We start from the raw sequence: 115,343 nt of genomic DNA, 5'->3' as shown, positions 1-115,343 counted from the left end.
CATCGCTCGGATCGGCACCGCACTCGGCATCACCATTGATGTCCGGGATTTCTTCGACCGCCCGACGGTAGCGGCGTTGGCGGGGCTGTCGCGCGTCGGAATCGCGCAGCCCGCCCTCACGGCGGTTATACGGCCGCGACACATTCCGCTGTCCCCGGCACAGCGGCGCATGTGGTTTCTCAACCGGCTCGGCACGCACATCGAATCGGCCTACGTCTTCGATACCGCCGCGGTGGACAACATCCCGGTCGCGCTGCGCCTGCGCGGCGCACTCGAGGTCACCGCGCTATCCGCGGCGATCACCGATCTCGTTGCCAGACACGAGATCCTGCGCACCGTCTACCCGCAGACCGAAGACGGTCCGGTCCAGGTGGTGCGCTCGGTGCACGCCGTCTTCGACCTGTCGCCGGCCGATGTTCCCGAAGCCGAGCTGTCGGGGGCCGTATTGGCCACCGCGGTACAGGGATTCGATATCGCGGAGGAGATCCCGGTCCGGGTTCGACTGCTGCGCAGCGGACCCGAGGACCACACGCTGGTGCTCGTGGTGCATCACATTGCCGCGGACGGTGTCTCGATGGGTCCGCTGATGCGCGATCTCGTCACCGCCTATGCGGCCCGGCGAGCTGGCCGCAAGCCTGGGTGGGCCGCATTGGCGGTGCAGTACGCCGACTACGCGCTGTGGCAGCAGCGGGTGCTCGGCGACGAGGCCGATCCGGAATCGACGGCGGCGCGCCAGCTCGGGTTCTGGGCCACCGAATTGGCCGAGCTGCCCGCACAGCTGGATCTGCCCGCCGATCGACCGCGCCCCGCGGTCGCGTCCTATCGCGGGGCCACCCACGAGTTCGCCATCGATGCGGAGCTACGTCGGGCGATCGACCGGATCGCCGCCCGCAGCCGAGCGACGCCGTTCATGGTCGTGCACGCCGCGCTCGCCGTCCTGTTGGCGCGGTTGTCCGGCACATCCGATATCGCCATCGGCACGCCGGTCGCGGGGCGCGGCGACCGCGCCTTGGACGATCTGGTCGGCATGTTCGTCAATACCCTCGTTTTGCGTACCGAGGTGCGGGGCGAGAGGAGTTTCGCGGATCTCGTCGCCCAGGCGCGCGAGCGCGATCTGAATGCCTTCGCGCACAGCGATATTCCTTTCGAGCGCCTGGTCGAGGTGGTCAACCCGGCCCGCTCCCAGGGACGGCATCCGCTGTTCCAGGTCGCGCTGTTCATGCAGAACATCGGGCCGATCGCGCTGACAATGCCCGGTCTGGACGCGGAGCTGGTCGATTTCGATCCCGGCTTCGCGAAATTCGATCTCCAGCTGACGCTCTCGGATGGCGGCGCGGACGAATCCGGATACCGTGCCGAATTCACCTATGCCACCGATCTGTTCGATGCCGCGACCGTGCGCGAGTTCGGTGTGAAATTTCTCCGACTGCTGCGTGCGGCCGTCGCCGATCCGGATATCGCGGTCGGCGATATCGAACTCCTCGACGCGGGCGAACTCGATTACGTCACCGCCAGCTGGAATGCCAGCGGGCACAAGGTGGCCGATCGCTTTCTGCACGAAGGCTTCGACAACCAGGTGCGCCGGACCCCGAACGCCGTGGCCCTGGTCTCGGATACGACCGAACTCACTTACACCGAGCTCTCCGAGCGCGCCAACCGGCTGGCGCGCCTGCTCATCGCCGGCGGCGTCGGCCCGGAATCACTGGTGGTGCTGGCGATGCCGCGCTCGATCGAGTTGGTCGTCGCGATGTACGCGGTGCTGCGTGCCGGTGGTGCGTACGTCCCGGTAGATCCGGACCACCCGGCCGAGCGCATCTGGCACATCCTCGACACCGCCCGGCCGCATTCCGTACTCACCACGCGGGGGACCGGTTTCACCCTGCCCGCGACCGTGCCGCCGAGCGTGCACCTGCACCACGTCGACGAGCTCGACCTGTCGGAGTACTCGGCCGCGAAGATCGGCGACGGCGAGCGCCGCGCGATCCTGCGACCCGAGCATCCCGCCTACGTGATCTTCACTTCCGGTTCGACGGGCAAACCCAAGGGCGTGTCGGTCGAGCACCGGGCCATCGCCAACCAGCTGGCCTGGATGTACGACGAATACCGGCCCCGCAGTGGCGATGTGTACCTGCAGAAGACCGCGACCACCTTCGACGTATCGCTGTGGGGCTATTTCCTGCCGCTGCGCGCGGGCGCGACCCTGCTGCTCGCCGCGCCGGACGGCCACCGCGATCCGCGCTATATCGCGGAAACCATTGCCCGCCACGGCGTCACACTGACCGACTTCGTGCCATCGATGCTCGCGGTGTTCGCGGCCCATGCCGAGGCGGGGGAACTCGATTCGCTGCGCGATGTTTTCGTCATCGGTGAGGCATTGCCGCCGGAGACCGTCGCGGCGTTCCACGCCGTGAGCGATGCCGCGTTGCACAACCTGTACGGCCCGACCGAGGCGGCGGTATCCATTACCTACCGCGAGGTCACCGCTGCCGACGAGCTGGTGCCGATCGGCGAGCCCGAGTGGAATTCCCAGGTGTATGTGCTGGATTCGCGGCTGCATCCGGTGCCGATCGGCGTACCGGGCGAACTGTATCTGGCCGGTGACCAGCTGGCCCGCGGCTATCACGGCCGGGTGGATCTGACCGCCGAGCGCTTCGTGGCCAACCCATTCGGTCGACCCGGTGCGCGGATGTACCGCACCGGGGATCTGGTGCGCTGGAGCGTCGATGGCGAACTCGGGTACCTCGGCCGGGTCGACTTCCAGGTGAAGTTCCGTGGCCAGCGCATCGAACTCGCCGAGATCGAGGCGGCATTGCTGGCCGCGGCGGAGGTGGGTCAGGCCGCGGTCCGGCTGATCACTGGGGACACCGGTGACTATCTGGCGGGCTATGTGATTCGTACGCCGGGCAGCGCATTGGACCTGGATGCGGTCAAAGTGGGTCTGGCGCGGCGTCTTCCTGGATATATGGTGCCGACCGCGCTGGTGGAGCTGTCCGAGTTCCCACTCAACACCAGCGGCAAGTTGGATCGCAGCGCGCTGCCGCTTCCGGTGTTGCAGCCCAAGAGTTTCCGAGCGCCGACCAATGCGGCGCAACGTCTGGTCGCCGCGATATTCGCCGAGGTGCTGCGCCTCGAACGGGTCGGCCTCGATGACGACTTCTTCGCACTCGGCGGCAGCTCGCTCGACGCCACCCAGGTGAGCGCGCGGGCCGGGGAGGCCATCGGTGCGCGAATCCCGGTGCGCGCCCTATTCGACGCGTCTTCGGTCGAGGGGTTCGCCGCCGCCGTCGACGAACTCAGCCGCGCCGGTGCACCCGCGCGGCCGCTGGTGCGTCAGGAGCGTCCGCAGCGCATACCGCTCTCGCCCGCCCAGCAGCGGCTGTGGTTCCTCAATCGGATCGAAACCCAGGACGGCGGCGCGAGCGTTTACAACCTCCCGGTCGTGCTCCGGCTCACCGGCCGGCTCGATGTCACCGCGCTGCAGCGCGCGGTGCTGGATGTGCTGTCCAGGCACGAATCGCTGCGCACCTGCTATCCCGACAGCGAATCCGGGCCGTATCAGTCCATCCTTGCGTCGAGCGAGATCGGGCTGACCCTCGATCCGGTTCCCGTCGAGCGTGCTGATCTGAATGCCGCGATTGCCACGATCACGAGCGCCGGATTCGATGTGACCGCCGAACTGCCCGTGCGGGTGGCACTTTTGAGCGTCGACCGCGTCGACGACCGGCGCGGGATCTCCGGTGACGAGTACGTGCTGGTCTTCGTCGTGCACCACATCGCGGCCGACGCACTGTCGATGCCGCCGCTGATCACCGATCTGGTCCGCGCCTACCTCGCCAGATTGACCAGCCGGACACCGGATTGGCAGGAACTGCCGGTGCAGTACGCCGATTACAGTCTCTGGCATCGGGCGCTGCTCGGCGCCGAGGACCGGCCCGGCGATCCGGCGCACCAGCAGCTGCGATTCTGGCGCGAAACCCTCGACGGCGTGCCAGCCCAACTCGCGCTGCCGACCGACCGGGCACGTCCCGCGCTGCCGTCGAATCGCGGCGCCGCGGTGGATTTCGAGGTGGAGCCGGAGATCGCGGCCGCCCTGCGCGCACTCGCACAGCGCAGTGGCGCGACGCTGTTCATGGTGGTGCATGCGGCCTTCGCGGCGACGCTCGCCCGCATGAGCGGTACCGACGACGTGGTGGTCGGCTCGCCCGTCGGCGGGCGCGGCGAACGTGAACTCGACGCGCTCATCGGCATGTTCGTCAACACCCTGGTACTGCGGACCAGAGTCAGCGCATCGGCGACCTTCGCCGAACTCCTCGCGGGCGTGCGGGATACCGATCTGGCGGCATTCGCCAATGCGGATCTGCCGTTCGAGCGCCTGGTCGATGCCCTGGCTGTCGACCGCAGTACCGGCGCGCATCCGCTTTTCCAGGTCATGTTCAGCTTCGGTGCACCACCGCGCGTGGTCGCGGGCAGCCGCGCACTCCAGGTGCCCTGGCTGACCGTGGAACCGGTCGAATTGCCCGATACCGGTGCGAAATTCGATCTGCACCTGGTGGTCAACGAGCGCGCCGAGGATGACGGGCTCACCAGCAGCCTGCGCTATGCCATGGACCTGTTCGATGCGTCGACCGTCGCCGCCTTCGTCACGCGCTTTCGGCGGGTGCTGGCCACCGTGGCGGGAGCGCCGCGGACCCGGATCGGCGAGATCGAGCTGCTGGATGCCGACGAGCGGTCGCTGTTCGCTCGGTGGAACGACACGACGCATGCGCTCGACGAAACCCAGACGCTCGCTTCGTTATTCGCCGCTCAGGTAGCGCGGACACCGGACGCACCCGCGCTGACCTTCGACGGCACAACTCTGGCCCAGCCGTCACCCGACCACAACCCCTCAACGAGTCGCTACGCGACGCTGGCCCACCCGTCACCCGACCACCACCCCCCAACGAGTCGCTACGCGACGCTGACTTATGGCGAATTCGCCGGACGGGTGTACCGGCTGGCGCGCTGGCTCATCGAGCAGGGCGTCGGACCGGATTCCCTGGTCGCACTGGGGATGCGCCGGTCCATCGATCTGGTCGTCGGCATGTACGCGATCACCGTGGCGGGTGGCGGGTACGTGCCGCTCGATCCGGACCATCCGGCCGAGCGCACCGGTCACATTCTCGATACCGCGAGGCCGCTCTGCGTGCTGACCTCCGGTGGCCGTCTGAATATCGCCGCCCCGCAGGTTCGCATCGATCGGCTCGACCTGTCCCGCTACTCGGCCGCCCCCATCACCGATGCCGACCGGCGTGCGCCGCTGCGGGCCGCCAATACCGCCTACGTCATCTTCACCTCCGGTTCCACCGGTCGGCCCAAGGGCGTGGCCATGAGTCACGGCGCGATCGTGAACCGGCTGCTGTGGATGCAATCGGCACATGTCGCGCTGGACGGCACCGATGCGCTGCTGCAGAAGACGCCGGTGACCTTCGATGTCTCGGTGCCGGAGTTCTTCTGGCCCTTGCAGGTCGGGGCCCGGCTGGTGCTGGCTCGCCCCGACGGTCACCACGATCCCGGGTATCTCGCTGATCTGATGCGACGCGAGTCGATTACGGTCGCGCATTTCGTACCGTCCATGCTCGCGATCTTCGTCGCGGATGAAATCGATGTGCCCGCACTGCGGCACGTGTTCTGCTCGGGTGAGGCGCTGCCCGCGGCGACCGCGCAGCGGGCACGCGCGCTGACCGGTGCGCGGGTGCACAACATGTACGGCCCCACCGAGACGGCGGTCGAGGTCAGTGCCCATGAGGTCACCGATGGCGACGGCGGCACACTGCCACTGGGCGGGCCGAACTGGAATACCCGCGCCTACGTGCTCGACGCCTCGCTGCGCCAGGTCCCGGTGGGCGTTCCCGGTGAGCTGTATCTATCCGGTGCGCAATTGGCCCGCGGCTATCTCGGCAGGGCCGATCTGACCGGTGAACGGTTCGTGGCCGATCCGTTCGGCCCGGCCGGCGCCCGCATGTACCGCAGCGGCGATCTGGTCGTCTGGCGCGAGCCGGGAGTGCTGGAGTTCGTCGGCCGCACCGACTTCCAGGTGAAGATCCGCGGCCTGCGCATCGAACTCGGTGAGATCGAATCCGCATTGCTGGCGGTTGCCGGGATCGCGCAGGCGGTCGTCCTGGTCCGCGACGATCACGGCACCGGCGATCAACTGGTCGCCTACCTGGTGACGGACGGCGAACTCGATACCGACGTCGTACGAGCCGAACTGGCGCGGCGGCTGCCCGCGTACATGGTCCCGTCGGCCTTTGTCCTGCTCGACGATTTCCCGGTCACCGTCTCCGGAAAACTGGACCGAAAGGCGCTGCCCGCACCGGCTTTCGCCGCCGCCGAATTCCGGGCGCCGAGCGGTCCCGCGCAAACGCTTGTCGCCGAGACCTTCACCGCGCTGCTCGGTGCGCGGACCGTCGGCGCGGATGACGATTTCTTCGCCCTCGGCGGCAATTCGCTGATCGCCACCCAGCTCGCCGCCCGCCTCACCAAGGCGACCGGGACGGATGTTCCGGTGCGCACCATTTTCGACGCCCCGACGGTGCGCGAGCTGGCCCGCCGGATCACCGTGGGTCCGGCCGACGTCGAAACCGCGCCACCGGCCTTGCCGCCGTTGACGGCTCAGGATCGCCACGAGCCCATTCCGCTGTCGATCGCCCAACAGCGCATGTGGTTCCTGAACCGATTCGATACGGCGAGCGGCGGATACAACATTCCGTTCGCGCTGCGCCTCACCGGCGTGCTGAATGTGCCCGCGCTGGAACGGGCCATTGCCGATGTCATCGCCAAGCACGAGACGCTGCGCACCATCTATCCCGAACACGACGGCGCCGCGACGCAGCTGGTGCTGCCCGCAGGAACCAGATTGGTCGAGCTCGTCACCCGTTCGGTGTCGGCGGCCGAACTCCCCGAACTCATCGCGTCCGCGGCCCAGACCGGATTCGATGTCACGGCCGAGGTTCCGCTGCGGGTGCGGCTGCTACGCATCGACGACGGCGAATCCGCAGCGCCGCGCGGCCGCCTGCAGGTGCACGTGCTGCTGTTCGTCGTGCACCACATCGCCGCCGACGGCTGGTCCTTCGCACCGCTGACCCGCGATCTGGCCACCGCCTACGTGGCGCGATGTGCCGATGTCGCCCCCTCCTGGGGACCGCTCGACGTGCAGTACGCGGATTTCGCGATCTGGCAACGCGACGCACTCGGCCGCGCCGACGACAAGGGGTCGCTGCTGGCCCATCAACTGAAGTACTGGACCAACCGGCTCGCGGGCGTCCCCGAGGTGCTGCCGCTGCCCGCGGACCGGGCACGGCCCGCTGTCGCCACCAACCGTGGCGGCGCTATCACCGGCCGTCTGCATCGCGACCTGCATCAGGGCATCCAGGAGTTGGCGGCCACGCATCGGGTCACCCCGTTCATGGTGCTGCACACCGCGCTCGCCGTGCTGCTGAGCCGCCTGAGCGCGAGCAATGACATCGTGGTCGGCACGCCGGTCGCCGGTCGCGGCGACGAAGCCCTGGACGACCTGGTCGGCATGTTCGTCAACACGTTGGTGCTGCGCGCCGAGGTGCGTGCCGAAGCCACACTCGGTGACCTGCTCGCGACCGTCCGCGCGGCGGATCTGGCCGCCTTCGATCACGCCGCCGTACCCTTCGAACAGCTCGTCGATGTGGTGAATCCCGTTCGCTCGCAGGCACACGCGCCGCTGTACCAGGTGGCGATGACGCTGCAGAACCAGTCGAAGCCGGACTTCCAGCTGCACCGACTGTCCATCGCCGCGCTCGATATCGGTCCCGCGCCGATCCAGCTTGACCTGGACTGGACACTGACCGACCGCTACGCCGCCGACGGGTCGGCCGACGGCATCGATGTGCATTTGCATTACGCGCTGGACCTTTTCGACGAGGACACCGTCGCCGGGTTCCTGTCGGGTTTCGAGCGAGTACTGCGCGCCATGGTCCGCGACATCGGCACACTTGTCGGCAATGTCGAGCTGCTGTCGGTGGCCGAACGCGGATTGCTGCTGTCGGATCGCAATGCCACCACCCGGCTGCTGCCCCCGGCGACTCTCGACGACCTGTTGATGGCCCGCGTGGCCGCGACCCCGGACGCGGTCGCGGTGCGTTTCGAGGACACCGCGGTTACCTATGCCGAATTCGAGACACAGGTGAATCGCGTTGCACGGTGGCTTATTTCGGCCGGTATCGGTCCGGAGACGATCGTCGGTCTCGCCGCGCTGCGGTCGATCGACATGCTCGTCGCGATGTACGCGATCGTGCGCGCTGGCGGTGCGTACCTGCCCTTGGATCCGGCCCATCCGGCCGACCGGATCGCGCAGGTGGTCGACAGTGCCGCACCGGCTCTGGTGCTGGCGGTCGGCGGTGCTGCCCTGCCCGAACTAGGTGGCGTCCGGGTGGTCGATCTCACCGACCTCGATCTCACCGGATTCGATGCCCGGACGATACCGGAGCGTCGCGCGCCACTGCGTCGGGACAATACGGCCTACGTGCTGTTCACGTCCGGTTCGACCGGCCGCCCCAAGGGCGTCGCGGTCACCCACCGCGCCATTATGAATCAGCTGCGGTGGCTCGAATTCCGCTACGGCGTCACCGCGGCCGACCGGATCCTGCAGCGTGCCCCGCTCACCTTCGACGTCTCGGTGTGGGAGTGTTTCCTGCCGATCGCGGTCGGCGCACCGCTGGTGATCGCCCGTCCGAGTGGGCATCTCGACCTGGACTACTTCGCCCGGCTGCTGCGCGAGCACGGCATCACCATCGCGGAATACGTGCCGTCGGTGCTCGCGGCGCTGATCGGTGAGGGCATGGGGGATGCGCTGCGTTCCTTCCGGCATCTGCACTGCGGCGGTGAAGCACTCACGCCGGATCTGCTCGCGGCGATCCGCGAACACGTCGGCGGCGCGGTGCATAATGCGTATGGCCCCACCGAGGCGGCGATTTCGGCGGTCTATCACGAATTCACCGCTGCCGATGCCGAATCCGGCCGTGACGTCGCCATCGGCCGTCCGTGCTGGAACACCCGCGCCTACGTGCTGGACGCGCGCCTGCGGCCGGTGCCGATCGGTGTCACGGGTGAGCTCTATCTCGCGGGCGACCAACTGGCCCGCGGCTATCACGGGCGGGCCGGGTTGACGGCCGAGCGCTTCGTGGCCGATCCGTTCGGGGTGCCCGGCCGGTTGATGTACCGCACCGGTGATCTGGTGCGCTGGAATCGCGAGGGCGACCTGGTCTACCTGGGTCGCAATGATTTCCAGGTCAAGCTGCGCGGTCAGCGCATCGAGCTCGGCGAGATCGAGTCGGCACTGGCCGCGGTGGCGGGCGTGACGAATGCCGCGGTCGTTCTGGTCCAGGACACCTCCGGCCATGACTGCCTGGTCGGCTATGTCAGTGGGGCGCAGCTGTCTTCGGATGCGGTGCTGGCCGAGGTGCGCGATCACCTGCCCGGGTATATGGTGCCCGCGCATCTGGTGGTGCTCGACGAGATGCCGCTCACCACGGTCGGCAAGCTCGATCGCGCTGCCCTTCCCGCGGTGGAAGTATCCGGTACTACCACAGAATTCCGTGCCCCCCGCGAAGGCGTCGAATCGGTCCTCGCCGCGCTGATCGCCGATCTCATCGGTGGTGGCGTACGTATCGGCGCGGACGACGATTTCTTCGCTCGTGGCGGGAATTCGCTACTGGCCATGCGTCTCGTCGCACGCGCCAACGCCGCTTTCGGGTGCGCGGTGACCGTGCGCGAGATCTTCGAGGCACCCACAGTTGCCGAACTGGCGCTGCGGGTGACCGATTCGCCCAGCGCTGCCCGGCCCGCACTCGTCGCCAAGGAGCGTCCCGCCCGTATTCCGCTGTCGCTGGCCCAGACTCGGATGTGGCTGCTGAACCGGATCGATCCCGACTCTGCGGTCTACAACATTCCGATCACCATCCGCCTGACCGGTGCATTGGATGAGCAGGCGCTGCGCAGGGCGCTGGGTGATGTCGTCGCACGGCACGAGTCGCTGCGCACCGTATTCCCCGATGACGCAGCCGGTCCCGCACAGGTGGTGCTCAGCGAGGGGATCGAACTGGCGCTACCGTGCGTCGATATCGCCGAATCCAACTTGGTCGCAGCGATTGTCGATGTCGCAGCGATCGGATTCGACCTGCGTTCGCGAATGCCCGTGCGTGCCAAGTTGTTCCGGGTGGCCGCAGACGATCATGTACTCGTCGTGGTGGTGCACCATATCGCCGCCGATGGTGTCTCAACCGCCCCGCTGGCTCGCGACCTGATGGTGGCCTACAGCGCTCGCACCGCTGGCGAAGCACCGCGCTGGCGGCCATTGCCGGTCCAATACGCGGACTTCACGCTGTGGCAGCACGACTTACTAGGTTCCGCCGCCGATCCCGAGTCCGTGCTGGCTCGCCAGATCGCGCATTGGCGCGCCGAACTCGACGGACTCGCCCCGGTACTCGAGCTGCCCGCCGACCGGCCGCGTCCCGCGGTTGCCTCCGGTCGCGGGGCGGCGGTCGAGTTCGCGATCACCGCCGAGCTCACCGCCGCTATCGCGGATCTGGCACGCAGGCACGGAGTCTCGTCGTTCATGGTCCTGCACGCCGCCTATGCGGCCCTGCTGGCTCGCTCGGCTCGCGTTGACGATGTGGCGATCGGCACTCCGGTCGCCGGTCGGGCCGAGGAGGCGCTGGACGATCTCGTCGGCATGTTCGTCAACACCCTGGTGCTGCGCACCGAGGTGGCGGCCGAGACATCCTTCGCCGAACTGCTCGGCCGGGTGCGCGCCACCGATATCCGGGCCTTCGCCCATGCGGATCTGCCATTCGAGCGGCTCGTCGACGAGTTGAATCCGGTGCGTTCGCAGTCACATTCACCGATCGTGCAGACGCTGCTGACCTACGAGCACCGCGACGATACGATGCTGCGACTACCCGGGCTGGATGTCGCCGCCTACCCGATCGATAACCAGGTCGCGCAGTTCGACCTCGCACTGGAACTCGCCGAGCACGCGGCGGGCGAGGGCACCGCGGTGCGCGCGGTCATGCGCTATGCGACGGATCTGTTCGACCGGCGGACGGTCGAATCCTTCGCCGCTCGCTTCCTGCGGGTGCTCGAGGTGGTCGTCGCCGATCCAGGTGTTCGTATCGGCGATATCGAACTGCTCGATCGTGCCGAGCGCGCGCTGGTGCTCGATCGGTGGAATGACACCTCGTTCGCGGTGGACGGCACGCAGACCCTGGTGTCGCGGTTCGAGGAACAGGTGCTGCGGACACCCGACGCGATAGCGGTGACATTCGAGGGCCACCCCTCATCGAGCCGCTACGCGACGCTGGCCCACCCGTCGCCCGACCACCACCCCTCATCGAATCGCTACGCGACGCTGACTTATCGCGAATTCGCCGATCAGGTGCACCGACTGGCACGCTGGCTCGTCGGACAGGGCGTCGGACCGGATTCGGTCGTCGCACTGGGTATGCGGCGTTCGCTCGACCTCGTGGTCGGCATGTACGCGGTCACGGTTGCCGGTGGCGCGTACCTGCCGCTGGACCCCGACCATCCGGCCGACCGGATCGAATACGTACTGGAGACGGCGCGGCCCGTATGGGTGCTCACCGCGGGCCTGGACCTGGAAGTCGGCGCGGCGCGGCAGGTCCGGATCGATCGCCTCGATCTGACCGGATACTCGCCCGCACCGCTGACCACGATGGATCGGCTCGGCGTGCTGTCGCCGGGGCATGCGGCCTATGTCATCTTCACCTCCGGTTCGACGGGACGGCCGAAGGGTGTGGCGGTATCGCATGGCGCGATCGTCAATCGGTTGGTGTGGATGCAGGCCGAGTACGGTCTGCGCGCCGACGACGCGGTATTGCAGAAGACCCCGGCGACCTTCGACGTCTCGGTCTGGGAGTTCTTCTGGCCGTTGCAGATCGGGGCACGTCTGGTTGTCGCGCGGCCCGACGGCCATCGTGATCCCGCCTATCTGGCACGGCTGATCAACGATGAGCGGGTCACCGTCGCACATTTCGTACCTTCGATGCTGGCGGTATTTCTCGCCGAACCGCGCGAATGTGGCACGCTGCGTGCGATATTCGCCTCCGGCGAGGCGCTGCCCGCAGCGACCGCACAGCGGGCTCGCGAACTGACCGGCGCTCGCGTGCACAATCTGTACGGGCCGACCGAGGCCGCGGTAGATGTCACCTTCCACGAGGTCACCGATGCCGACACGGTATCGGTGCCGATCGGCAGGCCGGTATTCAATACCCGCCTGCTGGTCCTGGATGCGCGCATGCGGCCGGTGCCGATCGGCGTACCGGGCGAGTTGTACCTGGTCGGTGCGCAGTTGGCGCTCGGCTATGTGGCCCGGCCGGAACTGACCGCCGATCGGTTCGTCGCGAATCCGCATGGTGTTGCCGGGGAGCGGATGTATCGCACCGGTGACCTTGTTCGGTGGAATGCCGACGGCGAGTTGGAGTACCTGGGCCGGACCGACTTCCAGGTGAAGTTGCGTGGGTTGCGGATCGAGCTCGGCGAGATCGAATCCGCGCTCACCGCGCTCGATGTCATCGACCAGGCTGTTGTCGTCGTGCGCACCGATGACCGGCTCGGCGATCAGCTGGTGGCGTATGTGGTTGCCGCGCAGTCTGTCGACATCGATGGTGTACGTGTGGCGCTGGAGGCTGAGCTACCCGCCTACATGGTGCCTTCCGCCTTCGTCGCGCTGGATGCCCTCCCGCTCAATGCCTCCGGCAAGCTCGACCGCACCGCATTGCCCGCACCCGTATTCGAGGCCGCCGCCTACCGCGCCCCGACGACCGAGACCGAGCAGACCGTCGCCGAGATCATGGGCGATTTGCTGGGCGTCGGGCGCATCGGCATCGACGACGACTTCTTCGCCCTCGGCGGCAATTCGCTGATAGCCACCCAGGTAGCGGCTCGGCTCGGCGCGGCGCTGGATGCCGAAGTCCCGGTGCGGATGTTGTTCGAGGCACCGACGGTCGCCGGATTGGCCGCACGCGCCGCGCGGCTCACTGGCACCAGCGCCCGCCCACAGCTGACCGCGCGACCGCGCCCCGACCTGATCCCGCTCTCACCCGCGCAACAACGGATGTGGTTTCTCAACCGCTTCGACCCGGACGAGACGGTGAACAATATCCCGGTCGCCCTCCGGCTCACCGGGCATCTCGACACCGGGGCGCTGGCCGTCGCGATCGCCGATGTGGTCGCCAGGCAGGAAACCCTGCGCACGATATACACCGACATCGAAGGCACTGGATACCAGCGGATTCTGGACCAGGTGCCCGAGATGGTCGAGCTGGATCCGTCGAATATCGCCGCCGCACTGATGGATCTGGTTGCCGCGCCTTTCGATGTGACCACCGAGGTGCCGCTACGCATCGGCCTGGCCACGCTGTCGGATCGGGAACACCTGCTCGCCCTCGTGGTGCACCACATCGCGGCGGACGGCTTTTCGATGGCGCCGCTGGCCCGCGATATCGCCACCGCATATGCCGCGCGCGCCACCGGCACCGCACCCACCTGGACCGAATTGAGCGTTCAGTACGCGGATTACGCACTCTGGCAACGGGAAGTGCTCGGCGCCGAAGACGATCCGGAATCGGTGGCCGCCCGGCAACTGCGCTACTGGAACCACGTGCTCAGCGGGCTTCCCGCACAACTGGATCTGCCCTCGGATCGGCCACGTCCAGCCGTCGCCAGCCATGCCGCCGCGAGCATCACCATCGGGCTCGATGCCGCACTTCGCGACGGAATAGCCAGCGTCGCCGCGCAGTACGACGCCAGCTCGTTCATGGTCGTGCATGCCGCGCTGGCCACATTGCTCGCGCGCCTTTCCGGCACGGCCGATATCGCCATCGGCGCGCCGATCGCGGGCCGCGGCGAGGCCGCACTCGATGATCTCGTCGGCATGTTCGTGAACACCCTGGTGCTGCGCACCGAAGTGCCCGGTTCGGACGCCTTCGCGGCGGTGCTGCGCCGCGTCCGCGATGGCGATCTCGATGCCTTCGCCAACGCCGATGTGCCGTTCGAGCGGCTGGTGGAGGTGCTGGATCCGCCGCGCTCCGAGGCGCGGCATCCGCTGTTCCAGATCGCGCTGTTCTTCCAGAATCTCGCACCGGTATCGGTGGAGCTGGCGGGCGTCACCGTCGCCGAATACGACATCGACTACCAGACAACCCGATTCGATCTCCAGCTGACCGTCACCGATGACGCGCTGCGCTTCACCTACGCCACCGACCTGTTCGACGAGGCGACCATCGCGACCTTCGGCACCCGCTTCACCCGGCTGCTGGCCGCGGTGATCGGCGATCCGGAGCAGGTGGTCGGCGATATCGATCTGTTCGAGTCCGGCGAGCTCGAGCGCGTCGTGACGGCGTGGAACGACTCCGCGCACACCGCGTTCGTCGCGGAGATGCTGCTCGACGAGTTCGAGGCGCAGGCCGCCGCGACACCCGACGATATCGCCTTGGCCTTCGCGGCCGAAGACGGAACCACCGGCCGCACCATCTCCTACGGCGAACTGGATCGCCGGACCAATCAGTTGGCCAGGCAGCTGATCTCGGCCGGGATCGGCCCGGAATCGTTGGTGGCTCTGGCGATTCGACGGTCCACCGACCTGGTGGTCGCGATGTACGCGGTGCTCAAGGCGGGCGGCGCGTACGTGCCGATCGACCCGGATCATCCGGCTCAGCGCATCGCGCACATCCTCGACATCGCAGCACCCGCCGCGCTGCTCACGACCTCGCGCGATCGAGCGGACTTCGGTTACACCGGTGCGACAGTGTGTGTCGATACCGTCGTGCTCGACGGTTACGCCGACGATCCGATCGCGGTGAACGAACGCACCGCGCCGATCCACCCGCAGAACCCGGCGTATGTCATCTTCACCTCGGGTTCCACCGGAAAACCCAAGGGCGTCAGCGTCTCCCATGCGGCGATCGTCAACCAGATGACCTGGATGCAGTCGCAGTACCAACTCACGGCCGAGGACGTGTACCTGCAGAAGACGGCGACGACCTTCGACGTCTCCCTGTGGGGGTACTTCCTGCCGCTGCGCATCGGCGCGACCCTGGTGCTGGCCACCTCGGACGGCCACCGCGATCCCGGCTACCTCGCCGCGGTGATCGACGAATACGGCGTTACCGTCACCGATTTCGTGCCGTCGATGTTGAGCGCGTTCGCCGCGCAGACATTGGATGCCGATCTCGGCACACTGCGCACGGTATTCGTCATCGGCGAGGCGCTACCCGCCGAGACCGTGCGTGCCTTCGGTGCGGTGAGCGCGGCTCGGCTGCACAACCTCTACGGTCCGACCGAGGCGGCGGTGAGCATCACCTACCGCGATGTCACCGGCGAGATCGACCGTGCCGTTATGCCGATCGGCAATCCGGAATGGAACAGCCGGGTGTACGTGCTGGATTCTCGGCTGCGGCCGACGCTGCCCGGTGTGGCGGGGGAGTTGTATCTCGCGGGGACCCAGCTCGCCCGCGGCTATCACGGCAGGCCCGATCTGACCGCGGATCGCTTCGTGGCCAATCCGTTCGGTCCGGTCGGTCAGCGCATGTATCGCACGGGTGATCTGGTCCGCTGGGACACCAGCGGTGCCAGCCCTGAACTGGTGTACCTCGGTCGTACCGACTTCCAGGTGAAGTTCCGCGGCCAGCGCATCGAACTCGGCGAGATAGCGGCGGTACTCGCCGCTGTGCCCGGTGTTTCGCAGGCCGCCGCCCGCGTTGTCGCGACGAATACCGGCGATCAGCTCGTCGGCTACGTGACCGGTACGGAAGACGGTCTCCGTCAGGCGGTGCTCGACGCCGCGGCGGATGCGTTGCCGTCATACATGATCCCCTCGGCGATCGTCGTGCTCGCTGCCTTCCCACTCAACACCTCCGGCAAACTCGACCGAAATGCCCTGCCGGAGCCCGTATTCGACCGCGTCGCCTACCGCGCACCGGTCACTCCGGCCGAACGACTGGTCGCCGAGGCCTTCGCGGCGGTACTGGTACGGACGCCGATCGGCGCCGACGACAACTTCTTCGACCTGGGCGGCAACTCGCTGATCGCCACGCGGGTGCTGGCCCGGCTGGGCGAGCGGCTCGGTCGCCGAGTGCCGGTGCGGGCGCTGTTCGAGGCGCCCACCGTGCATACGCTTGCCGCCCGTCTGGTCGCCGATGCGGACGCAAACGAGCTGGTAGTGCCGTTGATCGCGGGGCATCGCCCGGAGCTGATCCCGCTGGCTCCGGTGCAGCGCGGTATGTGGTTCCTCAATCGCCTCGACCCGGACTCGGCGGCGCACAATATCCCGGTCGCGGTGCGGATCGGCGGCGAGTTGGACGCCGCGACGCTGTGTGCCGCGTTCGCGGATGTGGTCGCCCGTCATGAGGTGCTGCGCACGGTGTATCCCGCCGATGCGGGCGGCACCGGCCACCAGGTGATCCTGTCCGCCGAATCGGCCCCGGTGCGGCTGGCGCTCGAAACCCTGAATGGTCCGGCGGACGACCGGATCGCCGAATTCCTCGGCGCGGGTTTCGATGTCACCACCGAGGTGCCGGTGCGCGCGGTGCTGCTGCGGGAACACGCGACCAGCCATGTGCTCGTCGCGGTGCTGCATCACATCGCGGCGGATGGCTACTCGATGGGACCGCTGCTGCGAGATCTATTGTCGGCCTACCTGTCCCGAGTTATCGGTGGCACTCCCGTCTGGCCGGAACTTGCCGCCCAGTATGCCGACTACGCGCTGTGGCAGACTGCCGAACTGGATTCGGTTGCGGCACAGCAGCTCACGTATTGGACCGAGGCGCTGCGCGATCTGCCGGAAGAGCTGGCGCTGCCCACCGACCGACCACGCCCCGCCATCGCGTCCAAGCGCGGCGGCAATGTCCGCGCCCGAATCGGCGGCGGTGTCGGGACCCGAGTGCACGAACTCGCCCTGCGGCATAACGCGACCCCCTTCATGGTCGTACACGCCGCGCTGGCAGTGCTGCTGGCCCGGCTCTCGGGTTCCGGCGATATCGCCATCGGCACCCCGGTAGCCGGACGCGGCGCGGCGGCGCTGGACGACCTGATCGGCATGTTCGTCAACACCCTGGTGCTGCGCACCCACCCGGATCCGGCCCGCTCGTTCGCCGATCTGCTCGCCGAGACCAGGACGGTCGATCTGGCCGCGTTCGCCCATGCCACCGTCCCCTTCGAACGCGTCGCCGACGAACTCGGCATCGAGCGCTCGCAGTCCAGGCATCCACTGTTCACCGTGGCGCTGAGCTATCTGAACGCCGGCGCGGAGGCGGTCGCGCTGCCGGGTCTGGAGCTGACGGCCGTCGAATTCGACGAGCCGGTGGCCCGATTCGATCTGCAGTTCACCGTCGCGGCCGACCTCGATGCCGACGGTCACCTAGCGGTCGAACTCAACTACGCGACCGACCTTTTCGATGACGCCACGGCCGCTGGGTTGCTGCGCCGATTCGGCCGTGTCCTCGGCGCACTCACCGCGGATCCGTCCGCGCCGGTCGGCGCGATCGACGTGCTCGCCCCCGCCGAACGCGCCGAACTGCTCGGCCGGCGGGGCGACGAACCGGTCCGGCCGCGTACCCTCGCCGAACTGATGGCCGCCGCTGTCGCGATGAATCCCGACGCAGTCGCACTGGTCTCGGAGGATCGGGAACTCACCTACCGCACCCTGGACGAGCAATCATCCCGACTGGCACGGATGCTCATCGGACACGGCATCGGCGCCGAGGATTTCGTCGCCGTGGCGATGCCGCGTTCGGTCGAATCCATGCTCGCGGTATGGGCAGTGGCAAAGACGGGGGCGGCCTTCGTGCCCGTCGATCCAACCTATCCGCCGGACCGCATCGCGCACATGTTGTCGGATTCCGGTGCCGCCATCGGCCTCACGCTCAACGCATATCGCACGGCACTGCCGGGCACCGCCGAATGGCTGGTGCTCGACGCACCCGCTACGGCGGCGCGTATGCGGCATTCGAGTGCGGCCCCGCTCGGCGTTGCGGAGCTGACGCGTCCGGTGCGGGTGGCCAATCCGGCGTGGATGATCTACACCTCGGGTTCGACCGGCATTCCGAAGGGCGTGCTCGCCACCCACGGCGGACTCGCGGGAGTGGCCCGCGCACAACGCGATCGGTACGAGGTCGCCGCGACATCGCGCGTCCTGCATGTGGCATCGCCCAGCTTCGACGCGTCCATGCTCGAGCTCTTGCTCGCACTGCCCGCGGGCGCCGCGCTGGTGATCGCGCCCGCCGGTGTCTACGGCGGCGCCGAATTGACCGCGCTGATCCGCGATCAGCGGGTAACCCACGTATTCATCACACCCGCGGTGCTGCAGACGCTGGACGCGGGCGAGCTGCCCGAACTCACGCACCTGACGGTCGGCGGCGAGTCCTACGGCCCGGATGTGGTGCAGCGCTGGGGGATCGGGCGGGCCTTCCACAACACCTACGGACCGACCGAAACCACGATCATCACAAATATCAGTGCGCCGCTGCGCCCAGGCGAGTTCGATCTCGGCACCACGATCCACGGCATGTCCGCGGTCGTGCTCGATACCCGGCTACAACCCGTCCCGGACGGTGTGACCGGTGAGCTGTATCTGCGCGGCCCCGGACTGGCTCGTGGATACCACGCGCGGCCGGGTCTTTCGGTGGATCGGTTCGTCGCCGATCCCTACGGTCCGGCAGGCGGGCGGTTGTACCGGACCGGTGACCTGGTGCGCTGGACCGCCGCCGGAGCGATCCAATACGTCGGGCGGGCCGACCATCAGGTCAAGGTGCGCGGTCTGCGCATCGAACTCGGTGAAATCGACGCGGTGCTCTCGGCCCATGACACCGTCGAATTCGCGGTGACCATCGGACATACCGACGCCGCGGGCACGGTCTCGCTGGTCGCGTATGTGGTCGCCGCGGCGGGCCGCACCATCGACACCGCCGAACTCACCGCCTTCGCCGGACGCGCACTCGCCGCCTACATGGTGCCCGCCGCCATCATGGTCCTGGATGAATTCCCGCTGACACCGGTCGGCAAGCTGGATCGAAAAGCGCTGCCGGAACCGGAGTTCCGGACCGCGGCCTTCCGCGCGCCGCAGACGACCGCGGAACGGATCGTGGCGGAGGTCTTCGCCGAACTGCTCGGGTCGCAGACGGCGGTCGGCCTCGATGACGACTTCTTCGCGATCGGCGGAAACTCCCTGACCGCAACACAATTGGCCGCACGACTCGGCGCCCGCCTCGACGTTTCGGTCGGCGTGCGGCTGGTCTTCGAGAACTCGACGGTATCGGCCCTGGCCGCCGCTCTCGACACCGCCGCCACCGATCCGACCGCGGCACGCGTACGTCCGGCACCGACCCGGCGAGCTGGATCCGATCCGGTTCCGTTGTCGCTGGCACAGCAGCGCATGTGGTTCCTCAACCGCCTCGACCGCCAGTCCACCGCTTACAACATTCCGCTCGCGGTGCGGCTCACCGGCGAACTCGATATCGCGGCGCTGAACGCGGCCATCGCCGATGTGGTGCAGCGTCACGAGGTGCTGCGCACCGTCTACCCGCAGCGCGAAAACGGTCCGGTGCAAGTGGTATTGCCCATGGCCGAGGCGGGAGTGCCAGTGCTGGCGCCGATTCCGGTGCCGGTCGACGATCTGACCTCGGCGGTCGCGGATTTCGTCGGCGGCGGATTCGATGTCACCGACGCGGTTCCGGTGCGGGCCCGACTGTTCCGCCCGGTCGAGGGACCGACCGACCTGGGTGCGCATGTGCTGGTCGTGGTCGTGCACCACATCGCTGCCGACGGTTCGTCGCTGGCCCCATTGGCCCGTGACGTGATGGTCGCCTATGCCGCACGCAAGCAGGCCGCACCGCCGGATTGGGCGCCACTGCCGGTGCAGTACGCGGATTACAGCCGGTGGCAACGGGATCTGCTCGGCAGTGAGGACGACCAGGATTCGCTGATCTCCCAGCAGCTGCGGTTCTGGACCGAAACCCTCACCGGCCTGCCCGCACAACTCACCCTGCCGACCGACCGGCCACGACCCGCCATCGTCTCCACCCGTGGCCGCCATGTCGACTTCACGATCGATGCCGAAATGCAGGCGAGTCTGGCGGAACTGGGCCGGGGCACCGGTGCGACGCTGTTCATGGTGCTGCACGCCGCATTCGCGGTACTGCTGGCCCGGCTGTCCGGATCCGCCGATATCGCCGTCGGCACCCCGGTCGCGGGCCGGGGCGCGGCCGAACTCGACGATGTCGTCGGCATGTTCGTCAACACCCTGGTGCTGCGCACTCCGGTTGATGCGACCGCCGATTTCACCGAACTGCTGGATCGGGTGCGCGCCGCCGACGTCGCCGCCTTCTCCAACGCCGACGTCCCGTTCGAGCGGCTGGTCGAGGTGCTGAACCCGGAACGCTCCACCGCGCGGCACCCGCTGTTCCAGGTCGGCTTCTCCTTCCACAACCAGGCCGCAGCGAAGTTCGCGCTGGACGGATTGACCGCCACGGCAGCGGATTTCGACTCCGAAGTATCGCAATTCGATCTGCATCTGGTCGTCACCGACCGCTACGACACGGATGGGAATCCGGCGGGGATGGCCGCATCCATCACGTATGCGACGGCACTTTTCGATGAATCAACCGTCGCGGGTTTCGCCGGTCGCCTGCAGCGCCTGCTGGCCGCGATCTGCGCCGCACCGCACGTCCCGGTGGGCGATCTCGCGCTGCTCGACCCCGCCGAACGCGAACGCATGCTGGTGACCTGGAACCGAACCGAGCGCGAGTTCAGACCGGCCACGCTCGCGGCGGCCTTCGAGGCACAAGTCGCGAAGACGCCCGATGCGGTGGCAATCGTCGACGACGCCGCGACGGTGACCTACGCCCAGTTCGCCGCTCGGGTCAATCGGCTTGCTCGCGCCCTCATCGGGCGCGGCATCGGCCCGGAATCGCTGGTGGCCATTGCCATCCCGCACAGTGTGGAACTCCTGGTCGCGATGTACGCGGTGATCGCCGCGGGCGGCGCGTATGTGCCCCTGGATCCGGCCCACCCGCTGGAGCGAACCGCGAGCGTACTCGCCGCCGCGAACCCGGCGCTGGTGCTGACCTCTGCGGAGCGCCCGATGCTGCCCGAGGCCGTGGTGGATCACGATGTGGTGCTGGATATCTCGGTCGCCGCGGGTGTCCTCGACAGCAGCCCGGTGCGTGCCGAGGAACGGGTGACGACACTGACCCCGGCCAATACGGCCTATGTCATCTTCACCTCGGGTTCGACCGGAACACCGAAGGGCGTCGCCGTCCCGCACGGTGCGGTGGCGCACCAATTGGATTGGCTGCAGTCGGAATACGCGCTCGACACCGATGACGCCACCCTGCTGATGACCTCGGCCGCGTTCGATCTGTCGGTATGGGAGTTCTGGTGGGCCTTGCGCACCGGTGCCCGCGTCGTACTGGCACCGCAGGGCGCGCAACGTGATCCGGCGGGCGTGGTGGATCTGATCCGACGCGCCTCGGTGACCACCGTGACGCTGGTGCCATCGCTGCTGGCCATGCTGGTGGAAGTCTGCGGCGACCGGCGGTTGCCGAGATCGCTGCGCCGGTTGCTGGTCATCGGTGAGGCACTGCCCGCCGCGACCGTCGACCGCGTCGCCGCGCTCACCGCCGCCCGGATCGATAATCTCTACGGCCCCACCGAGGCCGCGGTGTCGGTGACCCGATTCCGCACCGAAACCGGCATCCCTCACCCGGTGGTCCCAATCGGCACACCAGAGCCGGGGAACCAGGTCTATGTGCTCGACGACCGCATGCATCCGGTCCCGGCGGGCGTCACCGGTGAGCTGTATCTCGGCGGCGCACAGCTGGCCCGCGGCTATCACGGCAGGCCGGACCTGAGCGCGGAACGCTTCGTGGCCGATCCGTTCGGCGCACCCGGCACGCGAATCTATCGGACCGGCGATATGGTCCGCTGGGGTGCGGATGGCAATCTCGAATACGTCGAGCGCCGCGACTTCCAGGTGAAGGTGCGCGGTTATCGCATCGAACTCGCCGAGATCGAGCATGCGCTGCGTTCGCGTCCGACGGTGTCCGAGGCCATCGTCGTCGCCCATCACGGTGGCGAGAATGCCATGCTCGTAGGGTATTTCACCGCCACCGATCCGGTCGATCCGAACGCGTTGCGATCCGCGCTGACCGAGGTGCTGCCGAGCTACATGGTGCCAACGGTGCTGATGCGGTTGGAAACCCTGCCGCTCAACGCGAATGGCAAGGTCGACCGGGCCGCACTACCCAGGCCCGAGCTGGCCAGCCGGGAATTCCAGGCCCCGGAAACAGAGTTGGAGCAGCTGGTCTGCACCGTCTTCGCGGAGGCGCTGGAGGTCGAGCGAATCAGCGTGGACGACAACTTCTTCGAACGCGGCGGCAATTCGCTGCTCGCCACTCGCCTCGCGACCCAACTGAGTGCCGCTCTTGCCGAACAGATCCCGGTGGTGTGGCTGTTCGCCGCGCCGACACCGGCCGATCTGATCGCCCAACTGGAACTGCACCGCTCCGGTCGCGGCCGCGTCGATGCCCAGGCCGCCTTCGATGTCCTACTGCCATTGCGTCCCGGCGGTGCCCGCGAACCGCTGTTCTGCATTCATCCGGTCGGCGGCGTCGCCTGGTCGTTCGCCGGTCTGGCCGCACATATCGATCCGGAGCGTGGCATCTACGGCATCCAGTCGCCGGTGCTGAATTCGACAGCGGCACTGCCGGATTCGATCGAGAACTGGGCCGGCGACTATGTTCGTGCGATCCGTGCCGTGCAGCCGGAAGGCCCCTATCACCTGCTCGGCTGGTCGCTCGGCGGTGTGCTCGCGCACGCCGTGGCGAACCAACTGCAGGATCAGGGCCAGCGAGTCGCGCTGCTGGCCATGATGGACAGCTCGCTGCACATCACGGTGGACGAGACGGCGACGGTTCCGGTGGCCGATCTGCTCGGCGGGCTCCTCGGCGAACAGGCCGACGACGCCGATACCGAACTCGATCGCACCCAACTCGCCCGCCGCATCGCCGACCTCCCGGAACCGTTCGCCTCCTTCGGCCTCGACCGACTCGGCCGAGTACTCGACGCCGGCACCCACTCCCTGGAGCTCATCACGCGCTACCGTCCACGGCCCTACAAGGGCAATCTCGTCTACTTCACCGCCGCGCTCGACGACCCCACCGGGGCCAGCGGCGCGGCCAGCTGGTCCGACGCCGTCGACGGCACCGTGCACAACCACGCCGTCCAGGCCTCGCACTGGCGCATGACCTCCGAATCCGCCCTCGCCCGCATCGGCCACGTCCTGACCAACGTCTGGGCGCATGCCGAGCGGGCCTGAAACCCCACCAGGAAGGCCAATTCCGATGACCAACCCGTTCGACGACGATGACGCCCAGTTCTACGTCCTGACCAACGACGAGGGCGAGCACTCGCTGTGGCCGATCTTCGCCGCTGTTCCAGGCGGCTGGACCATCGCCTACGGCGCGGCGGCCCGCCGCTCCTGCCTCGACTATGTCGAATCCCACTGGCTGGATATGCGTCCCAATTCGCTGATCGCGGCGATGCATCCGGAAGCCAACTGAATAGGCGGGGTGCGCCGGTCCTCATATCCCCCCTGCCGGCCGGTGCGCCCCGCCCCTCAAGCCCGGGTGCGTGGGGCGTCGATGACCATCCGCGCCTGCTGTCGCCAATCGGCGACCGCACGGCCCTGGAAGGGAGCGAGCGCGGCATCGAATTGTTTGGCGCGCTTGGTGACGGTGAGGCCGACGTAGGTGTGGCCGTTGGTGATCGCGCGTGTGGCCACCGAACAGGCTTCGTCCACCTCGCCCGAGCCGAGCAGGGCGGTGGCGTGTTCGAACCGGACCAGCGCGGGTTCCATTGTCTCGCTGGGGTCATAGAGTTCGATGGCGCGCGCGGCGGCTCCGGCGGTCTCCGTCGTGCGGCCCAAGCGGGAGTAGCCGATGGCCTGATAGAAGGCCAGCTTCTCCGGGCGGAAGGAAAAGATGCCGATCGAGAGTTGTTCTGCTGGAACATTTTCCAGTGCCCGCTCCGATCTCGAGATAGCGCGGGCGAAGCCGTCGAAATTACCGAGACTGGCGTGCGCGCGGGCCGCCATTCCCCACAACCAGGCCGCCGCCGGACCATGGCCCGGATTTTGTTCGAGCCGCGGGCCGAGCAGGTTCAAAACTTCCTTCGGTTTATCGCTATAGGTCGGTAAGTATGCCAATCCCGCGAGGGCGATGTCTTCGGAATAGCGATCGCCGATGTCCTGGGCGGCATGAATTGCGGTGGTGTACCACAATCGCGCCTGACCGAAATGTCCCTCGTTGAACAGAATTTCGCCGACCACATTCGCCAGGCGGCCCGCGGTACGGACCAGTCGGATTTGATGGTGAGTGGCCTGGCGCTCCGCGAGGCAGCCGCGGACCGCCCGGAACTGGTCGAGCGTGAGGTGCAGCAACTCGTGCGGCGGCACCTGCACGACCCGGGCGCCGAGGGTCTCGGCGGATTGCTCGAACAATCCCAGCCGCCGTTCGCTCATCGACCCGGCATCCAGGGTGGCGAGCATCTTCTCCGGTTCGCTGGCGACCATATCGGCCGCCTGTCCCGCCAGGCCCGCGCCGATGCAGGCCAGCAGTAATCGCCTTCTCACGTCGTCATCCTCGACTTCCTTGTCGAGCCCGATGTCCCTACCGAGCTGTGTCCGATCGAGCGCCGCGCCCGTATCTGCGGTGTTGTGGGCCGTCGTGAGTCCGGTCGCGGGCGGCGGCTCGCAGGTCGCTCGAAACGACGCTGCGATCGCGCGCTCGAATCGCGCGATGACGACCGAATCGGCCTGCGATAGCGCTCGATCGAGCAAACGCCTGCTTGCGGCATGCATCCGGGTTGTCCGGCCGTTCTCCCACAAGATCACGGTGCGCGGGGTGACGCCCACCAAACGCGCGAACTCATAGCGACTTCGCTTCATCGCCGCGCGAAGAGCGAGTACGTCTTCGCCGGTCCAATCGACCTCAACCATAGGTCCTGCTTCCTCATACCAGGCTGATTCAATCGGAAATTACTCGCATTTATCACCTTCGGCTCTGTTATAGACCGAATCGCAACGTGCACGCTGAAGCGGTACCCGGCACCGGAATATTGTGCCCCAAACCCTTTCGGGGGCGCACGCTCTCCGGAGCCCGACGCACGGTCCCGGCGCTGCACCGATCCAACAGCGTTGATGGCGGGCTCCGGCGGGCCGCCGGTGCCGGGTGCACTTATCTGCGCGGAGGTGAACAATGGACGTTTTGCATTCGGATATCCGGGAATTGTGGCTGGTGCAGAGCCGTGATTGTGGTCAAGAACCGGTGGGGCTCAGCTATGACCGCGCCCGCTTCATCCTCTCCGTCCACGCCGGTCACGGCGCCCGCTGTCGCCAGTACCTGGCCGCCTCCGCCCACTGCTTCCGGCGCGCCGCCGAGAAGTAGTCGCCGTCCTGATGGGGGGTCTCGGTGCGGCGTTCGTTTATCGAGCGCCGCACCGGGTTCGGTCGCTCAGTTCGCGGAGCGCTCGGCGAAGACCGTGCGCGCCACGGTTATTCCGTTCAGGGCGGCCGGGAAGCCGGCGTAACTGGCCATCTGCGTGATGATTTCGACGACCTCGGTCTCGGTGCCGCCGACGTTCAGCAGGCCGTGGATGTGCACCCCGAGTTGCGGCGCGACGGTGCCGAGCGCGGTGCACATCGCGACCGTGACCATCTCGCGGGTCTTCAGGTCCAGGCCTGGCCGCGAATACACGTCGCCGAAGGTGTATTCGATGATGTAGCGGCCCAGATCCGGTGCGATATCACGCAGCCCGGCCACCACCTGCTCACCCGCATGCCCATCGATCTCCGTGAACTTCGCATTCCCCCGCTCGAACCGGTCCCCCTCCGGTGCCGGCGCGGGCTCGGCGGCGGGGAGATCTGTGCGCGCCTCGAACACCTCGCGCGCCGCACCGATCCCATTGAGCGCGGCGGGGAACCCCGCGTAAACGCTGACCTGAATCAGCGTCTCCACGATCTCCTCGCGCGTGCATCCGACATTCAGCGCACCATCGATATGAAACCGCAACTGCGGCAGCGCATTACCCAAAGCGGCCAACGCCGCAACGGTAGCGAGCTGCCGCTCCCGCAATGTCAGCCCCGGCCGCGACAAGACGTCCCCATATCCGAACTCGACGGTCAGTCGGCCGAGATCCGGCGCGATATCCGCCAGACTGTCGAGCACGGCGGGCCGCTCCTGCCCGCCGATCCGCTGCAGCAGAGCCAACCCACGCTCGAACCGATCATTGCTGGTAGAGGTCACTGTGTTCGTCATGCCCCGAACTCTAGAAGTTGGAGCACACTCCAGCGCAAGACCTGGATGGGGCGCCGCCGAAATCAGGTGAATTTCGGGGTCGGACCCTGATGTGTGGGGGCGGGGTGGGTTCTTAGCGTCGAGGGATGCGACTTGTGACGGTAGGTATCGCTGTTGGTGTGGTTGCTCTGCTCGCGGGATGTGCGATGGATTCTGAGGTATCGGACGGGGTATCGGAGAACAGGATTCGCGTTGTGCAGGGGGATATCGATCGGGCCGTGGACGGTGGTGTCACGGGGATGATCGCGACGCTCACCGAGAACGGGAAGACGGTGACGCTCACCAGCGGGGTCGCCGATATCGGTACCCGGTCGCCGATTCCGGCGCAGCCGCCGCAGCAGGTGCGGGTGGGCAGTATCAGTAAGACGTTCGTCAGTGCGGTGGTGTTGCAGTTGGTGGCGGAGGGAAAGATTCGGCTCGACGAGCCGCTGGAGACGTATCTGCCGGGGATGTTGCGGGGGGAGGGGATCGATGGGCGGGTGATCACCGTGCGGCAGATCTTGGGGCACCAGAGTGGTTTACCCGATTTCACCGATGACCCGAGTGTCGATGAGTACCGGGCGGCGCTGGAGGGGCGGATCATGACGCCCGCGGAGGAGATCGCGATCGTCCTCGGCAGGCCAGCGGATTTCGCACCCGGTGCGCGTTTCGAGTACAGCAACTCCAACTACATCGTTGCGGGTGTGCTGGTCGAACGTGTCACCGGCGCGCCCTATGCCGACGAGTTGAATCGCCGCATCCTGAAGCCGTTGGGTCTCGATGACACCTACTTGCCGGGTCCGGGTGAGCTCGATATCCGCGGCCCACATCCCAAGGGCTACGCCGATATCGACGGTGTGGTGACCGATGTATCGCGGATCGAGCCTTCGGTGCCGTGGGGTGCGGGTGCGATGGTCTCCACCGGCAACGACCTGAACCGCTTCTATCAGGCGCTGTTGGCCGGGCAGGTGGTGCCCGCGGCCGAGTTGAAGGAGATGCGGGCCGGTGTGCCGATGGGCCAGCAGGATATGGACTACGGACTCGGCATCGGCTCCACCCACTTGCCGTGCGGCGCGGAATATGTCGGCCATACCGGCGGCATCAGCGGATTCCTGACGGTGTCCGGCGCGACACCGGAGGGTCGGGCGGTGACCTACGCATTCACCAAGCCCCCGAACGCCATCCCCGATCTGACGACCATCCTGGCGCACGCCCTCTGCCCCTGAAGAGAATCCACACCAACATCGGAGCGAAGCGGACGATGCCGTGAGCGACTGGTCTTGGAATACCTAGCCACTCTTTTCCGGTCGCCCCTGCATCAGCGAAACCCCGGCTTCACCATGCCCCTCTGGGAGCCGTTCGAACTCGCAGACCGCGAAGTCCACAAAGCCGGCCAACCCAACATCTTCGCCGCCATCGACCGCCGCTACCCGATCCGCTAGCCCGCCACCACCCGTCGACGCTTCGACTACGTTCGCCGGAACGGTGTGCGCAGGTACCAGGGGATGGGGGTGCAATGCCGTGGGAGGCGCGTTGCTCGTTATTGCACTCTCCTGCCGTCAAACGGGGCTGGGCGGACCAAACCTTGCTTATGTTACTAGCGATTCTTCGATTCTGAACCGAATGTTAGCTGGCTACGCGGTGTTGTAGGCAGGTTTTCGGAGAACTAAGTGTTGCGAAGTTCTTCCCCAATCGACGGAATCATGCGTAACATACGCAGCCATACCCGGCCGATCGGAGGGCGATGGCCGGACTCGCGCCGTAGCGATACCTCGATGTGGCGAGTGTCCGGCCGTCCGTTCGGGCGGCGTTGGAAAGGACACAGGCGCATGTTGAAGAAGCTGGATCGAATATTCAGCTACGAGATGAAGGTCTCCGAGTTCCTCGGCACCATCGTCATTCTGGCCATACCGTATGGGCTGGTCGGGCTCATCTGGACGCTGACTCACACCAGTCATCTGCACCGCATGCACGGCATCGACGTGATCATCTCCTTCCTCGGCTCGGTCGTGTGCTGGCCGGTGCTCACCTTCTCGAATGTGTGCATGACCTGATGATGATCTTGGTTTGGCTCATCGACATCTTGGTGATCGGCGTCAAGATCCTCGGGGGGCGTATGAAAGTCAATCCGGTGCTGCGGCTCGGGCTCTGGCTCGCCGTGCTCAGCACAGCCGTCGCCGGCATCGCCGCGCTCGGCTACCTCCTGGTGCTGCTGCAGCATCAGCTGAGCGGTCCCGCATGAGTACCCAGGTCACCGAACGGCCCACTGAACCAACCGATCTGGAGCGTGCGGTCGAGGATCTGAAGGGGCTGTGGCGGCGCCATCCGCAGCGGTCACTGGAGACGCTGGGCCGTCAGGTCCGGCTGATGCGCGATGCGTTCATCGAGATGGTGCGCGCGATGCTGGTGCGCCGCTTCCCATTTCAGGAGTTCATCAAGCAGTGCGCCTTCATGGCGAGCGTGTCGGCCGCGCCGACCGTCTTCGTCGCGATTCCGGTCGCCGTCGTTGTCTCCATTCAGGTCGGCGCGCTGGTGAATCAGGTTGGTGCGACGACGTTTATCGGCGCGGTCAGCGGTCTGGGCATCATTCGTCAGGGCGCGCCGCTGGTCACCTCGCTGATGATCGCGGGCGCGGTCGGCTCAGCCATCTGCGCCGACCTCGGCTCCCGCACCATCCGCGAGGAGATCGACGCCATGATGGTGATGGGCGTCGATCCGGTGCGCCGGTTGGTCGCGCCGCGGCTGCTGGCCGCGATCCTGGTCAGCATCCTGCTGTGCGGGTTCGTGGTCTTCGTCGGCTTCGCCACCGGCTACATGTTCAACGTGTACGCCCAGGGCGGTACGGCGGGCTCGTTCATCAGCACCTTCGCCTCCTTCGCGGTGGCGAACGATCTGGTGGTAGCACTGCTGAAGGCGGCCATCTTCGGTGCGCTCACCGCAATTATCGCCTGCGACATCGGATTACACACCAAGGGCGGTCCGGGCGGTGTCGCGAATTCGGTGAATGCCGCGGTGGTCAATTCGGCGCTGATGCTGTTCGCCACCAACATCATCATCACCCAGATCTACAACACCCTCTTCCCGGCGAAGGTGATCTGAGATGGGCACCCGATACACCCCACCCGCGCTGAAACCGTTCCGCGCGGCAGGCGCGGTGGCTCGCATACCGATCCAGGCCAATCAGCGACTGGGCCACCAGGCCATCACGTTCTTCCAGGCCGTGGCGGCAATTCCCTTCGTGCTCAGGCACTATCGCAAGGAAGTGCTGCGGCTGACCGCCGACGTCGGCTGGGGAAATGGCTCGCTCATCGTCGGCGGCGGCACCGTCGGCGTCGTCATCATCCTGTGCGGATTCGGCGGAATCACCGTCGGCATGGAGTCCTATACCGCGCTGAACCTGCTCACCATGAACCCGCTGACCGGCGCGATCTCGGGTTTCGCGACCACAAGGGAAATCGGCCCGATTCTGGCGACGCTCGCCTTCGCCATCCAGGCCGGTTGCCGATTCACCGCGCAGCTGGGCGCCATGCGGATCTCCGAGGAGATCGACGCACTGGAATCCATTGCCATCAGGCCGCTTCCGTACCTGGTCACCACACGGATGATCGCCGCGACCCTGACGATCATCCCGCTCTACAGCGTGGGTCTCGCGGTGGCGTATCTGATGACGAAGCTGGCCGTGCTATTCCTCGGCGGCACCTCCGCCGGGACCTACGACCACTACTTCTTCCAATTCCTCAACGGCATCGATGTCTTGTTCTCGGTCATCAAAGTCGTCGTGTTCGTACTCATTTCGACCTTCATCCAGTGCTACTACGGCTTCATCGCCACCGGTGGTCCGGAAGGGGTCGGCCACGCGGCCGGGCGGGCGATCAAGATGGTGATCGTCGTCATGGTGTTCGTGAATCTGTTTCTGACCCTCGCGATCTGGGGCATCGACCCCGGCTTCCGAATCTCGGGATAGGCCGCCGATGCTGCTCGATCCAAGTGGGCGTGGACCCACCGCCCGTCAACTCACCCTCGCCGGGATCGCCATGGCCACCGCCACGGCGCTGCTGCTATATCTGCTCGGGCTGCGCTATGCCGGCTATTTCGAAGACAAGGTCTCCGTCGTCGCCGTGCTCACCAGCACCGGAGACGGGCTGCCCACCCATGCGGATGTGAAATTCCGCGGAATGGTGGTCGGTTCCGTGGCCGGTGTCGAAGTCGTTGCCAAGGGGCAGCGCCAGAATGCCGACCTGGATCTGAAACCCGCTGTGGCGGGCCTGATTCCGTCCGACGTCACGGCGCGGGTGATCCCGAACAATATCTTCGGCGTCACCGCCATCGAGTTGGTCGACAACGGGCACACCACCGATACCTTGCGCGCGGGCGCCCGAATTCCCGAGGACACCAGCACCGGCACCGTGCAATTGCAGACCACGCTCAGTGTGCTGCGCGATGTGCTCGACCATATTCAGCCGGAGAAGCTGGGCCGGGTGCTCGCCACGCTGGCCGACGCACTCGATCCCGGGGCGCGGGTACCGGGTTCCACCGTGGAACGCCTCGATACCTGGCTCACCCAGGTACACGCGATTCCCGGCATCGGCGATCTGCTCGGCAACCTGGGCCGGGCAGTGACGGCACTGAGCGTTTCCGCGCCGGAGCTGGTCGGCGTGCTGTCCGATTCGGTCACCACGGCGCGCACGCTCACCGAGCGGCGGGACAATCTCGTCGCGCTGCTGACCGATGCGAGCGGCGCGGTCGACGAGGTCAACACGCTGTTCGCGCGGAATCCGGACTCGGGCAAGGATCTGGTCGCCGGATTGGACGGCCTGTTCGGCAGTATTGCCAGGGATCCGCAGGCCATCCCGGATACTGCCGCCAATTTCAACGCCGCGCTGCAGCGGTTGCGCACGGCGTTCGGTTTCGGGCCGAGTCGGCAGATGGTGTGGAAGATGGACGTCAGCTTCACGCCGTTCCAGCAGTACACCGCCAAGGATTGCCCGCACTACGGCACCATGGCCGGTCCCCGCTGCGGCGGCAGTACGGTGCCCGATGTCGCTGCGCCACAGGAGTTTCCGGCGCAACTCATGCCCAAGCGATTGGCCACAGCGGGACCCGCCGCTCCGACGCAGGGGTTGCCCGCCATTCCCGGCCTGCCGAGTATCCCGGGCATTACGGCACCGGCGGCTGCGACGGATCGACCCGCCCAGCCGAATTCGGACGGTCTGCGCGGACTGGATGCCGCCGCGGCGATCGTCGGTGGTCGCCCGACCGCCGCGCAATACCTGCTGCTGGCTCCGGTGCTGGCCGGTGGCTCGGTGACCGTCTACGACACCGCACCGAACGAGGGGGGATGAGCGCATGAGATCAGGCAGGGCATTGGCCGGATTCAGCCTGTTCGCGGTGGTCGCGGTGCTGTTGACCTACACGATCTGGTCGACATTGCAGCGTTCGGTGACCGGCGATACCGATTCGTACTCGGCTACTTTCACCGATGTGCTCGGCCTGCGCGTCGGCGATGACATCCGGATGGCGGGTGTGCGGGTCGGGCGGGTCGACGCCATCGACTTCGACGGCGATTACCAGGCGCGCGTCGACTTTCGCATCCAGCACGATCAGCGACTGACCACGACGACGAAAGCCCTTGTGCGCTACCAGAATCTGATCGGCCAACGCTATATCGCCCTGGTGCCCGGCAAGGCGGACGGCGCGGTCATGGCGGCCGGATCGGCGATTCCCGTCGACCGCACCGAACCGTCATTCGATGTGTCGTCGCTGCTCTCGGGTTTCGAGCCATTGTTCAGCGTGCTGCAACCGGATCAGATCAATTCGCTGTCGGAAACCCTGATCCAGGCCCTACAGGGCAATAATGTGTCGCTCAGCGCGCTGATCACCCAGGCGGCCGAACTCGCGGGCACCTTCGGTCAGCGCGACAAGATCCTCGGCGATGTCATCGGCAATCTCAGCAGCGTGATCGCGGGCCTCGCCAATCGCAGTGGCGAGTTGGAAACCCTGATCACCCAGGCGCGTGCATTGGTGGAATCGCTGTACGCACAGGGGGAATCGCTGAAATCCTCGGTCGATACCGTTGCGAAATCCACCGATTCGCTGGCCGCCCTGATAGGCCAGGTGAAGCCGAATCTGGCGCGGGCACAGAACGATGCGACCAGTGGTGTCGCCCTGTTGATCCTCAATGGTGCGTCACTGGATCAGGCCGCGGTCGAACTGCCGAACATCCTCAACGGACTCGCCCGGTTCACCAGCTACGGCGCATACGCCAATGCCTATATCTGCTCGCTGGATGTGTCGCTGTGGGGTGTGCTGCTGCCGCCCGGGCTGTTCTCGCAGGTCGGCGGCAATTCTCACTCGGAGGTCTGCCGATGATCGCACTGGTCGGGCGGGTGCGTCCGGTACGCAATCGCCTGTTGTGGCTGGGTCTGCTCGCGGCGGGTTCGGTGGTCGTACTGCTCGTCGGTTCGAGTGCGCTGTCGCAGGCGCACCTGGGCGATAAGACGATTCACGCCGAATTCGCCCAGGCGGCGGGTCTGCGGTCGGGGGCGTCGGTGGATGTGTCGGGCATAGCGGTGGGCTCGGTGAGCGCGGTGCGACTCGACGGCGCGAAGGTGGTCGTGGATCTGAAGGTGCGCAAGGATCTTCGGCTCGGCCCGGATGCCTCGGCCGCCATCAAGATGACAACCATTCTCGGAAAATTGCACGTCGAACTGCTGCCCGGCAATGGAAAAGGACTGCCGGACAGCCGAATTCCGCTGAAGCAGACCTCTGTGCCGTACAACCTCGGCAAGGTCATCCAGGATCCGGTGTACAAATCATCCTTCGAGCGCATCGAACGCCTGGATCCGGCGAAGCTGCGGCAGTCCCTGGACGTGCTGAGCCAGCAGATGGGCGACTCCCCGCAGCTCACCGTCGAGGCGCTGAACAGCATCGGCGCCTTGGCCAAGGTGATCAACGATCGCCGGGACGAGGTGGACACGCTGCTGAAGAGCATGGACCAGGTGGCCCAGCTGGCCTCCGACAATCGCAATAGCGTCCTGCTGTTGCTGACCCGCGGCGAGGCCATCGGCAATGCCGTCGCGCTGCGCCAGAGCCTGCTGAAGCAACTGCTCGACAATGTGGCGAGCCTGTCGCGGCTGCTGCAGGAGATAGGTCTGGAGAACCAGGATCAGCTCGGTCCGTTGATCCAGAACCTGAACACCATGTCCGAGGGCCTGGAGAAGAACCGGGACAACCTCGACTCGCTCTACGAAATCATGCCGGTTGCGTTGCGGCAGTTCAACAATGCGCTCGGCAACGGCCCGTACGGCGATGTGTGGGCGCCGTGGGTATTCCCGGACAACTGGCTGTGCTTCGCCCAGGCCGTACAGGGGTGCAACTGATGAAGTCAGGTAATTTTCTGAAATCCGCGGTCCTCGGCGTGGCCGTGACCGTGGCGACCGGCTGTTCGCTATTGCCGGACAGCCTCACCGCGCTCCCGGATCAATATCTCGGCGAACATCTGCGCATCAGTGCCGACTTCGAGAATGTCGCCGGCCTGTACGCGGGCAACGATGTGGCGGTTCTCGGTGTGCCGGTGGGCCGGGTCGATACTGTCACGCCCAAGGGCAGCTATGTGGAAGTCACCATGTCCGTCGACAAGGGCGTGCGGATCCCGGCCGATGCGATGGCGGCGCTGGTTTCGCCACAGCTGATCACCAATCGGCATGTGGAACTCGCCCCCGCCTACGAGGGCAACGGTCCGGTGCTGACCGACGGCCAACACATCCCGCTCGCCCGCACCCGCACCCCGGTCGAACTCGACCGCATCCTCGAAACTTTCGACCAGCTCGGCAATGCGCTCGAGGGGGACAATGAAACCGGCCCGATGGCGAGCCGGGTGCTGTTCCCGCTGTTGAACGGCAATGGGGACAAGCTGCGTCAGACGCTCGACGACCTGTCCTCGGCCTTCCAGGTCACCCTCGCCAATGGCGACCAGATCTCCAACACCATCGTAAAGCTCAACGAGATCACCGAGATCATCGCCCAGAACGACCAGACGGTACGGGATTTCAGCGGCCGACTCACCGAGCTCGTGCAGCTGATGGGGGAGCAGGCGCCCGGGCTGCAGGCGGTGATCACCCAGCTCAATGACTTCGTCACCAACACCTCCACCGTCGTCGGCCAGAACCGCGAGCAACTGCTCGGCGCGCTGACCCGGTTCACGACCCTGACCACGCAGATGCGGGCCAATGCGCGTGGCCTGACCGAAATCACCGATGTCACACCGCTTTTCTTCCAGAACTTCGCCAATGCGGTGAGCCACGAGGACCGGGCATTGCGCCTGCACGGTCTGCTCGACAAGGCGGTGCTGGACGGTGAGGCGCTATCGCTGTTCTGTGCACGCATCCAGTTGCGACTCGATGGCTGCCGCACGGGGAAGATCCAGGACTTCGGACCCGATTTCGGGCTGACCGCCGCACTGCTCGGGATCACCAAATGAGGGCGGCGCGCTCGGCTTTCCTGGCAGCGGCGGTGGTCGTCGCAACGGCGGGGTGTGCCGTGACGGTCGACAATGTGCCGCTGCCCAAGCCGGGCATCGGCGGACCGGGCTATGAGCTGCACGCCGTCTTCAAGGACGCGCTCAACCTGCCCGCGAACGCACACGTGAAAATCGGCGGCACCGAAATCGGCATGGTCTCCAGGATCAGCACCACGAACTTCCTCGCCGACGTGGAAATGCGGATCCGACGCGACATCCAACTGCCCCGCGGCACCACCGCAGAGCTGCGCCAGGCCACCCCGCTCGGTGACATGTTCGTCGCCATGACCCTGCCCGCCGAGCGGGAGAGCGCCGATATGCTTCGGCCCGGCGACACCATCGCGCCCGACCACACCGGTACCGGCGCATCGGTCGAACAGCTGATGATGTCGATCTCCATGCTGCTCAATGGCGGTGGGCTCAACCAGGTCGCGCGGATAACCACCGAGATGAACTCGATGTTCGCCGGGCGCGCGCCGCAGCTCGGGCATCTGATCACCGAGATGACCGATGTGCTCGCGGCACTCAACGCGCGCACCGCCGATGTCGACAGCGTGCTCTCCGGCCTGAATGTGCTCACCGGCGAATTGGCCAGGCGCAAGGCCGAATTGGGCGCGGCCGCGGATACCTTCCCGCCACTGATCGGGTTGGTTGCCGAAAACAACAGGAGCATTGCCGAACTCGTCGCCAAGGTATCGGTGACCATGTCGGCGCTCGGCGATTTCACCGACACCACCGGTCCGGAATTCCTGAGCCTGTTCGACAGCATCCAGCGGCTGATGTCCGGATTCACCCAGATGGGCGATAATCTCGCGGGCACGCTGGACGGCCTGCACGCCGTCTACCCCAATGTGATGGCCAGCTACGAGGGGCCGGTGCTCGCGGTCGCCGCGACGGTCTCCTACCTGGATATCGGCGCGCTCACCGATCCGAAGGGCAGCCGATGGCCCGAAATCGGGGATGTACCGGCATTTATCGGCAGTCTCGCCGAGGTCATCCAGAAGGTCATCGGACGATTGCAGGGCGGTGGGCGATGAATATTCCGCTGTGGCACTGGCTGGTTCGACATCGGATCGCGGTGGCCAATATCGGATTGGTCGTCGTGCTGGTGCTCGGCATGTCCTATCTCGGTGCGGCCGTGCTGCGGATCAATCCGCTGCCGAGCACCTACCGGGTCCGGGTGGAGCTGAAGAGCTCGGGCGGCTTGGCGGCGAACAATGATGTCACCTTTCGCGGCAGCCGGGTCGGCAAGGTGCTCGAGGTCCGGGTATCCGGTGACGGCGTCGCCGCCATTGCCGAAATCGACGACAGCGCAAGGATTCCGGTGGGCGGCACCGTTGCCGTCGGCAGGCTCTCGGCGGCCGGCGAGCAGTACCTGGACTTTCGGCCCGACTCCGACAGCGGACCGTATCTGTCCGACGGCTCGATCGTCGAACGCGCGGCGACCAGCACCCCGGTGACGGTGCAGTCGGTGCTCGCGAATATGAGCGGCCTGATCGGCGGGATGAACCCGACTCGACTCAACGTGATCATCGACGAACTCGACAAGGCGCTGGCCGGTGGTCCGGACCGGTTGCGCAATATGGTCGCCGGAATCAGCCGGGCCATGTCCGGCCTGACCGATCTGCTGCCGCAGACCCAGCGCTTGATCGAGAACCTGCAGGTCATCGCCGAAACCACTACGCATGCGCAACCCGATCTGGCCACGCTGACCACCGGATCGAGTGCCCTGTTCCAGCAGTTGACCGCGGCCGATCAGGAAGTGCGCAAATTCCTGGATCTGGGACCCGGCCAACTGGCCACACTCGGCGGCATCGTGCACGACACCCAGGACCCGATGACAAACCTCATCACCAACTTCGTCGCCATCACCAAGGCGGCCAAGCTGCGGCAACCGGCCATCGAGGCACTGTTCCCCGCGCTGCGTGTGGGTTCGGAGGCCATCGGTATTCCGGTGCACGACCACGCCTTCAATACGCTGGTCGACCCCTGGCCACGGCCGACCTGCGACTACCAGACGGTGCCCGTCGTGCCGACCGACAAGGTCGTCGATACCAGGGTGCGGCTCTACAACTACTGCGTCACCTCCGATCCCGCACTCCAGGTGCGCGGTTCGGCGAATGCGCCGCGACCCGATCTGCCGGACAACGGTTCCGGCCCGCCGCCCGGCGTCACCGGCAATGAACTGTCCCGACCCGCACCCGGCAGATAGGAGCGAGAAACTGTGAGCGAGAGAGAGATCGAGAATGTGGAGCTGGAGCAGGTCTCCGGATCGGAGTCGGGCATAGCTGCGGGATCGGAGCCGGACGGCGGCCCTGACACCGATGCGGCGGAATTGAAATCCCCTGCGGCAAAACGCTTTACTATCCTCCGCGCGCCCAGCAAACGCGCCACGATCGCCTATCGCGCCGCTGCCGCACTGCTGCTCGCCGCCGCGCTCGCCTCCACGGTGTTCTTCTACCTCCAGAACAAGAACAACAAGGCCATAGTCTCCGCACACGAGGACGCCCGCCTCGCCGCCTGCCAATACGCGCCGGTGCTCGCCGACTACGACGCCAAGAACCTGGACAAGTACTTCGCCGGAGTGCTCGATGGCGCCACCGGTGACTGGAAAAAGCAATTCGACAGCACCAGTAAGGAATTGCGCGATGTGCTCACCCAGGGCGAGGTCGTGTCGAAGGTGAACGACGTCCAGTGCGCGATCAAATCCGGCGACGCCGATTCCGCCGAGGCGATCGTCGTGATCGGCCAAACCATCACCAGCATGGGCACCCAGGGCAAGCCAGCCCCCGGTCAGCTGTCCATGGTGATGCGGTTGGAAAGGGTGGACGGACGCTGGCTGGTCAACAAGGTCAACTCCCCACTCGCCACGCCGCCACGGTCCTAGCCCAGCTACGGCTGGGGCCTGATCGCGACGATGGCCTCGAAATGGGGCCGGACGCCGCCACCTGGGCAAATCAGACCGACCTGGACACATGGGGGTGGCGAGGTTGTCGATACCATGGCGGCATGAGTGTCGACAATCGCCGTACGGCGCGCAAGGCGGTCAACGGCGACTCGGCACCGCGGGAGATTCGGCGACGGCCGAAGAATCGGCGGGCCCAGATCGCCGCGGCCTCGGCGGCCGCGTTCGGTGCGCTGGGCTATCACGGCGTGAGCATGGAGGACATCGCGTCCGGGCTCGGGATCAGCTCGGCGGCGCTGTACCGGCACTATCCGAGCAAGTACGCGCTGTTCCAGGAGGAATTGCTGCGGGTCGGCCGGGCCATGACGGAATCGGTCGAGCTGCCGCAAGAGGCGACAGAATGGTCGCCGGAGCGGCGGCTGCGCCACGTGCTCGACGCGCTCATCGGCGTCACCATCGAGAACCGGCCGACCGTCACCCTGGTGCGCTGGGAGGGCCGCTATCTCGAGCCGGAGGATCTCGCGATCCTCACCGAACAGCAGCTCACCGTCGCCGGCGCAATCGGCACGCAACTGGCCGCGCTGCGACCGGAACTCGCGGAGGACGACCTGCGGGTGCTGCGCGCCGCACTGCTCAGCGCGATCACCAGCATTGCCGACCACCATGCCACCTTGCCCGCGAAATCCCTTGCCCGGCTGTTGAGTTCGGCATGCTGGGCGCTCGTGCCCGCCGAACTCCCCGCGCTCGACCCGGATGCCGAACTCCCGGTGGCCGCGGAGATTCCGGATTCGTTCAAACATGAGCTGTTGCTGCGCAAGGCCGTCGAGCTGTTCCACGATCGCGGCTACCCGAATGTCAGCGTCGAGGAGATCGCCACTGCCGCAGGACTTTCCGCGGCATCGGCGGTATACCGGTTCTATCGCGGCAAGAGCGACTTGCTCGCCGCCGCGTTCCGCCGGGCCGCCGACCGTGTCTCCGGCGCGATCGGCCCGGCGGTGGCCGCCGCGACCGATGCCGAAGAGGCGCTGACCACTCTGATCGAGCAGTACGTCGATGGCTCGTTCACCGAACGCGCGCTGACCTTCGTGTATTACACAGAGTTCCAACATGTTCCGACCGACGAGCGCACGGTGCTGCGAAATATCCAGCGGCTCAGCGTCGAAGAGTGGGCACGGCTGCTGCGCGATGTCCGACCGGAGCTCTCGCCCGCCGAGGCCAGATTCCTCATCCACGCGGCATTCGCGTTGGTGGTCGATCTCGGCCGTACCTTCGGTGCCGAGCCGATCGCCTCCCCGGCCCGGGTTCGGCTGCTCATGCAGTTGGTGCTGTTCGGCCGCCCGGCCCGCTCGTAGTCCCGCGCCACGCATCGATACGAAGCCTTGCCCGATTCGAAATATGTTATCGGATATTCCGATCGGCTTGAGCATTAGGTCTCGACGTGGAAACCTAGTTTCGGGTATTTTTGTGATCTTCCGTTCAATCAGATTTCAGCCCTGGGAAGACTCGTCTAGCAAGCGTCCGATTGGGCTAACATCGCGGGATGGATGCCGAGGATCGTCGCGTCACGGAGGACGCGACCGCAGGCCGCGCCGCACCGTCGCGTGCGGTACGGCGTCGACCGCGCGACCGTAGGGCGCAGATCGCCGCCGCCTCCGCGGAGGCCTTCGGATCGTTCGGCTATCACGGCGTGAGCATGGAGGATATCGCCTCGCGCCTCGATATCAGCTCCACCGCGCTCTACCGGCACTACCCGAGCAAGTACGCGCTGTTCCGCGAGGAGGCGCTGCGGCTGGCCGCGCTGAGCACCGAGGCCGCGCACCTGCCCGAGCAGTTGCGCGACCGGCCCGCCGCCGAACGCCTCGACCACATCCTCGACGCCCTGATCGCGGCCGCCATCGCGAATCGCCGCAGCGCCGCGCTGCTGCGCTGGCAGAACCGCTACCTCGAGCAGGACGACCGCCAGATCCTCATCGATCAGCTGATCACCACCGACACGGTGGCCCGCGAGCTGCTGGCCGAGACCCGTCCGGAGTTGTCCGGCGGGGATCGGGCGGTGCTCTCGGCCGCCGCGATGAGCGTGATCGGCAGCATCTGCGACCATCATGTGGCGGTTCCGGTGCGCACGCTGACGGCCCTGCTGCGCTCGGCCTGCAACGCGGTCATCGCAAGTGCGCTGCCCGCTCCCGGTGACGACACCGAATCCCTTGGGGTGAAAGAAGTTCCGCTCACTTTCAAACACGAGCTGTTGCTGGCGCGGGCCATCGAACTGTTCCATGAGCACGGCTATCCCAATGTGAGCGTGGAGGATATCGCCAATGCGGCCGGCCTGCCCGCCTCCTCGGCGGTGTACCGCTTCTACCGCAGTAAGGGCGATCTGCTCGCGGCGGCGTTTCGCCGTGCGGCGGACCGGGTTTCGGCGGCGATCGGTCCCGCCATCGCGGCCTCGGACAGTCCGGACCAGGCGCTGGGGACCCTCATCGAGTTGTATGTGCGGGGCTCGTTCGCCGAGCGCGAGCTGACCTTCGTCTACTACGCGGAGATCAGCAATGTGCCGCCGGAGGATCGCACCGTGCTGCGAAATATCCAGCGGCTCAATGTCGAAGAGTGGGCCAAGCTGCTCATCGGGGTCCGGCCGGAGCTCTCCGCGGCCGAGGCGCGGGTGCTGGTGCACGCCGCGCTGGCGTTGGTCGTCGACCTCGGTCAGTGGCTCGGGCCCGATAACCCGCTGTGCTCGCAGCAGCGGGTCGCGCACCTGATGCGGGTCATCCTCTTCGGCCGCTAGGTTATGCGCCGCCATACCCGTCGGTTCATTTCTGGGCCGGGCGGATGGTGGCGTACCAGTCGAGGAGGTCTGGGTTATCCACGGCGCTGCGTTCGACGACGCGCGTCGGGTCGGCGCCCTGGAAGAGCTTTTTGATCGGCACCTCGAGTTTCTTGCCGGTGCGGGTGTGCGGAATACCCGGGGCGACGATGATCTCGTCGGGGACGTGGCGGGGGGAGACCTCGGTGCGGATGGTGGTGTTGATGCGGGTTTTCAGGTCGTCGGTCAGGTCGGTGCCTGGGGTGAGGGTGACGAATAGGGGCATCCAGTAGCCGCCGTCGGGTTGTTCGGCGCCGATGACCAGGGCCTCGGTGATTTCGGGGAGGCGTTCGACGGATTGGTAGATATCGGCGCTGCCCATGCGGATGCCGTGGCGATTGAGGGTGGAATCGGAGCGGCCGTGCACCACGATGCTGCCGCGATCGGTAATGGTGATCCAGTCGCCGTGCCGCCAGATGCCGGGGAACATATCGAAATACGCGTCGTGGTAGCGGGTTCCGTCCGGATCATTCCAGAAGCGCACCGGCATGGACGGCATCGGCTTGGTGATGACGAGCTCGCCGACCTCGTCGCGGACCGGCTTGCCGTCGGTGTCGAAGGCCTCCAGCGCGACACCCAGATAGGGTGCGGACAGCTCACCTGGCCAGGTGGGTACCGTGCGTGCGCCGCCGATGAAGGCGGAGACCACATCGGTGCCGCCGCTGATCGAGGCGACTTGGACGTGGTCACCGACATTGTCGCCCAACCACACCGCCGACGCGGGCGGCAGCGAAGAACCGGTGATGCCGACCTGTCGCAGTGCGGACAGATCGTGATCGGTGCGCGGCACCGCGCCAGCTTTGATGCAGGCGAGCACATAGCCGGGACTGGTACCGAGCACGGTCGCGCCGACCTGGGCTGCGATGTGCCACAGCGCATCCGGTGTCGGATAGGTGGGACTGCCGTCGTAGCAGACGATGGTCGCGCCGACGAGCAGTCCGGCGACCTGGAAGTTCCACATCATCCAGCTCGGGCTGGTGTACCAGAAGAAGGTGTCATCGGGACCGATATCGGCTTGCAGCGCAACAGCTTTGAGGTGCTCGAGCACCACGCCACCGTGCCCGTGCACGATGCCCTTGGGTAGTCCGGTGGTGCCAGAGGAGAACACGATCCACAGCGGATGGTCGAAATCGACTGTCTCGGTCTCGATCACAACGGCTTCGGTATCGGCCGCCGCCTCGGTCCAGGGCAGCGCGTCCGGCACCGGCAAGCCCAGCTGCGAGACGGCCACGGTCGTCTTCACGGTATCGAGTCCGGCCTGCAGCGCAGCGATATCGTCGCGCTTATCGTGCGCCTTGCCCCCGAAACGGTAGCCGTCCGCGGTGACCAGCACGGTGGGCTCGAGCTGGCCGAGCCGATCCAGCGCAGCCTTGGGCGAATAGTCCTGACCGCAGGCGCTCCACACCGCACCGATGCTCGCGGTGGCCAGGAATGCGATCACCGCCTCCGGAATATTCGGCAGGTATCCGGCCACCCGATCACCCGGCGCTACCCCGAGCGAGCGCAGCGTGCGCGCGAATGCCGCTGTGCTGTCGATCAATTCGCTCCAGGACACCTCGCGCACCGGACCGTCCTCGGTCACCGCGACGATGGCGGGCCGATCGGTGCGGAACTGCCGTACGACCTGATCAACATAGTTCAGCCGAGTCCCCGGAAACCACTGCGCACCCGGCATTTCGGCGCTCGCCAGCACCTCGCCCGCGACCGGGCCGAGCTCGAAGTAATCCCACAGCGCACCCCAGAAGCCGGGCAGATCGTCGACCGACCACTGCCACAGCGCCCGGTAATCCGGCGCGGACACTCCGGTGCGCGCCTCGACGAATCCGGCGAAGTCGGTGATGCGCGCCTTCGCGATATCTGATTCGGTCGGCACCCATTGTGGTTGCACCGCATTACCTCCTGGCTGAGTCTTCGGAAATCAGGTGTGGTTCGCGCGCCGCACGATCTGCTCGGCATGCCGCAGCACCGGGGCATCGACCATGCGGCCCTCGAAGGCGAAGACGCCCCGATGTTTCGGTACCTCGTCGAGCACCCTTCGGGCCCAGTCGATTTCGTCCGCCGTCGGCGCGTAGGCGGCTCGGATGACCGGCACCTGGCCGGGATGGATCGCCACCTTCGCATCGAAGCCGATCGCGACGGCGTCCAGCGATTCGGCACGCAGCCCGTCGAGATCGCGGATATTCAGGTAGACGGAATCGAGCGCGAACTTCCCGTACGCCTTGGCCGCGAGCAGCGCGGTCGACCGAACATGGCGGGCCACATCCCGGTACCCGCCATCGGCATGCCTGCTGGAGTTGCCGCCGAGCCCGGCGACCAGATCCTCCGCACCCCACATGACCCCGATCGCATTGCGCGCCTGCACCGCGCTCCCGACCGCCATGGCGCCCAGCGGCGATTCGATCAGCGCGATCACCTCGTAGTCGGCGAGCGTGCCGAGCTGTTCGGCGGATTCGGTCTTCGGCAGCATGATCCGCCGGTATTCGGTGCGGGCCAGCGCCGCGAGATCCAGCTCGTGCTCGTCGGTGCCGACGGCATTGATCCGGACCACGGTGGTCTCGGGATCCAATGGGGTCTCGATGAGCGCTTTGCGTGCGGCCGCCTTATCGCCGGCGGCGACACCGTCCTCGAGATCGATGATCACCACATCGGCTGCCGCGGCGGCCTTTTCGTAGCGTTCGGGGCGGTCGGCCGGGCAGAACAGCCAGGCCGGTCCCGGCATCTGCCAACTCATGCGGGCCTCGGTTCCTTGCGTACCAGCGTCTTGCGTACCGCTGTCGCCACGATATCGCCATGCTGATTGCGCGCGGTATGCGAAAAGGTGACGATGCCCTCACCGGGACGGCTCTTCGATTCGCGCTTCTCGGTGACGACGGTCTCGGCATACATGGTGTCACCGTGGAACAGCGGCTTCGGGAAGGCGATATCGGAGAAGCCGAGGTTGGCGACGATCGTGCCCTGGGTCAGCTGCGCGACCGAGAGACCGACCAGGGTGGACAGCGTGAACATCGAATTCACCAGGCGCTGGTGGAACGGCGGCAGCTGGTCGCTGAACGCGGCGTCCAGGTGCAGCGCCTGGGTGTTCATGGTCAGCGTGGTGAACAGGACATTATCGGCCTCGGTAATGGTCCGGCCCGGCCGGTGCTCGTACACCACGCCGGTCTCGAATTCCTCGAACCACAGGCCGCGTTGCACCACTCGGCGCGGGCCGTCGGTCTCCGTCACAGGCCCAGCTCCCGCCCGATCAGCATCAACTGCACCTCCGTTGTACCCTCGCCGATTTCGAGGATCTTGCTGTCGCGATAGTGCCTGGCCACAGCGTATTCGTTCATGAAGCCGTAGCCGCCGAAGATCTGGGTGGCATCGCGGGCGTTGTCCATGGCGGCCTCGCTGGCCACCAGCTTCGCGATCGCTGCTTGTTTCTTGAATGGTTTACCCGCCAGCATGAGCGCGGCCGCGTCGTAGTAGGCGGTGCGCGCGGCGTGGGCGCGCGCCTCCATCCTGGCGATCTTGAAGGCGATGGCCTGGTTGCGGCCGATGGCCTGGCCGAAGGCCTCGCGTTCCTTGGCGTAGCGCACGCTCTCGTCGACGCAGCCCTGGGCCGCGCCCACCGAGAGCGCCGCGATGGCGATGCGGCCCTCGTCGAGGATGCGCAGGAAGTTGGCGTAACCGCGGCCGCGCTCGCCGAGCAGGTTCTCCTGCGGCACCCGAACATCGGTGAAGCTCAGCGGATGGGTGTCCGAGGCATTCCAGCCGACCTTGTTGTAGGCGGGTTCGGCCACGAAACCGGGGGTGTCGGTGGGGACGAGGATGGTGGAGATCTCCTTCTTGCCGCCCGACTGGCCGGTCACCGCGGTCACCGTCACCAATGTGGTGATATCGGTGCCGGAGTTGGTGATGAACTGCTTGCTGCCATTGATGACCCATTCGCCGCCGTCGGCGACCGCGGTGGTCCTGGTGCCGCCCGCGTCGCTGCCCGCGCCGGGTTCGGTGAGCCCGAACGCGGCGAGATTGCGGCCACTGGTCAACTGCGGCAGCCATTCCTGCTTCTGCTTATCGTTGCCGAAGCGGTAGATCGGCATGGCGCCCAGCGAAACACCGGCCTCCAGCGTGATCGCCACGCTCTGATCGACCTTGCCGAGTTCCTCCAGCGCCAGGCACAGCGCGAAGTAGTCGCCGCCCATGCCGCCGTACTCCTCCGGAAACGGCAGGCCGAACAGGCCCATATCGGCCATGCCGGCGACGACCTCGTACGGGAAGGTGTGGTTCGCATCGTGTTCGGCGGCGACGGGCGCAACCACCGACTTGGCGAAATCACGCACCGTCAGGGCGAGGTCGCGGTAGTCCTCGGGCAGAGTGCCGGTGGACAAGAAGTCGGTCATGACTGCGCCTCGCTGACGCTCGGCTCCGTCATGCCCGACAGGTCGGCTGTGTCCATGGTTCGTTCGCTGCGCTCACTCATGCGGAAGTTCCTTCTCGCTCGGAGTTCTTCGGTTCGGATTCGGTCGCGACGATGCGCACCAGCGGCTGCTCGAGGCGGACCTGGTTGCCCGGTTCGACCAGGACTTCGACGATGCCCGCGACCGGTGCGGTGAGCGTGTGCTCCATCTTCATGGCCTCGACCACGACGACCGGCGCACCCGCGGCCACGGTGTCGCCGTTGCCGACCGGCACCGCGATCACCGAACCCGGCATGGGGCTGCGGATCTCGGCGTCGCCGACGTGTTCGGCACCGCCGCGGACATTCACCTCGGCCACTTCGCGCAGCACCGAGACGCCCGACGGCCCGGCGACCCAGAGCTGCCCGTCGTGTTCGGCGACGCGGTACTCCCGACGCAAGCCGCCCAGGGTCAGGGCGAGCACTCCGGCCCGGTCTCCGGTGAAATCGGCGGTGAGCGAAGTGGATTCGCTGCTGTTGAGGTGTACCTCGGCGGCATCCGGGGAGCCGGTCAGATACACGTGTTCGGTGCGGTCACCGCTGGCCAACCTGATGGTGGTCGGTGCGGGCGCGCCGATGCGCCACCCGGACGGGATATCCCACGGATCGCCCGGTGCTGCCGGCCAACGCCGCAACCAGTGATACGCGGCGGCGGCGATGAATTCGTCATCCCCGACCGCAGCGGGTTCGAATTCGCCGACGCGACGGTCCAGCAGTCCGGTATCGAGCCTTCCGGCGACCACATCGGGGTCGGCCAGCAGGAAACGCAGGAACTCGATATTGCTGGTGACGCCGAGCAGCACGGTATCGCCCAGTGCCCGATCGAGTTTCGCGAGCGCGGCATCGCGGTCGGCGGCGTGCGCGATGACCTTCGAGAGCATCGGGTCGTAATCGCTGCCGACCACGGTGCCGATGCGCAATCCCGAATCCACCCGCACGCCAGCGCCTTCGGGCTCCGACAGGTCGAGTACGGTGCCGCCGGTGGGCAGGAACCCGCGTCCGGGATCCTCGGCATAGACCCGCGCCTCGATCGCGTGTCCGACCAGCCGCAACTCGTCCTGGTTCACGGCGAGTTTCTGTCCGGCCGCGATCCGCACCTGGCACTCCACCAGGTCGATCCCGGTGACCAGCTCGGTCACCGGATGTTCCACCTGCAGTCGGGTATTCATCTCCATGAAGAAGAACTCGTCCGGCCGATCGGCGGAGACGATGAATTCGACCGTGCCGGCACCGACGTAATCGACGCTGCGCGCGGTATTGCAGGCGGCGGCGCCGATGCGTGCCCGGGTCGCGGCGTCCAACAGCGGCGAGGGCGCTTCTTCGATGACCTTCTGATGCCGCCGCTGCAGGCTGCATTCGCGTTCACCGAGATGGATCACGTGGCCGAATTGATCGGCGAGAATCTGCACCTCGATATGCCTGGGCCGGGTGACGAATCGCTCCAGGAACAGGGTGTCGTCACCGAATGCCGCGGCCGCCTCACGCCGGGCGCTGGCCAGCGCGGCGGGCAATGCCGACGGTTCCTCGACCAACCGCATGCCCTTACCGCCGCCGCCCGCCGACGGCTTGACCAGCACCGGATAGCCGATATCGGTTGCGGCGTCGATCAATTCGGCGTCGGTGAGTCCGGGCCGGGCGATACCGGGTACGACGGGCACGTCGAAGGCGGCGACGGTGTTCTTCGCCGCGATCTTGTCGCCCATGATCTCGATCGCCTTCGCGGGCGGTCCGAGGAAGACGATGCCAGCCTCGGCCAGGGCCGCGGCGAAAGCGGCATTCTCGGAAAGGAATCCGTAGCCGGGGTGCACGGCTCGGGCTCCGGTGCGCACCGCCGCGGCGACCACCTTCTCGATATCGAGATAGCTCTGCCTGGCCGGAGCCGGGCCGAGGCGCACCGCGGTATCGGCTTCGCGCACATGCCTGGCCTGAGCGTCCGCGTCGCTGTAGACCGCGACGGAGCGAATACCCATGGCGCGCAAGGTCCGGATGACGCGCACCGCGATCTCGCCGCGATTGGCGACGAGCACGGTGTCGAAGTCGACCGGATTTGATTTGTTCATCATTTTCACATCCGGAAGACGCCGTAGGAAACGGGTTCGAGCGGCGCCTGCGCGCACACCGAAAGGGCAAGTCCGAGCACGGTTCTGGTGTCGGCGGGGTCGATGACGCCGTCGTCCCAGAGTCGCGCGGTCGAGTAGTACGGATTGCCCTGATATTCGTACTGTTCCCGAATCGGGGCCTTGAATGCCTCCTCGTCCGCGGCCGACCACGGCTGCCCGCTGCTGTCGAGCTGATCACCGCGCACCGTCGAAAGCACCGAGGCGGCCTGTTCGCCACCCATCACCGAGATTCGGGCATTGGGCCACATCCACAGGAAGCGCGGCGAATACGCGCGGCCGCACATCGAATAGTTGCCCGCGCCATAGGATCCGCCGATCACGACGGTGAGCTTCGGCACCCGCGCACAGGCCACCGCGGTGACCATTTTGGCCCCGTGCTTGGCGATACCGCCCGCCTCGTAATCGCGCCCGACCATGAAACCGGTGATGTTCTGCAGGAACAGCAGCGGAATCTTGCGCTTATCGCACAGCTCGATGAAATGTGCGCCCTTCATGGCGGATTCGCTGAACAGCACGCCGTTATTGGCGACGATGCCGACCGGATGTCCGTGGATGCGGGCGAATCCGGTGACCAGGGTCTTGCCGTATTCGGCCTTGAATTCATGGAATCCGCTGTCCCCGTTGGCAGCACCGTCTACCAGGCGATGGATGACCTCGCGGACGTCATAGGGCGTGCGCAGGTCGACCGGGACCACGTCGTACAGCTCGGACTCCGGTTTCGCGGTCGCGACGGTCGGCGTCACCTCCCACGGACTCGCCGAGCGAGGGCCGAGCGTGGCCACGATGCGGCGCACGATGCGCAGCGCGTCCTGGTCGTCCTCGGCCAGATGGTCGGTCACTCCCGAAGTGCGCGAATGCAATTCGCCGCCGCCCAGCTCTTCGGCGGTGACCACCTCACCGGTCGCGGCCTTCACCAGCGGCGGTCCGCCGAGGAAGATCGTGCCCTGGTTGCGCACGATCACCGCCTCGTCGCTCATCGCCGGTACGTACGCGCCACCGGCGGTGCACGAGCCGAGCACCGCGGCGATCTGCGGAATTCCCTGGGCGCTCATGGTCGCCTGGTTGTAGAAGATGCGCCCGAAGTGCTCCCGATCCGGGAATACCTCGTCCTGCCGCGGCAGGAACGCGCCACCGGAATCGACGAGATACACGCACGGCAGCTGGTTCTGCAGCGCGACCTCCTGGGCGCGCAGATGCTTCTTCACCGTCATCGGGTAGTAGGTGCCGCCCTTGACCGTGGCGTCATTGGCCACGATCACGCATTCGCGCCCGGAGATGCGGCCGATGCCGGTGATGATCCCCGCGCCCGGGCATTCGTCGTCGTACATTCCGGTCGCGGCCAGCGGCGAGAGTTCGAGGAACGGGCTGCCCGGATCGAGCAGCTGATCCACCCGCTGCCGGGGGAGCAGCTTGCCGCGGGCCACATGCCGCTCGCGCGCCTTCGGGGGCCCGCCGAGTGCCGCCGCGGCCATGCGGGCGCGCAGATCCTCGAGCAGCGCCCCATGTGCCGTGCGGTTGTCGACTCCGACCTGTTCGGTCACCGTCATCACGCCGTCCTGCCATCCAGTTAGTCGCCGATAACTGGAATTCAGGTTAATGTTGATTAACCGAGATGTCCAGGCCGTAGCGATCGCTTGCGGGTCGCTCGAAAGGATCAGCTGAAAGGAGCGCGTGTGACCAGCACCGACCCGGTCGTGCCCACCCGCAGGGAACAACTGAAACTGCAGCGCAGGGCGCAGCTGCTGGATGCGGGAGCCCGGCTCATCGCCGATCGCGGCTTCCTCGGCATGCGCCTGGACGACCTCGGCGCGGCCGTCGGGATCAGCGGGCCCGCGGTCTATCGGCACTTCCCCAACAAGGAGGCGCTGCTGGTCGAACTGCTCGTCGGGGTCAGCCAGCGGCTGCTCGACGGTGGGAAGGCGGTGGTGGCCCGGACCGAATCGGCGGGGGAGGCGCTGGCGGGACTGGTCGACTTCCATCTGGACTTCGCGCTCGGCGAGCCCGAACTGATTCGGATCCAGGACCGCGACCTCGACAATGTCCCGACCGGCGCCAGGCGCGAACTGCGTCGCACCCAGCGTCAGTACGTGGAGATCTGGGTGGCGGTGCTGCGGGAGTTGCATCCGGAGCTGCCGGAGGAGACCGCGCGGGTGCAGGCCCATGCGGGCTTCGGATTGATGAACTCCACGCCGCACAGTGCCACCAATGCCACCGCCACCCGGACCCGGCCGGTGCTGCGCCAGATGGCGCTGTCCGCATTGGGCTAGGCCCGGGCCCGCCGGAATCACCGTGCGGTCCACCCACCGTCCATGGTGTAGGACGCGCCGGTGACCATGCCGGCATTCGAGGAGGCGAGCCAACCGACCAGTGACGCGACCTCTTCCGGCTCGACCAGGCGCTTGATCGCGGTCTCGGTGAGCAGCACCTTTTCGAGCACCTGTTGCTCATCGATGCCGTGAGCCTTGGCCTGATCGGCGATCTGCTTGTCCACCAGCGGTGTTCGGACATAGCCGGGATTGACGCAATTGCTGGTGACGCCGTGGCGGCCACCCTCGAGCGCGGTGACCTTTGACAGGCCCTCCAGCGCGTGCTTGGCCGTCACATACGCGACCTTGTATTCGGACGCGCGCAACCCGTGCACCGAGGACAGGTTGACGATCCGGCCGAAGCCGCGCTGATACATCCGCGGCAGTGCCGCGCGGATGAGCAGGAACGGCGCTTCGACCATGAGGGTCATCAGATTCCGGAACCGTTGCGGCGGGAAATCCTCGATCGGGTTGATGCTCTGCACGCCGGCGTTGTTCACCAGGATGTCCACATCCAGGGTGAGCTCTTCCAATGCCGCGACATCGAGAAGGTCTACCGACCAGGCCTTTCCGTCGAGCTCGCTCGCCAGTGCCTTCGCCCCGACGTCATCGATATCGGCGATGGTGACGGTCGCGCCGCGCGCCGCGAGTTCCCTGGCGCAGGCGGCGCCGATGCCGCTGGCGCCGCCGGTGATCAGCGCGGAACGTCCGGTCAGGTGACTCATGTGAGCTCCGCTCGCAGTGCGTCGACCGGCGCGGCGGGGGCGGGTGCCGAGGAGGTTTGGGCGGCAAGGGTTTCCGCGTCCGCGGTGTCGATGCTCTCCAGCGCTATGCCTTTCGTTTCGCGGGCGAACAGGACGGCGATGGCGGTGATGGCGGCGGCCGCTGCCAGATATACGGCAATGGGCACCGCGGACCCGTAGGTATTGAGCAAGCGGACGGCGATGATCGGTGCGAGCGATCCGGCCACGATCGAGGTGACCTGATACCCGAGGGAGACACCGGAATACCGCATGCGGGTGGGGAACATCTCGGCCATGATCGCGGGCTGTCCGGCGTACATGAAGGCGTGGAACACCAAACCGATAATGATCGCGGACATGATGATCGCGTTGTGGCCGCTGTCCATCATCGGGAAGGCGAAGAAGCCCCAGGTGCCCGCGGTGAGCGTGCCGACCAGATAAACCGGACGCCGGCCGAAACGATCGGAGAGGTTGCCCGCCAACGGAATCATTACGAAATGCACCGCGTGCGCGGCCAGCAGCCACCAGAGGATGACCTTGGTGTCGACGTGCACATGCACCTTGAGATAGGTGATGGTGAAGGTGACCACCAGGTAGTAGAGGATATTCTCGCCGAAGCGCAGACCCATGGCGGTGAGCACGCCGCGCGGGTAGCGCCGCAGCACCTCGACGACGCTCAGTGAGTTCGCCTTGATCTGTTCTATTTCCTGCTGTGCCGCAACGAAAATGGGTGCGTCGGTGACCTTCGTGCGGATGTAGTAGCCGACCAGCACGACCACCGCGGACAACCAGAACGCGACGCGCCAGCCCCAGCTCAGGAAGGCGGCATCCGAGAGTGTCGAGGTCAGCGCCAGCAGCGCGACCGTCGCGAGCATATTGCCGACGGGCACACCGGCTTGCGGCCAGCTCGCCCAGAATCCGCGACTGCGGCTCGGACTGTGTTCGGCCACCAGCAGTACCGCGCCGCCCCATTCGCCGCCGACCGCGAAGCCCTGGATGAATCGGAGCACGACCAGCAATGCCGGTGCCCAATAACCGATCTGGGCGAAGGTCGGCAGACAGCCCATGAGGAAGGTCGCGGCGCCGACCAGTACGAGGCTGAATTGCAGCAGCTTCTTGCGACCGTACTTATCGCCGAAGTGTCCGAAGACGATGCCGCCCAACGGTCGTGCGGCGAAGCCGACCGCATAGGTGATGAACGCCGCCAGGATCGCGTCGAGATCGCTGGTGCCCTTGGCGAAGAACACCTTGCTGAAGACCAGCGTCGCAGCCGTGCCGTAGAGGAAGAACTCGTACCACTCGACCACGGTGCCCGCCATGGACGCGGCCACCACCCGCCTCAGGCCGGCCGGTATGCCACCGGGATCACCGGTCGGCCGCACTGCACTGCGCACGCTCATCGAACATCTCCTTCATGACCGGGGCCACATCATGTAGCGAATGTGACGGCCCCCACATTTCGTGGTCAGAACGAGTATTCGTGCACATATCTTCGGCCGCAATGACCAGTTGTGCAGTGCGCATCTGCAAGAATGCAGATATGTCACCGGCCGCCTCGGGCCCCGCCCACCCCAGCGCGGATGATCTGCTGGTTCTGCTCGCCGTCGGGCGCTCCGGCCGCTTCGTCACCGCCGCCGAGGAGCTCGGCATCAACCACACCACCATCTCCCGCCGCATCGCCGCGCTGGAGCAGACGCTGGGCGGCCGCGTGCTCACCCGGGTGACCGGCGGCTGGGAGCTCACCGATCTCGGGCGTGAGGCGCTGGCGGCGGCCGAGGCCGTGGAATCTGCGGTCAAATCGTTGGCCACCGATGTCGACGGCACTCGCGTGCTGGAGGGTGTGGTCCGGATTTCGGCGACCGACGGATTCAGTGCCTATATGGCCGCACCGGCCGCCGCCGAGGTGCAGCGGCGGCATCCGAAGATCGCCGTCGAGATCGTCGCCGCGACCCGCCGGGCGTCTCAGCAACGTTCGGGCCTGGACATCGAGGTGGTTGTCGGTGAACCACAAGTCCACCGCGCCAAGGCAATTCGACTGGCCGACTATTGTCTCGGGCTCTATGGCTCCCGCGATTATCTGCGCGAACACGGAACTCCGGCGGCCATAGACGATCTGGCGCGGCACTCATTGGTCTACTTCATCGATGCCATGCTCCAAGTGGACGATCTGGACCTGGCCTCCAGTTTCGCCCCCGCCATGCGCGAATCCGTCACGTCCACCAATGTTTTCGTGCACGTCGAAGCGACTCGCGCGGCGGCCGGCCTTGGATTGCTGCCCTGTTTCATGGCCGACCGCCACGACGACCTGGTCCGGGTGCTCGGCAAGGAGGTCTCGGTTCGGCTCACCTATTGGCTCGTCACCCGCACCGAAACGCTGCGCAGACCGGAGGTGGCGGCGGTGGTGGACGCGATCCAGGTTCGGGTTGCCGACCAGCGGAATGTGCTGCTCGGCTTGTCGGCATGATCGGTGCCGCCGTGGAATACGCTGCTGGGCTTGGCAACTCGGCAGTGCGCAGTCGCTGTTGATTGCTGACTTGCCTCTCACCAGCTAATCGGTGAATACGTCATCGATGGTGCGTGCGGCCAGGGCGCGATCGAGCCAGGTATCGAATTGGTTCAGGTCGGTGCACCTGTCCAGTCGGGTAGCTGCGGCTTCGGGCACTGTGATGACTCGCAGGTGCAGAGGTTTGCGTATCGCCAGGGCCCAAGCCTCGGCTTCGCCGCCCTCGGGAAGACCCTTGACATAACCCGCAGCAAAGCCTCGGAGGTAGTGACGCCGAGCGAACTCGCTTCGGTATGGACACTCGTCATTCGCCATCAGGCCCTCCAAGAGAAACGCCGACGCTGTTCAGGACAGTTGGTAAGAGCTATTCGGTGGAGGTTCCGTCGGCAACTGCGACATGATCAGGTTTACGGCTGTTTCGGGAAGATCTCGTCGATACGGTTGGCAGTGAGTGAGCGATCGATCCAACGGTCGAGTTGGTCTAAGTCGGTGCAGGCATTGATGTGGGCTTTGAGGGCTTCGGAGACCTCGAAGCCCCGTTTGGCGAGAATCCGGAGCAGCGCTGCGGCCTCACCCTCGGCTTTGCCTTCGGTCTTGCCCTGTGAGTGGTAACGCCGAGCGAACTCGCTTTTGTATTCGTAGGTGCCGGTCGTCATGAGGCTCTCCAAGAAGTGCCGGGCCGCCTTGGGCAAGATGGCGGCTACAAGGTCAATGTACATCTCGCCGCGGGGCGCGGGGAACACGCTCGCGGCGAGGGTGGTCAGGATTGCATTCCGTTCGGGATGGTTGCGGTGAGCGATGGCGGACAGCACCGCGAGTTCCGGGTTTATCGGCCGCGGCCTGCGGGTCGGTGACCACAGGGACATCTTGTGGACTGAGTACGACTGGTCTGAGCGTAAAGTCCGGGGCGACTGAAATGGGCTTGCGGCAGTGGTTGGCCGTGCGCTCGTTGGGGCAGAGGACGAGCAGGACTGTCAGGCAGCGGAGGCGGGCTCTGAGGGTGGTCAGGTATACCGGCCAGCTCCAGTATTTGTCGCTATCCGGCTTCAGCTGAACTTCGACGACGACGCCGAGCACCGGCGTGGTGCCCGTCGCCAGGACGACGACGGTGTCCGCGCGGTATTCGGTGGGGTCGATGTCGGGGAAATCGCCTGATTCGAGGCGGGCGTGGTCGAACTCGGGTAGAGGTGTGTCCAGCACATCGGCGAGTAGTTCGGCGGCCAGTTGGGGGCGTTGCCGGAACAGGTCGATCACCACTTCGTGCAGGACGCTGGGCATGGGTGCACGGTAGCGGTGGGTACTGACAGGAAAATCCAAGCGAGCGAGCAGGTTTCAGGCTGCCTAACCCGCGGTGCGGTCCAGGTCGAGGTTGCCGTCGACCATGCAGTAGACGGAGTCCATGCGGTGCAGGTGGGTGCGGTCGTGGGTTACCAGGAGGGTGGCGGCGTTGTGGTCTCGGACTACGGTGAGGATGAGTTCGATGATTGCGGCGCCGCGTTCGGTGTCGAGGGCGCTGGTTGGTTCGTCGATGACCAGGAGGGCGGGGTCGTTCATCAGGGCGCGGGCGATATTGATGCGTTGGCGTTGGCCGCCGGAGAGTTGGGCGGGGCGTTTGGCGTGTTGGTCGGCGAGGCCGACGGCGTCGAGTAATTCCATTGCCTTGGAGCGGGTTTCGCGGCGTTGGGTCGGCGCGGTGAACAGGCGCTGGCCGAGGTGTGACATGGCCTCGAGCTGTTCGACGGCGGTGAGGGCGGGGATGAGGTTCGGCTGTTGGAAAACGATGCCGATGGACGAGCGGCGCAGGGCGGCGGCTTCGCGGCGGTTGAGAGTCGCGAGATCGACTGTGCCATCGCGCGTTTCGAGGATGATGCGGCCGGCGTCGGGACGGATCAGAGTGGAGACGACGGCGAGCAGGCTGGATTTGCCGGAGCCGGAGGGCCCGGTGATGGCGGCGATGGTGCCGCCGGTGACGTGCAGGTTCACGTGGTTCAGTGCGGTGAGTCGCCCCGCGCCGTCCGGGTAGGTGAGCGTTGTTTCGCTCACGGTGAGAGCGGTTTTCGTCATGGTGGCGGTGGTCATGCGGGTCTCCGGAGGTCAGCGGGCCGCGCCGAGCGCGGTGAGCGGGTCGGTGGTGAACAGGAAGCGCAGGGCGAAGGCCGCGCCGAGCAGGCCGAGGACGATCAAGGCCGCCGCGGGCAGCAGGGTGGTCGAGAGGCTGAGGACGAATGGCAGTGCGTCGCCCATGAATGTGGCCGCGGTGATGGTGATTCCGAGACCGACGGTGACACCGGCGGTCAGTACGATCGCCGCCTGGGCGAGGGCGTCGCGGACCAGCGAGCCGGAGGTCGCGCCCAGTGCCTTCAATGTCGCGATATCGGGCATGCGCTGCACCGTCCACACGGTGAAGAACGCGCCGATCACCAGCGCCGAGATGGCGAACAGCAGCACCGTCATCAGTGTCAGCGAACCGTTTTCGGCCTGGTAGGAACTCAATGCCGACAGCGATCCGGAGACGCTGGTCGAGGTCGTATGCGCGGATGCGTTGACAGCGGCCATATTCGGGATGTCGGAGACCGCGAGCACCGTGGCGGCGCCACCGCGCGGGCTCACCGACTGCCAGTCGGCAGGTGTCATCCAGACGACGGGTGTGTGGCTGTACCAGTCGTCGCCCTGAACCGCGGCCACCCGGAAACTGCCCGCGCCGAACGTGACGGTGTCACCGGCAATGGCATCGAGGGCCTTGGCCGCGCCGGCGCTGAGCACCACCGTGCCCGCATCGGTTGCGACGCGATTGCCGAATGCGGTTCCCGCCGTGCCGAACAGTGCGACCTGCGCGGGCTTGGTCGCACCCTGACCCGACACCGCGCCTTCCATGCGGCCGATGCCGATCGGGTCGACGGTGCCGGTCGAACCGGCCGCCGCCTGCCACGTCTCGACCTGCTGCTGGGTCAGCGCGGAGGCGTCGAAGGAGGGATCCGCGCCGTTATCGGCGAAGACGATGGCATCGGCGTGGATCGCTTCCACGGCGGAGATGTTCTGGTGCGCGAGCCCGGCGGTGAGACCGCTGAGAAAGCTCACCAGCAGTGCCACCAGGGTGACGACGAGCGTGATGAGCAGAAAGCGGCCGCGTGCGGCCCGCAGATCCCGGAGTGCGACGAACATGCCCTCACCCTGCCGCGATCGTGTGCTTCCGCCATCGCGCACGCGGAGGAATAGACCCCGATCGAAGGTTGGTCGGCGTTTTACACCTTTCGATGGATGCCGCCCAGGTAGCCGCACATAAGCTGGCAACGTGCATTCGTCGCCGTTCACCCCCGTCTTCACCGCGCTGCGGTTGGGGCTGCATGTGCTGGTGACGACGCTGGCGGTGGTGGTAGCGGTGCGCGCGCTGCTGCCCGGGGCCGGACATCCACTCGCCGTGGTCACGCTGACCGTGGCATTCCTGGCCGTGTACTTCGCCGGTGCGTTGGTCGGCCGCCACCCGGCGGGCATCCGTCTCTGGCTGGCGGCGCTGACCGTGCTGTGGCTCGGCCTGGTGGTGCTCGCGCCCGACGCCGGATATCTCGCATTCGGCGTGTTCTTCCTCTACCTGCATCTGCTGCCGCGCCCTTGGAGCCTGCTCGCCGTCGGCGCGGCAACGGCGGTGGCGGTGATCGGTTTCGGGGTGCATCGCGGCTGGTCGGTGGCGGGTGCCATCGGGCCGATTATCGGCGCGGCGGTCGCGGTGGGGATCGCGCTCGGCTACGAGGCGCTGTTCCGGGAATCGGCCGAACGTCAGCGCCTGATCGAGGAATTGCTCAGTACTCGAGCGATACTCGCGGAACAAGAGCGCACGGCGGGCAAGCTGGCCGAGCGCGAACGACTGGCGCAGGAGATCCACGACACGGTTGCCCAGGGACTGAGCAGCATCCAGTTGCTGCTGCATGCCGCCGAGCAATCCGCTCCGGATCATCCCGCGCTGCAACAGATTCGACTGGCACGCGAAACAGCGGCGGAGAATCTTGCCGAAACCCGAAGGCTGATAGCCGAATTGACTCCGGCCGCCCTGGAAGGGCATAGCCTCGCACAGGCGCTGGAACGCATCTGCCAGCGCGCCGAGGCCCCGGGGCTGATCACCCAAATGGTGGTCGAGGGCACCCCGGAACGTCTGCCGATGCCGATCGAGGCGGCCCTGGTTCGGATCGCGCAGGGGGCGGTCTCGAACGTGGTGCGCCACGCGGCGGCCAGCCGAATGCGCTTGACCCTGACCTACTCCGACACCGAGGTGTATCTCGACGTGGTCGACGACGGCATGGGCATCGACCCGGCGGTACTCGATCGCGCACCATCGGGCACCTTCGGACTGGCCGCCATGCGCAGCCGCGTCGAGCAACAGGGCGGCACCATGGCGGTCGAGTCCGAGCCCGGCCACACCGCGGTCACCGTCTCCTTCCCACTCGAGCCCGTCGCCACTACGGAATCCAGCTCGGTCGCAACCGATTCCGGCCTGTCCGCCGAAGGGCTCGACAGTCGTGGGGTTGAACCCGGTCCGGCTGCGGTGGAGGCCGGTGGTTCGGTGGGAGTGCCCGGGGCGTCGGCGGGAGCGTCTGGCTTGTCCGCCGGAGGGCTTGACAGTCGTGCGGTGGAACCCGGTCCGCCTGTGGTGGAGCCGGGTGGTTCCGTGGGAGTGGCCGGCGGGTCGGCAGGAGAGTCCGGTCTGTCCGCCGAAGGGCTCGACAGTCGTGGGGTTGAACCCGATCTGCCTGCGGTGGAGCCCGGTGGTTCCGTGGGAGTGGCCCGCCAGTCGGCAGGAGAGTCCGATCTGCCTGCGGTGGAGTCCGGACGGGATGCCGGCCGGTCCGTAGGAGAGTCCGGCATGCCCGCGGGAAAACGGGGTGCAATGGAGTCCGCGCCCGGCGAATCCGAGGCGCCCGCAGCGCAATCCAGTTCGCGGTCACCGGAACCCGCTGCGCGCGAGCCGGAATCGACGGACCGGGGGTCACACGCATGATTCGCCTACTACTGGCGGATGATCACGCCATCGTGCGCGCGGGACTGCGGGCGCTGCTGGAGAGCAATGACGACATCACCGTCGTCGGCGACGCACCGACCGCCGAGGCCGCCGTGGCCTGCTGCGCCACCACACCGGTCGATCTGGTGCTGATGGATCTCAGCTTCGGCCCCGGCCGCTCCGGTGTTGATGCGACCACCGAATTGCGTGCGCTTCCGAACCCGCCCAACGTCCTGGTCGTCACCAACTACGACACCGACGCCGACATTCTCAGCGCCATCGAGGCCGGAGCCTGCGGCTACATCCTGAAGGACACGCCGCCGGTCGAATTGCTCGCGGCGGTGCGGTCGGCGGCGGCGGGGGAGAGCGTGCTGTCGCCCGCCGTTGCGTCCAAGCTGATGACTCGAGTGCGCCGCGCCGACACCACCTTGAGTCCGCGCGAGATCGAGGTGCTGCGGCTGGTCGCCGATGGCAGCTCGAACCGGGAGATCGCCAAGGAACTCTTCCTGAGCGAAACAACCGTCAAATCCCACCTGGTGCACATCTACGCCAAACTCGGCGTCCGCTCGCGCACCTCCGCCGTCGCCCGCGCCCGCGAACAAGGCGCCATCTGATTCGGCCGCACCTTCGTAAGGGTGCCCACAGGGCGGGGGTGCCCGCGAGGCGTGGGGTGCCCACGAGACGTGGGCTGCGCACAAGGCATGGGCTGCGCACGAGACGTGGGGTGTGCACGAGACGTGGGGTGCCCACGAGACATGGGGTGTTCACAAGGCGTGGGCTGGGCACAAGGCGTGGGCTGCGCACGAGACGTGGGCTGCGCACAAGGCGTGGGGTGGGCACAAGGCGTGGGGTGCGCACGAGACGTTGGGTGCGAGACGTGGGGTGCGCACAAGGCGTGGGGTGCCCACGAGACGTGGGGTGCCCACGAGACATGGGGTGGGGTGAGGTGCCACAAGGCGTGCGAATCCAGAGAAGGGATGCGGCGGTAGACGGCGACATGCGTGGCGTGGCCCCTAGTCACGCCCGTGGGTTCTAGGGTTGCGCAATGGCCTCACTATCGGATCCCGCGGTGCGCGAATTTCTCACCGAAGGTACGCGAACCGCGAAGGTCGCCTTCATAGCCTCCGACGGACGCCCGGTCGTGACGCCGGTCTGGTTCGTCCTCGAGGGCGACGAATTGGTCTTCAATACCGGCAAGACCTCGGCCAAGGGCAAGGCGTTCGCCCGCGATCCGCGCATTGCGATTGTCATCGACCTCGAACGAGCGCCCTACCCGTCCATCCAGATCCAGGGCACCGTGACCCTCTCGGAAGACTCCGACGAACTCCTCCGCACCGCCACCGAGATCGGCGGCCGCTACATGGGCGCCGACCGCGCCGAAGAATTCGGAAACCGCAACGGCGTCCCCGGCGAACTAGTAGTCCGCGTCCACCCCACCAAGGTAATCGCCCACTTCGACGCCACCGCCTGAAATCAAGATCAGGTGGAATCTATGGCGGCATCGCCCGAGAAGCGCCCGCCACCACTTCCACCTGATCTTGATCCCCTGCCCCCTAGACTCACCCGCATGACCGTGCACTTCATCGGGGCCGGGCCGGGCGCCGCGGACCTGCTGACCGTTCGCGCGGTGGACCTGCTGCGCACCTCCCCGGTCTGCCTCTACGCGGGCACCTATCTGGATCCCGAGGTGCTCGCGCACTGCGCCCCGGACACCGAACTGATCGATACCCAGCACCTGGACATCGACGAGATCACCGAGCACTTGGTGCGCGCCCACCGATCCGGTAGGGATGTCGCGCGCCTTTGCTCCGGTGACCCCTCGATCTACTCGGCCCTCACCGAACAAACGCGCCGTCTCGACGCGCACGACGTCCCCTGGGACGTCACCCCCGGCGTACCCGCCTATGCCGCCGCGGCCGCGCTACTCGGCAGTGAGCTGACCGTCCCCGAACTGGTCCAGTCGGTGGTCCTGACCCGGACCCAGGCCCGCTCCACCGCCATGCCCGAATCCGAGGCACTCGCGAACTTCGCACGGACGAAGTCCACTCTGGTGCTCCATCTGGCCATCACCCGAATCCGAACCCTGGCGGCCGAGCTGATCCCGGATTACGGCCCCGACTGCCCGACGGCGGTGGTCTACCGGGCCAGCCAACCCGGCCAACTAGTCCTGCGCGGCACCCTCACCGACATCGCCGACCAGGTCGAATCCGCGGGCCTGCGGCAAGCCGCCGTCATCCTCGTCGGCCGCGCCCTCGCCCCGAATCTGTCCTGCGCGCAATCGCATCTGTACGACCCGGCGCGCGACCGGAACCGGCCTTCGCAAGCAGTGTGAGATGGGTGACAGTCACCTGGCGAACTTGCGATGTCCCCGCCGCCTGGGGTGATGTTTCCCGGCTATGGGATCTGATTGGTCGGGCGGCGGGGGCGACGGTAGATTGTTTCGGTGATCAGCAGTGAACTTCCCGGCGGAGCCGGTCGGTGGACGGCGGGCACGGTCGCGCCCATGTAACAAGGTCGGCCTGGCGGGCAGATAGTGCCAATGAACATTTTTGCTTGATTGATGAGAACTGAACGCGGGAACGCAGACGCCACGCTCGGATAGGTGCGCGTCCCGTCCCGGTGTTCGTCGGGGAGCGCTTGCGTGGTGTTCCGGAAGCGAGGTTACGGGTTGGACCGGCTGGATTTCGGCGGAAACGGCGAAACTGGTAACACACGGGCGAGCGCTACGCAGGCAGCTGCGGAGTACTTCCCGCTGTCGCCCGCACAGCTGGGCATCTGGTACGCGCAGCACGTGGACCCGCAGGTTCCGGTCAATATCGCCCAGTATGTCGACCTGCGCGGCGGCGACCTCGACATCGACACGCTGCTACAGGCCAGCATTGCCGCCGCGCACGAGACGGGTTCGGGCTACCTGCGCATTGTCGAGCGCGACGGCGAGCCGATGCAGACCGTCGACACCTCGCTGTCCGCCGGTATCGAACATGTGGATCTGCGCGGCGCCGAGGATCCGGTCGCCGCGGCGGCGGAGTGGATGCGAGCCGAGTACAGCCGCCCGCTCGATATCGTCAACGACCGTCTGATCAAGAGCGCCGCGCTGCAGCTCGAGGACGAGCGGTGGTTCTGGTACGCCCGGGTCCATCACATCGTGCTCGACGGATTCGGCGCGATGACCTATATGCAGCGCGTGGCCGAGCTGTACACCGCGGCAAAGAACGGCGTCGAGCCCCCGCCCTCGAAGGCCAGTGACCTGCGTTCGCTCTACGAGCAGGAGATCGCCTACCGCGACAGCACCCGCTTCCAGGCCGATAAGGAGCACTGGGCGCAGCGGGTCGAAGGACTCGAGGACGGGACCAGCCTGGCCGGCCGTTCCGCGCCGCCCGCCCCGCTCAACGGTGTGTCGAGTGCGGCCTTGGCGCCGGAGCAGGACGCGCTGCTGGCCGATGCCGTTACCCGGCATGACAATTCGCCCGCCGGTCTGCTCATCGCTGGCTTCGCCGCGTATCTGGCCCAGTGGACCGGTGCCGAAGAAGTGATCCTGAGCCTGCCGGTGACCGCGCGCACCACCGCCGCGATGCGCCGCTCCGGCGGTGTGACCTCGAATATCGTGCCGCTGCGGCTGCGGGTCGGCTATGACACCACCGTGGCCGAGCTGCTGCGCGCGGTGACCGTCGAGGTGTCGGGTGCGTTGCGTCATCAGCGCTACCGGCACGAGGACATCCGCCGCGACAGCGCGGGCGGCTCGAACACCGGAACCGGTGTCGGCGCGGAGTTCTTCGGTCCATGGGTCAACATCATGTTGTTCCACAACGAGATCCTGCTCGGCGAGTTGGTCGGTGAGTTCAATGTGCTGTCCACCGGCAGCATCGAGGACCTCGGTGTCAATTTTTATCAGTCGGTCGGCGGCACCCGCTCGCATATCGATTTCGAGACCAACCCGAACCTCTACACCGAAGCCGAAGCCGCACAGCATCATTCGCGGTTCCTGGAATTCTTCGGCCGGTTCCTGGCCGCGGATGCCGATGCGGTGGTGTGGGAGCTGCCGGCGACCACCGAGGACGAGCGCGAACTGACGCTGGTGGAGTGGAACGACTCCGAGCAGGACGTTCCGGATACCACCCTGTCGGCGTTGCTGGACGCGCAGATTCAGCTGACCCCGGACAATATCGCGCTGGATTTCGAGGGTGCGCAGCTGACCTACGCTCAGTTCGCTGAGCGGGTCAACCGGTTGGCCCGGTTCCTGATCGCTGACGGCGTCGGCCCGGAATCGCTTGTCGCGCTGGGCATGCGGCGCTCGCTGGACCTGGTGATCGGCATGCACGCGGTGCTGAAGGCCGGTGGCGCGTATGTGCCGATCGATCCGGATCATCCGGCCGATCGCACCGCCTACATCCTCGAGTCCGCGGCACCGGTCTGCGTGCTGACGGTCTCCGGTGACGAACTCGAGCTGCCGGAGACGGTGCGGCGGGTAGCGATCGACACCCTCGACGTATCCGCCTATGACGTTGCGCCGGTGACAGATTCGGATCGGCGCGCGCCGCTGCGTCCGGACAACACCGCGTATGTGATCTACACCTCGGGTTCGACCGGTCGACCCAAAGGTGTCGCGGTCACCCATCACGCGATCGTCAACCAGCAGTTGTGGATGCTCGATGAGTACCGCCTGACCGCTGAAGATGTGTACCTGCAGAAGACCGCGACCACCTTCGACGTATCGCTGTGGGGTTACTTCCTGCCGTTGATGGTCGGCGCGAAACTGGTCATCGCCGCCCCCGACGGGCACCGGGACCCGCTGTATGTCGCCGACATGATCGAGCGCCACCAGGTCACGATCACCGACTTCGTGCCGTCGATGCTCACGGTGTTCGTCGCGCACGCCACCGCCACCCAATGTGCCACGCTGCGTGCGGTTTTCGTGATCGGTGAGGCACTGCCGCCGGAGACCGCCGCAGGGTTCCGCGCGATCACCTCGGCCGGTCTGCACAACCTCTACGGCCCCACCGAGGCAGCGGTCTCGGTCACCTACTGGGAGGCCACCGCCGCCGACACCGCGACGGTGCCGATCGGTATCCCGGAGTGGAATGTCCAGGTCTACGTGCTGGATTCGCGGCTGCGGCCCGCGGCCGTCGGCGCACCGGGTGAGCTGTATCTGGGGGGGCGTCAGCTCGCGCGCGGCTACCGCGGCCGCCCGGACCTGACCTCGGATCGATTCGTGGCCAACCCCTTCGGCACCGATGGCGAGCGCATGTACCGCACCGGTGACCTGGTGCGCTGGAACGCCGCTGGCACCTTGGAGTACATCGGCCGCACCGACTTCCAGGTCAAGTTCCGCGGCCAGCGCATCGAACTGGGCGAAATCGAAACCGATCTGCTCGCCCATCCTGCCGTCAGCCAGGCAGCCGTGCTGGTGGTCGATACCGCCACCGGCCAGCAGTTGGTCGCCTATGTGGTGCCCGCGCCCGGCCAGTCCATCGAATCGCTCGAACTGACCCGGTTCGTCGCGGAGAAGCTGCCGAGCTACATGGTGCCCGCGGCGATCATGGTGCTGGAGGCGTTCCCGCTCAACACTTCCGGCAAGCTGGACCGTAAGGCTTTGCCGGAGCCGGTCTTCAGCGCGGACGCGGCCGGATTCCGTGCCCCGCGTACCCAGGCCGAGCAGATCGTGGCGGCCATCTTCGCCGATGTGCTCAGCCAGGAGCGCATCGGCATCGATGACAACTTCTTCGATCTGGGCGGCAACTCGCTGGTCGCCACCCAGGTGGTGTCGCGGATCGGCGCGGCGTTCGGCACCCAGATCGGGGTGCGCGCGCTGTTCGAGACCCCGACCGTGGCCGGTATCGCCGCCCGCGCCGAAACCGCGAGCCCGGCCGACGCCGCGCGGCCGCCGCTAGTCGCCCAGCAGCTGCCGGATCGGGTGCCGCTGTCGCTGTCGCAGCAGCGGATGTGGTTCATCAACCAGTTCGACTCCACCGTGCCCGCCTACAACCTGCCGTTCGTGGTGCGGTTGCGCGGCCATGTCGAGGTCGATGCGCTGCAGGCCGCGCTGACCGATGTGATGGCGCGCCAGGAATCGCTGCGCACGATCTTCCCGGAGTCCGGTGACGGCGGCTACCAGCAGGTGCTGCCGATGGACGAGGTCGATCTCGGTATCGAGGTGCGGTCGATCGATACCGCCGAATTGCACGGCGTGCTGGTCGAATTCGCCGCCACCGGCTTCGATGTGTCCACCGAACTGCCGATCCGGGTGCGGGTCTACCGGGTCACCGGCGATTCCAGCAACGGAACTCCCGATTACGCGGTCGCGTTCGTCGTGCATCACATTGCGGCGGACGGCTTTTCGTTCGGCCCGCTGGCCCGCGATGTCGCCACCGCCTACCTGGCCCGTGCCGCGGGTGAGGCGCCGGTGTGGACGCCGCTGCCGGTGCAGTACCGCGATTTCACGCTGTGGCAGCGCGAACTGCTCGGCGCGGAGTCCGATCCGGGTTCCATGGCGGCCCGCGAGATCGCCTACTGGCGTAGGGCCTTGGCCGGTCTGCCGGACCAGCTCGACCTGCCCGCCGATCGCCCGCGCCCGCCGGTGCAGAGCTTCCGCGGTGGCCGGGTCGGCTTCGATATCGATGTCGAGCTGCACGAACGACTTGCCGCACTCGCGCGCGCCCAGGGCGTCAGCGTGTTCATGGTGCTGCACGCATCGCTGGCCGTGCTCTTGTCTCGTCTTTCCGGGACCAGCGATATCGCCATCGGCACCCCGGTGGCAGGTCGCGGTGAACAGGCGCTCGATGACCTGATCGGCATGTTCGTCAACACCCTGGTGCTGCGTTCGGAGGTCGACGGCAGCGAGGCCTTCACCGACTTCTTGCGGCGCACGCGCGAGGGTGATCTCGCCGCGTTCGCCTATGCCGATGTGCCCTTCGAGCGGCTGGTCGAGGTACTGAACCCGACTCGTTCGCAGGCGCGGCATCCGCTGTTCCAGGTGATGCTCTCGTTCCAGGAGCTGTCCCACGGTGCGATGGAACTGCCCGGTTTGTCGGTCACCGCCGACGAGCTCGAGGTCGATATCGCCAAATTCGACCTGCAGTGGACGGTCACCGAGGAACGCGGCGCGAACGGTGAACCCGCCGGTATGGCAACCGTGGTGTCCTTCGCCACCGATCTGTTCGATACCGAAACCGTCGCCGAATTCGGCCGCCGTTTTCTGCGCGTGCTCGAAACCGCCGTCGCCGCACCGGAATCGGTGATCCGCGATATCGACATCCTCGACGACGCCGAGCGCGCGACGGTGCTGCGCGACTGGAACCACACCGCCAACGCCGTGCCCGCCGCCACCGTCCTCGACCTGTTCGACGAGCAGGTGCGCCAGCGCCCGGACGAGATCGCGGTCGTCTTCGACGGCGGCACCCGCAGCGCGGGAGAGTTCGGACCCCAGACCGAACTTACCTACGCCGAATTCTCTGCGCGGGTGAACCGCTTGGCCCGCAAGCTGATCGCCGAGGGCGTCGGCCCGGAATCGCTGGTGGCCGTCGGTATTCGCCGTTCGGTGGACATGCTCGTGGCCATCTACGCGACCATGGCCGCGGGCGGCGGCTACGTGCCGATCGATCCCGATCACCCGGCCGAACGCACCGAATACGTACTCGCCAGCTCCGATCCGGTCTGCGTGCTCACCACGACCGCCGACGACGTCGCCGCCGACGGCGAGCATCCGGTGATCCTGCTCGACACCCTGGACCTCGCCGACTTCGACGATGCACCCATCGACGACGCGGAACGTCTTGCGCCGCTGCGCTCTTCGAACACCGCCTACGTGCTCTACACCTCCGGTTCGACCGGCCGACCCAAGGGCGTCGCGGTCTCCCACGCCGGTGTGGTCAACCAGATCGCCTGGATCACCAGCGAATACGGCATCGGCGCCGACGATGTGATCCTGCAGAAGACGCCGGTCACCTTCGACGTGTCGGTGTGGGAGTTGTTCGGCACTTTGGCCGTCGGCGCGCGCATGCTCATCGCCGCCCCGGATGGTCACCGCGACCCGATGTACCTCTCGGAGATCATCGGCCGCCACCAGGTCACCATGACCTCGTTCGTGCCCTCCATGCTCTCGGTGTTCGCCGGTGCCGCGTCCTCGGACGAATGCGCTTCGCTGCGTACGGTTCTCGTCGCCGGTGAGGCGCTGCCCCTGGCCACGGTGGCCGCATTCCGGCAGTTCTCCACCGCCGCCGTGCACAACCTGTACGGCCCGACCGAATTCACTGTGCACGCCACCGCCTGGCACATAGACCAGGACGCGCCGACCACCGTGCCGATCGGCCGCCCGGTGTGGAACGCCCAGACCTACGTGCTCGACGCGGGCCTGAACCCGGTCCCGGTCGGCGTGCCCGGCGAGCTGTACCTGGGCGGTGTCCAGGTCGCCCGCGGCTACCACGGCCGCCCCGACCTGTCGGCCGAACGCTTCGTCGCCGACCCCTTCGGCGCACCCGGCGCACGCCTCTACCGCACCGGCGACCTGGTCCGTTGGACCACCCCCACCGGCACCACCGGTGTGCTCGAATACATCGGCCGCACCGACTTCCAGGTCAAATTCCGCGGTCAGCGCATCGAACTCGGCGAAATCGAGACCGCGCTGCTCGAACATGCCGCCGTCACCCAGGCCGTCGTGCTCGTCATGGACACCGTCGCGGGCGATCAGCTGGTCGCCTACGTGGTCACCCAGGGCGGCGCCGCCGATATCGACGACATCAAGAACTCGCTGCACCGCACCCTGCCCTCGTACATGGTGCCCTCGGCGATCGTCGGCCTGGACGCGTTCCCGCTCAACCCCTCCGGCAAGCTGGACCGCAAGGCGCTGCCCGCCCCGGTCTTCGAGGTGCGCGAATTCCGTGCGCCCACAACGCCGATCGAGGAGATCGTCGCCCAGATCTTCGGTGAGGTGCTCGGCATCTCCCGGGTCGGCGTCGACGACGACTTCTTCGAACTCGGCGGCAACTCGCTGATCGCCACCCAGGTCGCCTCGCGCTTGGGCATCGCGCTCGACACCCGAGTGCCGGTGCGCATGCTGTTCGAGGCGTCCACCGTGGCGGCGCTGGCCACCCGCGTCGAATCGCATGCCGGTGACGGCGCGCGCAAGGCGCTGGTCGCCAGGCAGCGGCCCGAACAGGTGCCGTTGTCGCTGGCACAGCAGCGCATGTGGTTCCTCAACCGGTTCGACACCGAATCGGCGGTCAACAACATTCCGGTCGCGATCCGGCTCTCCGGTGACCTCGATGTGGCCGCGCTGCAGGTCGCCGTCATCGATGTGATCGACCGGCACGAATCGCTGCGCACCGTATTCCCGGAGACCAAGACCGGTCCGGTGCAGCGGATTCTCGACGCGGCACAGATCGTTCCGGACCTGACCCCGTACCGGGTCACCGAGGAGACGCTGGTCGAGCATCTGGTCGACCTGGCCTCCATGGCCTTCGACGTCACCGATGAGGTGCCGCTGCACGCCCGCCTGTTCGAGATCAGCGAATCCGAATATGTGCTCGGCATGGTGGTGCACCACATTTCGGCCGACGGCTGGTCCATGGGACCGCTGGCCCGCGACGTCATGGTGGCCTACGCCGCGCGCACCTCGTGGGAATCGCCCGCCTGGTCCGCGCTGCCGGTGCAGTACGCCGACTACGCGCTGTGGCAGCGCGAGGTGCTCGGCTCGGAGGACGATCCGAATTCGTTGATCGCCAGCCAGATTCGCTACTGGACCAACGAACTCGCCGATCTGCCGGACGAATTGGTGCTGCCCTCGGACCGTCCGCGTCCGGCCATCGCCTCCTACCGTGGCGGTACCTACTCGTTCGTGATCTCCGCCGAGACCCAGCGCGCGCTGATCGAGTTGGGGCGCAAGCACAATGCGTCGCTGTTCATGGTCATGCACAGCGCGCTCGCGGTGCTGTTGGCGCGGGCCAGCGGCACCGGCGATATCGCGGTCGGCACCCCGGCCGCCGGTCGTGGTGAGGCCGCGCTCGACGACTTGATCGGCATGTTCGTCAACACCCTTGTGCTGCGCACCAACGTCCGCGGCTCCGCCAGCTTCGCGGATCTGCTCGCGCAGGCGCGGGAAACCGATCTGCACGCCTTCGCGCATGCGGACCTGCCGTTCGAGCGCTTGGTCGAGATCCTGAACCCGGCCCGCTCGCAGGCCAGGCATCCGCTGTTCCAGGTGCTGCTCGCCTTCCAGAACACCAGGCAGGCCAACCTCGAACTGCCCGGACTGTCGGTCAATGGCATCGATTACGACGCCAGGCTGGCCAAGTTCGACCTGCAGTTGACCCTGCAGGAGACCCAGGAGCGGGGCGAGGCCGCCGGTATGTCGGCCGAATTCTCCTATGCGCTCGACCTTTTCGACGAGGACACGGTGGCCGCGTTCGCGCGGCGTCTGGATCGGATCCTGGCGGCCATCATCGCCGATCCGACGGTGCCGGTCGGCGATATCCAGCTGCTGGACGATCAGGAAACCGCGCTGGCGGTAATCGGTTGGAACGACACCAAGCGCGAGTTGCTGCCGCGTCGTCAGCCCGGCCGCACCGCTCGTCGTTCCGGCGTTCGCGGTCCGCTCACCCTGGTGGGCGAGTTCGCCGCGCAGGCCGCCGCCACGCCGGATGCGATCGCGATCGTGGATCCGGCGACCGGCGCTTCGCTTACCTACGCCGAGTTCGGCTCGCGCGTGCACCGGTTGGCGCGTCGGCTCATCGAGGCCGGTGTGGGTCCGGAAAAGCTGGTGGCCCTCGGTCTGCGGCGTTCGGTCGATCTCGTGGTCGCGGCGTATGCCGTACAGGAGGCCGGCGGCGGCTACGTGCCGCTCGACCTGGATCAGCCGACCGAGCGGGTCAGCTATGTGCTCGAGTCGGCGGCACCGGTCTGTGTGCTGACGACCTCGCGCGACAACTTCGAGAGCGGCGGGCTGCCCACGCTGTCCATCGATGAGCTGGAGTTGTCCGAGTACTCGGACGAGCCGGTCACCGATGCGGAGCGGATCGCGCCGCTGCGTCCGGAGAACACCGCGTACGTGATCTTCACGTCGGGTTCGACGGGTCGGCCGAAGGGTGTGGCGCTGCCGCATTCGGCGGTGGTGAACCAGATCCGCTGGATCACCGGCGAATACGGCATCGGTGCCGATGATGTGGTGCTGTTCAAGACCCCGGCGACGTTCGACGTGTCGGTGTGGGAGCTGTTCGGTCCGCTGAGCACCGGTGGCCGGATCGTGGTCGCGAGCCCCGACGGGCATCGCGATCCGCAGTATCTGGCGGAAGTCATTGCGGCCGAACGGGTCACCATGACCTCGTTCGTCCCGTCGATGCTGACCGTCTTCGCGGGCAGTGTGGACGCCGCCGGTGGTGCGGCGCTGGAGTCGTTGCGCGCGTTGCTCGTTGCCGGTGAGGCCTTCACCGGTGATGCGGTCGCCGCCATCCGCAAGGTCAGCTCCGCCGAGCTGTACAACCTCTACGGCCCAACCGAATTCGCGGTGCACGCGACCCACGGCCCGGTGGCGCAGGGCCTGGTCGGCGCGGTGCCGATCGGCCTGCCCGTCTGGAATGCCCAGGCGTATGTGCTCGATGCTCGCCTGCATCCGGTCGCGCCGGGTGTCGCGGGTGAGCTCTATCTGGCCGGTGCGCAGTTGGCGCGCGGCTACTTCGGCCGTACCGATCTGACCGCGGATCGCTTCGTGGCCAACCCGTTCGGCGCGTCCGGTTCCCGGATGTACCGCACCGGCGACCTGGTCACCCGCAATGCCGACGGCTCGATCGTCTACCTCGGCCGCACCGACTTCCAGGTGAAGCTGCGTGGTCTGCGCATCGAACTCGGTGAGATCGAAACCGCCCTGACCGCACACGATTCGGTGGCCCAGGCCGTCGCATTGGTGCGTTCGGATGCGCGGACCGGCGATCAGCTGGTCGCCTATGTGGTGCCCGCGAACGGCGGCACGGTCGACCTCGACGAGCTGCGCGCGCATCTGACCGAGCAGCTGCCCTCGTACATGGTCCCCGCGGCCATCGTGGTGCTCGATGCCATGCCGTTGAACCCCAATGGCAAGCTGGACCGCCGCGCACTGCCCGAACCCGTCTTCGAGGCCAAGGAATTCCGTGCGCCGTCGACCCCGATCGAAGAGATCGTCGTCGGCATCTTCAGCGATGTGCTCAGCCATGACCGTATCGGCATCGACGACAACTTCTTCGATCTCGGCGGCAACTCGCTGGTCGCCACCCAGGTGGTGGCCCGGCTCGGCGCGGCGCTGAATACCCAGGTACCGGTGCGGCTGCTGTTCGAGGCGCCGACCGTGGCCGCGCTCGCCGCGCGCATGGAGGCCAATGCCGGGGCCGGTGGCCGTCAGGCGCTGACCGCGCGCCCGCGCCCGGAGTACCCGCCGCTGTCGCTGGCGCAGCAGCGCATGTGGTTCCTCAACCGCTTCGACGCCGATTCGGCCGCCGACAACATTCCGGTGGCGGTGCGGCTGCACGGGCATCTGGATCTGCCCGCGCTGCGCGGCGCCATCGCCGATGTGATCACCCGGCACGAATCGTTGCGCACCATCTACCCGTCCCACGAGGGCGTGGCCTACCAGCAGGTGCTCTCGGCCGCACGGGCGTTGCCGGAACTGGAGATCGTCCCGGTCGCCGAAAGCGAAATGGGCGGCGCCCTTTACGACTTCATCGGTCGCGGCTTCGACGTGACGACCGAATCCCCGGTGCGAATTCGGCTCTACCAGGTCGAGCGCGCACCGCTGAGCAGCAAGAAGTGGCGCGACAACACCCAGGACCACGTGCTCGCGGTCGTCGTGCATCACATTGCGGCGGACGGCTTCTCGATGCGTCCGCTGGTCCGCGACCTGATGTCGGCCTATATCGCGCGCAGCTCCGAATCCGCGCCGGTCTGGCCGCCGCTCGCGGTGCAGTACGTGGATTACGCACTGTGGCAGCGCGAAACGCTCGGCTCCGAGGACGATCCGACCTCGCTGATCTCCGAACAGCTCGGCTACTGGCGCGAAACCCTGGCGGGACTGCCCGAGGAACTGCGCCTTTCGTCGAAGCCGCGGCCGGTGGTCGCGTCGTATCAGGCACGGACACACCGCTTCCGGCTGCCCGGCGCACTCGTCGACGCGCTGAACCGCGTCGCGCACGAGCACAGCACCACGCTGTTCATGGTGGTGCACAGCGCCTTCGCGACCCTGCTCGCGCGGCTGAGCGGTTCCGATGACATCGCCATCGGCATCCCGGTGGCCGGTCGCGGTGAGCAGGTGCTCGACGATCTGGTCGGCATGTTCGTCAACACCCTGGTTTTGCGTACCCCGGTTGATCCGTCCGAATCGTTCACCGACCTGCTCGGCCAGGTGCGCGAGCGCGATCTGCAGGCCTTCGCACACGCCGACGTGCCCTTCGAGCGGCTGGTCGAGGTGCTCAACCCGGCCCGCTCCCAGGCGCGGCATCCGCTGTTCCAGGTGATGCTGTCGTTCCAGAACCTCGGCCGCACCTCGTTGGAGCTGCCCGGCCTCGCGGTTTCCGAACTCGGCATCGACCAGCCGACCGCCAAGGTCGACCTGCAGCTCACATTGAGCGAGGGTTCGGAATCCGAGATGGATGCCGAACTCGTCTATGCCACCGACCTTTTCGACGATCGGTTCGCCGACGCTTTCGCCGAGCGCTTCGTCAGGGTGCTGCGCGGTATCACCGCCGCACCGGCGATCCCGGTGGGCGATATCGACCTGCTCGACGATACCGAACGGGCCCTGGTGCTCGACCAGTGGAACGACACCGAATTCCCGGTGGACGCGGCACTGACCTCGCCGGTCGGAGATGCGGCCGCCACGCTGGTTTCGCTGTTCGAAGCGCAGGTGCTGCGGACCCCGGACGCGCTCGCGGTGACTTACGAGGGCACGAGTCTGTCCTATGCCGACTTCGCCGCCCGGGTACACCGGTTGGCGCGCTGGCTCAAGCAGAACGGCGTCGGCCCGGAATCGTATGTCGCCCTTGGCATGCGGCGCTCCATCGACCTGGTCGTCGGCATGTACGCGATCAATGCCGCCGGTGGTGCGTACGTGCCGCTGGATCCGGACCATCCGGCCGAGCGCATCGACTACATCCTGGAGACCGCGCGACCGGTCTGCGTGCTGACCTCCGGCACCGACCTGGAAACCACCGTGTCTCGGCAGGTGCGCATCGATGAACTCGACCTCGCCGAGTTCTCGGACGAGCCGCTGACCGACGCGGATCGGCATCGGCCGCTGCGTCCCGGCAATACCGCGTACGTGATCTTCACCTCGGGTTCGACCGGCCGCCCGAAGGGTGTGGCCGTCTCGCACGCCGCGATCGTCAACCGCCTGGTGTGGATGCACGCCGAATACGGTCTGTCGGCCGATGATGTCGTGCTGCAGAAGACTCCGGCGACCTTCGACGTGTCGGTGTGGGAGTTCTTCTGGCCCTTGCAGGTCGGTGCGCGCCTGGTCATCGCCAAGCCCGACGGCCATCGCGATCCGGCCTATATGGCGCGCCTGATCGTCGAAGAGCAGGTCACCACGGTGCATTTCGTGCCGTCGATGCTCTCGGTCTTCATCGCCGAGGATCGCGCGGCCGAATGCACCAGTCTGCGTAATGTCTTCGCCTCCGGTGAGGCACTGCCCGCGGTGGCGGCGCAGCGCCTGCGTCAGCTGACCGGCGCGCGGCTGCACAACCTGTACGGCCCGACCGAGGCCGCGGTCGACGTCACCTTCCACGAGGTGACCGATGCCGACATCAACTCGGTGCCGATCGGCGCCCCGGTGTTCAACACTCAGGTGTACGTGCTGGATTCGCGGTTGCGCCCGGTGCCCGCCGGCGTTCCGGGTGAGCTGTATCTGGCGGGGGCCCAGCTGGCGCACGGCTATGTCGGCCGGCCGGACCTGACCACCGACCGCTTCATCGCGAACCCGTTCGATGACGCCCAGCGCATGTACCGCACCGGTGACCTCGTCACCTGGACGGCGCGTGGTGAGCTGGAGTACCTGGGCCGCACCGACTTCCAGGTGAAGCTGCGCGGTCTGCGCATCGAACTCGGCGAGATCGAGTCCGCGCTCACCGCGCAGGACGCGGTGGCACAGGCGGTCGTGCTGGTGCATTCCGATGAGCGGACCGGCGATCAGTTGGTCGCCTATCTGGTCGCGAATCCGGACCGGGCCACCGATATCGACGCCGTGAAGAACACCCTCGGCGAGCAGCTGCCCGCCTACATGGTGCCCTCGGCCTACATGGTGCTCGACGCGTTCCCGCTCAACGCCTCGGGCAAGCTGGATCGCAAGGCGCTGCCCGCACCGACGTTCGCGGCCAAGGTATTCCGCGCGCCGACCACTCCGGTGGAGGAGATCGTCGCGGGCACCTTCGCCGAGGTGCTCGGTCTGCAGGGCGTGGGCCACGGTGTCGGTCTGGACGACGATTTCTTCGAACTCGGCGGCAACTCGCTGATCGCGACTCAGGTCGCCGCGCGACTCGGCGCGGCGCTGGATACCCAGATCCCGGTCCGCGCGCTGTTCGAGGCCTCGAATGTCGCGGCACTCGCCGCCCTGGTGGAATCGGCCGCCGGTGCGGGCGGTCGGGAACCGTTGACCCCGCAGGCGCGCCCCGAGCTGGTCCCGCTCTCGCTGGCCCAGCAGCGGATGTGGTTCCTGAACCGCTTCGACAACCGCACCGCGGTCAACAACATTCCGGTCGCCATCCGGCTCACCGGCACTGTCGATATCGCCGCGCTGAACGCCGCCATCGGCGATGTGCTGGCCCGCCACGAGGCGCTGCGCACCATCTACCCGGAGCTGGAAGGCACCGGCTACCAGCACATTCTGCACACCGACGAGGTGGGCTTCGAGCTGGCGGCCGAGTCGATCACCGCCGCCGCGGTGCCCGCGCGCATTGTCGAGCTGGCGAGCGTGCACTTCGATGTGACCAGCGAGGTGCCGTTCCGGGCCAACCTGCTCAGCATCGACGACGACAACCACGTCGCGGTGCTCGTCATGCACCACATCAGCGGTGACGGCTTCTCGCTGCGTCCGCTGCTGCGTGATGTGGTGCTGGCCTACACCGAGCGCAGCCGCGGTGAGGTGCCCGCGTGGGCGCCGCTGGATGTCCAGTACGCCGACTACGCGCTGTGGCAGCGCGCGGTGCTCGGCAGCGAGGACGATCCGGAATCCATCGCGGCACAGCAACTCACGTACTGGACCGAGCAGCTGGCCGATCTGCCCGATCAGATCGAGTTGCCCGCCGATCGTTCGCGGCCCGAGATCGCCTCCAATGCCGGTGGCACCCACGGCTTCTCGGTCGACGCCGAATTGCACGCCGCGCTGGCCGAACTCGCCCGTGCCCGCGGGGTCACGCTGTTCATGGTCGTGCACGCCGCCTTGGCGGCCTGGGCGGCCCGGTTGTCCAATAGCACCGATATCGCCATCGGCACCCCGATCGCCGGACGCGGTGAACGCGCGCTCGACGACCTGGTCGGCATGTTCGTCAATACGCTGGTGCTGCGCAACGAGGTCGATCCGAGCGCCAAGTTCAGCGATCTGCTCGCGCAGGTGCGCCGCACCGATCTGGCGGCCTTCGCCAATGCCGATGTGCCTTTCGAGCGGCTGGTCGAGGTGCTATGGGGTCGGCAAGGCGGCGGAGCCGCCGGGGTGGGTAGACACAGCCCGGCCCGTTCGCAGGCGCATCACCCGCTGTTCCAGGTCGCGCTGACCTTCGAGGCCGCCTCGGCCGCCGATATGGGCACCGTGGCGCTGCCCGGTGTCGAGCTGTCGGTGGTCGAATTCGATCCCGGCACGGCAAAGTTCGATGTGCAGCTGACCGTCGGCGAGGCCGCCGATGGTGCGCTGGGCATGTCGTGGAACTACGCCACCGAACTGTTCGATCCGGAGACGGTGGCGTCCTTCGCCGATCGTCTGGTCCGGATTCTGCGCAGCGTGGTCGAGGATCCCGAGATCGTCATCGGCGATATCGATCTGCTCGGTGAGGCCGAGCGGCTCAATGTGTCGCAGCGCTGGGTGTCGTCCGGATTCGACGGTGGCACAGCACGATTCACGGCTGCGGGTACCACGCTGGTCGACCTGTTCGAGCAGGCCGTGGCCGCGCATCCGGACAATACGGCGGCCAAGTTCGGCATCGAATCGCTGACCTACGCCGAACTGGACCGGCGCGCGAATGTGCTGGCGCGCAGGCTGATCGCCGACGGCGCCGGGCCCGAATCGCTGGTCGCGGTGATCCTGCCGCGTTCACTGGACCTGGTCGTCGCGCTGCTCGCCGTGGTGAAGACCGGTGCGGGCTATGTGCCCGTCGACCCGACCTATCCGGCCGACCGCATCGCCTACGTGCTCGCGGATTCGCGTCCGACCAGCGTGATCCTCGACTCCACGGTCCAGGTCACCGTGCCCGCCGAACTGCCGACCGTGGTGCTCGATGGATTCGCGGTGGAGACCGGCAATGTCGAGGACGCCGACGACGCCCCGATCACCGACGCCGACCGCCTCGCGGCGCTCACCCCGGACAACGTCGCATACGTGATCTACACCTCCGGTTCGACCGGACGTCCGAAGGGTGTCGCGGTCGCGCACCGGAATGTGGTGCGGCTGTTCGCCAATACCGATCGCGACTTCGGCTTCGGCCCCGGCGATGTGTGGACGCTGTTCCACTCCTACGCGTTCGACTTCTCGGTCTGGGAGCTGTGGGGTCCGCTGCTGTTCGGCGGCACGGTGGTGGTCGTCGACTACTACACCTCGCGCTCGCCCGAGCAGTTCCTGGAGCTGCTGCGGGTGGAACAGGTCACGGTGCTCAACCAGACGCCGTCCGCGTTCTACCAACTGGCCGAGGCGGATCGCAATGCCGCGCCGGACGCCAGGCCGCTGGCGCTGCGCTACGTGGTGTTCGGCGGTGAAGCCCTCGAACTGCGCAGGCTTTCGGATTGGGTCGCCCGACACGGCGATTCGTCCCCGCTGCTGGTCAACATGTACGGCATCACCGAGACCACGGTGCACGTGTCCTACCGCGCGCTGGACGCGGCGACCATCGCCGCCGCCTCCGGCAGCGTGGTCGGTCGCGCCATCGCGGGTCTGCGCGTGTACGTGCTCGACAACCGGCTGCGGCCGGTGCCGGTGGGTGTCGCGGGCGAGATGTACGTCGCGGGACCGCAATTGGCCCGCGGCTACCTGGGCCGGCCAGACCTGACCACCACCCGTTTCGTCGCCAACCCACTCGCCGACGCCGAGGCAACGGGCACGCGCCTGTACCGCTCCGGCGACCTCGCGCGCTGGAACCGCTTCGGCGAACTCGAATACCTCGGCCGTGCCGACGACCAGGTCAAGGTGCGCGGTTTCCGCATCGAACTCGGTGAGATCGAGTCCGCGATCCTGGCCCAGCCCGGCATTGCCCAGGCCGCGGTCATCGTGCGCGAGGATCAGCCGGGCGATCAGCGGATCGTGGCCTATGTGGTCGCCGAACCCGATGTGATCCCGGACCTCGATGTGGTGCGCAGCGGTGCGGCGCAACGACTTCCGTCGTACATGGTGCCCGCGGCGCTGGTGCGGCTCGAGTGGATTCCGTTGACCGTCAACGGCAAGCTGGATCGTCGCGCGCTGCCCGCACCCGCCGTGCAGGCCAAGGCATTCCGCGCCCCGGTGACTCCGGTGCAGGAGACGGTGGCCGCGATCTTCGCCGATGTGCTCGACCTGCCCCGGGTCGGCGTCGACGACGACTTCTTCGACCTCGGCGGCAACTCGCTCATCGCGACCAGGGTGGTGTCCCGGATCGGCGCCGCGCTCGGCACCACGGTCCCGGTGCGCGCGCTGTTCGAGGCCTCCACCGTGGAAGGGCTCGCGGCCCGGGTGGAATCGCATGCCGACGGCGCCGCGCGCGCCCGGCTCGTGGCTCGGCCCCGCAAGGCCGACGAACTCGTGCCGCTGTCATTCGCACAGCAGCGCATGTGGTTCCTGAACAAGTACGACACCGCATCGGCGGCCTACAACCTGCCGATCGCCATCCGGCTGACCGGCACATTGGACACCGATGCGCTGCGGTTGGCGGTGGCGGATGTGGTGCGCAGGCACGAATCGCTGCGCACCCGCTACCCGGAGCACGGCGGCACCCCGGTGCAGGTGATCGTGCCCGCCGACGCGATCGCGCTCGACCTGCAGCCGGTTTCGGTCGATCCGGCCGAGCTGACCGCGGCGGTGACCGAATTCGTCACCACCGGATTCGATGTGTCCGAACAGGTTCCGCTGCGGACCCGGCTGTTCGCCGCGGGGACCGGCGGGCAGGAGCGCAGCGACCAGGGGAGGATCGACACAGCCGAGCATGTGCTCGTCGTCGTGGTGCACCACATCGCGGCCGACGGCTTCTCCATGGGCCCGCTGACCCGCGACGTGATGCTCGCCTACACCGCGCGCACCCAGGACGCCGCGCCCGGTTGGGCGCCGCTGTCGGTGCAGTACGCGGACTTCGCCATCTGGCAGCGGGAAGTCCTCGGTTCCGAGGACGATCCGGAATCGCTGATGGCGCGTCAGGTCGCGCACTGGCAGCGCGCCCTCGACGGTGTGCCGGACGAACTGCCGCTGCCCACCGACCGGCCGCGCCCCGCGATCGCCTCGCATCGCGGTGCCACCCTGCAGACCGAACTGCCCGCCGAACTCATCGCGGCGCTGGAAGATATCGCGCGCCAACGCGGTGCGTCGCTGTTCATGGTGATGCACAGCGCGCTCACGGTGCTGCTGGCCCGGCTTTCGGGCACCGACGATATCGCCGTCGGCTCGCCGATCGCGGGACGCGGTGAGCAGGCGCTCGACGATCTCGTCGGCATGTTCGTCAACACCCTGGTGCTGCGCACCGGCATCGATCAGTCGGAATCCTTTACCGCGCTGCTGGATCGGGTGCGGGCGAGCGATCTGGACGCCTTCGGCAATGCCGACGTGCCGTTCGAACGCCTCGTGGAACTGCTCGCGCCCGAACGCTCGCAGGCGCGCAACCCGCTGTTCCAGGTGATGCTCGCATTCCAGAACCTCGATCGCACCTCGCTGGAGCTGCCGGGTCTCTCGGTGTCCGCACTGGACCTCGAGGAGAACGTCGCCCGCTTCGACCTGCAGTTCACGCTGTCGGAAACCGATTCCACCGCAATGACGCTGGCGCTCACTTACGCCACCGAGCTGTTCGACGAGTCGACCGCCGCCGTGATCACGCAGCGCTGGCGCCGCGTGCTCGAGGCCATCGCCGCCGATCCGACGATCACCGTCGGCGCGATCGACGTGCTCGACGCCGAGGAGCGCGCGGACCTCATCGCGCGCACCGGCGCTGCGGCCGTCCCCGCGCGCACGCTGCCCGAACTGCTGGCCGAGGCCGCCGCGATGGATCCGAAGGCGACCGCCGTCGTGTTCCAGGGGACACGTGTGTCCTACGGTGAGCTCGACGAGCGATCGAACCGCCTGGCCCGCTTGCTCATTGCCGAAGGTATCGGCACCGAGGATCTGGTCGCCGTCGGTGTGCCGCGGTCCGCGGAATCGGTATTCGCCGCCTGGGCGGTGTCGAAGACCGGTGCGGCATTCGTGCCCGTCGACCCGAACTACCCGGCCGAGCGCATCGCGCATATGGTCACCGATTCCACGCAGTTCAGTGTTACAGCCCCCGTCGGCCTCACGGTCGCGGCGGTCCGTGACCGCCTGCCGGAATCGGCGCGCTGGCTGGTGCTCGAAGACCTCGACCTGGACGCCTTCGACGGCGGCCCGATCACCGACGCCGACCGGGTGCGCCCGCTGCGTCCGGCGCATCCGGCCTACGTCATCTACACCTCGGGTTCGACCGGTGTGCCCAAGGGCGTGGTGGTCACCCATGCGGGTCTCGCGAACTTCAGCGTCGAGCAGATCGTGCGCTACGACCTCGATTCCGGTTCGCGCGCACTGCATTTCGCCTCGCCGAGCTTCGATGCCTCGATGCTCGAGCTGCTGCTCGCGATCGGCGCGGGCGGCGCGCTGGTGGTGACGCCGCCCGGCGTCTACGGCGGTGAGGAACTGTCCGAGCTGATCCGTGCCGAGCGGGTCACGCACGCGTTCATCACGCCCGCCGCGCTGGCCACCTTCGACCCGACCGGCCTGGACTCGCTGCGGGTGCTGGTCGCCGGTGGCGAGGCGGTTCCGGCGGATCTGGTCGCGAAGTGGGCGGTGCCGCTGGAGAACGGGTCCGTCCGCAAGTTCCACAACGGCTACGGCCCGACCGAGACCACCATCATGACCAATATCAGCGATCCGCTGGTGGCCGGTGACACGGTGGTGATCGGTGCGCCGATCCGCGGTATGCAGTCGCTGATCCTGGATGCCCAGCTGCGGCCGGTGCCGGTGGGTGTCGCGGGTGAGCTGTATCTGTCGGGCATCCAGCTGGCCCGTGGCTATCACGCCCGCGCCGGGCTGAGCGCCGAGCGCTTCGTTGCCAACCCGTATGTCGACGGCGCGCGCATGTATCGCACCGGTGACGTGGTCCGATGGACCCACACCGGTGAGGTCGAGTACGTCGGCCGCTCCGACTTCCAGGTCAAGGTGCGCGGCTTCCGCATCGAACTCGGTGAGATCGACGCGGCGCTGGCCTCGCACGAGACCGTCGACTTCGCCGTCACCGTCGGTCACAAGAGCACTGCGGGCGCGACCTCGCTGGTGTCGTATGTGGTTGCGGCGAACGGACATTCGATCGATGTGGCCGAACTGACCGCGCACGTCGAGGAGCGCCTGCCCGCCTACATGGTGCCGTCGTCGGTGATGGTGATCGACCACATCCCGCTGACCCCGGTCGGCAAGCTGGACCGGAAGGCGTTGCCGGAGCCGGTATTCGCGACCGAGGTCGTCTTCCGCGCGCCGCGCACGCCGATCGAGCACACCATTGCCGAGGTCTTCGCCGAGGTGCTCGGCGTCGACCGCGTCGGCGTCGACGATTCGTTCTTCGCGCTCGGCGGCGACAGTATTGTCTCCATTCAGCTCGTGTCGCGTGCCAAGGCGCGCGGTGTGGTCTTCACCCCGCGCCACGTCTTCGAACAGCGCACGGTGGCCGGACTCGCCGCGGTCGCCGAGACGGCGGACAGCACCGAATCCAGCATCGCGGCACTGGCCGAGCTGCCCGGTGGCGGCATCGGCGCCATGCCGCTGACCCCGGTGATCCGGTTCATGGCCGAGCGCGATGGCTCGTTCGGCCGGTTCAACCAGACCATGGCGCTGGAGCTGCCGGTCGGCATCGACCGCGCTGGCATCGCCAAAACCGTTGGCGCGGTGATCGATCGCCACGACATGCTGCGGGCGCGGCTGTATCGCGACGGCGACGACTGGGTCGTCGACACCGCCGCACCGGGCACCATCGATGTGGACGCGCTGATCGACCGCACCGAGTTCGACGCGGGCGTGGACGAGGCCGGACTGGTCGAAATCGCCTCCGCCGCACTGGATGCCTCGCTGGATCTGCTGGATCCGGCTGCGGGCGTGGTGGTTCGGTTCGTCTGGCTGGAGCCCTCGGACGGCAGCCGCGGCGGCCGACTCATCGTGGCCGCGCATCACCTTGTCGTGGACGGTGTTTCCTGGCGCATCCTGGTGCCGGACTTCGTCACCGCCTGGGGCCAGCTCACCGCGGGGCAGGAACCGCAGCTCGTCGCGCCCGCTACCTCGATGCGTGCCTGGGCGGACGCATTGCAGCGCGAGGCCGAAAGCACCGAGCGCGTCGCCGAACTCGATTACTGGCGTTCGGTGGTCGCAACCGCGGATCCGCTGCTGACCGACCGGCCGATGGATCCGACCGTGGATACCTCCGGTGTCATCGAGAAGCTTCAGGTCGAGGTGTCCGCCGAGGTCACCAAGGCACTGTTGACCACCGTGCCCGCGCTGTTCCACGGCGGCGTCAACGACGGTCTGCTCACCGCGCTCGCACTGGCGACGGCGAAGTGGCGGGCCCGCCGCACCACCAGCCGCGCCGATGACGCGTTGCTGATCCGCCTGGAAGGCCACGGCCGCGAAGAGGACATCGTGCCCGGCGCGGACCTCTCGCGCACCGTCGGCTGGTTCACCGCGATCTTCCCGGTCCGCTTCGACCTGTCCGGCATCGATATCGATGCCGCGCTGACCGGCGGCCCGGCGCTCGGCAAGGCCGTCAAGGCTGTCAAGGAGCAGCTGCTCGCGGTGCCGGATAAGGGCATCGGTTACGGCCTGCTGCGCTACATGAACGCGGCGACCGCCACCGAACTGCCCGCCGACCAGCCGGGCCAGGTGAGCTTCAACTACCTGGGCCGCGTCTCCGAGGGCGATGTGCCCGAGGCGCTGCGCGGGTTCGGCTGGATCCCGGCCGCGGAACTGGGTGCGCTCGGCGGCGCCTACGACGCGGATATGCCCGCGATGGCCCCGCTGGATATCAATGCCATCGTGGTCGGCGACAAGCTGACCGCGAATATCGGCTACCCGACCACGCTGCTCGATGCCGCACAGGTCCGCGAATTCGGCGAGCTGTGGACCACCGCACTGGAAGCGGTTGCCCGGCACGCCAATTCGAACAATGCGGGCGGGCACACGCCGTCGGACTTCGCCCTGGTGCGCTCGACTCAGCGCGATATCGACAACTGGGAGCAGCGCTTCCCGGCGCTGGCCGATGTCTGGCCGCTGTCGGCGCTGCAGGCGGGCCTGCTGTTCCACGCGCGCCTGGCCGCCACCTCGGTGGACGTCTACACCGCGCAGGCCGTGCTGACGCTCACCGGCCGGGTGGATCCGACCCGATTGCGTTCGGCCGCACAGGCTCTGGTGGATCGCTACGAGAACCTGCGCACCGCATTCGTCACCGATAACGACGGCAACCCGGTGCAGGTGGTCCTCGACAGCGTCCGCGTCGCCTGGGCCGAACACGACCGGATCGAATCCGGCGACGGCGCCGACATCATCGCCGCGGACCGCACCCAGCGCTTCGATCTGACCGCGCCGCCGCTGATCCGGTTCACGCTGATCCAAGTGGCGCAGGACCGTTGGCAGTTCGTGGTCGCCAACCACCACATCCTGCTCGACGGCTGGTCCATGCCGCTGCTCATGCGGGATCTGCTGGTGCTCTACGCGACCCACGCCGACGCCAATGTGCTGCCCGCGGTGCGTTCCTACCGGCACTTCCTGGAATGGACCAGGCAGCAGGATCATGCGGCCTCGGTGGCCGCGTGGACCGACGCGCTGCGTGGTGTCAGCGAACCCACGCTGTTGTCGCGTCCGGACGCCAGCCGCGAAATCACCTCGCTGTCCGGCGAATACTTCTTCGACCTGGACGAGCGGGCGACCGCGCGACTCACCGCACTGGCCGCCTCGCTCGGTGTCACGCCGAATACCGTGCTGCAGGTCGCCTGGGGCATTCTGATCGGCCGGATGACCAGCCGCGACGATGTGCTGTTCGGTACCACGGTGTCCGGTCGTCCGGCACAGCTGTCCGGTGTCGAGTCGATGGTCGGCCTGTTCATCAACACCGTCCCGGTGCGGGTGCGCTTCGATCCGTCGGAGTCGGCGGAGCAGTTGCTGACCCGGACCCAGGTGGAGCAGGCGGATCTGCTCGATCACCACTACGTCGGTCTGGCCGATATCCAGTCCGCCGCTGGCATCGGCGGGTTGTTCGACACGCTGGTGGTCTTCGAGTCCTACCCCGTCGACGCCGATGGCATCCGGGCGCAGGCCGCCGATATCGATGGCATGGCGGTCGTCGATATGGAGGCCGCCGACGCCACGCACTACCCGCTGACCCTGATCGCGCAGCTGGACACCCAGCTGCGGATCCGCGCGGGCTATCTGCGCGACCTGTTCGACGAGCAGACGGTGCGCCGCATCGCCGATCGACTGGTCCGGGTGCTGACCGCGATCACCACCGAACCCACGGTGGCCGTCGGTGATATCGAACTGCTCGATACCGCCGAGCGCGAGCTCGTGGTGTCCGACTGGAACGACACCGCACATGGGGTCGACGAGGCGGCCACCCTGGTCTCGATGTTCGAGGCCCAGCTCGCCGCGACCCCGGACGCGACCGCGCTGACGTACGAGGGCACGAGTCTGACCTACGCCGAATTCGGCGCCCGCGTCTACAGCCTGGCGCGCTGGCTCATCGAACGCGGCGTCGGCCCGGAATCGTATGTGGCCCTCGGCATGCGGCGCTCCATCGACCTGGTGGTCGGCATGTACGCGGTGACCGTTGCCGGTGGTGCGTACGTGCCGCTGGATCCGGATCATCCGGCCGAGCGCACGGAATACATTCTCGCCACGGCCGATCCGGTCTGCGTGCTGACCTCCGGCGACGATCTGAAGATCGATACCGCCCAGGTGCGCATCGATCTGCTCGACCTGTTCGGGTTGCCGGACGAGCCGGTCACCGACGCGGAACGCCGTGCGCCGCTGCGTCCGTCGAATACCGCCTACGTGATCTTCACCTCGGGTTCGACCGGCCGCCCGAAGGGTGTGGCGGTCAGCCATGACGCGATCGTCAACCGCCTGGTGTGGATGCAGTCGGCCTACGGGCTGACCGGCGCCGACGCCGTACTGCAGAAGACGCCGGCGACCTTCGACGTGTCGGTGTGGGAGTTCTTCTGGCCGTTGCAGATCGGTGCGCGCCTGGTCATCGCGAAGCCCGACGGGCATCGCGATCCGGCCTACCTCGCCGAGATCATCACCGCCGAGCGGGTCACCGTCACCCACTTCGTGCCGTCCATGCTGTCGGTGTTCGTGGCCGATGCCGCCGCGGGACGGTGTGATTCGCTGCGGCTGGTCTTCGCCTCCGGTGAGGCGCTGCCGCCCAAGCCGGCGCATCGCCTGCGCGAGTTGACCGGTGCGGCGCTGCACAACCTGTACGGTCCGACCGAGGCCGCGGTCGACGTCACCTTCCACGAGGTGGTCGCGACCGATACCGACACCGTGCCGATCGGTGCGCCGGTCTTCAATACCCAGGTTTACGTTCTGGATTCGCGGTTGCGTCCGGTGCCGGTCGGTGTCGCGGGTGAGCTGTACCTCGCGGGCGCCCAGCTGGCGCGCGGCTATGTCGCACGCCCGGATCTGACCAGCGATCGGTTCGTGGCCAACCTGTTCGGCGCCGCCGGTGCGCGCATGTACCGCACCGGCGACCTGGTTTCCTGGACCGCCGATGGCGAGCTGGAGTACCTGGGCCGCACCGACTTCCAGGTGAAGCTGCGCGGTCTGCGCATCGAACTCGGCGAGATCGAGCAGGCGCTCACCGCGCTGGACGAGGTCGCCCAGGCCGTCGTCGTGGTGCGCGGTGATCAGCACACCGGCGATCAGCTCGTCGCGTATGTCATCGCGACGCCGAACCTTCGGCTGGATATCGAGACCCTGCGCGAGGATCTGGCGCGGCAGCTGCCCGCCTACATGGTGCCCTCGGTCGTCATCGTGCTCGACGAATTCCCGCTCAACGCCTCCGGCAAGCTGGACCGCAAGGCGCTGCCCGCACCGGTATTCGAGGCCGCGGTATTCCGCGCCCCGACCACACCGGTCGAGGAGATCATCGCCGCCACCTATGCCGATGTGCTCGGTTTGGAGCGGGTCGGCCTGGACGACGACTTCTTCGCGCTCGGCGGCAACTCGCTGAGCGCCACCCAGGTCGCCGCCCGGCTCTCGGCCGCGCTGGATACCGATCTCGGTGTCCGCGAACTGTTCGAGGCGTCCTCGGTGGCCGCGCTCGCGGCGCGCGCGGAGTCTCGGGCCGGCGCCGGTGCGCGCACGGCCCTGGTGCCGCAGCCGCGCCCCGAGCGGGTGCCGCTGTCGCTGGCGCAGCAGCGCATGTGGTTCCTCAACCGGTTCGATCCGGAATCGGCCGTGGACAATATCCCGGCCGCGGTGCGGCTGTCGGGTCTGCTGGACCGGCAGGCGCTGCAGATCGCGGTCGCCGATGTGCTGGCCCGCCACGAATCGCTGCGCACCTACTACCCGGAGTTCGACGGCACCGCCTACCAGCAGACCGTCTCCACCGGCCGGGTGATCCCGGATCTGACGCCGATCGATGTCACCGAAGCCGAACTGCCGCAGCGCATCGCGGAGGTCATCCTGACCGGCTTCGATGTCACCGCGGAGGTCCCGTTCCGGGCACGGCTGTTCGAGATCAGCCCGACCGAACATGTGTTGGCCCTTGTGGTGCACCACATTTCGGCCGACGGCTTCTCGATGGGTCCGCTCACCCGCGACGTGATGACCGCCTATGCCGCGCGCGTCGACGGCGGCGAGCCCGCGTGGCGGCCGCTCGAGGTGCAGTACGCGGACTTCGCGCTGTGGCAGCGCGCGGTGCTCGGCACCGAAACCGATCCGGAATCGGTGGTCTCCGGGCAGATCGAGTTCTGGTCGAAGACCCTGCGCGGCCTGCCCGAACAGCTCGACCTGCCCGCCGACCGGCCGCGTCCGGCGGTGGCGTCGGGTCGCGGTGCGACCCACGTCTTCGAGATCGATGCCGAAACCCACGGCAAGCTCACCGAACTGGCCCGGACCAGGGGCGCGACGCTGTTCATGGTCGCGCACACCGCGCTGGCCGTCCTGCTGTCCCGGCTCTCCGGCGAGGAAGATATCGCGATCGGCACCCCGATCGCGGGGCGTGGTGAACGCGCGCTCGACGACCTCATCGGCATGTTCGTCAACACCCTGGTGCTGCGCACCCCGATCGACGGTGACGCCAGCTTCGCCGATCTGCTGCACACCGTGCGCGGCATCGATATCGGTGCGTTCGGACATGCGGACCTGCCGTTCGAGCGGCTGGTGGAGATCCTGAACCCGGCCCGTTCGCAGGCGCGGCATCCGCTGTTCCAGGTGATGCTCTCGTTCCAGAACACCGGCCAGAACAGCCTGGAACTGCCCGGACTCACCGTCAGCGGCGTCGAACTGCCGATCGATGTGGCCAAGTTCGACCTGCAGATGGTGCTGTCGGAGCAGACCGCGACCCCGACCAGCACCGCCAACGGCGCCGGTTCCTCCACCACGGTCGCACCCTCGGGCATCACCGCCGAATTGATCTACGCCACCGACCTGTTCGACGCCGACACCATGGCGGAGTTCGGGCAGCGGTTCAACCGGCTGTTGCAAGCCGTCGCGGCCGAACCGGATCGGGCGATCGGCGATATCGACTTGCTCGACGAGCGGGAAGCCGAACTGGCGCTGCGTGGTTGGAACGACACCGAGCGTGACCTGGCCGCGGTGACCACGCTGGTCGACGAGTTCGCCAGGCAGGCGGCGGCCACACCGGACGCGGTCGCGATCGTGGATCCGGCAACGGGCGCTTCGCTCACGTATGCCGAATTCGGTGCCCGCGTGCACCGGCTGGCGCGCCGCCTCATCGCGGCCGGTGTCGGCCCGGAAAGCCTGGTGGCCCTTGGTCTTCGACGCTCCGTCGACCTGGTGGTCGCGGCCTACGCGGTGCACGAGGCGGGTGGCGGATATGTGCCGCTGGACCTCGATCAGCCCGCGGAGCGCATCGGCTATGTGCTCGATTCGGCCGCGCCGGTCTGCGTACTGACCACCTCGCGCGACGACTTCGACGGCACCGGTCTGCCCACACTCGTCATCGATGAGCTGGATCTGTCCGAGTACTCGGACGAGCCGGTCACCGATGCCGAGCGGACCGCACCGCTGCGGCCGAGCAACCCGGCGTACGTGATCTTTACGTCCGGTTCGACCGGCCGGCCGAAGGGTGTGGCGGTGCCGCACGCGGCGGTCGTCAACCAGGTCCGCTGGATCACCGGCGAATACGGCATCGGCGCCGATGATGTGGTGCTGTTCAAGACCCCGGCGACGTTCGATGTGTCGGTGTGGGAGCTGTTCGGCCCGCTGAGCACCGGTGGCCGGATCGTGGTGGCAAGCCCCGATGGCCACCGTGACCCGCAGTACCTGGCCGATGTGATCGCGGCCGAACGGGTCACCATGACCTCGTTCGTGCCCTCGATGCTGAGCGTGTTCGCGGGCAGTGTCGACGCGGCCGCCGGCAGCGCCGCCCTCGCCTCGCTGCGCGCACTGCTCGTCGCGGGTGAGGCGTTCACCGCCGATGCCGCGACCGCCATCCGCCGGGTCAGCTCCGCCGAGCTCTACAACCTGTATGGCCCCACGGAATTCACCGTCCACGCCACCCACGGCCCCGTCGCCGAAAAGGTCGACGGTGCGGTGCCGATCGGTCTGCCGGTATGGAATTCGCAGGCCTACGTGCTGGATTCGCGTCTGCACCCGGTGCCGCCGGGTGTGGCGGGCGAGTTGTACCTGGCCGGTGCGCAGCTGGCCCGCGGCTACTTCGGCCGTACCGATCTGACCGCGGATCGCTTCGTGGCCAACCCGTTCGGGGCGCCGGGCGCACGCATGTACCGCACCGGTGACCTGGTCGCCCGGGCGGCCGACGGTGCCATCGACTACCTCGGCCGCACCGACTTCCAGGTGAAGCTGCGTGGTCTGCGCATCGAGCTCGGTGAGATCGAAACCGCCCTGACCGCACACGATTCGGTGGCCCAGGCCGTCGCGCTGGTGCGTTCGGATGCCCGTACCGGCGATCAGCTGGTCGGCTACGTCGTGCCCGCGTCGGGCGCCACGGTCGATGTCGACGAATTGCGCACGCACCTGGTCGCGCTGCTGCCGTCGTACATGGTGCCCGCGGCGCTGATGGTGCTCGATGCCATGCCGTTGAACCCGAACGGCAAGCTCGATCGCCGCGCGCTGCCCGAACCCACCTTCGAGGCACGGGAATTCCGTGCGCCGTCGACCCCGATCGAAGAGATCGTGGCCGATACCTTCGCCGAGGTGCTGGGTCTGTCGACCGAGGACGGCGCGCGTCCGGTCGGTCTCGACGACGACTTCTTCGACCTCGGCGGCAACTCGCTGATCGCCACCCAGGTGGTGGCCCGCCTCGGCGCCGCACTCGACACCCGCATTCCGGTGCGGCTGCTGTTCGAGGCGCCGAATGTGGCCGCGCTCGCCGCGCGGATGGAGGCCCAGCAGGGCACCGGCGGTCGCCGCGAACTGGTGGCCGGACCACGGCCGGAACAGATTCCGCTGTCGCTGGCCCAGCAGCGGATGTGGTTCCTCAACCGCTTCGACAACCAGACCGCCGTCAACAACATCCCGCTGGCGGTCCGGCTCACCGGCGCACTCGACACCGATGCGCTGCGGTTGGCCGTCGCCGATGTGGTGGACCGGCACGAGGTGCTGCGCACGGTCTATCCGGAGACCGCCGACGGTCAGGGCGTGCAGGTCGTGCTGCCCGCCGGTCAGGTCCACCTCGACCTGACCCCGATCGAGGTGCCGGAGACCGATATTCGCGATCGCATCAGCGAGCTGGTGCTGACCGGCTTCGATGTCACCGCCGAGGTTCCGGTGCGCGCCAAGCTGTTCCGGCTCGCGGCGCCGGCGGGAGCGGAGCCTGCGCAGCGACCAGAAAGCACGGACGGCTCATCGACTGAAATCCACGTGCTCGTCTTCGTGGTGCACCACATCTCCGGTGACGGCTGGTCGGTGCGTCCGCTGGCCCGCGATGTGATGGTCGCCTACGCGGCCCGCAACCGCGGCGAATCGCCCGCCTGGGCGCCGCTGCCGGTGCAGTACGCCGATTTCGCGCTGTGGCAGCGCGAAACACTCGGCTCCGAGGACGATCCGGCCTCGCTGATCGGCCAGCAGGTCGCGTACTGGTCCGAGAGCCTGGCCGGGCTGCCCGATCAGCTGGACCTGCCGTCGGACCGTTCGCGTCCGGCCGTCGCGTCCAACCGCGGTGACGTCTACGAATTCGGCATCGACGCGGAGCTGCTGACCGAGCTCAACGCACTGGCCCGCACCCAGGGCGCGAGCCTGTTCATGGTCGTCCACGCGGCCTTCGCGGCACTGCTGGCGCGCCTGTCCGGCAGCGATGACATCGCCATCGGCACCGCGGTCGCCGGTCGCGGCGAGGCCGTGCTCGACGACGCGATCGGCATGTTCGTCAACACGCTGGTGCTGCGTACCCCGGTCGACGCCGGTGCGTCCTTCATCGAGCTGGTCGCGCGGGCCCGCGAAACCGATCTGGCCGCCTTCGGCCACGCCGACCTGCCGTTCGAGCGACTCGTCGACATCCTCAACCCGGCCCGTTCGCAGGCGCGGCATCCGCTGTTCCAGGTGATGCTGTCGTTCCAGAACACCGGCGAGGCCTCCTTCGAACTGCCCGGCCTCGAGGTGGCCGGTGTCCCGCTCGACGTGGTGACCGCGAAGTTCGATCTGCACCTGAACCTCGCGGACCGGCTCGACGCGGCCGGAAATGCCGACGGCATGACCGCCGAATTCGCCTATGCGACGGATATGTTCGACGCCCGCACCATCGCCGGTGTCGCGCGGCGACTGATCCGCCTGCTGCAGGCGGTCGTCGCGGATCCGGCCGTCGCGGTCGGTGACGTCGACCTGCTCGACGCCGCCGAGCGCACGAAGGTGCTCGAGACCTGGAACGACACGGCGCATGTGGTCGATGCCGAAGCCACCCTGGTCTCGATGTTCCAGGAGCAGGCCGCCAAGAGCCCGAAGGCGACCGCGCTCACCTTCGAGGGGACGAATCTCTCCTACGGCAAGTTCACCGCGCGGGTCAACCGACTCGCGCGACACCTGATCTCGCTGGGCGTCGGACCGGATTCGATGGTCGCACTCGGCATGCGCCGGTCCTTCGAGCTGGTGATCGGCATGTACGCGGTGAGCGTCGCCGGTGGCGCTTACGTGCCGCTGGATCCGGATCACCCGGCCGAGCGCAGCCGGTACGTGCTCGACACCGCGAACCCGGTCTGCGTGCTGACCACCGCCGCCGACGAATTCGACACGGGCACGACGACGGCGCTCGATATCGCGGCGCTGGATCTTTCGGAGTACTCCGACGAGCCGGTGACCGATGCGGAACGCATTGCGCCACTGCGCCCTTCGAATACCGCGTACGTGATCTTCACCTCCGGTTCGACCGGTCGCCCGAAGGGTGTCGCCGTCAGCCACGCCGCGATCGTCAACCGCCTGGTGTGGATGCAGTCCGAATACGGCCTGGATCGCGGCGATGTGGTGTTGCAGAAGACCCCCGCCACCTTCGACGTGTCGGTATGGGAATTCTGGTGGCCGCTGCAGGTCGGTGCGCGCCTGGTCATCGCCAAGCCCGACGGGCATCGCGATCCGGCGTACCTGGTGCGGATCATCGCCGAGGAGCAGGTCACCACGGTGCACTTCGTGCCGTCCATGCTCTCGGTCTTCGTGGCCGACGACCGGGCGGGCGAATGCTTCGACCTGCGCAATGTTTTCGCCTCGGGTGAGGCGCTGCCCGCCGTGACCGCACAGCGGTTGCGCGAGCTGACCGGTGTCTGGCTGCACAACCTGTACGGCCCGACCGAGGCCGCGGTCGACGTCACCTATCACGAGGTAGTCGACGCCGATACGGTCTCGGTGCCGATCGGCGCCCCGGTCTTCAATACCCAGGTGTACGTGCTGGATTCGCGCCTGCACCCGGTTCCGGTCGGTGTCGCGGGTGAGCTCTACCTCGCGGGCGATCAGCTGGCACGCGGCTATGTGGCGCGCCCGGATCTGACCGCGGATCGCTTCGTGGCCAACCCGTTCGGCACCGGCGAGCGCATGTACCGCACCGGTGACCTGGTCACCTGGACGGCGAATGGCGAGCTGGAGTACTTGGGCCGCACCGACTTCCAGGTCAAGCTGCGCGGTCTGCGCATCGAACTCGGTGAGATCGAATCCGCGCTGACCGCGCTGGAGACGATCGCGCAGGCGGCCGTGGTGGTCCGCTCCGACGATCGCCTCGGCGATCAGCTGGTCGGGTATGTGATCGCCGCGGTGGACCGTTCGATCGATATCGACGCGGTGCGCGCCGAACTCGCGACCGATCTGCCCGCCTACATGGTGCCGACGGCGTTCGTGGTGCTGGATGCGTTCCCGCTCAACGCCTCCGGCAAGCTCGATCGAAAGGCATTGCCCGCCCCCGTCTTCGAGGCAAAGGTGTTCCGCGCGCCATCGACTCCGATCGAGGAGATCGTGGCGAGCGTCTACTGCGACGTGCTCGGCATCGCCCGGGTCGGCCTGGACGACGACTTCTTCGAACTCGGCGGCAACTCGCTGCTGGCCACCCAGGTGACCGCCCGCATCGGCGCCGCACTGGACACCCAGCTCGCCGTGCGCGACCTGTTCGAGGCCTCGACGGTCGCCGCGCTGGCGGCCAAGGCGGAGCACAATGCCGGATCCGGCCGCACCAGGCCGCGCCTGATCGCGGGGGAGCGTCCGGCCCGGATTCCGCTCTCGCCCGCACAGCAGCGGTACTGGTTCCTCAACCAGTTCGATACCGCCACCTCGGCGGTGGACAACATCCCGCTCGCGGTGCGGTTGTCCGGTGCGCTGGACGTGGCGGCAATGGAGCAGGCGCTCGGTGACGTCTTCGCGCGGCATGAGGTGCTGCGGACCACCTACCCGAGCTCGGCCAGCGGCCCGCACCAGGTGATCCTGCCCGCCGACCAGGCCGTGCCGCGGCTGACCGTCACCGATATCGACGAGTCGGATCTGGTCCGCACGGTCATCGCATTCGCGCTCACCACCTTCGATGTCACCATGCAGGTGCCGCTGAAGGTGGCGCTGTTCCGGATCGCCGAGCACGATCACGTGCTGGCGTTCACGGTGCACCATGTCGCGGCCGATGGTTCGTCTATGGGTCCGCTGGCCCGCGATGTCATGGCGGCGTATGTGGCTCGGGCACAAGGGGAGATCCCGCAGTGGCAGCCGCTGCCGGTGCAGTACGCCGACTACGCGCTGTGGCAGCGGTCGGTGCTCGGATCCGAGGACGATCCGGAATCGCTTGCCGCACAGCAGGTCGCCTACTGGCAGTCCGCGCTCGCGGGTCTGCCCGATCAGCTGGAGCTGCCCGCCGACCGGCCGCGTCCGCCGGCGCAAAGCTTCCAAGGCAAAGCTATCCGCTTCGAGATCGCGCCGGAAAAGCACGCACGCCTGCACGAATTGGCGCGGGCCAATAACGCCTCGCTGTTCATGGTCGTGCACGCCGCGCTCGCGGTGCTGCTGGCCCGGCTGTCGGGAACCGACGATATTGCGGTCGGCACCCCGATCGCGGGTCGCGGTGAGCGCGAACTCGACGATCTGATCGGCATGTTCGTCAACACCCTGGTCTTCCGGACCCGGGTGCAGCCCGGCGACACCTTCGCCGATCTGCTCGCCGATGTGCGCGAACGGGACCTCGAGGCGTTCGCGAACGCCGACGTGCCGTTCGAGCGACTGGTCGAGGTGCTGAACCCGGAGCGTTCCACGGCGCGCAACCCGCTGTTCCAGGTCGGCCTTTCGTTCCAGAACCTGGCCGAGACCACCTTCACGCTGCCCGGCCTCTCGGTGAGCGCGGTGAACTTCGATTCGCAGCTGGCCAAGACCGATCTGCACGTCACGCTGTACGACCGCTACAACGACGACGGCACCCCGGCCGAGATCGTCACCGAATTCGGTTATGCCATCGACCTGTTCGACGAGGCGACGGTGCAGGGCTTCGCGGACCGGTTCCTGCGGGTGCTGGACGCGGTCGTCGCCGATGTCACCCGGCCGGTCGGCGAGATCGATCTGCTGGCGCCGCAGGAGAGCACACGGATCCTCACGCAGTGGAACGACACCGCGCACGAGGTCGATACGACCGCGACGCTGGTATCGCTGCTCGATGCGACCGTGGCCGCGACGCCGGAGGCGATCGCGGTGGTCGCGGACGTGCCCACCGGCGGCAAGCTCAGGCTGACGTATGCCGAACTCGATTCGCATGTGAATCGACTCGCGCGCTACCTGATCGAGCGTGGCGTCGGGTCGGAGGATCGGGTCGCGCTGGCGATCCGCCGGTCGGTGGACCTGGTCGTCGCGATGTACGCGGTGGCGAAGGCCGGTGCGGCATATGTGCCCGTCGATCCCGATCAGCCCGCCGACCGTGTCGAGTACATCCTCGGCACCGCCGGTCCGGTCTGTGTGCTCACCACCGGTCGCGAGGGCTTCACCTCCGCGACCGTCGATTCCGTGGCCATCGATGAACTCGACCTGTCGCCGTACTCGGATGCGCCGGTATCCGCGGCCGAACGACTCGGCACGCTGACCGCCGCGAATACCGCCTACGTGATCTTCACCTCGGGTTCGACCGGCCAGCCGAAGGGTGTGGCACTGCCGCACGGCGCGATCGCCAACCAGTTGCAGTGGAAGACCAGCGAATTCGGCCTCGGCGCCGAGGACGCGGTGCTGCTGAAGACGGCCGCGACCTTCGACCTTTCGGTGTGGGAGTTCTGGTCGGCGGCGGTGTCCGGTGGCCGACTGGTCATCGCGACCGCCGACGGACATCGCGATCCGACCTACCTCAACACCCTCATGCGCGATACCGGTGTCACCACGCTGCATGTGGTGCCGTCGATGCTGGACGCTCTGCTGACCGAATCGGACGGACATCTGCCCGAGTCGCTGCGCCGGGTGCTGGCGATCGGTGAGGCGCTGCCCGCCGCGACCGCACAGCGGTTCCGCAAGTCGAACGGCGCCACCCTGTTCAACCTCTACGGCCCGACCGAGGCCGCGGTCTCGATCACCAACCATGAGGTGACCGATGCGGATTCGGTGTCGGTGTCGATCGGTGCGCCGGAGTGGAACAGCCGTGTCTACGTGCTGGATTCGCGTCTGCGGCCGGTGCCGGTGGGTGTTTCGGGTGAGTTGTACTTGGCCGGTGCGCAATTGGCGCGCGGCTACTTCGGACGCGCCGATCTGACCGCGGAGCGATTCGTGGCCAACCCGTTCGAACCCGGCACCCGCATGTACCGCACGGGTGACCTGGTGGCCTGGAATGCCGACGGTGAGCTGGAGTACCGCGGCCGCACCGACTTCCAGGTGAAGATCCGCGGCTTCCGCATCGAACTCGGCGAGATCGAGGCGGCCCTGCTGCGGCAGACCTCGATCACCTCGGCCGCGGTACTCGCGCATACCGATCCGGCGCTCGGTGACCGCCTCGTCGCCTATGTCGTCCCGACCACGGGCGAACTCGACAAGCGCGCACTGCAGTCGGCGCTGGCGGCCGAGCTGCCGTCGTACATGGTGCCGAGCGCCTTCCTGGCGCTGGAAGCCCTGCCGCTCAATGCGAACGGCAAGCTCGATCGAAATGCGCTGCCGCAGCCCACCTTCGAACATGCGGCGTTCCGCGCACCGGTTACCCCGGTCGAGCAGATCGTGGCCGGTGTGTTCGCCGATGTGCTCGGTATCGAGCGGATCGGTGCCGATGACGACTTCTTCGCCCTCGGCGGCAACAGCATCCTGTCGATCCAGCTGGTATCGCGGGCGAAGGCGCTCGGCGTGGTGTTCTCCGTGCGCGACGTCTTCGACCAGCGCAGCGTCGCCGGACTCGCCGCGATCGCCAGCTCGACCGCCGATCTGCGGCAGCCGAGGATGGCGGAGCTGCCCGGTGGCGGAGTCGGCGAGATCCCGCTGCCGCCGAGCATCGCGGCGGTGCTGGCGAACGGCGCCTCCTACCAGCGCTTCTCGCACGAGGCGACGGTGGCCCTGCCGACCGAACTCGATCGTGACCGACTGCGCGCGGCGATCGCCACGCTGGTCGACCGGCACGACGCCCTGCGCACGCGACTGCGCCAGGTCGGCGAGGGCGCGACGTTCGAGGCGCTCGAGCGCGGCGCCGTCGATATCGACACGCTGGTGCACGAGGTTTCGGCCGACGCCATCCTGGACGACGACTACGGCCACGACGAGCTCATGCGGCTCGCCGACAACGAACGCGCCGCCGCGGCCGATCGCCTCGATCCGGCGAACGGTGTGCTGGCCCAGTTCGTGCGCGTCACCGCGAACAAGTTCGACGGCGGCGACTTCCTGCTGGTCGTGGTGCACGCCTTCGCGGCCGATCCGAAGTCCATCGCCATCGTGACCTCGGATCTGATCGACCTGGTCGCGGCCGAGCCGGTCACCCTGCCGGAGGTCGGCACCTCGCTGCGGCGCTGGGCATACGGCCTGACCGACGAGGCGAGCACCCGTACCGCCGAACTGCCGTTCTGGCACGCGGTCTCGGCCACGCCGGATCCGCTGCTCGGTGCGCGGACATTCGATCCGGCGCTGGACACCGTCGCCTCGGTGCGGCGGGTCCGGGTCGAGGTGCCGGCGGCGGTCTCCGAGGCCGTGCTCAGCACCGTTCCGGCGCGGTTCCACGGCAGTGTTCCGGATGGGCTGTTGTCGGCATTGGCCATGGCGCTGGTGCGCTGGCGCGGTGTACAGCACGGATCGGATGTGCTGATCCGGCTCGACGGCGATGGGCGGGCCGCGGTCCGCGATGCCGAATTGTCGCGCACCGTTGGTGCTTTCACCGCCACCTACCCGGTCCGGCTCGGACTCGGCGAGTTCGACCTGGCCGATGCGTTCGCCGGTGGCACTGCCGCCGGGGCCGTCATCAAGTCGGTCAAGGAGCAACTGCTCGCGGTGCCGGATCAGGGCGCCGGTCACGGCCTTCTGCACCTGCCGCAGGTGGGTCAGGTGAGCTTCCGGTATCAGGACGCGGTGATCAAGACCGAGCGGCCCGCCGATATGCCCGCCAACGGTGCGGTCGATATCACCGTCACCGTCGGCGACGAGGACGACGGTCCGCGCCTGCTGGCCACCTTCGAGTTCCCCGTTGGCCTGCTCGCCCCGGAGCGGGTGCAGGAGTTGGCGGATCTGTGGGTCGCCGCCCTGACCGCACTGGCGAACCACGCGCAGCGACCGGGTGCCGGTGGTCATACGCCGTCGGATCTGCCGCTGGTGGAAGTCGGCCAGTCCGATATCGAGCTGTGGGAGCGGACGTACAGCGGCCTGAGTGATGTTTGGCCTGTCTCGCCGCTGCAGTCCGGTCTGCTCTTCCACGCGCTGATGACCACGGCCACCGTCGACGTCTACACCATGCAGGCGGTGGTGCAGCTCGCCGGAACGGTCGATGTGCAGCGGCTGCACGCGGCCGCACAGGCGATCCTGGATCGGTACCCGAACCTGCGCACCGCCTTCGTCACCGACTCCACCGGTCAGGCCAGGCAGGTCGTGCTCGACCGGCTCGAAGTGCCGTGGCGCGTCGTGGATCTCACCGACCTGCCGGAGGCGGAGCGGGCCGAGGAACTGCGGCGGCGGATCGAGGCGGATCATGCGGAGCGCTTCGATATGTCCGCGCCGCCGCTGGTGCGCTACACGCTGTTCCGCACCGCGGCGCAGGACTGGTCGCTGGCGATCACCACGCACCACGTGCTGCTCGACGGCTGGTCGATGCCGCTGCTCATGCGGGATCTGCTGGTGCTCTACGCGACTCGTGGCGATCAGTCGGCGCTGCCGCAGGTCTCCTCCTACCGCGACTTCCTGGACTGGCTCGCCACCCGTGACCAGGACGCGTCGCTGCGGATCTGGGCCGAGGCCTTCGAGGGTGCGACCGAGCCGACCGAATTGGCGACGCCCGCACGGACGGTCGAGACCTACGAGACCGGCAAGCTGGTCACCGAGATCAATGCCGACCGCACCCGCCAGCTCACCAAGCACTGCGCCGAACTCGGCATCACGGTGAACACCCTGGTGCAGGCGGCCTGGGGCATTCTGCTCGGCAGGCTCACCGGCCGCGCCGATGTGGTGTTCGGCGCCACGGTCTCCGGTCGGCCCGCCGAGCTGACCGGTGTGGAATCGATGGTGGGTCTGTTCATCAATACGCTCCCGGTCCGGGTGCGCATCGATGACCGCGCGACCATCGACGATCAGCTGAAGCGGTTGCAGCGCGACCAGACCGAACTGCTCGACCACCACTACGTCGGACTCGCCGATATCCAGCGCGCCGCCGGAATCGCCTCGCAGTTCGACACGCTGCTGGTGTTCGAGTCGTATCCGATCGATCGCGAGGCGATTGCCGCCGCGAGTTCGATCGACGGCATGTCGGTGACCGATGTCGGCGTCGACAGTGCGACGCACTACCCGCTGACCCTGCAGGTGACCGCGGAGTCCACGCTCGAGTTCACCCTCGAGTACCTGCTCAGCCGGTTCACCGCGGACGAGGTGGAAACCCTGTCCACCAGGCTGATCCGGGTGCTGGACGCGCTGGTCGGCGATCCGGCCGGACTGGTCGGCGATATCGATATCCTCGACGCCGGTGAGCGCGCGCGCCTGCTGGTCGAATCCGGAATCGCCGCAACGGTTCCCGCGCCGGAACCGGCGGGCCGGGTGGGTGCGCGCACGGTGTCGAAGGTGCTCGCCGAGGTCGTCGAGGCCGATCCCGAGGCGCCCGCGCTACTGGTGGACGGCGACGAAATCGCCTACCACGTGCTGGATCGCCGCTCGTCGCAGCTGGCACGGGTGCTCATCGAGCACGGTGCCGGACCGGGTGATGTGGTCGCCATCGCGCTGCCGCGTTCGGTGGACGCGGTGGTCGCGGTCTGGGCCGTCCAGAAGGCCGGTGCCGCCTGCTTGTTCGCCGGTGGTCTGACCGCCGACGAACTGGCCACCGCCGGAGCGGCTTTCGGGATCTCCCTGGAGCCGGTCGACGGCCCGATCAACTGGCTGGTGCCGAGCGATCCGACGGTCCAGGCCGAGTTGGCCGCCGCACCGTCGCATCCGGTGTCCTACGCGGATCGAGTGCGCCCGCTCGCCGAGGAGCATCCGGCCTTCGTGGTTCTCGCGGCGGACGGTTCGGTGCACGCGCTCAGCCAGACCGAGGCGCTGGAGCAGGCGGATCGGATGCGCTCGGAATACGAGATCGACTACGAGTCGACGACGTTCACCACCGCGGTCTCCGGTCGCGCGGCGCTGCTGGAGTTCCTGACGGCGGCGACCGCCGGTGCGCTGTCGGTGCTGCCCGAGTCGGAGTCGCCCAGCGCGGACGAGATCGCCGACGATCTCGCCGACGGTGAGGTCAGCCATTGGTTCGTCACGTTGGACGAGGCGACCGATGCGGCGGATGAGAACGTGCGGATCGTGATCGTCGAGTAGGTTCGAAGACAAAAGCGAAAGCCGTTGCCCTGGTGTGGCAACGGCTTTCGTTTCACCGGTTGAACATCCGTCCGGCCATATCGGCGCCAACGATCCTGCCCTGCTCGTCGCGGGTGAAGTATCCGCGCTGGCCCTGCAGACCGCCGCTGGTGACGATGTATTCGTCCCGGTCGCCGGGCAGCAGGCCGAGACCGGCCACCGGAAGGTCCGGGGGCAGTTCGATTGCCGATGCCGCGCGGACCTCGGGCTTGATTCCGCAGGCCACCGTCAGGCCTGTGTCGTCCGTACCGATGGTGAGCGTCATGGCGTCGATCTCGTAGTCGCCGACGATCTCCTCGGCCCGGGCCGGATCGAACGGCAGAGGTTCGGGATCCCGGTCGACCACGCCCAGATAGTGCTCCAGCGCCCACCGGACCACGGCCTGGTTGAACAGAATGCCGTCATCCGGACCCGCATTCGACATGACGGTAATGGCGAAATTCCGCTCCGGCACCATAAGGAGCTCGGCGAATTGACCGTTCGACGACCCGCCGTGCCCCACGGTCCGCACACCGTCCACCTCGCGCAGAAACCAGCAGATCCCGAAGGCGTCGCCGAGCGTGCTGCCCCTCAACTCGACGGTTTGTTCCTGCATTTGGGACAGCACCTCGGCGGGCAGCACCTGCTCACCGTTGTCGGTACGTCCATCGCCGAGATGGAAGCGCGCCCAACGAAGTTGGTCGGCCACCGAGGAGACGATGCCGCCGCCCGGATTGTTGGCACGCGTGTCCTTCCACTCCCGTGCGACAGTGAGTTCGCCGTCCGCGCCCCGATTGTGCCCAACGGCGAAGCGGTCCATCATGATCTCCCGCGGCGCATAACGACTGTGCGACAACCCGATCGGATCGAGCACCAACCGCGCGACCGCCTGCTCGAAGGTCATCCCGGTGACCTTCTCGATAACCCGCCCGAGCAGGTTGTACCCGGCCTGACTGTAGGAAGCGCGCGTCCCGACCGGCGCGATCTGCTGCAACTCGTTCAATCGCGCCACATACCGCGCCAGCGCGTCATCACCGTCCCCCGTCTCCACGATCAGCCGAATCCCCAGCCCCGCAGTGTGATTCAGCAAATTCAGCACCGTCATCTCCGCCGCGCCCCGCTCATCGGCGAGCACCAGCTCCGGCACATACCGCCGCACCGGCGCATCCAACTCGACCCCGCCCTCCGCAACCAGCCGCAGCAACGCCGTCGCGGTAAAGCTCTTACTCACCGACCCCAACACGAACATCGTGTCCCGATCGACCGGCACCGGATTCGCAACACTGGTCACCCCATGCATCGCAAATACCTCCCGCTCAGCCACCCACACCCCCACCGCAGCCCCCGGAACCCCGAACTCGCCAGCCGCAACCTCAACGAATTCGCTCAATCCGATACCAGACATCTTCTTCCCTTCCGAGCCGAGTCCACCCGCGACGCCAACTTCGAATGCTGTGCGTCCGGCATGCCCAGCACGATGCCCACCCCCGCTGACACGGCGCTGACACAAGCGCGCCCCGATTGTCAGATGGAGACGGAATGCGGTTGGGTTAGACTCGGATGCAGTCAGCAGACACGCCGCGTTCCTGTTCAGCGAGGTTGGAGGTGATTCCAATGGCCATGCCGACTCCCCGCGACCATTGGACGGCCGCCGATCTCGATCACATGCCCGAAGATGGATTACGGTACGAGGTACTGAATGGTCAGCTCGTCGTGAATGCCGCCCCGAAACTCGGACATCAGTGGCTGATCCAATGGTTGGTGCGCGCCCTCGTCGATGTCGCACCGAAGGAGTACGTGGTGCTGGAGGGAGTCGGGGTGCTTATCGGCGACGATGAGCCGATTCCGGATCTCATTGTGGCGACAGGACCGATGGCGGCGAATGACCGGGGGATACCGGTCGAACAGGTGAAACTGGCCGTAGAAGTGGTATCCAAATCGACAACACTGCAGGACCGCATGGTCAAGCCGGTGCTCTACGCCGCAGCCGGGATACCGAACTACTGGCGCTTCGAGATCAACCCGTTCAAGGGCCAACTGTCGGGTGAGTCGCTGCCGGTGCTGTTTGCCCATGTGCTCGGCACCGATCACACTTACGAGCCGACGCACAGGGTGGCCGCCGGAGAGACGGTCACCCTGCGCGATCCCTTTGAATTCACGGTGGATCCGGCGTCACTGATGCTCTGAATCGGACACCATTCTTTGGGGCTGGCTTGCTTCGTTGGTAGCAGGGGACGTGCGAAGACCAGGGCGGCGCTACCGTTCAATGCGAAATAGCATGTCTCCCAACGGATGCGGGCGCTCGATGGTCAATGCTGGGCGTCCGCATTCGGCGCCAGGGCGAGTAGTTCGTCTACCGACCATTGGTCGTCGGCGTGTTTGCCGAGTTTGCTTGCGAGCACTCGGCCGTCGGGGGCGATGAGGAAATCGCCGGGGAGGCCGAGGCGGCCGCCCTCGGGTTCGGGTGGGGGAGCGGGCTTTTCCTTGCGCAGGACTGCGCGCGTTGCGCTCGCGACGCCGCGGATGATGGCGGGCCAGGCGCGCGGGTCCAGGAGGGCGCGGGGTGTGGATTCGATGCCGAACTCGCGGTAGAGGATTCGGGTCGGGTCCGCGATCAGGTCGAAGGGGAGGTCGCCTTCGTATTTGCGCAATTCCGCTGCGCTGGAATGGAAGACGACGACCTCGCGGATATTCGCGGCCAGGATCTCGTCGTGCCGGACGGCGAACGAGCGCAGGTGCAGGTTGCAGATCGGGCATCCGGCGAAGCGGCGGAACTGGAGGTGGATCAGGCAATCCTCATCGGGGATCCGAATTGTGCTGTCGGCGATGGTGACCAGTGCCCGGTCGGCCACCGTGGTCGGCAAGGACATGAAAACACTCCCTTCGTAGGTGTACGACGTACGCCTACGACAAGTATGCGCGTACCTTGTACGCTGTCAACCCGTGCCCCGCCCTCGCTCGCTGACCAGCCCCGGCATCGCGGCCGCCGCCCTCGCCGTGCTCGATCGCGACGGCCTGCCCGGCCTCACCATGCGCGCGGTCGCCAAGGAACTCCGCATAGCCACCATGGGCCTCTACCGCTACGTCGCCGACCGCGACGAACTGGAGGTGCTGGTCGTCGACCACCTCCTCGCCAGCATCGACCTGACACCACCGACCGACCCGGACTGGCGCGACCGCGTCGCGGCACTCCTGGACCGAATGCGAACGGCGGTCTCCACCCATCCGGCCGCGGTCCCGCTCGTCGTGCGCCATCGCCAGTCCGCCCCCGCAAGCCTCCGCTGGATCGAGGCGACGCTCACGATCCTCACCGACGCGGGTTTCACCGGCATCGGCCGAGTCCTGGCCCAACGCACCCTCGTGGCCTTCCTCCTCGGCCACCTGCAGAACGAGCACTACGGCCCCCTCTCCGGCGCGGGCACCGCCGCCATGACCCGCCTCGCCCGCGCCGACTACCCCCTCTTGACCGAGACCGCCACGGACGCCCGAAAAGTCGACGCCGAGACTGAATTCCGCCTCGGCATCGAAATCGTGCTCCGCGGCCTGGCTCCGTAGCAGCGGACTGCCGCGAGGGATTTCGCGGAGGACGCACGATAATTCAGCGGGTGAGCCCGGGAAGGCTCATGGTTTCGCCCATGATCCGCGCCCCTGCGTCATTGAGGTGCAGACCGTCACCGGAATCCAGATCGGGCCGGATGAAGTCGCGGTCCTGCGGATTCTCCACGGCGGCCGCCACATCGAAGACCCCGTCGAAAACGTCTGTGGTGCGCAACCATTCGTTGACCGCATGCCGAACCCGCCGCCCCTCGGCGACATTCAGATCGGGATAGATCACACCGGCGAACGGTCCGACGGTGTTCGCGTACACCTTCAGTCCCGCGGCCCGAGCGCGTTCGGCGAGGGCGGTGAATCCGGCGATCAGGTCGTCGGCGGGGGAGGTGTGGTTGTCCAGGATCAGGTCGTTGATGCCGTAGTTCAGCACCACGTGCGTCACGCCGGGAACACCCAACACATCGCGGTCGAACCGAGCCAGGCCGTGCTCGCCGATCTGATCGGTCAGCAGGCGAGTTCCGCCGATGCCCTGGTTGAGCGCCCATCCCGAGACGAGGCGTTCGTTGAGAACATCGACCGAGCGGCCGTTCGCACCCGGGGTCGAGCCGACGCCTTCGAACCAGGAGTCACCGAATGCGACGACGATCGGAGCGTTCGTCGCGGTCAGCACATCGACGCCGGTCACATAGAAGCGTGAGGTGGTCTGTTCGGCGTCCGGCAGCGCGGGTGCGGAGGTCTGGTCGCCGGTCGTCACGTAGCTGGGTTCCATCGGCAGATGTGAGAAGGGCGCCAGCTCGGTCGCCTCGGGCAGGTACAGGCTCAGCGCCAGATCCGTGCCGGTCGCGACCGCGAAATCGATCGGGTCGCTGATGATGTCGGCGCCCGCCGGAATGATGGCCCGCGCCTTGCCGTCGAAGCGCAGTTCGGTATCGGTCTCCGTCACGATCTCCTCGCCGGCCTTGCGCACCGCGATGCGCGCCGCACCGATCGTCACCGGCGCCGAACCGTAGCGGTTGGTCAGCCGCACCCGCAGCTGTTCGCCCTCGCCGACCAGGTGCAGCACCTGACGCACCGTGTGATCGGCGAAGCCGCGTGGCTCCACCAGGCGGATCCGCTCGGCGGGGTCGACCAGGGTGGAACGGAATCCCGCGACCCAACGCAGTGTGTCAGTCATCTGAATCTCCATTTTGTTGCCGTGAGGAATATTGCGCTGACAACAACTTAGCAGAGATATTCCTCGCGTCAACTATCCCCTCGGCAACTATCGTGGGCTAGGCTCGGAGCCGTGGATACGACAGACCTCTTCGACGACCCTCGGCTCACCACCATGGGCCTGCTCTACGAGGCGCACGACGGTCTGCTCAGAAAGTTGGAACCGACCTGGAAGAAGCACGGTCTGTCCGGACTCGATGCCAATGCGCTGATGCGGCTCAGCCGGTCACCGGGGCGGCGACTGCGGATGACCGACCTCGCCGCCCAGACGAATCTGTCGACCAGTGGTGTCACCCGGCTGGTCGACCGGCTGCAGCGCAACGGCTTCGTGCGGCGCGAACTCGATTCCGCGGACCGGCGCAGTTCCCATGCCGTGCTCACCGCCGCTGGTGCGACCCGGCTGGCGCGCGTACTGCCCGAATACCTCGAGGTCGTCGAACGCTGGTTCACCGGTCTGCTCACCCAGGACCAGCTCGACGCCTTGGCTGCCGGGCTGCGCATTGTTCGCGATGCAGTGAGCCCGGAGGCGACCGCGCGCGAATCCGACTAGATCGCCGAAACATCTTCCCCGGCAAAGGATTCGGCTCTCAGTGAACTCGCGAGCCGGGCGCGCGCTCGCGCTGGGAGAATGGTCCGCGAGGGCCACGCCGCGTGACCCGACGAAAGGTGTGATCGGTGAGTGCATCCGTCGACATTTTGAGCCCGGACAAGCCCAAACGAGTGCTGATCGTGGCCTCGAATCCGTCGGTCTCCCGGCAGACCGGTTGGCCCATCGGCTTTTGGTGGGCCGAACTCTCCCACCCCTATTGGGAATTCGTCGAACACGGCTATCAGGTCGATATCGCCAGCCCGGACGGCGGCGCGCTGGTCGCGGACTCCTGGAGCGATCCGCGCGACGAAACCGGCTACAGCGCAGAGGATCTGATCAGCCTCGGCTTCATCTCTTCGCCGAAACATGCTGCGCTGGTCGAAAAAACGCTGGCCCTCGAGGCCGTGAATACTGACGAATACGACGCAGTGTTCCTGGTCGGCGGCCAGGCGCCGATGTACACGTTCATCGATGACACGCGCATCCATGACCTGGTTTCGGCGCGGGTCGCGGCCAATCGGGTGGTAGCGGTCGTATGTCACGCGACCTGCGTGCTGCTCAAGGCGATGCTTCCGAACGGGAATCTGGTGGTCAACGGCCGCACCTGGACCGGCTTCGCGAACTCCGAGGAAGACTATGCCGACCAGTTCGTCGGCCGGACCATCCAGCCGTTCCGCATCGAGGACGAGGCACGCAAACTCGACGGCACCAATTTCATTGTGGCAAGCCGCTTCAAGCCGCACGCCGTGCGCGACGGCAATCTGATCACCGGCCAGCAGCAGTATTCCGGCGCCGCCGCGGCCCGCCTGGTGATCGAGGCGCTCGGCGTGTAGTCGGGCATTGGCGAATCCGCCCGTCAGCACCGTCGCCGTTCGTTGTTCCGGTCAGGGAACAATTCCCGTGACACCGGGCAGTTCGCCGAATCTGGCCTTGGCATCGAGCGAAACGACGGTCCGGCCGGTCTCGGCGGCGTGGGCCGCGATGATCAGATCGTGCGCGCCACGTGGCATGCCCGCGCGGCGCGCATGGGCGATGAGTTGGGCATGGTGAGTGGCTGTCCGTTTGCTGTAGTCCAACACATCGATGTCTGCCAGCAGCAGATCCAGCCTGCGGGATCGAGCGGCCGCCCGTACCTGGGTATCGGCCAACTCGATACCGACCCGGAACTCTGCGACGGTCACCGCCGCCACGGCGAGTTCGTCGTCGTCGAAGAGGGTCCTGTCGATCGTTCCGCGCTCGTAGGCGATAAGGACTCGGGTATCGAGGATCAGGCTTCGTCCCACGGATCCCTCATGTCATCGGAGATCAGTGACAAGCCGTTGGCGATGTCGGATTCGTAATTCTCGTCGAATGGCGGCACATCGGTGTTCTCCAACGCGAGTCGCAGGTCCCGGCCGGTTCGTTTCGGTGCAGGTGTGATGGTGGCAACAGTGTGTCCATGTCGCACGATAGTGATAGTTTCACCGCGCTCGGCGCGGTCGAGCACGGCGGAGAAGTTCCGTGATGCTTCGGCAGCCGTCATCGTGGTCATGAATTCAGAATATCTGAATCAAGTGGTTTCGGTGGCATCGTTCCCGCGCCGGTACCCGCAGCCTCGACGGCAGCACCTGCTCCAGCTTGGTGAGTGCGCGCAACGAACTGTCCTCGATACCCGCGATCGTGCCGCCCGCCGCGGTGCGCAGCCCCACGGCCACGGCCACCGCCTCATCGTCGTCCAGCAGCAGCGGCGGCAGTTTCGCGCCAGCGCCGAGCCGGTATCCCGCGACGCCGGGGGTCGCGTCCACCGGATAGCCGAGATTGCGCAGCTTATCGATATCGCGGCGCACCGTGCGCACGTCGACCTCGAGGCGTTCGGCGAGTTCGGTGCCGGTCCAGTCGCGAGGCGTCTGCAGCAGCGACAGCAGTCGCAGCAGGCGCGCGGAGGTTTCCAACATGCCCGAAAGTCTGCCGCAAACCTAGGGCCGAACCTGTCCTAGGCGGCTCATAGCGTGGTTCTCATGAGCACAGAGATCACCCCGTTCCGCATCGAAATCCCGCAGCAGCAGCTAGATGACCTGCGCAATCGTCTCGATAACGCGCGGTGGCCCGCACCGCTGCCCGGCGACGGCTGGGACATCGGCGTACCGACCACCTGGCTGCGTGACCTGGTCGACTACTGGCGCACCGAATACGACTGGCGCGCGGCCGAGGCCCAGCTCAACAGCTACCCGCAATTCACCACCGAGATCGACGGACAGCGCATCCACTTCCTGCACATCCGTTCGCCCGAGCCCGATGCGCTCCCGCTGCTGATGACGCACGGCTGGCCCGGTTCGGTCGTCGAATTCCTCGATGTGATCGGACCGCTCACCGACCCGCGCGCACATGGCGGCGACGCCGCCGATGCGTTCCACCTCATCATTCCGTCGCTGCCGGGCTTCGGATTCTCAGGTCCGGTCGGCGACGGCGGCTGGACCATCGAGCGCATCGGCGCCGCCTGGGCGGAGCTGATGCGCAGGCTCGGCTATACGCGCTATGGCACGCAGGGTGGCGATATCGGCGGCTCGGTCAGCCCGCAGGTCGGCCGGGCCGCGCCGGACCATGTCGTCGGCGTGCACACGAATGGTGGTCCCGGTCCGATCCCGACACAGCAGCTGTCCGAGCAGGAGTTGGCGAGCCTGACCGATCTCGAACGCGACCGGATTCGGCGCATCGCGGCGTTCATGCAGGAGGAATTCGGCTATATCGCCATCCAGTCCACCCGGCCGCAGACCCTGGCGTACGGGTTGGTGGATTCGCCGGTGGGGCAGCTCGCCTGGATCATGGACAAGTTCCGCGAATGGACGTATCCGCGAAATGTGGACCCGGACAAGATCATTGACCGCGATCGGCTATTGACCAACGTGATGCTGTACTGGCTCAACGCAACCGCCGGTTCAGCGGCGTATGTCGGCTATGCGCAGCGCGGGACCCGGGGTGAGCCCAAGCCGAATTCCGGTGTGCCGACTGCGGCGCTCATGCTCGCGCATGATGTCTGCATACGTCGGTATTGCGAGCCGGAGAACACCTTTACGCGGTGGACCGACGTGGATCACGGCGGACACTTCGCGGCGCTCGAGGAACCGGCGCTGCTGACAAGCGATGTCCGCGAGTTCTTCCGCGACCTGCGCTGAGAACATGGGCCTGTTCCGGCATGTCGCGGCCGGAGCAGGCCCACAATCGATGCAGCAGGATCGTGGCAACGCAGAGGTGAGCGCCGTGAGCGAGCCGAGAAGGATTACCCAGCAACATCGAGAGGACTTCTGGCGCCGCTGCGGCTGGGCGCCGGATCTGCCCGACGCCGAAAGACGCCATATCGAAGAACTCTGGGACGACGAGTCCATCGATATGGCGGAGCTCTTCGGCTGGTAGGCGTGGTCAGGCCGTGAGTTCACCGGCCTGCCGCCAGGAGTCGCGTTCGGCGGCAAAGGCTTCGGCTTGTCGTGCGCGGAACCCGTCGATGGATTCGGCATTGTCGGACAGGAACCTCCGGTAGTCGGCGAGGGCGAATTCGCCGTCCTCGGCGCGCACTTCGACATTGCCCGCCGCGAAATCGGCGCGCAGGTCGAGGAGTTCGTCCGCCTCGACGGGGTACCAGCGGATCCGGTCGAAATAGCGGAGCAGCCAGGGGGATTCGTCGGTGCCGGGATTGCGGTGATTCCAGACCTGGGTGGTGCGGCCGACGAACTGGTAGCCGCCCGGACCCTCCATACCGTAGATGCACAGGTAGGCGCCGCCGATGCCGACCGCGTTCTCCGGAGTCCAGGTGCGGGCCGGGTTGTATTTGGTGGTGACCAAGCGGTGGCGCGGATCGGTCGGCGTCGCGACCGGCGCGCCGAGGTAGACGTCGCCGAGGCCGAGCACCAGGTATTCGGCGCCGAATACGGTGTCGTACACCTGCTGGACCGAGCCCAATCCGTTCATCCGCCGGATGAATTCGATATTCCACGGGCACCACGGGGCATCGGCGCGCACGCCGTGCATATAGCGGGTGATCGCCTCGCGCGTCGACGGATCGTCCCAGGACAGCGGTAGATGCACCGTGCGACTGGGCACCACGAGTTGATCGGAGGCGGGGATGTGCTGTTCGGCCTCGGCCAGCAGATCCAGCAGCGCGGGCACCGGCAGGATCGCCGGATCCACCCGGATCTGCAGCGACCGCACCCCCGGCGTCAGCTCGGTCACACCGCGCACGCCGACCGCCAGCAGATGCTCGTGCAGGGCGTGCACGCGGGCGCGCAGACCGAGATCCAAGGTCATAGCGCCGTATTCGACGAGCACGCCGTCGTCACCCTGGCGACGGTAGGTCACGCCGGTCTCGTCGTCGACATCGGTGCGGCGCAACACACCGTCATCGCCGTCGCCGCCGGAGGAGAGCACGGTGGACCAAGCGGCGCGCCGGGCCGGTCCGAGTTCCCGGATCGGGGCGGCGCGATCGGAGCGGATCGGGACGAAGCGCACGGCATCGCCGGGGCAGAGTTGGCCGAGCTTCCACCGGTCGGCGGCGACGACGGTCACCGGGCAGACGAAGCCGCCGAGGCTGGGACCGTCCGGTCCGAGCAGGATCGGAGTATCGCCGGTGAAGTCCAGTGCGCCAACGGAATACGGGGTGTCATGAATATTCGATGGGTGCAGCCCGGCCTCGCCGCCATCGGTCCTGGCCCACTCCGGTTTCGGTCCGATCAGCCGGACGCCGGTGCGGTCGGAGTTGAAATGCACCTCGTAGTCGGTGCCGATCACGGTGTCGAAATCGGCGCGAGTGAAGAACTCCGGCGCGCCGTGCGGCCCCTCGGTCACGGCCAACTCCCAGCGCTTGGCCAGCACCGGCTGCTCCTCCATCGGCACCGCCACGGCGACCTTGCCGCGGTGAGCGCCGAGGGGCAGCACCACACCGGCGCGCAGCGCGTTGCCCGCACTGCCGCCGAACTTGCCCAGCGTGAATGTGGCTGCGCTGCCCAGATATTCGGGTAGGTCAATGCCGCCCGCGATCAGCACGTAGCAGCGCATGCCCGGACCGCGCACGGCCCCGATATCGAGCACCCCGCCCGCCGGAACCTCGACCGTGCGCCACTGATGCACCGGAGTCCCGTTCACCCGAACATCGGTCGGCGCACCCGTCACACAGACCCACGTCGGCGCCGAGAACTTCAAAGCCGGTCCACCGAGCGTACATTCGAGCCCCGCCGCCCCTTCGGCATTGCCGAGCACCCGGTTCCCGAGCCGGAAGGACAGATCGTCCATCGGACCCGACGGCGGCACCCCGACATGCCAGAACCCAACCCGCCCCGGCCAATCCTGCACCGTCGTAAGCATTCCCGACCGCATCACCTCGACCTGCACGACCGCCGACAGCTCGGTGTCGCTCGCTGGGTGCATCTCGGGGGTGTCCATCACGGCAGTGGCGGGCGTATCGGCCCGCCCGGTTCGCGTGGCAGTGTCTGTGCGGTCGGTCGCATCGTCCGGGGTGGCTTGCTGCACGACCGCCGACAGCTCGGTGTCGCTCGCTGGGTGCATCTGGGCTGTGTCGATGACGGCAGTAGTGGACGTATCGGAGCGCCCGGTTCGCGTACCACCGTCGGCCTGGCCCGGCGCGTTGTCCACGGTGGTCTCCTGTGTGGCCGTCGCCGTCGCTGCGTTGCTCGCTGGGTGCATCTCGGGGGTGTCCATCACGGCAGTTGCGGGCATATCGGAGCGCCTGGCACCGTCTGTGCGGTCGGGTGGATCGTCCACGAACTCGTTCGCACCGGACTGCACGTCGGCGGAGGTCTGCATGCCGTCGTCCACCGAGAGCTCGGTGACAGTCATCGGGTCACCACCATGCGCACGGGAGTGGGGTCGAAGCCGTTGCAGGGGTTGTTGATCTGCGGGCAGTTGGAGATGAGCACCAGGGTGTCGATCTCCGCGCGGAGGGTGACTTTCTTTCCGGGAGCGGATAATCCGTCGACGATGCCGAGGGTGCCGTCGGCCTCCACCGGAACATTCATGAACCAGTTGATATTCGAGACCAGATCTCGTTTGCCGAGGCCCCATTTCAGCGCCTCGGCGAGGAAGTTCTCCACGCAGGCGTGCTGGTGGCGGGTGTGGTGGCCGTAGCGCAGCGTATTGGACTCCTGGGAGCAGGCGCCCGCGATGGTGTCGTGATTGCCGACCTCGTCGGCGACGACGGTCATCAGAGCGGTGCCCGCGTCGGTGAGCAGCACGCTGCCGGTGCCGAGGAAGATATTGCGCTGGGCGGTAATGGTGGCCTGTGCGCTGTAGCGGTCGGTGTGGTCGGCGGCCGAGTACAGCAGGCAGTCCACCGCCTGATTGCCGTGCAGGTCGATGATTTCGAGCTGATCACCCGCGCGGACCACGGTCGACCACGGCGCGCGTGCGGGCACGGTTTCGTCGAGGACGACGGTTCGGGTCGTTGCCGCGCTCATGCCCCTACCTCCAGAGTCGCGGCCGTCCAGGCCTGTTCGGTGTTCTCGACCGCCCGCAGGTACTCGGGGTCGGAATTGTGTCGCACGGCAAGCTCCTCCGGTGCGGACCAGGCGACGATGTCGAGATCCGTCGCGGGCCGGTCATCGAGCGGATGCGCGGTGTCGGCGATGAGCACGACCACCGGCAGGTGGATGAGCAGATCGACCGATGCTCCGGGGGCCGCACTGCCGGTAGCGGTCAGCGCGCCATCGGCTTCGACGCGCACGCCACGGAAGAACGACACGGTCGGCGCGATATCGCGCGGCTCTAGTCCCTGCTTGGTCCCCGCGAGTCGCAGCAGTGCTCGCGCTTCGGGCGTCGGTCCGCACAGCGTGTCGTGGCGGCCCGAGGTGTCGGCGACCATGGTGGCCAGCACTCGGCCCTGATCCGAGAGCAGCGGATGCCCGGTACCCGGATACGCCTGCCACGGCACCTTCACGGTATCGGCGACATTCAGTCGCTCCCACGGTGCGTCGGCGCGCAGCAGCAATACGTGCGCGCACGCAGCACCGTCGATATCGCGCAATCGAACCCTGGTACCGCGACCGAGCACGATGTTCGCGTACCCGCCGGCCGGAATGCGTCGTGCGAAAGTGATCTTCGCCGCCGCGATATCGTCCGGCAGATCGGGCCCCGCAATCTCGGCGGCGGCCGCTTGCGACCGGGCGTGCGCCCGTGCTCCGGTGGTGGAGGCTGTGCTGATCATCGTCGATCCTTTCGATGCGATATGTCGGTCGACCGAGCTGTCGCTCAGGGGAGCGCGACTTCTCCGCGATGCGCGCGGTAGGCGAGCGGATGGGCTGGCGCAGATCGGTTGTTGTATTCCGTGGTGGCCGCCGGTGTGGTGTGCGAGTTGCTTCGCGGTCGGGCGCGGTGCGTGCGGCGCATCACGCGGTTTGGATCGTGCGCGGCGGCGGATAATCGACCCGCCACCGCGCACGGCCCGGTCAGGCGGGTTGGGCTGCGGGTTCGAGGCTTTCCTCGGTCTTCGGCCCTGCGTTGACGATGCGGTGCACGACAACCCCGACCGCGATCACAACCAGCACGAAAAGCGGTGCGGCCCAGAGCATCCACCAGCCACCGCCATTGGGCGTGTAGACCTCCGCGCGCGGCCAGGCCAGGTTCACCGCCATCGCGATGCCCCAGACGACGGCGAGCGCGTTGATCGGAATACCGAAGCGGCCCAGGCCGAACAGTGCCGCGTCGCTGTCCCAGCCCTTGATCCGCCGCACCAGCAACGGCACGGTGACCAGCAGATACGCCAGGTAGAGCGTCACGATGCACACACTGGCCAGGGTGGCGAAGATCGCGGCATTGCCTACATTGAGCACGAGCAGGCCGATGCCCAGTACTCCGATGATCACCGACGGCAGCACCGGAGTGCCGAAGCGCGGATGCACCGCGGCGAGGCGAGGAGCGAAGGGCAACTTGCCATCCCGCGCCATCGAGAACATCAGGCGCGAGCCCGCGGTCTGAATTGCCAGGGTGCACACCGTGATCGCCACCGCGACGCACCCGAGCAGCACCTTGCCCGCAGGGCTGTCGAGCTTCGAGGTGAGCACATAGGCCAAACCCTCGGTGGACAGCGAACCGTCGTCCAGGCTCGGCGCGGCCATGAGCGCTCCGAGTAGCAGCAGTCCACCGCCGAGTGCCGAGACCGCGAGTGCGGTCAGGATGGTGCGCGGGGCGACCCGCCGCGGATTCTTGGTCTCCTCGGAAAGCTCACCGGCGGAATCGAATCCGACCATCACGTACGCGGCCATGAGACCCGAGACGAGGAATGCGGCCCAATACGGCCCCGGGGAGGCCTGATCGGTCTGCAGCACCACACCCGGCCCGCGCTCGGTGTGGGTGAAGAACAGCGCGATGATCGCCAGCACGCCGACGATCTCCACGGTGACGCCGATCGAATTGATCCGCGCCATCAAATCGATGCCGATCACATTGATCACCGTGGTGATCACCAGCAGAATGCTGCCCAGCAGCACCGCATTGGTGGCGCCGGAGGTCGAGGTGAGCGCGGCGTCATCGCCGACGATCTGGAATCCGCTCCAGATCGATGGCAGCACCACCTGCAGCGCGATCGCGGCCGCGGCGGCGGTAACGATCTGCGCGATGACCATCATCCACCCCGCGAACCAGCCGACGACCTCACCGCCGAGCCGCCGCGACCACTGGTAGATACAGCCTGAAATCGGGTAGCGCGCGGCCAGTTCGGCGAAGTTCAGCGCGACCAGGAACTGTCCGGCGAACACGATCGGCCAGGTCCAGAAGAACGCGGCCCCGCCGAACGAATAGCCGAAGCCGAAGAACTGGAAGATCGTGGTGAGGATGGAGACGAAGGAGAATCCGGCCGCGAATGAGGCGTAGCGGCCGAGCTTGCGGTGCAGCACCGGTTGATAACCGAAGCCTGCCAGGTCGGCGTTGTCCCGGTTGGCGTCGGGCGGTGGGAGGACGGGGGCGACTGAATCGACTTTGGTGGCCATGGGTTTCCTTCGCGAGCGGCCAATACCTATCAGATGACAGTTTTGCGTTTGCGATCGCGCTTTCGATGTCCCCCGTGTATCGCTTCCGGGAACGCCGGTAACTTCTGCATTGCCTGGATTTCTATCGAGTGACAGAAACCTCACGCCCCGCCGGGCGCAAAAACCATCAGACCGGTCTGAATTCTATGGCGACGGCGGGCCGTACCGGATGCGGTGTCAGAATGACGTCGTGGCAAATCCCGGTCCCGGCCGTCCCCGTCTCGACCAGCGACCCCGTCGCGGCCGGACGCCGCGCGCCGAGATCCTCGACGCCGCCGGAGAGCTCTTCACCACCAATGGCTATGCCACAACCTCGACTCGCGCGGTCGCGGATGCGGTCGGGATCCGGCAGGCCTCCCTCTACCACCACTTCGCCGCAAAGGACGACATCCTCGACGCACTGCTCGCCGAAACCATCGCCGGCCCCTTGGAACTCGCCGAACGCCTGCGCGAGGTGCGGGAACCGGTGCACACCAGGCTGTACGCGCTCGCCTGGTTCGACGTACGCCAGCTGTGCGCGTCGCACTGGAATCTGGGCGCGCTGTATCTGCTCCCCGAGTTGCGCACCGAACGCTTCGCCGCCTTCCGGCTCCGCCGCGACGAACTACGCAGACACTACGAGACTTTGGCTGCGGAAGTCAGCGCTGAGTCCGGCGTTCCCGGGGCCGAGGCCCTGCCGTTCCGGCTCGTGGAGACGGTGATCAGTATCCGCTCGGACGAGGGCAGCGCGCCGACCCACGCGGAACGCGCCATCCCCGACGCGGTCCTGCGGATGCTCGGCTGGTCCGGCGATCTGGACGGACTCCGCGCCGATGCGAGTGAACTCCTCCAGCGGCTGGTGGCCTGAATCTCCTGCGAGTCAGGACTTTCCCTTGGCGGGCACCCAATCCATACCCCAGCCGTAGGCCAAGTCGACGGCCTGGTTGAGGAAGATCGACGGATCCGCCGGACGCGGCAGGAATACGCCCTCGCGCCGCACGACCAGCTCACCGTTGATGTTCTCGATGAGTGCGAGCACCATGCGTCGCGAGTCATTGGTGCAACCGTCGACGCTCATTTCGATCGGCGGTGCGCCTACCGGATACAGCGTCGCGGTGGCTTTGACGCCGCGAAAGTCCGGCGCACCCTCGTAGAGCGAGGCGAACACCAGGATTCTGCGAAAGTCGGCCGTATGGTCGAGATTGATATCGAGGTTCTCGCCGTTCGCATTGGCCCCGGTGCGGTCATCCTTGTCGAGCCGGATATAGGGCGACTGCTCCAACGAGCCGAAATTACCGATCGCATGAATGGTCCCCTTGGACCCGTCCTGCAACTCCCACAGGCAGCAAAGATCCAGATCGAGCGCATCCCCGGTCTTCCGCTTACCGAAGATGCCCTTCCCCGACGGCGAGGACCAATTCAGGTTCACCCGCATAATGCCCTGAGTAGCGCCGGTCTTGGTAAGCGATACCGCCGGAGCGTCCTTGGTCAGCGAAATCTTGCTCATGTTGATCGGCGCAGGTTGCGTCGGCTTAGATGAGACCGGCGGGGCGAACTGCTGCGGTGGTGCGGGCTGTTGTGATGGCGCGAATTGCTGCGGCGGTGGTGGGGCGGGCTGCTGTGGGGGTGCGTACTGCTGCGGCTGCGCGAATTGCTGTGGTGGCGTGGGCTGTTGTGGGGGCGCGAATTGTTGTGGTGGCGCGTAGTGCTGGGGCGGCGCGGGCTGTTGCGGTGGCGCATACTGCTGCTGCTGTGCGTACTGCTCTGGTGGCATCGGTTGTTGCGGTGGTGCGGGTTCGTCGTCGACGGAGATGCCGTAATCGGTTGCCAGACCGGCCAAACCGGAGGCGTATCCCTGTCCGACGGCGCGGAACTTCCAATTGCCCTGTCGCCGATATAGTTCGCCGAGTACGAAGGCGGTTTCGGTGGTGGCGCCGACGCTGTCGAAGCGCGCGAGTTCGATGCCGTTGGCCGAATCCACCAGTCGCACATGCAAACCCTGGAACTGTCCGAAGGCGCCGCCGTCCGCCGAGGCCGCGATCACGACCGTCTCGATCTGCGGCTCCAACTGAGGCAGGCTGACCGACAACACATCCAGGACGGTCGGGCCCTGCTGCTTGCCCTCGTATCGCACCGCGCCGGATGGATGGCCGGGCTGGTTGTAGAAGACGAAGTCGCTGTCCGAGCGCACTTTGCCATTGGCGAGCAGCAACGCCGACGCATCCGCATCCGGCACGCCGGGCCCGGCCTGCCAGCCGAGTTCGATACGAACCGTGGACGTCGGTACCGCCACATTGGCGCCCTTGATCATCGACATAAATACCCCCGCAATCGTTTCGAGTGACTCTAGTCTTTGCCGTGGGTCGCTCTGAACTCGAATCCCCAGTTGTAGATTCGGGCGATCTCGCGCACACCACCGCCGGGGCGGCCCGCGGGCGGCCGGATGAACGTGCCGTCGCGGCGAACCATCAACTCGCCGTTGACATTCTCGATATGCGCGAGAATCACATCGCGGGAGTCGTCGTGGCAGCCGCTGATGATCATTTCGATCGGCGGCGAATTGAGCGGGTACAGCGTCGCGGTCGACTGCACGCCCTGGAAGTTGTTCGCCCCCTCGTAGATCGAGGCGAAGACCAGGATCCGGCGGAACTGCGCGGTGTAGTCGAGATTGATATCGAGGTTCTCGCCGGTCGCACTGCTGCCGGTCCGGTCGTCCTGGTCGAGCCGGATGAACGGCGGGCGATCCAGCGCGCCGAACGAACGGTCAAGGGCGCGAACCGATCCGATCCGGCCGTCGGCCAGCTCGAAGAAGCAGCAGAGATCGAGATCGAGACGATTGGCGCGCTTGCGGCCGAACAGACCGCCGCCGCCGGTCTGCGCCGTGGTCCAATTCAGATTGACCCGCATCGTGCCAGCGGTCGCACCGTGCTTGGCCAGCGATACCGTAGGCGATTCCTTCGTCAGCGAAACCTTGCTGAGATTGACCGGTCCGCCCGTCGAAGCGGAACCCGCAGGCGCCGAAGCGAATTGGTTCGACGCCGTTGGCGGCGCATAGGGCTGCTGCGCAGGGTTGGGCGGGTAGGGCTGTGCCGTCGAGCTGGGCGCGTAGGGCTGTGCGGTCGGATCAGCCGGGTAGGGCTGTGCCGTCGGATCAGGCGGGTAGGGCTGTGCGGTCGGGCCAGGCGGGTAGGGCTGTGCGGTCGGGCCAGGCGGGTACGGCTGTGCGGTCG

At 67.1% G+C, this 115,343-nt stretch carries 55 protein-coding genes and 3 pseudogenes (1 of these 58 running past the window's edge); 31 read left to right on the top strand and 27 right to left on the bottom strand.

The window, feature by feature from the left end; genetic code table 11:
• On the top strand, positions 1-23,398 hold the 3' portion of the coding sequence (locus tag ACHQ4I_RS16635; protein WP_420772605.1) for a non-ribosomal peptide synthase/polyketide synthase. It extends 2,036 nt beyond the left edge of the window; only the last 23,398 of its 25,434 coding nucleotides appear in the window; the start codon falls outside the window, past its left edge; the stop codon is at positions 23,396-23,398.
• A gap of 25 nt (positions 23,399-23,423) precedes the next feature.
• Positions 23,424-23,642: an MbtH family protein gene (locus ACHQ4I_RS16630; RefSeq protein WP_420772604.1), complete on the top strand. Its 219-nt coding sequence runs from the start codon at positions 23,424-23,426 to the stop codon at positions 23,640-23,642.
• 56 nt (positions 23,643-23,698) lie between these two features.
• Here the strand turns inward: ACHQ4I_RS16630 and ACHQ4I_RS16625 are convergent, their stop codons facing one another.
• A complete protein-coding gene (locus ACHQ4I_RS16625) occupies positions 23,699-25,078 on the bottom strand; it encodes an NsdA family TPR-like regulatory protein (RefSeq protein WP_420772603.1) in 1,380 nt (459 codons plus the stop codon).
• Positions 25,079-25,337: 259 nt separating this feature from the next.
• Between ACHQ4I_RS16625 and ACHQ4I_RS16620 the strand changes: the two genes are divergently transcribed.
• Positions 25,338-25,526 carry a hypothetical protein gene (locus ACHQ4I_RS16620; protein WP_420772602.1) on the top strand — a complete coding sequence of 63 codons (189 nt, stop codon included), beginning with the start codon at positions 25,338-25,340 and terminating at the stop codon, positions 25,524-25,526.
• Positions 25,527-25,592: 66 nt separating this feature from the next.
• Here ACHQ4I_RS16620 and ACHQ4I_RS16615 read toward each other — a convergent pair whose 3' ends face one another.
• The gene (locus ACHQ4I_RS16615) at positions 25,593-26,396 is read right to left on the bottom strand and encodes a carboxymuconolactone decarboxylase family protein (RefSeq protein WP_420772601.1); all 804 of its coding nucleotides are present in this window, start codon (positions 26,394-26,396) and stop codon (positions 25,593-25,595) included.
• Between the two features lie 185 nt (positions 26,397-26,581).
• Here ACHQ4I_RS16615 and ACHQ4I_RS16610 point away from each other — a divergent pair, with 185 nt between their 5' ends.
• The 14 genes from ACHQ4I_RS16610 (at position 26,582) to ACHQ4I_RS16545 (ending at position 40,619) form a co-directional block, all read left to right on the top strand.
• Entirely contained in the window at positions 26,582-27,640 is a 1,059-nt protein-coding gene (locus tag ACHQ4I_RS16610) for a serine hydrolase domain-containing protein (protein ID WP_420772600.1), read from the top strand.
• A gap of 603 nt (positions 27,641-28,243) precedes the next feature.
• Complete coding sequence (locus ACHQ4I_RS16605) at positions 28,244-28,468, top strand: hypothetical protein (protein ID WP_420772599.1); 225 nt, start codon at positions 28,244-28,246, stop codon at positions 28,466-28,468.
• Positions 28,468-28,656, top strand: coding sequence for a hypothetical protein (locus ACHQ4I_RS16600; protein ID WP_420772598.1), 189 nt, complete (start codon positions 28,468-28,470; stop codon positions 28,654-28,656). Before ACHQ4I_RS16605 ends, ACHQ4I_RS16600 begins: the two co-directional genes overlap by 1 nt.
• Positions 28,653-29,513, top strand: coding sequence for an MlaE family ABC transporter permease (locus tag ACHQ4I_RS16595; RefSeq protein ID WP_420772597.1), 861 nt, complete (start codon positions 28,653-28,655; stop codon positions 29,511-29,513). The genes ACHQ4I_RS16600 and ACHQ4I_RS16595 overlap by 4 nt, the downstream gene beginning before the upstream one ends.
• A gap of 1 nt (position 29,514) precedes the next feature.
• Positions 29,515-30,378, top strand: coding sequence for an ABC transporter permease (locus tag ACHQ4I_RS16590; RefSeq protein ID WP_420772596.1), 864 nt, complete (start codon positions 29,515-29,517; stop codon positions 30,376-30,378).
• Between the two features lie 7 nt (positions 30,379-30,385).
• Entirely contained in the window at positions 30,386-31,756 is a 1,371-nt protein-coding gene (locus tag ACHQ4I_RS16585; RefSeq protein ID WP_420772595.1) for an MCE family protein, read from the top strand.
• A gap of 4 nt (positions 31,757-31,760) precedes the next feature.
• On the top strand, positions 31,761-32,783 hold the full coding sequence (locus tag ACHQ4I_RS16580; protein ID WP_420772594.1) for an MlaD family protein: 1,023 nt from the start codon (positions 31,761-31,763) through the stop codon (positions 32,781-32,783).
• A complete protein-coding gene (locus tag ACHQ4I_RS16575; RefSeq protein ID WP_420772593.1) occupies positions 32,780-33,793 on the top strand; it encodes an MCE family protein in 1,014 nt (337 codons plus the stop codon). Before ACHQ4I_RS16580 ends, ACHQ4I_RS16575 begins: the two co-directional genes overlap by 4 nt.
• On the top strand, positions 33,793-34,893 hold the full coding sequence (locus ACHQ4I_RS16570) for an MCE family protein (RefSeq protein ID WP_420772592.1): 1,101 nt from the start codon (positions 33,793-33,795) through the stop codon (positions 34,891-34,893). Before ACHQ4I_RS16575 ends, ACHQ4I_RS16570 begins: the two co-directional genes overlap by 1 nt.
• Entirely contained in the window at positions 34,890-35,969 is a 1,080-nt protein-coding gene (locus ACHQ4I_RS16565; protein ID WP_420772591.1) for an MCE family protein, read from the top strand. The genes ACHQ4I_RS16570 and ACHQ4I_RS16565 overlap by 4 nt, the downstream gene beginning before the upstream one ends.
• Entirely contained in the window at positions 35,966-37,144 is a 1,179-nt protein-coding gene (locus tag ACHQ4I_RS16560; protein WP_420772590.1) for an MCE family protein, read from the top strand. The genes ACHQ4I_RS16565 and ACHQ4I_RS16560 overlap by 4 nt, the downstream gene beginning before the upstream one ends.
• Positions 37,145-37,156: 12 nt before the next feature.
• Positions 37,157-37,819 (top strand): hypothetical protein, encoded by a 663-nt coding sequence (locus tag ACHQ4I_RS16555; RefSeq protein ID WP_420772589.1) that lies wholly within the window; start codon positions 37,157-37,159, stop codon positions 37,817-37,819.
• A 122-nt stretch (positions 37,820-37,941) separates the two neighbouring features.
• A complete protein-coding gene (locus tag ACHQ4I_RS16550) occupies positions 37,942-39,189 on the top strand; it encodes a TetR/AcrR family transcriptional regulator (protein ID WP_420772588.1) in 1,248 nt (415 codons plus the stop codon).
• Between the two features lie 188 nt (positions 39,190-39,377).
• Positions 39,378-40,619 carry a TetR/AcrR family transcriptional regulator gene (locus ACHQ4I_RS16545; RefSeq protein WP_420772587.1) on the top strand — a complete coding sequence of 414 codons (1,242 nt, stop codon included), beginning with the start codon at positions 39,378-39,380 and terminating at the stop codon, positions 40,617-40,619.
• 25 nt (positions 40,620-40,644) lie between these two features.
• On the opposite strand, the gene ACHQ4I_RS16540 is transcribed toward ACHQ4I_RS16545, so the two are convergent.
• The 6 genes from ACHQ4I_RS16540 to ACHQ4I_RS16515 form a co-directional block, all read right to left on the bottom strand.
• Positions 40,645-42,585, bottom strand: coding sequence for an acetoacetate--CoA ligase (locus ACHQ4I_RS16540; RefSeq protein ID WP_420772586.1), 1,941 nt, complete (start codon positions 42,583-42,585; stop codon positions 40,645-40,647).
• Positions 42,586-42,615: 30 nt separating this feature from the next.
• Positions 42,616-43,428: an HpcH/HpaI aldolase/citrate lyase family protein gene (locus ACHQ4I_RS16535; protein ID WP_420772585.1), complete on the bottom strand. Its 813-nt coding sequence runs from the start codon at positions 43,426-43,428 to the stop codon at positions 42,616-42,618.
• Positions 43,425-43,919 (bottom strand): MaoC family dehydratase, encoded by a 495-nt coding sequence (locus ACHQ4I_RS16530; RefSeq protein WP_420772584.1) that lies wholly within the window; start codon positions 43,917-43,919, stop codon positions 43,425-43,427. Before ACHQ4I_RS16530 ends, ACHQ4I_RS16535 begins: the two co-directional genes overlap by 4 nt.
• A complete protein-coding gene (locus ACHQ4I_RS16525; protein ID WP_420772583.1) occupies positions 43,916-45,076 on the bottom strand; it encodes an acyl-CoA dehydrogenase family protein in 1,161 nt (386 codons plus the stop codon). Before ACHQ4I_RS16525 ends, ACHQ4I_RS16530 begins: the two co-directional genes overlap by 4 nt.
• Positions 45,077-45,152: 76 nt before the next feature.
• Positions 45,153-47,195, bottom strand: a complete 2,043-nt coding sequence (locus ACHQ4I_RS16520; protein ID WP_420772582.1) for an acetyl/propionyl/methylcrotonyl-CoA carboxylase subunit alpha — start codon at positions 47,193-47,195, stop codon at positions 45,153-45,155.
• 2 nt (positions 47,196-47,197) lie between these two features.
• A complete protein-coding gene (locus tag ACHQ4I_RS16515; RefSeq protein ID WP_420772581.1) occupies positions 47,198-48,799 on the bottom strand; it encodes a carboxyl transferase domain-containing protein in 1,602 nt (533 codons plus the stop codon).
• Positions 48,800-48,925: 126 nt separating this feature from the next.
• Here ACHQ4I_RS16515 and ACHQ4I_RS16510 point away from each other — a divergent pair, with 126 nt between their 5' ends.
• On the top strand, positions 48,926-49,519 hold the full coding sequence (locus ACHQ4I_RS16510; RefSeq protein WP_420772580.1) for an SACE_7040 family transcriptional regulator: 594 nt from the start codon (positions 48,926-48,928) through the stop codon (positions 49,517-49,519).
• Positions 49,520-49,536: 17 nt separating this feature from the next.
• Here the strand turns inward: ACHQ4I_RS16510 and ACHQ4I_RS16505 are convergent, their stop codons facing one another.
• Both ACHQ4I_RS16505 and ACHQ4I_RS16500 read right to left on the bottom strand, forming a co-directional pair.
• Positions 49,537-50,283, bottom strand: coding sequence for a 3-hydroxybutyrate dehydrogenase (locus ACHQ4I_RS16505; protein WP_420772579.1), 747 nt, complete (start codon positions 50,281-50,283; stop codon positions 49,537-49,539).
• Complete coding sequence (locus ACHQ4I_RS16500) at positions 50,280-51,701, bottom strand: MFS transporter (protein WP_420772578.1); 1,422 nt, start codon at positions 51,699-51,701, stop codon at positions 50,280-50,282. Before ACHQ4I_RS16500 ends, ACHQ4I_RS16505 begins: the two co-directional genes overlap by 4 nt.
• Positions 51,702-51,841: 140 nt before the next feature.
• On the opposite strand from ACHQ4I_RS16500, the gene ACHQ4I_RS16495 reads away from it, so the two are divergent.
• Positions 51,842-52,765 (top strand): LysR family transcriptional regulator, encoded by a 924-nt coding sequence (locus tag ACHQ4I_RS16495; protein ID WP_420772577.1) that lies wholly within the window; start codon positions 51,842-51,844, stop codon positions 52,763-52,765.
• An 84-nt stretch (positions 52,766-52,849) separates the two neighbouring features.
• Here the strand turns inward: ACHQ4I_RS16495 and ACHQ4I_RS16490 are convergent, their stop codons facing one another.
• The 5 genes from ACHQ4I_RS16490 to ACHQ4I_RS16470 all read right to left on the bottom strand — a co-directional run bounded on the left by ACHQ4I_RS16490 (position 52,850) and on the right by ACHQ4I_RS16470 (position 55,966).
• Positions 52,850-53,119, bottom strand: coding sequence for a hypothetical protein (locus ACHQ4I_RS16490; protein WP_420772576.1), 270 nt, complete (start codon positions 53,117-53,119; stop codon positions 52,850-52,852).
• Between the two features lie 92 nt (positions 53,120-53,211).
• Positions 53,212-53,460 (bottom strand): hypothetical protein, encoded by a 249-nt coding sequence (locus ACHQ4I_RS16485; RefSeq protein WP_420772575.1) that lies wholly within the window; start codon positions 53,458-53,460, stop codon positions 53,212-53,214.
• Between the two features lie 52 nt (positions 53,461-53,512).
• Positions 53,513-54,082 (bottom strand): RpnC/YadD family protein, encoded by a 570-nt coding sequence (locus tag ACHQ4I_RS16480; protein WP_420772574.1) that lies wholly within the window; start codon positions 54,080-54,082, stop codon positions 53,513-53,515.
• 63 nt (positions 54,083-54,145) lie between these two features.
• On the bottom strand, positions 54,146-54,868 hold the full coding sequence (locus ACHQ4I_RS16475; protein ID WP_420772729.1) for an ABC transporter ATP-binding protein: 723 nt from the start codon (positions 54,866-54,868) through the stop codon (positions 54,146-54,148).
• Between the two features lie 30 nt (positions 54,869-54,898).
• Positions 54,899-55,966: an ABC transporter permease gene (locus tag ACHQ4I_RS16470; RefSeq protein WP_420772573.1), complete on the bottom strand. Its 1,068-nt coding sequence runs from the start codon at positions 55,964-55,966 to the stop codon at positions 54,899-54,901.
• A gap of 130 nt (positions 55,967-56,096) precedes the next feature.
• Between ACHQ4I_RS16470 and ACHQ4I_RS16465 the strand changes: the two are divergent.
• The 5 genes and pseudogenes from ACHQ4I_RS16465 to ACHQ4I_RS16445 all read left to right on the top strand — a co-directional run.
• Positions 56,097-57,245 (top strand): annotated as a pseudogene (locus tag ACHQ4I_RS16465) (sensor histidine kinase); the annotation flags it as partial.
• Positions 57,246-57,790: 545 nt separating this feature from the next.
• Complete coding sequence (locus tag ACHQ4I_RS16460) at positions 57,791-58,408, top strand: response regulator (protein WP_420772572.1); 618 nt, start codon at positions 57,791-57,793, stop codon at positions 58,406-58,408.
• 431 nt (positions 58,409-58,839) lie between these two features.
• Positions 58,840-59,265, top strand: coding sequence for a PPOX class F420-dependent oxidoreductase (locus ACHQ4I_RS16455; RefSeq protein ID WP_420772571.1), 426 nt, complete (start codon positions 58,840-58,842; stop codon positions 59,263-59,265).
• A 96-nt stretch (positions 59,266-59,361) separates the two neighbouring features.
• A complete protein-coding gene (gene cobM, locus ACHQ4I_RS16450) occupies positions 59,362-60,126 on the top strand; it encodes a precorrin-4 C(11)-methyltransferase (RefSeq protein ID WP_420772570.1) in 765 nt (254 codons plus the stop codon).
• A 336-nt stretch (positions 60,127-60,462) separates the two neighbouring features.
• Entirely contained in the window at positions 60,463-97,758 is a 37,296-nt protein-coding gene (locus tag ACHQ4I_RS16445; protein ID WP_420772728.1) for a non-ribosomal peptide synthase/polyketide synthase, read from the top strand.
• A gap of 52 nt (positions 97,759-97,810) precedes the next feature.
• Here ACHQ4I_RS16445 and ACHQ4I_RS16440 read toward each other — a convergent pair whose 3' ends face one another.
• Positions 97,811-99,181, bottom strand: a complete 1,371-nt coding sequence (locus ACHQ4I_RS16440) for a serine hydrolase domain-containing protein (RefSeq protein ID WP_420772569.1) — start codon at positions 99,179-99,181, stop codon at positions 97,811-97,813.
• 209 nt (positions 99,182-99,390) lie between these two features.
• Here ACHQ4I_RS16440 and ACHQ4I_RS16435 point away from each other — a divergent pair, with 209 nt between their 5' ends.
• The gene (locus tag ACHQ4I_RS16435) at positions 99,391-99,963 is read left to right on the top strand and encodes a Uma2 family endonuclease (RefSeq protein ID WP_420772568.1); all 573 of its coding nucleotides are present in this window, start codon (positions 99,391-99,393) and stop codon (positions 99,961-99,963) included.
• Between the two features lie 122 nt (positions 99,964-100,085).
• On the opposite strand, the gene ACHQ4I_RS16430 is transcribed toward ACHQ4I_RS16435, so the two are convergent.
• Positions 100,086-100,646, bottom strand: coding sequence for a peroxiredoxin-like family protein (locus ACHQ4I_RS16430; RefSeq protein ID WP_420772567.1), 561 nt, complete (start codon positions 100,644-100,646; stop codon positions 100,086-100,088).
• Between the two features lie 73 nt (positions 100,647-100,719).
• Here ACHQ4I_RS16430 and ACHQ4I_RS16425 point away from each other — a divergent pair, with 73 nt between their 5' ends.
• Entirely contained in the window at positions 100,720-101,331 is a 612-nt protein-coding gene (locus tag ACHQ4I_RS16425) for a TetR/AcrR family transcriptional regulator (protein WP_420772566.1), read from the top strand.
• A 43-nt stretch (positions 101,332-101,374) separates the two neighbouring features.
• Here the strand turns inward: ACHQ4I_RS16425 and ACHQ4I_RS16420 are convergent, their stop codons facing one another.
• Positions 101,375-102,502 carry a GDSL-type esterase/lipase family protein gene (locus tag ACHQ4I_RS16420; protein WP_420772565.1) on the bottom strand — a complete coding sequence of 376 codons (1,128 nt, stop codon included), beginning with the start codon at positions 102,500-102,502 and terminating at the stop codon, positions 101,375-101,377.
• A 111-nt stretch (positions 102,503-102,613) separates the two neighbouring features.
• On the opposite strand from ACHQ4I_RS16420, the gene ACHQ4I_RS16415 reads away from it, so the two are divergent.
• Entirely contained in the window at positions 102,614-103,090 is a 477-nt protein-coding gene (locus ACHQ4I_RS16415; RefSeq protein WP_420772564.1) for a MarR family winged helix-turn-helix transcriptional regulator, read from the top strand.
• Positions 103,091-103,215: 125 nt separating this feature from the next.
• Positions 103,216-103,962, top strand: coding sequence for a type 1 glutamine amidotransferase domain-containing protein (locus ACHQ4I_RS16410; protein WP_420772563.1), 747 nt, complete (start codon positions 103,216-103,218; stop codon positions 103,960-103,962).
• Positions 103,963-104,013: 51 nt separating this feature from the next.
• Here the strand turns inward: ACHQ4I_RS16410 and ACHQ4I_RS16405 are convergent, their stop codons facing one another.
• The 3 genes and pseudogenes from ACHQ4I_RS16405 to ACHQ4I_RS16395 form a co-directional block, all read right to left on the bottom strand.
• Positions 104,014-104,412 (bottom strand): PIN domain-containing protein, encoded by a 399-nt coding sequence (locus tag ACHQ4I_RS16405; RefSeq protein ID WP_420772562.1) that lies wholly within the window; start codon positions 104,410-104,412, stop codon positions 104,014-104,016.
• Positions 104,397-104,660: a type II toxin-antitoxin system Phd/YefM family antitoxin gene (locus tag ACHQ4I_RS16400; RefSeq protein WP_420772561.1), complete on the bottom strand. Its 264-nt coding sequence runs from the start codon at positions 104,658-104,660 to the stop codon at positions 104,397-104,399. Before ACHQ4I_RS16400 ends, ACHQ4I_RS16405 begins: the two co-directional genes overlap by 16 nt.
• A gap of 55 nt (positions 104,661-104,715) precedes the next feature.
• Positions 104,716-105,063, bottom strand: a pseudogene (locus tag ACHQ4I_RS16395) (helix-turn-helix transcriptional regulator); the annotation flags it as partial.
• 63 nt (positions 105,064-105,126) lie between these two features.
• Here ACHQ4I_RS16395 and ACHQ4I_RS16390 point away from each other — a divergent pair.
• Complete coding sequence (locus tag ACHQ4I_RS16390) at positions 105,127-106,281, top strand: epoxide hydrolase family protein (protein WP_420772560.1); 1,155 nt, start codon at positions 105,127-105,129, stop codon at positions 106,279-106,281.
• A gap of 85 nt (positions 106,282-106,366) precedes the next feature.
• Complete coding sequence (locus ACHQ4I_RS16385; RefSeq protein ID WP_420772559.1) at positions 106,367-106,519, top strand: hypothetical protein; 153 nt, start codon at positions 106,367-106,369, stop codon at positions 106,517-106,519.
• Between the two features lie 6 nt (positions 106,520-106,525).
• Here the strand turns inward: ACHQ4I_RS16385 and ACHQ4I_RS16380 are convergent, their stop codons facing one another.
• From ACHQ4I_RS16380 to ACHQ4I_RS16365, 4 genes are all read right to left on the bottom strand, one after another.
• Complete coding sequence (locus ACHQ4I_RS16380; protein ID WP_420772727.1) at positions 106,526-108,523, bottom strand: 5-oxoprolinase/urea amidolyase family protein; 1,998 nt, start codon at positions 108,521-108,523, stop codon at positions 106,526-106,528.
• 425 nt (positions 108,524-108,948) lie between these two features.
• Positions 108,949-109,569, bottom strand: coding sequence for an urea amidolyase associated protein UAAP2 (locus tag ACHQ4I_RS16375; RefSeq protein ID WP_420772558.1), 621 nt, complete (start codon positions 109,567-109,569; stop codon positions 108,949-108,951).
• Positions 109,566-110,312: a DUF1989 domain-containing protein gene (locus ACHQ4I_RS16370; RefSeq protein ID WP_420772726.1), complete on the bottom strand. Its 747-nt coding sequence runs from the start codon at positions 110,310-110,312 to the stop codon at positions 109,566-109,568. Before ACHQ4I_RS16370 ends, ACHQ4I_RS16375 begins: the two co-directional genes overlap by 4 nt.
• 244 nt (positions 110,313-110,556) lie before the next feature.
• Entirely contained in the window at positions 110,557-112,095 is a 1,539-nt protein-coding gene (locus tag ACHQ4I_RS16365; RefSeq protein ID WP_420772557.1) for an amino acid permease, read from the bottom strand.
• Positions 112,096-112,324: 229 nt separating this feature from the next.
• Here ACHQ4I_RS16365 and ACHQ4I_RS16360 point away from each other — a divergent pair, with 229 nt between their 5' ends.
• Entirely contained in the window at positions 112,325-112,981 is a 657-nt protein-coding gene (locus ACHQ4I_RS16360; protein WP_420772556.1) for a TetR/AcrR family transcriptional regulator, read from the top strand.
• A gap of 12 nt (positions 112,982-112,993) precedes the next feature.
• Here ACHQ4I_RS16360 and ACHQ4I_RS16355 read toward each other — a convergent pair whose 3' ends face one another.
• Together ACHQ4I_RS16355 and ACHQ4I_RS16350 are read right to left on the bottom strand one after the other, a co-directional pair.
• The gene (locus tag ACHQ4I_RS16355; protein WP_420772555.1) at positions 112,994-114,430 is read right to left on the bottom strand and encodes a TerD family protein; all 1,437 of its coding nucleotides are present in this window, start codon (positions 114,428-114,430) and stop codon (positions 112,994-112,996) included.
• Positions 114,431-114,459: 29 nt separating this feature from the next.
• A pseudogene (locus tag ACHQ4I_RS16350) lies at positions 114,460-115,343 on the bottom strand (TerD family protein); the annotation flags it as partial.

The sequence above is a fragment of the Nocardia nepalensis genome, from assembly GCF_048910785.1.
Lineage (GTDB): Bacteria > Actinomycetota > Actinomycetes > Mycobacteriales > Mycobacteriaceae > Nocardia > Nocardia nepalensis.
This window is presented reverse-complemented; position numbering and strand designations above follow the sequence as displayed.

Bases quoted from the DNA above. Each gene is read 5' to 3' on its own strand.
- ACHQ4I_RS16460 (WP_420772572.1), top strand. From the start codon at position 57,791: ATGATTCGCCTACTACTGGCGGATGATCACGCCATCGTGCGCGCGGGA.
- ACHQ4I_RS16435 (WP_420772568.1), top strand. From the start codon at position 99,391: ATGGCCATGCCGACTCCCCGCGACCATTGGACGGCCGCCGATCTCGAT.
- ACHQ4I_RS16480 (WP_420772574.1), bottom strand. From the start codon at position 54,082: ATGCCCAGCGTCCTGCACGAAGTGGTGATCGACCTGTTCCGGCAACGC.
- ACHQ4I_RS16505 (WP_420772579.1), bottom strand. From the start codon at position 50,283: ATGAGTCACCTGACCGGACGTTCCGCGCTGATCACCGGCGGCGCCAGC.
- ACHQ4I_RS16605 (WP_420772599.1), top strand. From the start codon at position 28,244: ATGTTGAAGAAGCTGGATCGAATATTCAGCTACGAGATGAAGGTCTCC.
- ACHQ4I_RS16515 (WP_420772581.1), bottom strand. From the start codon at position 48,799: ATGACGGTGACCGAACAGGTCGGAGTCGACAACCGCACGGCACATGGG.
- ACHQ4I_RS16545 (WP_420772587.1), top strand. From the start codon at position 39,378: ATGGATGCCGAGGATCGTCGCGTCACGGAGGACGCGACCGCAGGCCGC.
- ACHQ4I_RS16400 (WP_420772561.1), bottom strand. From the start codon at position 104,660: ATGACCACGATGACGGCTGCCGAAGCATCACGGAACTTCTCCGCCGTG.
- ACHQ4I_RS16495 (WP_420772577.1), top strand. From the start codon at position 51,842: ATGTCACCGGCCGCCTCGGGCCCCGCCCACCCCAGCGCGGATGATCTG.
- ACHQ4I_RS16525 (WP_420772583.1), bottom strand. From the start codon at position 45,076: ATGACCGACTTCTTGTCCACCGGCACTCTGCCCGAGGACTACCGCGAC.
- ACHQ4I_RS16440 (WP_420772569.1), bottom strand. From the start codon at position 99,181: ATGTCTGGTATCGGATTGAGCGAATTCGTTGAGGTTGCGGCTGGCGAG.
- ACHQ4I_RS16490 (WP_420772576.1), bottom strand. From the start codon at position 53,119: ATGGCGAATGACGAGTGTCCATACCGAAGCGAGTTCGCTCGGCGTCAC.
- ACHQ4I_RS16550 (WP_420772588.1), top strand. From the start codon at position 37,942: ATGAGTGTCGACAATCGCCGTACGGCGCGCAAGGCGGTCAACGGCGAC.
- ACHQ4I_RS16590 (WP_420772596.1), top strand. From the start codon at position 29,515: ATGGGCACCCGATACACCCCACCCGCGCTGAAACCGTTCCGCGCGGCA.
- ACHQ4I_RS16455 (WP_420772571.1), top strand. From the start codon at position 58,840: ATGGCCTCACTATCGGATCCCGCGGTGCGCGAATTTCTCACCGAAGGT.
- ACHQ4I_RS16430 (WP_420772567.1), bottom strand. From the start codon at position 100,646: ATGTCCTTGCCGACCACGGTGGCCGACCGGGCACTGGTCACCATCGCC.
- ACHQ4I_RS16610 (WP_420772600.1), top strand. From the start codon at position 26,582: ATGGATTCTGAGGTATCGGACGGGGTATCGGAGAACAGGATTCGCGTT.
- ACHQ4I_RS16625 (WP_420772603.1), bottom strand. From the start codon at position 25,078: ATGGTTGAGGTCGATTGGACCGGCGAAGACGTACTCGCTCTTCGCGCG.
- ACHQ4I_RS16565 (WP_420772591.1), top strand. From the start codon at position 34,890: ATGAGGGCGGCGCGCTCGGCTTTCCTGGCAGCGGCGGTGGTCGTCGCA.
- ACHQ4I_RS16585 (WP_420772595.1), top strand. From the start codon at position 30,386: ATGCTGCTCGATCCAAGTGGGCGTGGACCCACCGCCCGTCAACTCACC.
- ACHQ4I_RS16355 (WP_420772555.1), bottom strand. From the start codon at position 114,430: ATGTCGATGATCAAGGGCGCCAATGTGGCGGTACCGACGTCCACGGTT.
- ACHQ4I_RS16485 (WP_420772575.1), bottom strand. From the start codon at position 53,460: ATGACGACCGGCACCTACGAATACAAAAGCGAGTTCGCTCGGCGTTAC.
- ACHQ4I_RS16535 (WP_420772585.1), bottom strand. From the start codon at position 43,428: ATGAGTTGGCAGATGCCGGGACCGGCCTGGCTGTTCTGCCCGGCCGAC.
- ACHQ4I_RS16390 (WP_420772560.1), top strand. From the start codon at position 105,127: ATGAGCACAGAGATCACCCCGTTCCGCATCGAAATCCCGCAGCAGCAG.
- cobM (WP_420772570.1), top strand. From the start codon at position 59,362: ATGACCGTGCACTTCATCGGGGCCGGGCCGGGCGCCGCGGACCTGCTG.
- ACHQ4I_RS16615 (WP_420772601.1), bottom strand. From the start codon at position 26,396: ATGACGAACACAGTGACCTCTACCAGCAATGATCGGTTCGAGCGTGGG.
- ACHQ4I_RS16375 (WP_420772558.1), bottom strand. From the start codon at position 109,569: ATGAGCGCGGCAACGACCCGAACCGTCGTCCTCGACGAAACCGTGCCC.
- ACHQ4I_RS16420 (WP_420772565.1), bottom strand. From the start codon at position 102,502: ATGACTGACACACTGCGTTGGGTCGCGGGATTCCGTTCCACCCTGGTC.
- ACHQ4I_RS16520 (WP_420772582.1), bottom strand. From the start codon at position 47,195: ATGATGAACAAATCAAATCCGGTCGACTTCGACACCGTGCTCGTCGCC.
- ACHQ4I_RS16630 (WP_420772604.1), top strand. From the start codon at position 23,424: ATGACCAACCCGTTCGACGACGATGACGCCCAGTTCTACGTCCTGACC.
- ACHQ4I_RS16595 (WP_420772597.1), top strand. From the start codon at position 28,653: ATGAGTACCCAGGTCACCGAACGGCCCACTGAACCAACCGATCTGGAG.
- ACHQ4I_RS16470 (WP_420772573.1), bottom strand. From the start codon at position 55,966: ATGTTCGTCGCACTCCGGGATCTGCGGGCCGCACGCGGCCGCTTTCTG.
- ACHQ4I_RS16580 (WP_420772594.1), top strand. From the start codon at position 31,761: ATGAGATCAGGCAGGGCATTGGCCGGATTCAGCCTGTTCGCGGTGGTC.
- ACHQ4I_RS16500 (WP_420772578.1), bottom strand. From the start codon at position 51,701: ATGAGCGTGCGCAGTGCAGTGCGGCCGACCGGTGATCCCGGTGGCATA.
- ACHQ4I_RS16475 (WP_420772729.1), bottom strand. From the start codon at position 54,868: ATGACGAAAACCGCTCTCACCGTGAGCGAAACAACGCTCACCTACCCG.
- ACHQ4I_RS16600 (WP_420772598.1), top strand. From the start codon at position 28,468: ATGATGATCTTGGTTTGGCTCATCGACATCTTGGTGATCGGCGTCAAG.
- ACHQ4I_RS16365 (WP_420772557.1), bottom strand. From the start codon at position 112,095: ATGGCCACCAAAGTCGATTCAGTCGCCCCCGTCCTCCCACCGCCCGAC.
- ACHQ4I_RS16620 (WP_420772602.1), top strand. From the start codon at position 25,338: ATGGACGTTTTGCATTCGGATATCCGGGAATTGTGGCTGGTGCAGAGC.
- ACHQ4I_RS16570 (WP_420772592.1), top strand. From the start codon at position 33,793: ATGAAGTCAGGTAATTTTCTGAAATCCGCGGTCCTCGGCGTGGCCGTG.
- ACHQ4I_RS16380 (WP_420772727.1), bottom strand. From the start codon at position 108,523: ATGCACCCAGCGAGCGACACCGAGCTGTCGGCGGTCGTGCAGGTCGAG.
- ACHQ4I_RS16575 (WP_420772593.1), top strand. From the start codon at position 32,780: ATGATCGCACTGGTCGGGCGGGTGCGTCCGGTACGCAATCGCCTGTTG.
- ACHQ4I_RS16560 (WP_420772590.1), top strand. From the start codon at position 35,966: ATGAATATTCCGCTGTGGCACTGGCTGGTTCGACATCGGATCGCGGTG.